The sequence below is a fragment of the Stieleria marina genome (assembly GCA_007741555.1).
Classification (GTDB): Bacteria; Planctomycetota; Planctomycetia; order Pirellulales; family Pirellulaceae; genus K23-9.
In genome coordinates, this window is sequence record CP036526.1 from 1787816 (window position 1) to 1903158 (window position 115343).

General features: G+C 54.8%; 89 protein-coding genes (2 of these 89 running past the window's edge). 42 read left to right on the forward strand and 47 right to left on the reverse strand.

Annotated elements, in window-relative coordinates:
* On the forward strand, positions 1-2777 hold the 3' portion of the coding sequence (locus tag K239x_RS06300) for a dockerin type I domain-containing protein (protein WP_145416938.1). 238 nt of this gene lie to the left of the window's left edge; only the last 2777 of its 3015 coding nucleotides appear in the window; the start codon falls outside the window, past its left edge; its stop codon occupies positions 2775-2777.
* Between the two features lie 362 nt (positions 2778-3139).
* Here K239x_RS06300 and K239x_RS06305 read toward each other — a convergent pair whose 3' ends face one another.
* Entirely contained in the window at positions 3140-4096 is a 957-nt protein-coding gene (locus K239x_RS06305) for a TerC family protein (protein ID WP_473163569.1), read from the reverse strand.
* Positions 4097-4312: 216 nt separating this feature from the next.
* Here K239x_RS06305 and K239x_RS06310 point away from each other — a divergent pair, with 216 nt between their 5' ends.
* Positions 4313-5098, forward strand: a complete 786-nt coding sequence (locus tag K239x_RS06310) for an NIPSNAP family protein (RefSeq protein WP_145416939.1) — start codon at positions 4313-4315, stop codon at positions 5096-5098.
* 161 nt (positions 5099-5259) lie between these two features.
* Positions 5260-7878, forward strand: coding sequence for a DNA mismatch repair protein MutS (gene mutS / locus K239x_RS06315; protein ID WP_145416940.1), 2619 nt, complete (start codon positions 5260-5262; stop codon positions 7876-7878).
* 52 nt (positions 7879-7930) lie between these two features.
* Here the strand turns inward: mutS and K239x_RS06320 are convergent, their stop codons facing one another.
* Both K239x_RS06320 and K239x_RS06325 read right to left on the reverse strand, forming a co-directional pair.
* Complete coding sequence (locus K239x_RS06320; protein WP_145416941.1) at positions 7931-9220, reverse strand: DUF1501 domain-containing protein; 1290 nt, start codon at positions 9218-9220, stop codon at positions 7931-7933.
* Between the two features lie 51 nt (positions 9221-9271).
* On the reverse strand, positions 9272-11233 hold the full coding sequence (locus tag K239x_RS06325; RefSeq protein ID WP_145416942.1) for a DUF1549 and DUF1553 domain-containing protein: 1962 nt from the start codon (positions 11231-11233) through the stop codon (positions 9272-9274).
* A gap of 383 nt (positions 11234-11616) precedes the next feature.
* Between K239x_RS06325 and K239x_RS06330 the strand changes: the two genes are divergently transcribed.
* Both K239x_RS06330 and K239x_RS06335 read left to right on the forward strand, forming a co-directional pair.
* Positions 11617-12678, forward strand: coding sequence for a DUF6807 domain-containing protein (locus K239x_RS06330; RefSeq protein WP_145416943.1), 1062 nt, complete (start codon positions 11617-11619; stop codon positions 12676-12678).
* An 83-nt stretch (positions 12679-12761) separates the two neighbouring features.
* On the forward strand, positions 12762-13565 hold the full coding sequence (locus K239x_RS06335) for an SDR family NAD(P)-dependent oxidoreductase (protein ID WP_419189741.1): 804 nt from the start codon (positions 12762-12764) through the stop codon (positions 13563-13565).
* Positions 13566-13618: 53 nt separating this feature from the next.
* Here the strand turns inward: K239x_RS06335 and K239x_RS06340 are convergent, their stop codons facing one another.
* Both K239x_RS06340 and K239x_RS06345 read right to left on the reverse strand, forming a co-directional pair.
* On the reverse strand, positions 13619-14617 hold the full coding sequence (locus tag K239x_RS06340) for an SMP-30/gluconolactonase/LRE family protein (protein ID WP_419189742.1): 999 nt from the start codon (positions 14615-14617) through the stop codon (positions 13619-13621).
* Positions 14618-14647: 30 nt separating this feature from the next.
* On the reverse strand, positions 14648-15661 hold the full coding sequence (locus tag K239x_RS06345) for an NHL repeat-containing protein (protein WP_145416944.1): 1014 nt from the start codon (positions 15659-15661) through the stop codon (positions 14648-14650).
* A 135-nt stretch (positions 15662-15796) separates the two neighbouring features.
* On the opposite strand from K239x_RS06345, the gene K239x_RS06350 reads away from it, so the two are divergent.
* Genes K239x_RS06350 through K239x_RS06360 form a run of 3 tightly spaced genes read left to right on the forward strand, consistent with a single transcriptional unit; the run spans position 15797 to position 18505 of the window.
* Positions 15797-16969: an L-threonylcarbamoyladenylate synthase gene (locus K239x_RS06350; RefSeq protein WP_145416945.1), complete on the forward strand. Its 1173-nt coding sequence runs from the start codon at positions 15797-15799 to the stop codon at positions 16967-16969.
* 2 nt (positions 16970-16971) lie between these two features.
* Positions 16972-17433 carry a ribose 5-phosphate isomerase B gene (rpiB, locus tag K239x_RS06355; RefSeq protein WP_419190054.1) on the forward strand — a complete coding sequence of 154 codons (462 nt, stop codon included), beginning with the start codon at positions 16972-16974 and terminating at the stop codon, positions 17431-17433.
* 49 nt (positions 17434-17482) lie between these two features.
* Positions 17483-18505, forward strand: coding sequence for a DNA polymerase III subunit (locus tag K239x_RS06360; protein ID WP_419189743.1), 1023 nt, complete (start codon positions 17483-17485; stop codon positions 18503-18505).
* 80 nt (positions 18506-18585) lie between these two features.
* Here K239x_RS06360 and K239x_RS06365 read toward each other — a convergent pair whose 3' ends face one another.
* From K239x_RS06365 to K239x_RS06395, 7 genes are all read right to left on the reverse strand, one after another.
* On the reverse strand, positions 18586-20196 hold the full coding sequence (locus tag K239x_RS06365) for a prenyltransferase/squalene oxidase repeat-containing protein (protein WP_145416947.1): 1611 nt from the start codon (positions 20194-20196) through the stop codon (positions 18586-18588).
* Between the two features lie 225 nt (positions 20197-20421).
* Positions 20422-22227, reverse strand: coding sequence for a Gfo/Idh/MocA family protein (locus K239x_RS06370; protein ID WP_145416948.1), 1806 nt, complete (start codon positions 22225-22227; stop codon positions 20422-20424).
* 188 nt (positions 22228-22415) lie between these two features.
* Positions 22416-23360: a DoxX family protein gene (locus K239x_RS06375; RefSeq protein WP_145416949.1), complete on the reverse strand. Its 945-nt coding sequence runs from the start codon at positions 23358-23360 to the stop codon at positions 22416-22418.
* A 218-nt stretch (positions 23361-23578) separates the two neighbouring features.
* On the reverse strand, positions 23579-24247 hold the full coding sequence (locus K239x_RS06380) for a zinc metallopeptidase (protein WP_419189744.1): 669 nt from the start codon (positions 24245-24247) through the stop codon (positions 23579-23581).
* 154 nt (positions 24248-24401) lie between these two features.
* Entirely contained in the window at positions 24402-27509 is a 3108-nt protein-coding gene (locus K239x_RS06385) for a M28 family peptidase (protein ID WP_145416950.1), read from the reverse strand.
* Between the two features lie 129 nt (positions 27510-27638).
* Positions 27639-28037 (reverse strand): hypothetical protein, encoded by a 399-nt coding sequence (locus K239x_RS06390; RefSeq protein WP_145416951.1) that lies wholly within the window; start codon positions 28035-28037, stop codon positions 27639-27641.
* Positions 28038-28110: 73 nt separating this feature from the next.
* Positions 28111-29163 carry a DUF3500 domain-containing protein gene (locus tag K239x_RS06395; RefSeq protein ID WP_145416952.1) on the reverse strand — a complete coding sequence of 351 codons (1053 nt, stop codon included), beginning with the start codon at positions 29161-29163 and terminating at the stop codon, positions 28111-28113.
* A gap of 176 nt (positions 29164-29339) precedes the next feature.
* On the opposite strand from K239x_RS06395, the gene K239x_RS06400 reads away from it, so the two are divergent.
* Positions 29340-30527 carry a tetratricopeptide repeat protein gene (locus K239x_RS06400; RefSeq protein ID WP_145416953.1) on the forward strand — a complete coding sequence of 396 codons (1188 nt, stop codon included), beginning with the start codon at positions 29340-29342 and terminating at the stop codon, positions 30525-30527.
* 27 nt (positions 30528-30554) lie between these two features.
* Here K239x_RS06400 and K239x_RS06405 read toward each other — a convergent pair whose 3' ends face one another.
* From K239x_RS06405 to K239x_RS06420, 4 genes are all read right to left on the reverse strand, one after another.
* Entirely contained in the window at positions 30555-31361 is an 807-nt protein-coding gene (locus K239x_RS06405) for a WecB/TagA/CpsF family glycosyltransferase (RefSeq protein ID WP_145416954.1), read from the reverse strand.
* Positions 31362-31418: 57 nt separating this feature from the next.
* Positions 31419-32441: a polysaccharide deacetylase family protein gene (locus K239x_RS06410; RefSeq protein ID WP_419189745.1), complete on the reverse strand. Its 1023-nt coding sequence runs from the start codon at positions 32439-32441 to the stop codon at positions 31419-31421.
* A gap of 81 nt (positions 32442-32522) precedes the next feature.
* Positions 32523-33635 carry a sugar transferase gene (locus K239x_RS06415; protein ID WP_419189746.1) on the reverse strand — a complete coding sequence of 371 codons (1113 nt, stop codon included), beginning with the start codon at positions 33633-33635 and terminating at the stop codon, positions 32523-32525.
* A gap of 134 nt (positions 33636-33769) precedes the next feature.
* Positions 33770-35323, reverse strand: coding sequence for a GumC family protein (locus K239x_RS06420; protein ID WP_145416955.1), 1554 nt, complete (start codon positions 35321-35323; stop codon positions 33770-33772).
* Positions 35324-35863: 540 nt separating this feature from the next.
* Between K239x_RS06420 and K239x_RS06425 the strand changes: the two genes are divergently transcribed.
* From K239x_RS06425 to K239x_RS06455, 7 genes are all read left to right on the forward strand, one after another.
* Positions 35864-36547 carry a class I SAM-dependent methyltransferase gene (locus K239x_RS06425; protein ID WP_145416956.1) on the forward strand — a complete coding sequence of 228 codons (684 nt, stop codon included), beginning with the start codon at positions 35864-35866 and terminating at the stop codon, positions 36545-36547.
* Between the two features lie 70 nt (positions 36548-36617).
* The gene (locus tag K239x_RS06430; protein WP_145416957.1) at positions 36618-37412 is read left to right on the forward strand and encodes a thymidylate synthase; all 795 of its coding nucleotides are present in this window, start codon (positions 36618-36620) and stop codon (positions 37410-37412) included.
* 30 nt (positions 37413-37442) lie between these two features.
* Positions 37443-37940, forward strand: coding sequence for a dihydrofolate reductase (locus tag K239x_RS06435; protein ID WP_145416958.1), 498 nt, complete (start codon positions 37443-37445; stop codon positions 37938-37940).
* A gap of 183 nt (positions 37941-38123) precedes the next feature.
* On the forward strand, positions 38124-38495 hold the full coding sequence (gene rpsM, locus K239x_RS06440) for a 30S ribosomal protein S13 (protein WP_145422217.1): 372 nt from the start codon (positions 38124-38126) through the stop codon (positions 38493-38495).
* A gap of 121 nt (positions 38496-38616) precedes the next feature.
* Positions 38617-39000 (forward strand): 30S ribosomal protein S11, encoded by a 384-nt coding sequence (rpsK, locus tag K239x_RS06445; protein WP_145416959.1) that lies wholly within the window; start codon positions 38617-38619, stop codon positions 38998-39000.
* 253 nt (positions 39001-39253) lie between these two features.
* On the forward strand, positions 39254-40249 hold the full coding sequence (locus K239x_RS06450) for a DNA-directed RNA polymerase subunit alpha (RefSeq protein WP_145416960.1): 996 nt from the start codon (positions 39254-39256) through the stop codon (positions 40247-40249).
* Positions 40250-40308: 59 nt separating this feature from the next.
* Positions 40309-40968, forward strand: a complete 660-nt coding sequence (locus K239x_RS06455; protein WP_145416961.1) for a bL17 family ribosomal protein — start codon at positions 40309-40311, stop codon at positions 40966-40968.
* Between the two features lie 199 nt (positions 40969-41167).
* On the opposite strand, the gene K239x_RS06460 is transcribed toward K239x_RS06455, so the two are convergent.
* On the reverse strand, positions 41168-42538 hold the full coding sequence (locus tag K239x_RS06460; protein ID WP_145416962.1) for a hypothetical protein: 1371 nt from the start codon (positions 42536-42538) through the stop codon (positions 41168-41170).
* A 181-nt stretch (positions 42539-42719) separates the two neighbouring features.
* Between K239x_RS06460 and xylB the strand changes: the two genes are divergently transcribed.
* From xylB to K239x_RS06480, 4 genes are all read left to right on the forward strand, one after another.
* On the forward strand, positions 42720-44246 hold the full coding sequence (gene xylB / locus K239x_RS06465) for a xylulokinase (RefSeq protein WP_145416963.1): 1527 nt from the start codon (positions 42720-42722) through the stop codon (positions 44244-44246).
* Between the two features lie 113 nt (positions 44247-44359).
* Entirely contained in the window at positions 44360-45058 is a 699-nt protein-coding gene (locus tag K239x_RS06470; RefSeq protein WP_145416964.1) for a DUF4956 domain-containing protein, read from the forward strand.
* Positions 45059-45072: 14 nt separating this feature from the next.
* A complete protein-coding gene (locus tag K239x_RS06475) occupies positions 45073-45813 on the forward strand; it encodes a polyphosphate polymerase domain-containing protein (RefSeq protein WP_419189747.1) in 741 nt (246 codons plus the stop codon).
* 76 nt (positions 45814-45889) lie between these two features.
* Entirely contained in the window at positions 45890-47845 is a 1956-nt protein-coding gene (locus tag K239x_RS06480; protein ID WP_145416966.1) for a PEP/pyruvate-binding domain-containing protein, read from the forward strand.
* Positions 47846-47876: 31 nt separating this feature from the next.
* On the opposite strand, the gene K239x_RS06485 is transcribed toward K239x_RS06480, so the two are convergent.
* From K239x_RS06485 to K239x_RS06500, 4 genes are all read right to left on the reverse strand, one after another.
* Positions 47877-48815, reverse strand: coding sequence for a sugar phosphate isomerase/epimerase family protein (locus K239x_RS06485; protein WP_145416967.1), 939 nt, complete (start codon positions 48813-48815; stop codon positions 47877-47879).
* A 59-nt stretch (positions 48816-48874) separates the two neighbouring features.
* On the reverse strand, positions 48875-50395 hold the full coding sequence (locus K239x_RS06490; protein WP_145416968.1) for a sodium:solute symporter family protein: 1521 nt from the start codon (positions 50393-50395) through the stop codon (positions 48875-48877).
* Positions 50396-50812: 417 nt separating this feature from the next.
* Positions 50813-52264, reverse strand: coding sequence for a sulfatase family protein (locus K239x_RS06495; RefSeq protein ID WP_145416969.1), 1452 nt, complete (start codon positions 52262-52264; stop codon positions 50813-50815).
* A gap of 71 nt (positions 52265-52335) precedes the next feature.
* The gene (locus K239x_RS06500; protein WP_419189748.1) at positions 52336-53436 is read right to left on the reverse strand and encodes an SGNH/GDSL hydrolase family protein; all 1101 of its coding nucleotides are present in this window, start codon (positions 53434-53436) and stop codon (positions 52336-52338) included.
* 431 nt (positions 53437-53867) lie between these two features.
* Here K239x_RS06500 and K239x_RS06505 point away from each other — a divergent pair, with 431 nt between their 5' ends.
* Positions 53868-55265: a multiheme c-type cytochrome gene (locus tag K239x_RS06505; RefSeq protein WP_145416971.1), complete on the forward strand. Its 1398-nt coding sequence runs from the start codon at positions 53868-53870 to the stop codon at positions 55263-55265.
* Between the two features lie 383 nt (positions 55266-55648).
* Here the strand turns inward: K239x_RS06505 and K239x_RS06510 are convergent, their stop codons facing one another.
* The 3 genes from K239x_RS06510 to K239x_RS06520 all read right to left on the reverse strand — a co-directional run bounded on the left by K239x_RS06510 (position 55649) and on the right by K239x_RS06520 (position 59096).
* On the reverse strand, positions 55649-56911 hold the full coding sequence (locus tag K239x_RS06510) for a DUF1559 domain-containing protein (RefSeq protein ID WP_145416972.1): 1263 nt from the start codon (positions 56909-56911) through the stop codon (positions 55649-55651).
* Positions 56912-57084: 173 nt separating this feature from the next.
* Entirely contained in the window at positions 57085-58719 is a 1635-nt protein-coding gene (locus K239x_RS06515; protein ID WP_419189749.1) for a tetratricopeptide repeat protein, read from the reverse strand.
* A 191-nt stretch (positions 58720-58910) separates the two neighbouring features.
* Positions 58911-59096 carry a hypothetical protein gene (locus tag K239x_RS06520; RefSeq protein WP_145416974.1) on the reverse strand — a complete coding sequence of 62 codons (186 nt, stop codon included), beginning with the start codon at positions 59094-59096 and terminating at the stop codon, positions 58911-58913.
* A gap of 423 nt (positions 59097-59519) precedes the next feature.
* Between K239x_RS06520 and K239x_RS06525 the strand changes: the two genes are divergently transcribed.
* Entirely contained in the window at positions 59520-61316 is a 1797-nt protein-coding gene (locus tag K239x_RS06525) for a sulfatase family protein (RefSeq protein ID WP_145416975.1), read from the forward strand.
* 76 nt (positions 61317-61392) lie between these two features.
* Here K239x_RS06525 and K239x_RS06530 read toward each other — a convergent pair whose 3' ends face one another.
* The 3 genes from K239x_RS06530 to K239x_RS06540 all read right to left on the reverse strand — a co-directional run bounded on the left by K239x_RS06530 (position 61393) and on the right by K239x_RS06540 (position 64731).
* Positions 61393-62661 carry a tagaturonate epimerase family protein gene (locus K239x_RS06530; RefSeq protein WP_145416976.1) on the reverse strand — a complete coding sequence of 423 codons (1269 nt, stop codon included), beginning with the start codon at positions 62659-62661 and terminating at the stop codon, positions 61393-61395.
* A 124-nt stretch (positions 62662-62785) separates the two neighbouring features.
* Positions 62786-63811, reverse strand: coding sequence for a zinc-binding alcohol dehydrogenase family protein (locus K239x_RS06535; protein ID WP_145416977.1), 1026 nt, complete (start codon positions 63809-63811; stop codon positions 62786-62788).
* Between the two features lie 80 nt (positions 63812-63891).
* Positions 63892-64731 (reverse strand): amidohydrolase family protein, encoded by an 840-nt coding sequence (locus K239x_RS06540; protein WP_145416978.1) that lies wholly within the window; start codon positions 64729-64731, stop codon positions 63892-63894.
* A 370-nt stretch (positions 64732-65101) separates the two neighbouring features.
* Here K239x_RS06540 and K239x_RS06545 point away from each other — a divergent pair, with 370 nt between their 5' ends.
* The 3 genes from K239x_RS06545 to K239x_RS06555 all read left to right on the forward strand — a co-directional run bounded on the left by K239x_RS06545 (position 65102) and on the right by K239x_RS06555 (position 68194).
* Positions 65102-66037 (forward strand): sigma-70 family RNA polymerase sigma factor, encoded by a 936-nt coding sequence (locus K239x_RS06545; protein ID WP_145416979.1) that lies wholly within the window; start codon positions 65102-65104, stop codon positions 66035-66037.
* A gap of 200 nt (positions 66038-66237) precedes the next feature.
* On the forward strand, positions 66238-67296 hold the full coding sequence (locus tag K239x_RS06550; protein WP_145416980.1) for a leucine-rich repeat domain-containing protein: 1059 nt from the start codon (positions 66238-66240) through the stop codon (positions 67294-67296).
* Between the two features lie 142 nt (positions 67297-67438).
* Entirely contained in the window at positions 67439-68194 is a 756-nt protein-coding gene (locus K239x_RS06555) for an FkbM family methyltransferase (protein WP_145416981.1), read from the forward strand.
* Between the two features lie 132 nt (positions 68195-68326).
* On the opposite strand, the gene leuS is transcribed toward K239x_RS06555, so the two are convergent.
* Positions 68327-71176, reverse strand: coding sequence for a leucine--tRNA ligase (gene leuS, locus K239x_RS06560; RefSeq protein WP_145416982.1), 2850 nt, complete (start codon positions 71174-71176; stop codon positions 68327-68329).
* A 202-nt stretch (positions 71177-71378) separates the two neighbouring features.
* Between leuS and K239x_RS06565 the strand changes: the two genes are divergently transcribed.
* The 3 genes from K239x_RS06565 to dinB all read left to right on the forward strand — a co-directional run bounded on the left by K239x_RS06565 (position 71379) and on the right by dinB (position 74327).
* A complete protein-coding gene (locus K239x_RS06565) occupies positions 71379-72383 on the forward strand; it encodes a hypothetical protein (protein ID WP_145416983.1) in 1005 nt (334 codons plus the stop codon).
* Between the two features lie 85 nt (positions 72384-72468).
* Positions 72469-73143, forward strand: a complete 675-nt coding sequence (locus K239x_RS06570; protein ID WP_145416984.1) for an HAD family hydrolase — start codon at positions 72469-72471, stop codon at positions 73141-73143.
* On the forward strand, positions 73140-74327 hold the full coding sequence (dinB, locus tag K239x_RS06575; protein ID WP_145416985.1) for a DNA polymerase IV: 1188 nt from the start codon (positions 73140-73142) through the stop codon (positions 74325-74327). Before K239x_RS06570 ends, dinB begins: the two co-directional genes overlap by 4 nt.
* 45 nt (positions 74328-74372) lie before the next feature.
* On the opposite strand, the gene K239x_RS06580 is transcribed toward dinB, so the two are convergent.
* Together K239x_RS06580 and K239x_RS06585 are read right to left on the reverse strand one after the other, a co-directional pair.
* Entirely contained in the window at positions 74373-76346 is a 1974-nt protein-coding gene (locus K239x_RS06580; RefSeq protein WP_419189750.1) for a BamA/OMP85 family outer membrane protein, read from the reverse strand.
* Positions 76347-76406: 60 nt separating this feature from the next.
* Positions 76407-77888 carry a BamA/OMP85 family outer membrane protein gene (locus tag K239x_RS06585; RefSeq protein ID WP_145416986.1) on the reverse strand — a complete coding sequence of 494 codons (1482 nt, stop codon included), beginning with the start codon at positions 77886-77888 and terminating at the stop codon, positions 76407-76409.
* 406 nt (positions 77889-78294) lie between these two features.
* Here K239x_RS06585 and K239x_RS06590 point away from each other — a divergent pair, with 406 nt between their 5' ends.
* From K239x_RS06590 to K239x_RS06600, 3 genes are read left to right on the forward strand one after another with little or no spacing between them, the layout of a single operon-like run.
* Positions 78295-79263, forward strand: coding sequence for a diacylglycerol/lipid kinase family protein (locus tag K239x_RS06590; RefSeq protein WP_419189751.1), 969 nt, complete (start codon positions 78295-78297; stop codon positions 79261-79263).
* Between the two features lie 58 nt (positions 79264-79321).
* Positions 79322-80173 (forward strand): 3-deoxy-8-phosphooctulonate synthase, encoded by an 852-nt coding sequence (gene kdsA / locus K239x_RS06595; protein WP_145416988.1) that lies wholly within the window; start codon positions 79322-79324, stop codon positions 80171-80173.
* A gap of 40 nt (positions 80174-80213) precedes the next feature.
* Positions 80214-81968 (forward strand): tetratricopeptide repeat protein, encoded by a 1755-nt coding sequence (locus tag K239x_RS06600; RefSeq protein ID WP_145416989.1) that lies wholly within the window; start codon positions 80214-80216, stop codon positions 81966-81968.
* Here K239x_RS06600 and K239x_RS06605 read toward each other — a convergent pair.
* The 8 genes from K239x_RS06605 to K239x_RS06640 form a co-directional block, all read right to left on the reverse strand.
* Positions 81965-82534, reverse strand: a complete 570-nt coding sequence (locus K239x_RS06605) for an amino acid kinase family protein (protein ID WP_145416990.1) — start codon at positions 82532-82534, stop codon at positions 81965-81967. The genes K239x_RS06600 and K239x_RS06605 overlap by 4 nt on opposite strands.
* A gap of 18 nt (positions 82535-82552) precedes the next feature.
* Complete coding sequence (locus K239x_RS06610) at positions 82553-83617, reverse strand: hydantoinase/oxoprolinase family protein (RefSeq protein WP_419189752.1); 1065 nt, start codon at positions 83615-83617, stop codon at positions 82553-82555.
* On the reverse strand, positions 83614-84699 hold the full coding sequence (locus K239x_RS06615) for an ATP-grasp domain-containing protein (RefSeq protein ID WP_145416992.1): 1086 nt from the start codon (positions 84697-84699) through the stop codon (positions 83614-83616). Before K239x_RS06615 ends, K239x_RS06610 begins: the two co-directional genes overlap by 4 nt.
* A gap of 120 nt (positions 84700-84819) precedes the next feature.
* Positions 84820-85140 (reverse strand): metal-sulfur cluster assembly factor, encoded by a 321-nt coding sequence (locus K239x_RS06620; protein ID WP_145416993.1) that lies wholly within the window; start codon positions 85138-85140, stop codon positions 84820-84822.
* A 146-nt stretch (positions 85141-85286) separates the two neighbouring features.
* Complete coding sequence (sufD, locus tag K239x_RS06625; RefSeq protein WP_419189753.1) at positions 85287-86591, reverse strand: Fe-S cluster assembly protein SufD; 1305 nt, start codon at positions 86589-86591, stop codon at positions 85287-85289.
* A 159-nt stretch (positions 86592-86750) separates the two neighbouring features.
* A complete protein-coding gene (gene sufB / locus K239x_RS06630; RefSeq protein ID WP_145416995.1) occupies positions 86751-88157 on the reverse strand; it encodes a Fe-S cluster assembly protein SufB in 1407 nt (468 codons plus the stop codon).
* Positions 88158-88280: 123 nt separating this feature from the next.
* The gene (gene sufC / locus K239x_RS06635; RefSeq protein WP_145416996.1) at positions 88281-89096 is read right to left on the reverse strand and encodes a Fe-S cluster assembly ATPase SufC; all 816 of its coding nucleotides are present in this window, start codon (positions 89094-89096) and stop codon (positions 88281-88283) included.
* A gap of 51 nt (positions 89097-89147) precedes the next feature.
* The gene (locus K239x_RS06640; protein ID WP_145416997.1) at positions 89148-89870 is read right to left on the reverse strand and encodes a helix-turn-helix transcriptional regulator; all 723 of its coding nucleotides are present in this window, start codon (positions 89868-89870) and stop codon (positions 89148-89150) included.
* 231 nt (positions 89871-90101) lie between these two features.
* Here K239x_RS06640 and K239x_RS06645 point away from each other — a divergent pair, with 231 nt between their 5' ends.
* Genes K239x_RS06645 through K239x_RS06655 form a run of 3 tightly spaced genes read left to right on the forward strand, consistent with a single transcriptional unit; the run spans position 90102 to position 92163 of the window.
* Positions 90102-91205: a glucose 1-dehydrogenase gene (locus tag K239x_RS06645; RefSeq protein WP_145416998.1), complete on the forward strand. Its 1104-nt coding sequence runs from the start codon at positions 90102-90104 to the stop codon at positions 91203-91205.
* Positions 91206-91259: 54 nt separating this feature from the next.
* Positions 91260-91742: a DUF2244 domain-containing protein gene (locus tag K239x_RS06650; RefSeq protein WP_145416999.1), complete on the forward strand. Its 483-nt coding sequence runs from the start codon at positions 91260-91262 to the stop codon at positions 91740-91742.
* A gap of 19 nt (positions 91743-91761) precedes the next feature.
* A complete protein-coding gene (locus K239x_RS06655) occupies positions 91762-92163 on the forward strand; it encodes a hypothetical protein (RefSeq protein ID WP_145417000.1) in 402 nt (133 codons plus the stop codon).
* A gap of 26 nt (positions 92164-92189) precedes the next feature.
* Here the strand turns inward: K239x_RS06655 and K239x_RS06660 are convergent, their stop codons facing one another.
* Complete coding sequence (locus tag K239x_RS06660) at positions 92190-93356, reverse strand: sialidase family protein (RefSeq protein WP_145417001.1); 1167 nt, start codon at positions 93354-93356, stop codon at positions 92190-92192.
* Positions 93357-93484: 128 nt separating this feature from the next.
* Between K239x_RS06660 and K239x_RS06665 the strand changes: the two genes are divergently transcribed.
* From K239x_RS06665 to K239x_RS06680, 4 genes are all read left to right on the forward strand, one after another.
* Positions 93485-95947 carry an outer membrane protein assembly factor BamB family protein gene (locus tag K239x_RS06665; protein ID WP_145417002.1) on the forward strand — a complete coding sequence of 821 codons (2463 nt, stop codon included), beginning with the start codon at positions 93485-93487 and terminating at the stop codon, positions 95945-95947.
* A complete protein-coding gene (locus K239x_RS06670) occupies positions 95947-96345 on the forward strand; it encodes a DUF3859 domain-containing protein (protein WP_145417003.1) in 399 nt (132 codons plus the stop codon). Before K239x_RS06665 ends, K239x_RS06670 begins: the two co-directional genes overlap by 1 nt.
* A gap of 4 nt (positions 96346-96349) precedes the next feature.
* The gene (locus K239x_RS06675) at positions 96350-97513 is read left to right on the forward strand and encodes a sialidase family protein (protein ID WP_145417004.1); all 1164 of its coding nucleotides are present in this window, start codon (positions 96350-96352) and stop codon (positions 97511-97513) included.
* Positions 97514-97600: 87 nt separating this feature from the next.
* A complete protein-coding gene (locus K239x_RS06680; RefSeq protein ID WP_145417005.1) occupies positions 97601-98860 on the forward strand; it encodes an outer membrane protein assembly factor BamB family protein in 1260 nt (419 codons plus the stop codon).
* Positions 98861-99080: 220 nt separating this feature from the next.
* Here the strand turns inward: K239x_RS06680 and K239x_RS06685 are convergent, their stop codons facing one another.
* A complete protein-coding gene (locus K239x_RS06685; protein ID WP_419189754.1) occupies positions 99081-101480 on the reverse strand; it encodes a DEAD/DEAH box helicase in 2400 nt (799 codons plus the stop codon).
* Between the two features lie 672 nt (positions 101481-102152).
* The gene (locus K239x_RS06690; RefSeq protein ID WP_145417007.1) at positions 102153-103460 is read right to left on the reverse strand and encodes a CBASS cGAMP-activated phospholipase; all 1308 of its coding nucleotides are present in this window, start codon (positions 103458-103460) and stop codon (positions 102153-102155) included.
* Between the two features lie 77 nt (positions 103461-103537).
* Here K239x_RS06690 and K239x_RS06695 point away from each other — a divergent pair, with 77 nt between their 5' ends.
* Entirely contained in the window at positions 103538-104704 is a 1167-nt protein-coding gene (locus K239x_RS06695) for a CREC-EF hand family protein (protein ID WP_419189755.1), read from the forward strand.
* Positions 104705-104735: 31 nt separating this feature from the next.
* Positions 104736-105845 (forward strand): serine/threonine-protein kinase, encoded by a 1110-nt coding sequence (locus K239x_RS06700; RefSeq protein WP_145417009.1) that lies wholly within the window; start codon positions 104736-104738, stop codon positions 105843-105845.
* A gap of 11 nt (positions 105846-105856) precedes the next feature.
* Here K239x_RS06700 and K239x_RS06705 read toward each other — a convergent pair whose 3' ends face one another.
* Genes K239x_RS06705 through efp form a run of 3 tightly spaced genes read right to left on the reverse strand, consistent with a single transcriptional unit; the run spans position 105857 to position 109243 of the window.
* On the reverse strand, positions 105857-107266 hold the full coding sequence (locus K239x_RS06705) for a sigma-54-dependent transcriptional regulator (RefSeq protein WP_145417010.1): 1410 nt from the start codon (positions 107264-107266) through the stop codon (positions 105857-105859).
* Between the two features lie 34 nt (positions 107267-107300).
* Positions 107301-108656, reverse strand: coding sequence for a magnesium transporter (mgtE, locus tag K239x_RS06710; protein WP_145417011.1), 1356 nt, complete (start codon positions 108654-108656; stop codon positions 107301-107303).
* A gap of 17 nt (positions 108657-108673) precedes the next feature.
* A complete protein-coding gene (gene efp, locus K239x_RS06715) occupies positions 108674-109243 on the reverse strand; it encodes an elongation factor P (protein ID WP_145417012.1) in 570 nt (189 codons plus the stop codon).
* Between the two features lie 131 nt (positions 109244-109374).
* Between efp and epmB the strand changes: the two genes are divergently transcribed.
* Entirely contained in the window at positions 109375-110508 is a 1134-nt protein-coding gene (epmB, locus tag K239x_RS06720; RefSeq protein ID WP_145417013.1) for an EF-P beta-lysylation protein EpmB, read from the forward strand.
* A 4-nt stretch (positions 110509-110512) separates the two neighbouring features.
* Here epmB and K239x_RS06725 read toward each other — a convergent pair whose 3' ends face one another.
* The 3 genes from K239x_RS06725 to leuB form a co-directional block, all read right to left on the reverse strand.
* Positions 110513-111292: a TatD family hydrolase gene (locus K239x_RS06725; protein ID WP_145417014.1), complete on the reverse strand. Its 780-nt coding sequence runs from the start codon at positions 111290-111292 to the stop codon at positions 110513-110515.
* Positions 111292-112350: a phosphatidate cytidylyltransferase gene (locus K239x_RS06730; protein ID WP_419189756.1), complete on the reverse strand. Its 1059-nt coding sequence runs from the start codon at positions 112348-112350 to the stop codon at positions 111292-111294. Before K239x_RS06730 ends, K239x_RS06725 begins: the two co-directional genes overlap by 1 nt.
* A 178-nt stretch (positions 112351-112528) precedes the next feature.
* Positions 112529-113611, reverse strand: a complete 1083-nt coding sequence (gene leuB / locus K239x_RS06735) for a 3-isopropylmalate dehydrogenase (RefSeq protein WP_145417015.1) — start codon at positions 113609-113611, stop codon at positions 112529-112531.
* A gap of 217 nt (positions 113612-113828) precedes the next feature.
* Between leuB and K239x_RS06740 the strand changes: the two genes are divergently transcribed.
* Positions 113829-115343, forward strand: the 5' portion of a protein-coding gene (locus K239x_RS06740; RefSeq protein ID WP_145417016.1) for a PVC-type heme-binding CxxCH protein. It continues 1356 nt past the right edge of the window; only the first 1515 of its 2871 coding nucleotides appear in the window; its start codon is at positions 113829-113831; its stop codon lies off the right edge, out of view.

A 115343-nucleotide genomic window follows, 5' to 3' on the forward strand; every position in this document is an offset into this window, starting at 1 on the left:
GCGAGCCGTTTGCACTGACCGATGACGCCGGCGGGTTTGCGTTCACGGGGCTTCCTGACGGTGAGTATCAAATTCGCTTGTACGATGGGTCGACTTCCCAAACGCAGGTGACTCCGGTTGCGGCGACTCGAGACGGTTCGCCGATCATGGTCGCCAGTGGTTTTGATCTGACCACCAGCGGGACCGATGTCGCGGTTTTGGCGGAATCGACTTTGACCATCGGCAACTATTCCGATGGTACGGCTACCAGTTTGGTAATTGGCAATTCGCCCGTCGCCGCCGAACAGCTTCCCAGCGGTGACTACTTGGTCGTAGGCGGAGACGGGTCGTCGGATTCGGCTTGGCTAGTCGATCCTACGACAAGCGCTCTGACGCCGATCGATCTCTCCGGTGACGGAACGTCGATCGTCTGGTCCGACTTGGCGATCGATGAAAATGGTCGCGGCTTGCTGTTGCAGCAAACCGACGACGCGACCTTGGTTCGACGCGTTGACGCTTCGGATGCTGATGCGGGCGTTGTCGTCACGGACAACGGTTACATGTTTCCCACGGACGCCCAAGTGTTGGCGTCGCTCAAAGGCAATCGCTCGGTCGTAGCATGGGGCGGGCAATGGACCGACGAATTCGGCACGCAAAGTGGGTTGGAACTGTCGTTGTGGAGCAACGCGACAGGTTCGCCGATTACGTACCTGCCGACTCGCTTGGCGGACGTGACGGAGTTGGTCGACTACGACGATGTGTCGGGATTGCTTGCGTTGCGGACGGCGGATGGCGGTGTTTCGCTTTATGATGCCAACGCCGACTTTGCTTTGCTGGTTTCACTTCCCGAAGTAACGGGGCCCGTCGCCATTGACGGAGAACGCGACTTACTGGTGACGATGTCGGCGTCCGCGTCGACCTTGAAATTGATCGATGCTTACGATGGCCAGTCAGTCGCCGAACTCGCTCTGAATGTCGACGATATCGGTGAGATTGGTTCGATCCGAGTCCAAGAATCGGATTCGTTGGTTTTGCTGGGCAATAAAGGCACGTCGCGAGTTTCGCTGGTGAAACCTGCCGCGAACCACGTCACGCTGGTCGGTGGCAGCGATAGCGAACCCATCGCGTTTGGAGTGACGACTCAAGGCGACAATGAACTGCCGGCGTTTAATCCGCCGCCATCGTATTCGATTGACGAAGATTCGGTCCTGTACGCTCCAACACCGGGGCCGATGCAGAACGCATCGGACCCAGACGACGATCATTTGGTCTTGTTGCCAGTTGGAACTCCGTCACAAGGCACCGCGATCGTGACGGTTCATGGCGACATCCAGTACTCGCCGGATTTGAACTTCAACGGTGTTGATACGCTGCCGGTCATTTTGCACGATGGCCGCGGTGCATCAGAGGTCGTGTCGATTCAGGTGGATGTAAACCCTGTCGACGATCCGCCCGTGATTGCATTGCAAGTCGACCAAATAGCCGAAAACATTCCTGTCGGAACGGTGCTTGGGCCGGTCGTTATCATCGATCCTGACGTCGGCCAAGTGAATGAACTGGATGTCGACGATCCTCGATTCGTGGTGGAAGATGGACAGTTAGTATTTGTCGGCCCAGGAATCATTAACTTTGAGGAAGAGCCGTCGATCGAAATTACGATCTACGATTCTCAGTACACCACCAGTGCGACGTACACGGTTCCCGTCGCTGATCAAAACGATCCGACGGCGTACATCGAACCCGATTTTGCACAAGTCGAAGAGAATCGGTTTGACCAGATCGTTGCCGACTTGTTTATCTATGACGAAGACATCGACGAAGTTCGCACCATCACGGTTGACGACGACCGGTTCATCGTTGTTGGCGAGCAACTGTTGTTAGCACCTGGTGTGTCGCTCGATTTTGAAGCCACGCCGACCGTCACCGTGAACGTCACCGTGACCGGGCCGGAAGATTCAAAGACCGAGCCAATTTTGATCAACGTGGTTGACGAAATCGAGCGAGCCAGCGAAGTCACTCTTTCCAACTATACCGTCCTGGAATTGTCGCCTGGCGAATTGGTAGGAGACCTGATCGTCGATGGAAACCTGTTCGGCAGCGGCTACACCGCGACCGTGGATGATTCGCGATTCGAGATTGATGGTTCGACGCTTAAACTGGTCGACGACCAATGGGTGGACCGTGCTGACCAGGAAGAGATCCAATTGACCGTCAACGTCCAAGATGTTGGTGGAGTATTTGATTCAATTTCTCAGACGTTGATTATCCAAGTCGAAGAAAACTCTACGCCGTTTCACAATGATTCCAATCCGTTTGACGTAGACGCGTCGGGCGAGGTTTCGCCGCTGGATGCGTTGATCATCATCAACTACATCAACGAAAATGGCGTCGGCGAGATCACCAACGTTGAGCCGCGATTTAACTTTGACGTTAACGGCGACGGCGTCGTGTCACCGTTGGACATCTTGTTGGTGCTCAATGAATTGGATGCGATTCGGCAGCAGCAAAACAACACTGTCGGCGGCGAAGAACCCAGTGGCGAGTTAATTGTGCCGAGCGATCAGATCGCCGACACAACTCCTTCGGAAGACGATAATCTGAATGAGGATGCGGCCGAGGATCTACTGCCTAAGCAGCGCAGTCGTATCGCTTTCAAAGGGACACAGCAGGATACTTTGCCTTCACAGAACCGCGCGATAGCGTCGGATGATTTGCAAGAGCAAGTGGAGATGGCGGACGCTGATTTTGCGGATGGCGTCGACGCATCGCTGGATTCGCTGCTGGACGAGATGTCTTAAACGGCGTGATTGGCTGGTGAAGAACTGGCTTTCAATCGACCGGCCTCAATCGATGAACCTCATGCCAGTCGCGGTTGATTTGGTCGCGTTGCCGCTTGCATTATGCCACATGCTGGCAGCTCTAGTGTGCTTGGACCCAATGGTTCGCATGCGATGATGGAGTCGGAGCGAAGCGATCGTGGGCGATGGGCTGACCGGAGTGTTGAGCAGGTCACCTATTCAACATCAACCGGAATACCGAAGTCAGTTGACTCCGGCTTGACCAAGACGCGAGCTTGCCGCGCCGCGGTGTTTTAGCAGCGCGTCCAACGCAGTGTGTCTAACTCGACGTGCCTAACTTAACAAGCCTAACTCAACAAGCCTTAGGCGTGGTTGGCCACTTCGTTGGCTTCTTGCTGGGCCAATAGTTTCTTCTGGAATCTTGCTTGGACGACGTCCACCACGATCAAGACCGCCAAAACAAAGTAGAACGTGCTCTTTGCCATTGGCATGACGTGATGTCCAAACAGTTGCAGGTCGGCTAGGTGGCCGCCTTCGCTAACCAGCATCACACCCACGATGAACAAAACGAACAATCCTAGCACTTCATACATGCGATTCTTCTTGAGGAATTCCGCGACGTGGTCCGCCAGCCAAATCATCATGATCCCGCTGAAAATGATCGCGGTCGCCATAATGACCAGGTTTTCGGTGAGCGCCATCGCGCTGAGAATCGAGTCAAACGAAAACACCAAGTTCATGACCACGATCATCGCGACCGCTTTGCCCACGGTGCTGCCACCTCCGGATTCGCCTTCGTGGTCAAGATTTGGAACCGACAGGAGGTGATAAATCTCTTTAAGTGCGGTGTACAAAATAAAGCCGCCGCCGAACAAGACGATCAGGCTATGGCCGGAGATGTCGGCTTTGACAAAGAAGGTGTCGACGCTCACAAACGCGTCTTCAAGAAGGGCAATCAAATTGACCACGACGAATAGCAATACAATCCGAAAGATGATCGCTAAGCCAATTCCCAGTTTGCGGACTTTGGACTGGCTCTCTTTTGGGACCCGTTTGCTTTCGATCGAAATGTAAAGCAAGTTGTCAAAACCTAAGACGACTTGCAGCAGAATCAACATTCCCAGTGTGAAAACGCCAGCGACGGAGAAGAGACTTTCGTTGGACGGTTCCGCAGCGGATTCAGCGATGTCACTGTGCAGCGTTGCTTCGGCCAGCGGAGCTGCGGCATTCGCTAACGGCGTGATCGCATCGGCAATCAGCGAGATGGCAGGAGAAACGTTGCCAAAGATTCCGGCGGTGAATTCGATCAGGTCAATCATCGTGTAGATCCGTCAAGCATTGATGCAGGTGATTGGAGATTCCAGCGAAGTGGGACGTATCGAAGTAAAAACGTCCTGTTTCGCGTCGTCCGCGAGGCAGTGGCACCGCCAGCCTGTGCAGGATTATGATGTCAGGCGACAAAACAGGCCACACCACTGCTGACCTGATAAATCTGGCGGTCCATTGGCCCGCCTTTCTCCAATGTGTGTAAATCCATGAAAATCGTTTGCTGCTGCGTCTTGGCATCCATCGCTTGCGTTTTAACCCCAGCGTTGCGAGCTGAAGAAACCGATTCCAACCATCAGTACTACGAAGTGCGTAGCTATGTGCTGGGTGACAAAGGCGACGAAAAGGCAGTCGATCAATATCTGAGCCAGGCCCTTTTGCCAGCCCTGCAGCGGGCGGGAATCGGTCCGGTTGGCGTTCTCGGCAATGCCGAAAATGACAAAAGCGGCAGCCATCGGGTCGTCGTTGTCATTCCGTTGAAATCTCCTAACGATCTGACAGCAATTCGCGATCAGGTCTGTCAAAGTGCTGACTACTTGGCAGCGGCCGCAAAATTTGAAAGCGGCGGCAAATCGGATGCTCCCTACCAACGGGTCACCAGTGAACTATTGGTTGCGATGGATTGTTGGCCCAAGGTTGTTGTCGACCAAGCCAGTTTGCAAAACGACGAACGGGTGTACGAGTTGCGTTTGTACGAAAGTCCGAATGCCCGATTGGGCAACCTGAAGGTGGACATGTTTAACAACGGTGAAGTCCCCATTTTCTTGGACTGCGGGATCAAGCCTGTTTTCATCGGGCAATCGATTTTGGGTCCGCAGACTCCGAACCTGACCTATTTGACCGTCTACCCCGATGATGGTGCTCGCAAAAAAGCTTGGGGCGCGTTCCGGGCGCATCCCGACTGGAAAGTCCTGAGCAAAGTCGCCAAGTACGCCGGAACCGTCAGCAAAATTGATACCTACATCATGGTTGCGAAGCCCTATTCGCAAATGTGATGGTGGATGTCGTTGCTGGTCGGGGAGGGACACAACTGACGGTCGATGTTTTCCGCAAACTTCGCCCAGATGTCACGGCATGATCGGCGACTTCGGAAAGGTTTTGAAACTGGTTTTTGGGCGACTGTCCGGTCGCCTTTCTTGGCGTTAGGATTTCGCACATGACTCCAATGATGCGACAATACCATGAGGCGAAAGACGCTTGCGGCGACGCATTGCTTTTCTTTCGCATGGGCGATTTCTACGAACTGTTCTTGGACGACGCTAAGGTCGCCGCCAAGATTCTTGGTCTGACGCTGACCAGTCGTGACAAGGACAGCGAAAATCCAACGGCGATGGCGGGATTTCCGCATCACCAGCTGGATTCGTACCTGCATAAATTGATTCAGGCAGGTTTTCGCGCCGCGGTTTGTGAGCAGGTCGAAGATCCCAAGAAGGCCAAGGGTTTGGTCAAACGGGAAATCACCCGCGTGGTCAGTGCCGGAACGCTGACGGACGACGGTTTGCTTGATCCAAGGCAAGCCAATTATGTCGCGTCTGTGTATGTGCTGCATGACAAAAAGGCGGCTAAGAGTGGCGCGGCGCCGCAGGTTGGAATCGCGTGGGCGGAACTTTCCAGCGGCCGTTTCGAAGCAGGGACCTTTCCCAAATCGCGGATCGAAGACGAATTGGAACGCATTGGCCCGGCCGAAGTGATCTACCGCGAAGACGATGCTCATTTCAGCCCCGATACGACGGCGACTTGGTCGTGGACTTCGCGACCGGCTTGGTCGTTCGCTCAGGATGCAGCACGCGAAGCTCTGTGCAAGCAGTTTTCGGTGCACAATTTAGAAGGCTTTGGGTTCGGCGATGATGACGCTCCCGCGATTCGGGCTGCTGGGGGAGTACTGACTTATTTGCAGGAGACACAGCGCGGTGGTCTCGATCACTTTCGCACGCTCACGTCGCATCGCAAAACACCGGTTTTGCAAATCGACGCGTCGACGCGCCGCAGCCTGGAGATAACTCGTACCCTGCGAACGGCGTCGCGCGAAGGGTCACTGCTGGACGTCATCGACGAGACCTGTAGTCCGATGGGATCGCGATTGTTGGCCGATTGGATTGCAGCACCGCTGGTCGATCCGGCGGCAATCGGAATGCGGCATGATGCCGTTGCCGAACTATCGGGCGACCAATCGCTGCGGACGGATGTGAGGTCGACACTGCGGGACACTTACGATCTAAGTCGTTTGTTGGCACGACTTGCAACCGGGCGGACGGGCCCCCGCGATTTGCAGCAAGTAGCGACGACGCTGGCCGGGCTTCCCAAGCTAAAAGCCCGGCTGACACAGCGTAATGCGGATCGATTGCAAAGCATCGAACAACACCTGCATCTCTGTCCCGAACTTCGCAGTCAGTTGGATGCCGCGTTGGCGGATGAATGTCCTCTTAACGCGGGCGACGGCAACTTCATTCGCGTCGGTTTCGATGAGGAATTGGACGAACTCCGGGAGTTGGCTCGCGGCGGAAAACAATGGATTGCCGCGTATCAGCAAAAGCAGATGGACGAAACCGGCATCACGAATCTAAAGGTTGGTTACAACCGTGTGTTCGGATACTTCCTAGAGGTTTCGAACGCTCAGAAAGACAAAGTCCCAGATTTCTTTATTCGCAAACAGACGCTCAAGAATGCGGAGCGTTACATCACGCCGGAGCTGAAGGAGTACGAAGAAAAAGTACTTGAGGCGGACGAAAAAGCCGCGTCGCGCGAACAATTGATCTTCCAAGATTTACGAGCTAAGACACATCGCCAGTTGTCAACGTTGCAGGAAGTTGCTGCCGCCATGGCCGAGCTGGATGTTCTGGCCGCTTTAGGAGAATTAGCGGCGGTTCGCGGTTGGGTGCGGCCGGAGCTGACCGACGATTCGGTTCTGAAAATCGAAGCTGGCCGACACCCCGTGTTGGACGTCACGCTGCCGCAGGGAGAGTTTGTGCCCAACGATTGTGTGATGTCACCCGACGGCGGCATGATCCATTTGATCACGGGCCCCAACATGGCGGGTAAGAGTACGTACATTCGTCAAATCGCTTTGATCACTTTGCTAGCTCAAGCGGGATCGTATGTGCCTGCCAAGAATGCCGTGATCGGAGTTGCGGATCGCATCTTTGCCCGAGTCGGAGCGAGCGATGAATTGAGTCGCGGCCAAAGTACGTTTATGGTCGAAATGGTTGAAACCGCTCGGATCCTGAACACTGCGACTTCACGAAGCCTTGTGATTCTGGATGAGATCGGGCGCGGCACCAGCACTTATGACGGGCTGTCACTGGCGTGGGCGATCACGGAACATCTTCACGAACAGATTGGTTGCCGAACCTTATTTGCAACGCACTACCACGAACTGACTCAATTGGAAGAGTCGCTGCCGCGGGTAGCGAACATGAATGTTGCCGTCAAAGAATGGGACGAACAGGTTGTGTTCTTACACCGCATCGTTGCGGGCGGCGCGGACAAGAGCTACGGCATTCACGTGGCGCGATTAGCGGGGATTCCTGCCAGCGTAAATGAACGAGCCAAGGATGTGTTGGCTCAGTTGGAATCGGACCACCGCGATGCGTTTGATCGACCGACGGTGGCACCGCCAAAAGAAAATGGTAGTAACAACTATCAGCTGACCCTTTTCGGCTACGCCGATCACCCGCTGATCGACGAGATGCAAAAATTGGACGTCAACAGCATGACGCCGATCGAGGCCATGCAGTTTTTGCAGCAGGCACAAGAACAGTTGAAAACCAAGTCTTAACCCAGATCCAAGCCAGATGGCTGGATCGTTTGGAGCGACGCGAGACGCTCGTCTACGCCAAAAGTTCTTTGACGGGACTGGCATCGCCGCCGATTTTGAAGGGGCGACCATTGGGAGCGAACCGTTCTTCGGTCAGCGGCAGTCCCGCAGCGGCGGCAATGGTTTTGTTGAACGCCGAGACAGAGATGTGATCCTTGTCGACTGAAAAACCCGTCTTGTCACTGGCACCATACACTTGGCCGCCCTTGATTCCGGCACCGATCAAAAGACTGCTGAATGCACCGGGGTGGTGATCGCGGCCGCCGTTGACATTGAGCTTTGGTTTGCGGCCAAATTCGGTGGTCAATACGATCAGGGTATCTTTCAAAAGCCCCTTGCTGTGCAGGTCACGCATCAGGCTGCTCAGCCCCGTGTCCAGGTCGCCGCCTTTGTCCTTCAGGCGTGTGTAAATGTCTTGGTGCATGTCCCAGCCACCATAATTGACTTCGATGAATCGAGCACCGCTTTGCACCAATCGTCGCGACAGGAGCAGCGCCTGGCCAAGTTGGTTGTTGCCATAGGCATCGCGGACAGCTTGTGGTTCTTCCTTGATATCGAAGACTTTCAAGTGAGGGCTGCCCATCAACCGTCGGGCTTCTAAGTAGAGTTGGTTGTAGGCTTCGACGTTCGGGTTCTTTCGAGTCCGCTGGAAAACCTCGTCGAACTTGCTGGCCAATGTCAGTCGGCGACCGAACAATTCTTCGTGCAGGTATTTTGGCAGGGAAGTGTTTTGTAAACCTGCGCTCGCGTTTGAAATTGGCACAGGCGACAACGATGGTTCCAGAAATCCGGCTCCAGGGTGTCCGTTGCCACTGCCGATGACGTAGTTGCCTGGAAGGTCTCGGTTCAAGCGACCTTTTTCTGCCACCATCCATGCTCCCATAGCTGGGTGCTGGATGCTGTTGAGTTTCTTGTAGGCAGTTCGCATCAGGTACTTGCCTTTGTCGTGAGCACCCGTTTCCGTGCTCAGCGAACGCACCACAGCCATTGCACCGGAGAGGTACGCGAGTTTTGGAAACATGTTTCCAAACTGCATGCCGGGAACGCGCGTTTGGATCGGCGTCGTTTCGCCCGCTTCTTCGACACCGATTTTGGGATCGAACGTGTCCAAATGTGTCATCGCTCCATCCATAAACAGATAGATGATGTGTTTGGCTTTGCCAGCGGCGGGCGCTGCAGTCGGTTCATCGCCAAACAGTGCCTGGGATCCGACGGCTCCGGCGAACGAAACGCCGAGGCAATTCTTGGCGGCCGTTTTCATAAACGACCGACGATCTTCGGTGCAATATTCGGGACGTGACATGTTGTTTACTCGCTGTCGGTGAAGTGTGCTAAAGAGTTGCTGAGGCAAAGGCTACTGAATGAACAAGAATTCTCGTGTGTTCAAAAGCGCCCAAAGGATATTCCCGTACCCCACATTGTCATTGGTCTGTTGCGAAAGCTCTCTCGCAGCGATGACGCGATCTTTTGGAATCGGCCGTCGTGCGAGCACGCTCAAGAAGATCGCATCGATGCGGTCCTTTGTTTTTTCGATCGCAAGGATGTTATCGACAATCGACGAACCCGGCTCCAGCATCACGTGCGTGATCGGACCGTTGAACATTGCAAGAATCTGAGGCACAGTGGCTTCTTGCTGCGATCCATTAATTGTTTCGCGGTCGCCTTGGCCGAATTGACGAAGGAAATGGCTTGCCGGGACGGGCGAAACCAGTTCGCTGGCGCGACACAAGGTGTTTCCCTGGTAAGAGTGGGTGCGTTCGAGTTTTCGTCGCGCTCCCAGATCGACTGTGGAGAGAAATCGTTCGGCTTTTTCCGCGGCTGTTTCGTAGGTCGCGGTCGCAAAATCGAGATCGATTACATCGGCAAACTCTTGAGTCGTGGGACGTTGGAAAGGCCATGGGTTTTGCACAGCCATTGTCAGTAGCGAATCCCAGACTTGTTCCGCGGTCATTCGTCGAACCGTCGGGCCAGGGAAATAGTAAGGCTCGCCGCTGGTCAGCGTGTAGTCGGTCGCGACACGTTGATAGGTTTCGCTGTAAAGGATTAATCGTGTGAGTTCCTTTAAGTCGAAACCGCCGCGAATCAGTTCCTCGCCCAGGAAGGCCATCGCCTTTTTGTTGACACAGGGATGTTCATCGCGAAAGTCGTCGATGGGTTCGACCATGCCCACGCCCATGAATCGTTTCCAGAGACGATTGACGATTGTATTACTGAACTGTGGATTTTCGGGACTAGTCAGCCACGCAGCGAATTTCTGTCGGGGAGAGCTGTTTTTGGCGGACGTCGGAACTTCGCCCCAGAGGACTGCGGCGGGAACGACTTCTTTTGGCTTAGCATCTTCGTACGCGTAATCGTGCGGCAGACGCATGGCCCGCGGAGCTTCGCTGACGCGATAGCTGTTCGCGCGAATCAGTCGCTGCATGTGGCCGGGGACTCGGCCTTTGTCATAGTGCTTGCGTGCTTCTGTGATCATCGCGTTGGCTGGATTCGTTTTGGTGAATCCTGGGTCGCCTTTGACGATGCGAGTGCGAGTGCCAGTGGTGAAGGCAGCCAGTTCGTAAAACTGATACTGCGTCCATTGGTCAAACGGGTGGTCATGGCATTGAGCGCAACCGATTTGCGTGCCAAGAAAAACACGCACCGTGTTGTCGATGTATGGGAGCGGCATGCCGTCGTCACGCAGCTGGTAGCCGACGGCTGGGTTTTCCCAAGACTTTCCTTCTGCGGTTAACATCTCGTAGACCCATTTGTCGTACGGTTTGTTCGTGCAAATGGATTCTTTGACGTAGTGCAAAAACGGCTCGCCGATGATGTTGTTGGTCGGTCGGTCGACCAAACGCAACGTGTCAGCCCAAAAGTTGTACATGTTGCTGACATAGTCGGGGCTGCCAAGCAATTCGTCGATCAAGTTCTCGCGGCGGTCGGGGGCATCGGACGCTAAGAAATCAGTTGCTTCCTTCAGCGTTGGGATCCGCCCCGCCACATCCAAGTACACGCGTCGCAGAAAAACCTCATCGCTTGCCAAGTCGTTCGGTGTGCCGCCTTCGCTGATAAGTTTATTTTCGATCAGGCCATCCAATCGATTGGCCGCTGACTTGACCGAGCTGCGCAGGCTGTGTTTGACCGGCTTCACATCCATGTCGACTTTGCCCGGTTGTCGAACACTTTCTGGCAGTCGAATCTTGGCCTTTTTAGGGGCCGGCTTGCTACGTTTCTTTTGGGCGAATGCCACCGAAGGCATCGCCAAAAATGCCGTGCAAATTACGATCTTGAGGGATCGATGAAAAAGTGGATTCCAATCGGAAGGGCGCATCATGTCACACTCGCGGCTTAGACGGCGATTCGCAGGTTTCCCAGCGGAAAGTCTGCAAGAGAAGAGGTGGCGCTGTAGCAATTCCAGCGAGTCACTATCATAGTCGATCAGAGGGAATTGATGGTAGGTATTTTCCCTTCGGGGCTTGCCTAAGGTGAGATCGGGTCACGCCGGTCGTAGGAATCAGACGGATTCGTGAGGAAGTGATCCGGTTGTGAGACACTCATTGCCAGCCATGCCTGCGATTTCCGTGATCCAATTCCATTGCAGCTTGTGGGCGAGTGATCCCCCGATAGAGGTTGCGATGGATTGGTGTCGATTTGGAAATGGCAACTCCGCTGCAGTGATCTAATTGAAACGCTACTTGGCCACATATTGATACTCGGATGTTCAAAACCAAAATTTCATTTTTCACAGCGCGGTGTATTGCTTCGAGGGTTCCCGTTTGGGGGGCATTGATCGCAGTTACCACGGCACTGCCCGCTTCATTTCTTTCGCCGGCGACGGCGCAGACAGTGGCGACGGAATCACAGGATGCCAAGACGCGATCGGACAGCACGCTGCGTGTCGAGAAAGTCGATGGGCAGGGATGGGATGTCTTCGCGGGGAAAAAACTGTTCGCTGGGTATCTGATCGATAGCGGTGGCAAACCGATTGTGTATCCGGTTCATGGTCCCGGCGGTCATGCGATGACACGCAATTTTCCGATGAAAAAAAGCTATGGGATGGAACGCGGTGACCATGATCACCATCGTTCCATGTGGTTGTCGCATGGCGACGTCAACGGAATTGATTTTTGGGCGGACGATGATGGCTGCGGCACGGTCGTGCATCGCAGTGGCACCGCAGAGATCACGGACGACGATACGGCCGTGTTGGTTACCCAGAATGATTGGCTGGGGCCTGACGGAAAACGCCTTTTATCGGATACACGCCGATTTGAATTTTCGGTGGGAGCGAAACGGCACATCATCGACTGTGATTTTCTGCTCAAAGCGACCGATGGCGACGTCAAGTTTGGCGATACCAAAGAAGGCTCCTTCGGAATGCGTTTGGCCGCCTCGCTTAAGGTTGATGCCAAGAAAGGCGGTCTGATTACTAATGCGGACCGGCAAACCAATAAAGATGCCTGGGGCAAGGAGTCTCCGTGGGTCGATTACTCCGGACCAGTCGATGACGAAATGGTCGGCGTCACGATTCACAATCACCCCAGCAGCTTTGGCTTTCCCACTCGCTGGCATGTGCGTACCTACGGCTTGTTTGCAGCCAATCCCTTTGGGCGTTCGGATTTCATTGGTGGCAAGAAGCGTCGAGCCATCACGTTGCTAGAGGGAAAAACGATCCGTCTGAACTACCGCGTTGTGATTTACCAAGACACGTTTGATCTGGAAGTCGCTCGGAGTGATTCCCAGGCTTATCACACTGCTGGTCGTCCGCCGTTGAAATAGTAACCGCGGTAGTGATCCGGCGCGGACAATGAGCGAAAAGGTTTGCTTCTTCGATCGCGCAGTTAACTTTCAAGAGAGATAGAGTGGCAGTACGATCCAATCCATTTGATTTAACTGGTCATCGCGCGCTGATCACTGGCGGCACGCAAGGTGTTGGTGGAGCGATTGCAATTGCCGTGGCGTGTGCGGGAGCCGACGTGACACTGGTGGGCTTAACCGATGACGCCGCTGCGCAGGAAACGATACGGGCTTGCTGTGAGTTTGGGGGGCGTGTCGAATTGGTGACGGCGGACATGGCGCAGGAGCCGGACCAATACTTGGACGACTTGATTAGCAACGTCGACCAGCGGATGCCTGAGATTGATTTGTTGGTCAACAACGTGGGCACCTACATCGATGTGCCTTTCTTGGAGATGGATTTTCAGCGGTATTGGAAAACCATGCAGCTAAATGTCACTGCGGGTTACTTTTTGACCCAGGCGTATGCCAAGCGATGGGTCAAAAACAATGTCGGCGGCCGCGTCGTCTTTACTGGGTCGGTCAACGGCTTCTTGGCAGAACCGACTCACACAGCGTACGACACCAGCAAAGGTGCTGTGACAGCGATGGTCAAATCACTCTGTGTTTCGCTGGCGCCCCACGGAATCAGAGTCAATTCAATGGCACCGGGATTGGTACGCACGCCGCTGACGGATGTGTTGAATCAAGACGAAACTTTGGACGAATGGATGAAGCTGCACACACCCAATGGCAAAGTGCCCGAGCCCGATGTCTGTGCGGGCGCTGTTGTGTTTTTGCTTTCCGATGCGGCGACGCACGTTCACGGCCAAACGATTTTGGTCGATGGCGGAATGAGTGTTTGGCAGCAGCCTGACCCGCCCGCGTAAAGCCGTTTTTCTGACGAACGCGTGCTGTTGCAGAGCGACCGCGTGCCATTGAGCTAGTTCGGCTTCAGTCCCGAGCGTGGCATGGTGACTTTGTAGAGGGCCGTTCTTGCGGTTACGTACATTGTCTTGCCGTCTTTGCCACCCAGAGTGACGTTGGCAGGTTGCTGGGGAAATTCGACCAAGCCGAGGCTCTTTCCCGCAGGTGAAAAAATTTCGACGCCCAGATGAGTCGTAATGTAGACGTTGCCTTCTTGATCCAAAACGATTCCGTCCGCGCCAGTGTCAGATTTGCCGGCGGGCTGTTTCACTTTGCAAAACGTCCGTCCGTTTTCCAGTTTTCCACCTGCCGCGACATCGTAGACCAACATTTCGGATTGTTGTGACGGGCAGACGTACAAGCGTTTGCCGTCGGGCGATAGTCCGATTCCATTGGGGGCCGCAATCGACTCGGTCACTCGAGTCACTTCGCCCGACTGGCTGATGTAGTAGACCGCTTGGATGCCTTGTGGCAACGGCATCGGAGCCCGGAATAGAGGGTCGGTGAAATAGATTCCTCCTTGGCGATCGATGATTAAGTCGTTGGGAGCGTTGAACCGCGTGCCGTCGAACTTGTTAGCCAATACCGTCGCGTTGCCCGTGGCTTTGTCGTACTGAACGACTTGGCCATCCATTTGGCAGCCAAGCAGTCGCCCGTCCGACGTGATCAGCAATCCGTTGGTGTGTTTGGAATCGGTCGTGAACTTTGACAACTTGCCGGAAGCATCCAGTTGGTAGATCGTCGTATTGGGAATGTCGGTGAAGTACAGCGAACTGTCCGACGGATCCCAAGCCGGTCCTTCGGTGAAAGCAAAACCGGCGGCAACTTCCACGACATCGCCGACGGGCTTGATCAAATCTTGGGCGGGAGACGTCGAAACGAAAAGCAAAGCAGTTGCTGTGGCGCAGGCGACGGTTTGAAATTGACGCAGTGTTGGCATGAGTTGATTTGGAAAAACGAGAACGTTGTGAGTAACTGTGTTGAGCGAACGTCGCTTGCCGAAGTCACGTTGCATCGGCAGTTGGAATTGGCTTTGTGATGTGATTTAGCTGGGCAGCGCGATTCGCTGGACGCGGTGATTGTTGCTGTCCAAGATGTGGACGCGGTCTGTCGAATCGATCACGACTCCCCAAGGTTGATAAAGTTGCCCTGGATCAAACCCAGGACCTCCCCACGACGCGATCCATTTGCCGGTGGGATCAAAACGTTGCAGACGCTGGTTACCGTATTCGCAAACGAGCACACTGTCGTCACTGGCAATCGCAATATCGTAGGGATAGTAGAACTGGCCTTTTTGTTTTCCTTCTTTGCCCCATACATCGATCAAGCGTGGTGTTTCTTCGCTGACATCGAACCGTTGGATACGATGATTGCCGGCATCTACGATGGACAGTACTTTTTTGTTGACGACCAAACTTTGTGGTCGCACGAATTTGCCTACATCGTGTCCCGTCCCTCCCCACTGCGTGATGAAATCGCCGTCGGGTGAAAATTTCTGGATTCGGTCGCTGTCTCCGTATTCACCGATGTAGAAAAATCCGTCGTCGTCGCATACGGCATCCGTAACAAACGCAAACTCACCTGGCGAATGGCCAGCAACCCCGCCGATCTGTTCTTCGGGGATCAGTGTGCCATCGGTTCGATAAGCCAGCATTCGGTAGTAGTGCGTGTCGGCCACAAATAGCCTTGGTTCACCATTGGGGCCGATCGACGCACTGGTTGCCATGCCTGTCGGCCGACCGTTGGCGGTTTCGGGAGTCGACCACCAGCGAAGCAGCTGCCCGTCGGGATCAAACACTTGAATGCGGCCCGTTGTGTCGACAATATAGAGATTGTCTTGATGGTCGATCGTGATTGCACGAGGTTTCAGAAAACGACCTTCGCTCATTCCTCGACGTCCCCACACCAACTGTGGCTGGGACCCAGTTCCCAGCGGAACGCATCCGCCGACTGGCAACGACGACATCGCTAGCCCTGCGGCAGCTGTGCGTAAAAATCTTCGTCGGTCAGGTTTGGATGTTTTCGCCAACTCGAGACGCCGTGGGGGAGAGGGATTCATGTTAGGGTGTCGACTTGTGAATCAGAATCGCTAGTTCCTACAATGTACTCTTGATTTTGTTCCTACGCTCAGACTTGATCGCATGCATTGGCGAGTCGCCTGGGATTTCGATGTTGATCGCTGCAAAGACGCTCTATGGTCACGGTACTGGACTTACAAACTTCAGAAGATCCTCGCGATATCGTGCATCGCACGGTCCAGGCGCTGGTGGAAGGTCAGGTCGTCGGGGTGCCGACCGATACGGTCTACGGGCTGGCGGCGCACGCGCTCTGTGAAGACGCCGTCGACCGATTGTGCGAAATCAAAGGCCGCGACCAATTGGCGCCGCTCGCGATTTCGGTGCGTAGCCGAGATGCTGCCGGAGATTTGTTTGGAAACGTTTCGCCGCTGGCACGACGATTGTCGCAGCGATGCTGGCCCGGTCCAGTGACGATGGTCACGCCGTGCGATACGGCTGGTTCGGCGATCATGCAGTTGCCTCTTGGGGTTCGGCAGCGAATCATGAGCGAAGGAAACTGTGTTGGTTTTCGAGTGGTGGACCATCGGATTTTGTCGTATATCCACCGCTTTTTGGCTGCCCCACTGGTACTGACCAGTGCAAATGTGTCGGGAAAACCCGCTCAAAGTGAAGCATCAGGCGTCGTGGAGCAACTTGGGACGATGATCCCACTGCTGCTAGATGACGGTCCGACTCGTTATGGTGGTGCTTCGACGGTTGTGCGAGTCCGCGACAATCGCTGGGAGCTACTCCGAGAAGGTGTAATTGAACGAGCTGCTATGAACCAATTTACCAAACCTGTCATCGCTTTGGTCTGCACCGGCAATACGTGTCGAAGCCCGATGGCCGAGACGTTGCTGCGTGAAAAAGTACGCGAACAATTCGGTAGCGAAGACGCAGTGCGAGTCCTGTCGGCTGGTGTTGCTGCAGGTGCTGGCAGCGGTGCGAGCCCCCAAGCAGTGGAAGTCATGGGCGAGCGTGGTTTGGATTTGACCGGTCACAGCTCTCAGCAATTGGATGATTCAATTCTGAATGTTGCCGATCTCATCTTGACGATGACTCGCGGCCATCAGTCCGCAATCTTGGCGGCTTGGCCGAACATGCATGACCGTGTGTTCACGTTGCGACACGACGGAGGCGATATCTCCGATCCCGTCGGGAGACCAGTGGAGGTTTACCAGCAATGTGCCGACCAGATCGATCAAGAATTGACGCAGTGGCTGCAGAAACTCGGTGACAACTTTCTGCCCGAAACAACGGATTCGCAAGAAGGCAATCCAAGCAATGGTCAATCGGAGGACAGCGTATGAGCATGCGGATCTGTTTGGGAAGCGACCACCGTGGCGTTCGGATCAAGGCTCGGCTGGTGCAAACGTTGACCAGCAATGGGTTTGATGTCAGCGATGAAGGAACTTGCACCGACGAAGCGGTCGATTATCCCGATGTGGCTCAACAGGTCGCGCGAAAAGTCAGCTGTGGCGAAGCGGATCGCGGCATTTTGATCTGCGGCACAGGAATCGGAATGTCGATAGCGGCAAACAAATTTACCGGCGTGCGTGCTGCACCTTGCTACGACGAAGTCATGGTCGAAATGAGTCGCCGGCACAACGATGTAAACGTCCTGTGCCTTCCCGGTGATCTCATCGGTGAACGGCCGATCGATGATCTCGTGCTGATGTGGTTGGCAACGAAGTTCGATGGCGGACGTCATGAAAATCGCGTCAACAAGATCGTCATGTTGGAGCAGTCGATGTCCAACGGAAAATCGAATTGAATCATCGCAGCAGTTCTTCTTTGAAAACGTTTTTTGAAAACAAAGTGGCGTGACAACTAACTGGTCCCAACTGATCGGCCACTCACGCATTCGTGATTGGTTTTCGACAGCAATTCGGCGAGGTCGATTCACAGGCAGCTTTCTGCTGGTTGGATCGCCAGGTGTTGGCAAACTAACTGTCGCGAACTTGTTAGCGCAGACTTTGCTTTGTCAAAAGAGCCCCGAACTAGAAATGCAGCCGTGTGGTGTCTGCGAAGGGTGCGTGCAAGTTTTGGCGCAAACCCACCCCGACGTCATTCGCCTTTCCAAACCCAAGGATAAGAGTTTTATTCCGCTGGATTTGCTGATCGGCCGGCCCGAAGTCCGGATGCAAGAAGGGTTTTGCCGGGACATTCGCCTGAAACCTTTTGCCGGAACGCGGAAAATCGCCATCCTGGAGGACGCGGATTTTTTGAACGAAGAGGGAGCCAACTGCCTGCTGAAAACTCTCGAAGAGCCTCCGCCCAACGCCGTCGTCTTGTTGATTGGCACAAGCGAACAGAAACAGTTGCCGACGATCCGGTCGCGGTGCCAGATCATTCGCTTTGCACCGCTCAACACAGATGATGCATCGCGATTGATGCGCGAAGTCCATCAAGTTGAATCGACGGACGAAGAAGTGGCTGCGGCTTTGGAAGTTTCAGCGGGTGACATGCATGTCGCGCTGCGAATTCTGAGCGATACGACGGATGAGTTTCGGGGGGCGTTTGATAGCCAGCTTGCTGCGGCCGCGCCCGATCCGGTTGCGATTAGCCGAATCATCACCAAACGCGTCGATGAGGCTGGCAAGGATGCGTCAAAGCGGCGGGGCGCGATGAGAGATGTGTTTTCGATGGCAGTTCAGTTTTACCGTCGAGAGCTTCGTGCCAGTGCTGCGGCCGACGGAGTGCATCCGTTTACGCTGAATCGACTGGACCGCAGTGTGCGTGCGCTTCGAGAAGTGGATCGAAGTGCGAATCAGTCGTCTTTGATCGAATGCTACGCGTCGGACATCGCGTCAGGGACGACCGGGGATCGCGGCGAGATCGGTTAAGGAAGCGATTGAGCGATCGGTGCACTTGAACATTACTGGTGTGCATTCAGTACTGCAGCCTGACGCAGAAAATCTGCGTCTTACAGCGGGAACTCTTCGATCTTGTCGTACAGCGGTAGGTAGCGATAGTAGATTTCTAAGATCATCGCTGACATGGCCGTGGTGTAGAGCCGACCGCCCACGTCGCCCCACTTATCTTTGAAATGCCAACTGCCGCTTTCATGGCCCTGGGTGGCTTGCGAGCGAACCAAGTGGTCACGCAATTTGCTGTTGAATTTGTCCCAGTCGCGATGTCGCGTGTGATGCAGGGCCAGCGATGCGTAGTAGTCGTGGTAGACGTTGGTCAGTGTCGGTCCGCGGTCGGCAATTCGGTCGATTGCTTGATCGAATAGTGTATGGCCCGGCGCGTGGCCCAAATACAACAGCAGCGTCAAGGCGATGGCGTCCATCGTCGGTTCGCCTTGAGGTGTTTTGTAGCCAAACGTCCAGTCGGTTTCTTCTTTGACGCTCATCAGGAATTCCTTGGCCATCGGCAGCTCATTGCCGCGGAAGTGAATGCCGTTGCGTTTGGCGGCCAGCAGCGACATGACTTGCCAGCCAGTCAGGGTCGTGTCACCGGGGCTCCCCGGAACGTAACCCCATGAACCGTTGTAGTGTTGCGCGACGCTTGTGAAATAGCTGCCGCGTCGCACCAGGTCCATCAGATCGGAGTCGTATTTGTCATCCACGCGAGTCATGGTCAGTGCTTCGCCCAACGCCATCAGCACAATGCCGTGCGAATACATGCTGCCGCTTTGCCAATCCAGGCCGTGCTCGGATTCACTGGCGATGCCACGCAAGTAATAGATACCGCGGCGAACCGTTTCGCTGTGTTCGCCGGTGTGATGCGTGTGGCCAGCGCCAAGAAATGCTAAGAGGGCTAGTCCGGTCGCTCCCGTCGATGGTGTGGGCGAATCGCCTGAGATGCGGCTATGGCGACAACGGCCGTTGCAGGGATCGACGTCCAGGTTAAACGACCAGCTGCCGTTGGGACGTTGGTGCAAGGCGAGCCACTGCAGTGCGGCTTCGACGGCGGCTTCGCTCTGCGCGGTGGCGCCGTATTTTTCGCCCAGTTCTTTGCGGCCTTGCGGAGTGCGCCCCGAGAGCCCTCCGCCCGGCAGACGAATCAGCTGGGCTGAGCTAGCGGCCGTTGATCCCGCTTTGATCTGGCCCAGTTCGGATGATTCCAGGATCGCCGATTGCGACTCCATGATCAAAGGCGACTGGATCGCGCTGGCGTCACTCTGCGCGATCGTCACATCAACAGGTTTTTCTGCGTCGGAAGAAAGTTGGTTCTCAAGTTCGGAGTGATCTTTGGCGACTTCCAGCGTCACGGTGGCGGTGGGTTCGACCTGACGGCCCCAAAGCGAGATCATCGTCGGCGACACTTGGCTGGCCGAGTACGTGACAATGGCAAAGATCAGCAAAGCGATCAGGTGCACAATCGTGCTCACTAAGCAGGATTGAATCTGTCCTTGCCGGAAGAGTTTTGGCGAGTCCGCATCTGATTGCGAGACGGCCAGCAAGGGGGCCGTTTCGGGGGCCGCGTTTGCGTTTGCCGCTCTTTGCAGCGAAGCCGCCAGTGGAGGCGGAACGATCACCGGAACACTCGTTGCGTCGGCAACGGTATTGGGAGTGGTCGTATCGGACATGTCGTTTTCGCGGGGCAAAGAGAGTCTCCTGACCCTCGATTATACCTCTGGAATAGCAAAAACGTCCGAAACGAAGAAAGGGCGATTCCCTGTTGGGAATCGCGCTTGAGAGCGTGCAAATGACTGGAGTCTGGTGGTCGACAACTTGGACGCGTTCAGCATCGCCACTGCGAATGACGTAACGCCGCTGCGATTGACGTCGCAGTGCCCCGCTTCGGCGTGCCGCTAGGCGACAGGTTTTTCCATAAACTCGGTTGCCGATTTGATATCGCTGCCGTCTGGCGTGGCATCGTTGTCGATATCGAACCAGTCTTCTTTGAATCGCAAGAAGCCGCCTGTTTCCGATTTCGGGTCATTCGCGTTCTTCAGGGCGACATTGGTTGCCAATGCGATCACGGCATCGCCCAAAGCGACTTCCGGATAGCAGCGTGGGTGGTTTTCCTTGCTTGGGTTACGAATGCAGTAAGCCCAGTGCTCGATCTCTTCGCGGTATCCGCGGCTGACCGGTCCGGAGTCAGCTGCCTGCGCAACCGGAGCGGCAACGTCTCCGCTGGCACTGGTGTCCAGTGCGTAACCGCCACCGCTTTTCTTGACGCCGACTTTGCTGCTGGTGTCGCTGTTTCGATAAAGCAGCACATCGGTTTCTTTGTCCAAGATCAACGTGCCTTTGGTACCCATCACAACTTCGCCCCAACCGCCGAATCCGTTGCCGTTGATGGACGAGTAAGTCACGACCACTTTCTTGTTGGGATCCTGTTCGTAACCAGGGACGCCGCCGCTTGGATACTTCAACGCCTTGTCTTCGTAACCAACGTCAAACGTTTCGGGATACTCGGGGCCAGGGAATTCAAAGGCACAGTAAACATGGTCACCGACTTCGCGGTCGACCGGCATGATGTGACGACCGCCGACAGCATGAACGCTTAGCGGGTGAACTTTCTTGCCATCTTCGCGGAGTGACGTCAAGAAAATACTGACGGCGTCCAGCTGGTGACTGCCCAGTTCGGCCATCAAGCCTGCACCGGTACGCTGGAACAAACGCCAGCGATGCAGTTCTTCTTCTGCCGTGAACATATTTTCGCCCACGGAAAAATCTTGGTAGCCGAACTTCGACGCGTCGACGTTTCCATCGGCTTGCCATGCCGTCCACAAAGCGACTTCTTGAGTCAATCGTTCGACGTCGCTAGCACTGGCATTCTTTAGTGCGTTCACGCGGTTGCGAAGGTCGCCGGCGACTTTATTCGATCCAGGCAGCGGCATCTTCCAGCTGTCTCCACCGGGCAGGTTACCGCGGTGCCACTGAGCACGAATGTGATGCAGTTGTCCAAGCAGGCCCCATTTGATCAAGTTGACGGCGTTGTCGTACTTGACGTTGTAGTGACGTTGGTGGCCGGTGGCCAAATGGATCGGGTTGTCATCCTTGTCTTTCATCGTGCCGGCCATGCGTGACATGACTTTGCACTGTGCGACATTGTGAGCCATTAGTTTTTCGGTAAGCACATGCAGACCTCGCTTCATTGCCTGCGCTGCTACCGGAGCGTGCAGCCAAAGCGGAAGCGCGATGATCACCGCTTCGATGTCTTTGTCGTCCAAGCAGGCCATGATCCCGCCATTGCTGCCGTCGTAGACTTTGACATTCTTGCGAGCTTCGGCTTCGTTTTTGTAGCCAGCAACATTGATCAAACCAGGGCGTCGACCGAGTGCGGATGGGCTGCTCCAATCACCGTGAAACGCGCGGCGTTGACCGAAGGGGCGGATGTCGCAAATCGCTTTGACATCGACGTATTCGGGATTGCATCCGCCGATCAACACGTTGCCTTCGTCGCCCGTTCCGATGACGGCCACGCGGACGGGATCGTTGACTTTGCCATAGCCAAAGTAAGCCGCGCCCAGTCCAGCACCACTGACGGCACCGGCGCCGACGATGCCGCGAAGAAAATCTCGCCGGTTCACATCGTAGTAGCTTCCGATGGCGGAATAGTAGTTGTCCAAGCCCACTTCGCGTTCTTCGGGGGAGAGCTTATCGACCATGGTTGAGTCCTTGATGAATTCGGTTTGCTTACGCGTTGAGGTGTTTTATTGGGGGGCCGCTCGCAGGCACTTGAGAGTGCGAATCACTGCGACAGGCTAATTGTTTTCGTCGGATCGGAATGGATGTCGTCCGCATTCATTGTAAGAGCCCGGCCCGTAGTGGGCCGCAAAAAACTCTCAAATGCAGATCACTCGACTTCCACCCGGTGGCCGTAGGTTTTGCGAATGATCAGGTGCAGGAAGTAGTCCAAGCCGGCAAATCGACCGGCCGCTGTTCCGGCCAGGACTAGGCAAGCCATGCACTCGATCAATTGGTAGTTGCTGGATGCAGGCCCCGTGACGGGCGGATACTGGCTCAGGAATACAGAACCGAGAAAACCTGCCGCGGCTAACGCAGCAACCGGCGTGAAAAAGCCAAGCAAGAGGCAAAGGCCAACGGCGATATCAAAATACGGAACAAAGCGATTGATGGTTCCAGTGTGCATTCCCAGGGGGGCCTCGAACTGCAGGTACCCGCTGGCTTCTTGTTGGGCTGGCGTTGCGACGGCGTTTTGGTTGGCTTCGTAGTTTTCCCACAGTTGCGAAATTTCGGCCAATGCCGGTTTCAGTTTGCCGACCCGTTCACGGCGAATCGTGTCACGCTGGCCTCGCAAACTGGCCACGCCGTCACGCATTGGATCGGCATCCATGGCTTCCTCACGCAGGGCGCCCAGATCGTATTCATCCAGATCCTGTTTATAGTCCACAAACACCTGTTGTTGCAGTTCAACGACGGTGGCGTAGTTTTTCTGAGCCTGGTTGATCTGCTTTTCGTCAAAACCATAGTGGTTCGCAACTTGGTCCCGAAACATTGCCAGGTAAAGCATGCTCTGGTCCATGTCGCGACGAATGTTGCCGTCGGAGTCCCAAACCAGTTTTTGGAAATGGTCGGCCAAGGGGCCGCGTGCGTTTGCAAAGAACGGAGCAGCGTCCCAGTTGCCTTTCTGGTACTTGTCCAATCCTTCACTATAGAAATGCCATCCAACTGTTAGCCGTAGCAGCACCAACATGGTGGCACCAATGAGGCCAAGTAAACGTGGCGAGAGTCCCCACCCGACGCAAAGCCGCAATGGGAACAGCAGAATATTTCGCACGAAGAAGGTACTCCGAAAGAGATGGGGGGACCAATGCGAGTCGACCCACCCAAGGAAGGGCTCAAAATGGCCAAAAAGTGCCATCGGGTCGCCTATTATGGCAAGGGAACCGCCCGACGCCAACCATAAAGGCAGGCGTATCACCTACTTCGCTACAAAGTGTCACGGGCCCCCGCGAGAGAAACCGTTAGGGGTCTCGCAGACGGGAGAGTTTCGCATCAATCGCGGCGACTCATGATGATCATCACGTAGTAAAGCAGCGTCATTACCGACTGCAGAGTTGCGGCAACGTACGTCAGCGCGGCGGCATTGAGGACTTTGGCGACATAGCGTTCTTCCGCCCCAGCGATCATCCCCTGGTCAACCAATTGCTGACGGGCCCGGCGGCTTGCATCGAATTCGACCGGCAGCGTGATGAGCTGAAAAAACACCACTGCCGAAAATACAATCACGCCGATGATCATCAGCGGTTGAAAATTAAACAGCATTCCGCCAAACAACATGTACATGCCTGCTCCGCTGCCAAAGCTGGCTGCGGGAACGGCGGCGGCGCGAATCTTCAGCGGCATGTAGCCTTGCGCATCTTGGAAAGCGTGTCCCGCTTCGTGGCAGGCCACACCCAATGCGGCCATCGAGCGACCGTTGTAAACGTCGCTGCTTAGGCGCAGGACCTTGGCTCTTGGGTCGTAGTGATCGCTCAGTCGCCCGCCGACTTGTTCGATTCCAACATTCGTCAAACCAGCCGAGTCCAGCATTCGGCGAGCCGATTCAGCGCCCGACATTCGGGCTGGAACTTGGCTCATCGACGAAAAAGCAGACTTCACCCGCCACTGGGCGTACATGCCTAGCAGCATCGGGGGAATCACAAAAACAAGGTACATCATCATCGTAATGTTTATCCTTCAACAATGCGGTTGATCCCGCAGATTAGTATTTCAGCAAAAAGTGCTTGCCGCCAAATCGGCAGTCAGACTCATCCAGCACATACAATGCAAGTGCCGCGCCAATGGTGAAAAGTACGGTCTTTGGTCGCTGTCCCGCTTATTCCCGAGCCGACGGGGTCACTTTCAAAGTGAGGACTTTGTCGCCCCTGCGGACATCCATTTCGGTCTCCTGACCAATCTTTAGCGCTTCGATGGCATAGGTGTAGTCATAGATGTCTTCGATTTTTTTGCCAGCCAGTTTGATGATAATGTCCCCGCCTTGGACACCGGCTTTGGCAGCGGGGCCTTTTCCCGCTACGCCACTGAGTTTCAATCCCTTGATGTCGCCTGCTACATAATCCGGAATCGTTCCTAGATAAGCGGTCAGCCGGACACGTGGTTGGTCGACTTGTTCAGCGTTTTCGTCCAGCTCGAATTTCGGTGCTTTGTCGGAAGTCATCACGCCGCGTGCGAGCAGCGCAAAGAGTCGCGAAATTTTGGCGGCTCCGTCATAGTTCAGTTTGTCAGGTGTGTCGCGCGGTGTGTGATAGTCCTCGTGTGCTCCCGTGAAAGCCGCCAGAATTGGTACGTCACGCGCAACAAACGCAGATGCGTCCGTTGGCAAGCGCGTGCTTGTTTTGTCCAGCGTCAGGGCCAGCCCAACCGGCACATTTCGACGTTGCACTTCGCCTTCGAAACCTGGGGACGAACCGATTCCTTGAATCACTAGTTTTTCGCGAAGCCGACCCACCATGTCCAGGTTCAGATAGGTCGCGATCGCTGCGGTCAGTGGTTCGGCGTCGGTCGACGTACCGTGTGCGTGCGCGGCTTTCTGTTCATTGTTCGTTTGGGACGCGGCATTCTTGGGAGCGTTGGGATAGAGCCTGTAAAAATCTTTGACATACGCTTGTGATCCAAACAGTCCCAATTCTTCGCCGCTCCAGGCGGCCACGATCAAATCGCGTTTGGCCTTGAAGCGACCGGCCGATTTTTCGCTGGCCAAGTACTGGGCGATTTCAAGCATCGACCCGACCCCGCTCGCATTGTCGTCCGCTCCGACGTGGACCTGGTCGCGTTCGTCGTCTTTGGCAAGTGAATTGCTGCCGCCGCCTTTTCCTAAGTGGTCAATGTGTGCGCCCAACACCACGGCTTGTCCGGATTCGTTGGGTTGGTCGCCGGCAGGCAATCGTGCAATCACGTTTCGTCCCGTCCCTCGGTTCCGTTTGATGTCGATGTTGGCAGCGATTTTTACTTCGCCCAGTTGCATGCCCATCGCCATCTGGCCGTCGTCGATCCCGGCCTGTGTTTTGGCCAAATCGTCTCCGGCTAGTTTGAAAATCTTTGACGCGACTGCGTCCGAGATGGTTATGCCAGCGATGCTGACTTCGGCTTGCGAAGCGTCGGAGTCGAAGCGAATCAAATCGTTTTTGTACTTGCTCGTTGGACCAGCTACGAAAATGATTCCTTTAGCGCCCAGGTCACGTGCGATCGTCGCTTTGCGGCGCGGTGCGCTGTAGCGGGCCAATTGCTGACGTCGTTCGGGAGTGATTTCCTGAGGCAAATCGCGCAGCACCATGACCCATTTGTCCGTGACATCGAGGTGCACGTAGCTGTCGTACTCTTCGACATCGTCGCCTCCGGGAATTTTCATTCCGTAACCAGCAAAGACAACGCCGGTCGCTTCGATCTCGCCGTTTTTAGAAAACGAAAGTGGCAGCCAGTCTTGGCGGATTTCGAGTGCTTCGTCGCCAAGCGTTACCTTGTTTTGGGCAGTCAAAGTCGAACCGGCCGGGAAATCGAACGAGTGGAAAAAAGTGCCGTCATCGCCCGCGGGCAAGTATCCCAGGCTTTCCAAATAGGCAGCAACATACGCCGTGGCCCGTCGCTCGCCCTCGGTGCCGGTTAGTCGTCCGCCCAGTTCGGGGCGAGTGAGGTAATCGACGTGTCGCATGATGTCAGTCGGCGAAAATTCGGGCGAAGTTTCGTGAGCGGCCGCCAAGGCCGCATCTTGATCTTCGTTGCCTGGTTGCGAGGCTTGGTCGCTTAGCCCCAGGCGTTTTCGCATCTCCGTGTCGTTCCAATCGGCCACGTAGATCTGTGATTGTTTCTTGTGCCGATTGCTGGTCCAGGAAAGTTGTTTTCCGTTTGGCAAAAACACAGGCAGCCCGTCGAATCCATCCGTGAACGTGACCCGTTGTGGTTCACTCGCTCCATCGGCGCGAACACAGCTCAATTCGAAATTGGCAAAATTCATTCCGCCGTTCACGAAATCATGGTTGGTCGTAAACACGAGGTAGTCCCCGCTCGGGTGAAAGAACGGAGCCCAGCTCATGGCGTTGAGTTCTGTCAGTCGGCGAACATCGGTTCCGTCGACGTTCATGGTGTAGATCTCGGCGGTCGCGCCGTTTTCAGCGAAGCGTCGCCAACAAATTCGCTTGCCGTCGGGCGAAAAGAACGGTCCACCGTCGTAGCCTCGCACGTCGGTCAGTTGGCGAACATTGGTGCCGTCGGCGTTCATGATGAAAAGATCGATCATGTAAGACGGCTCACGTTCGAACATTTCCTTTTCGCGCTGGCTGAGCTCCTTTGTGAAAACGTTTCGATTCGAAGCAAAAACGATTTGCGAACCGTCCGGGCTATAGCTCGCTTCGGCGTCGTATCCCTTGGCGTTGGTCAGTCGTTTGTACTGGCCGTCGTCGCCGCGTTCGTAGATTTCGTACTCGTTGTCGTAGTCCCACGAATAGCGACGTTCTTTTCCGGATTCGCGAAACGCGAGTTCGTCGGATTGTTTCTGCGCGGCTTGCGGATCGTCGTGGGTGCTTGAGAAAAGGATGCGGTCGCCTTGCGGGTGAATCCACGCACACGTGGTTTTACCAAGTCCCGGTGAGACTTTTTCGATGTCGCCGGTTTCCAGATCCGTCACGTAAATTTGATAGAAAGGATTGGCCGGATCCCGTTCACTTTGAAAAACCATCCGGCGACCATCGGCACTGAAATATCCTTCGCCAGCACGACGCCCTTCAAAGGTCAGACGCCGTCGGTTGGTCAGCAGTTCGGCTTCCCGTTTGGCGGCTGCGGCCGCGACTTTTGCTTTATCTTCGTCCGAGAGTGCCGCATGAGGATCGGCGTGCGGATTGGTGGCGGCAGGTTTTTCCTGAGCCTGCAATTGAAATGCAAACGTCAGGCACAGCGCGAACAACGAATATTGGACGGATGTTTTGAACATCGTGGCTTCCGTGATGAAAAAAGTCAGTATTGGCCTTAGAACAGAATCTTAGCGTTTTATCGCTGGATTGGCGGCGCAGATCGATTCTTTCAGCCACGGCCGCTAATTGGCAGCCGCGATGACTCGCTTCTACGCATTGGGGCTCAGACCTTGGGCACCACGCAAGCAAATCAGGTCTTCACTCCACTGCTTGAATAGCTCGCCGCGGTCAGCATTGTTTCGGAAAACGCGGACGCTGCTTTGGTCCTTGCGAGCATCTTCGCGGACCAGTCCAAAGAGTTCGTGATACTCTGCGTCCGGGGCAGGTTCGTCGGCGTTGGCGTTACTACGATCCACCCGCGCGGTCGCCTCGAAGCGAAAAATTTGCAGCCAGCCGGGCCGCTGCACGGCGACCAACCGGACGTTTCGCAGTTTGGCTGTGCCGCCAAAATAACCGTCGGTGGTTAGATGGCGGCGAATAGCCCGTTCCATGTCGTGATCGCCCACCCAGTTGTGCCAGCGCTCGCGTAGATGTTTGATCCAGGACATGGGGGGGCTTTGCTCAGTCAGCTGCGAATAAAAAATCGGAGGGCACCACAACGTTAATGTTGTGACCGACTAATTATTTGCCAGCTGGCAAGTCAAAGTCGCCCGACACATCTCGCCAACAGCAGTGGATGTGATTGGCTGGGTTGCCTTCGGCGTCGGCTTGCGTGTTGACAAACTCGATCAGAAAACGCTTGCCGCGGATTCGATAGTAGTGTCCGATGCCGGGCTTTTTGGCTCCGGACCAAGCAAAGTGTACGTCGTCCCAGCCGTCTTGGTTGATCAGACTTCGACGACCCTTTGCCAGGGGCTCGGGGACGATGTCTGTGTAGACTCGGACAAGTCGCTTCAGCGTTTTTTGGTTTTCTTCGGAAAGCTCGCTCAGTGCGATTCCGACTGGTTCTTCGACATCGACTTGGGCGTCGCCCGCGAAACGCAGTTCCTTCGGAGCGTCTTTGTCGATGATGGCCTTGGCTTGATTCTCCTTGCTAAGGGCGTTGATCAGTTTGAATCCGATCTGCTCCTCGCTTTTCAGGACTCGAGTGCCTTTACCGAACGGCCCAGGAACATCGGTTTTGACTTCGCCAGGATTTGCGCCAAAGAACTGAGGAGTGCTATCGGCAACTTTTCCATCGCGATAACTGAAATTGAGTGACAGGTGATGCCCTTCGATACTCAGTCCCCACGGATCCTTGTCGCTGGGTTGGCCAAAGAAGGTGACGAAGTACTTTTGGGGGTCGCGTTCCCAGTTGCGCTTTTCGCCTTCCAGTTCACGCACGACCGCTTCCATCAGCATGGTCTTGCTGGCTTTGTCGTAGCCGGCTTCGCTAAGTGTTGCACGAATCAGTCGCAGTGCGGAACTCCGTTGAGCGGAATTCATGTCCCGCAGTGCCAAACCCTTGCGGGTCTTTTTGGGGATGAAGTGCCAGTCGACGCGTTGATCTGAATCGTAGGGAACGATCGCTTTGGCTTTTTGATCTTCGTCCAGGGAACTCAGAAACGAATCGGCAAACGTTTTTGCCTGAACACCGGGGGGATCGCTGACTTTCAAGCCAGTGATTGCCAGAGCGGCTAAGCAAATTGATGCTGCAAAATACAGTCGAAAAGAACGTAGTCGAACGAAACGCATGAAACGAAATCTCTTCAAGGGGCGGGGAGGGAGATGGGGAGCACCCCATCTTAGAAGAGATAGCCGCGGGAGTGTACCGTCAGCCAAATCGTTGTGGCTGCGGTTCGGATTGTTTGCGTCGGGATCCCGCCAACACCTAAGATTAAAGGCAATCCACCTCGCACGGGAGCAGCTCGATGTCGTCCAGATTGCTACGTTTTTCGGTCGTTCTGTTTGCGTGCTGCGTGTGCGTCACGTCGTACGCCTGTTTGTGGGACACAGAGACGCTATGGCAGGAGCGAGGATTTGCGCCGTCAACGTTGGAGGTCATCGTTGGAAAATTTCCGCGACATTCGGATGCCTACTATGAGTGGCGACGAAAAGATCGGTTGAAAAAGTTAGAGTCCGAGCCGCAGAACGATGCCTTGATCGACGACCTTGCTGTTGCGTATGAGAAGTTGGGACGGCACGGCGATGCAATCGCAGCTGCCCGATCTCAGTTGGCACGACAGCCCAAGCGTTACGAAACACTGGCCAACCTGGGAACGTTTTTGATTCATGATGGCCAATTGGAAGAGGGGCTCGGGTATATCGAGCAAGCTATCGAGGTGAATCCTGATGCGCATTTTGGACGTGAAAAATACCAACGACTCTTAGTGAAGTACTTGTTGCTGAAGTCCAGCGACGGCAAATATGAATTGCCGCTTGCAAGCAGTCGGATCGATGAGAAGTCTTTTTGGTACAACTATCTGTTCGTTCGTTTTGCAGCGATTGAACTGAGCGACGGAGAAGCCACCTCGCTTGACAAGGCAGAGCTTTTGGCTGCGTTGGAGGGGGTGACCGGAATGATGCGGTTTTCGCGTCATGATCATCCGGTGTTGTTGGAAGTGCTGGGCGAAATCTTGCAGGCGCTCGGGCACAAACGTCTGGCGTACCGCAGCTATCGCAAAGCGGCTTTGGCCAGCGAGGACGAATCGGCAAGAAACGCATACGAACTGTTTGCGTCGCGTGTAATTGACGGGCAATATCAGAGAGGCAATACGGACGAGCCGATCTCAGTCGAGATGGTCAATGCGAGATTCGATTCCGAGCAACGCGATGCCGACGAATGGTTTGCCAATGTGGCGAAGAAAGAAGCCGAGTGGATCGCGGATGATGAAGACGTCGATGCGCGGTTCGCTGAGGCTTTTCGATTGCCGCCGGTCTCCGTCGATCTGGATGATGATGAAATCGACCGATCACCGCACCATGTAATGGGGAATCCAGCAGGCGTCTTTGTCGGCAAGTTGATCATCGCCGGAATGGGGATCGCTGGAATTCTGGGGTGTGTCTTGCTATTGGTCATGCACCGCAAAAGAAGTCGCCGATTGCCCACAGGCAGATGAGCCTGATGGTCGCCCGTCCAGATCACGCTAGCCGAACAAAATCTCTTCACTTGGCTTCTTGCCTGTATCGGTGCGACCTTTGAGTAAGCCGATTTTCTGTAAGACCAACCGCGTGAGGAACGCGGGGTTGGTAGTCAGGTAGCGTTTCCACAAACGTCCGGGTTCGCGTGTGAGGCGGAAAAGCCATTCCAGTCCACGCTTTTGCATCCATGGTGGAGCCTGTTCCAGCAAGCCAGCGTGAAAGGCGAACGCAGCGCCAACGGCAATCAATGGCATATTCAGACGGTCACGCATCTCGTAGGCAAATACTTCTTGACGCGGGCATCCTAGACCGACGAAACAGATTCCGGCGCCGCTGTCGTTGATCGTTGCGGCCAGCTCATCGCGTTCCTGTTCGGAAAGAGTCCGGAACTTGGACGCTTGGCTGCCAGCGACTTGCAAGCCGTCGAATTTTTCGCAAAGACGCTCGGCAAACTTGTCCAGCATTTCTTGGGTGGCGCCAAACAGAAAGACAGGGACTCCTTCCTTGGCAGCGGCTTGGCAGATTCGCAGCGTTAGCTCCGGTCCGTACACGCGATCCTTTAGCTCGGTTCCATACAGCCAGTTCAACGCCCAGCGAACCGGTTGGCCGTCCGGGCAAACCAGGTCAAACTGATTGAGCCGGAAGTTGTGTGCATTGTCCTTCACGCCCGTCATCACACCGTGAACAGCCAGCGCAGTCACAGCCATGCTTTCGCGTTTTTTACCAGCCGTGATGACACGGTCCACGGCGGCTTCGTAGTCAATCGCGTTGACATCAATGCCCAGGACGCTGTGTTGGCCTTTGTCGATCATGGAAGTTTAGGAAATCCGAGGGGTGATTGGTTTGCGTGGCGACTGGATGGGGGCGTCTTAGCGAGCAGCGATAGCAGCGTCTGCGGCCGGATGATCTGTATCGAGTGACGAATCGCGATCAATGTTGGGGTCCAACGCTGCAACTTGGTCAATCATGCAGCGAACGTCAAACGACTCGGCGTATTTTTTCAGTGCCCAGCGTACGATGGCAATTTTGTCGGCACGAGCCATGTTCATGGCTGGAAAGTAGGCCATGTCCGAATCATCTTCGCGGCCCATAAAATCCGGCGGATGCAACAGCAGCGAAGGCGGCGTGCCCGTCATGCGGCAAAGTCGCAGTGCAGTGGAAAAGTATGCCTTGGCTGCCAGCGTCGAAAAACTTGCTAGATACGTGAAGTAACTAAAGTGAATCGGGGTCCGGGCGAATGGAAGCACCGTTACAGGAACTTCCCAGAGATTCGTCGCTTGGCGGTCGTCATTACCGGCAACGGAGCGTTGGAACGGGCGATTGGGATGCCTCATCGACTTGAATCCGCCGTACAGCTGTTTGGCTTTTTCACGCTGTTCACCCTGCAGTTTCGTGCGCATCAGAAACACTGCGCGAGCAATCGGCGCCATCGAAGTGGGAAAAATAGAAGCGTCGTAGACGTAGTCGTTTTTTGCCAAAACTCTTAGTACTTGATCGGGGCAGCTGAATCCCGGACCGCGAAAACCAAGCGGCCGTCGCCCCAGGTGGTCGCGAATTCGTTGGTCCGTCGTTTCGATCTCCGCCGTAATCTCGCTAGGCTCCATCGTGTGCATCCACGGGAGGTGATTGAGCGAGTGATTGGCGGGTTCCCAATTGGGAAGGCGGTCAAATGACCGGGCTGCGGCGATGTTTTGGTCGTCGGCCAAGTCGCGGCCGACGATAAAGACCGTGAGCGGAAGATTCAGCTCGCCCAGAGTTTCGACGATTCGATCGGCTGCCAGCGGCAGGTAACTGCTTTGCTCCGCCCAGTCGTCTCGTCCGGCGGCTCGCAGGTAGGCCCACTTGTTGTCGAAGTCCAGCGAGATGCTGGCGATTTTCTTTTTTTGACTCACATCATTACTTGTCGTTTTGCTGCGCGCGACTGTTGTCAGCAGTCGGCAGCGAGAAAATCGTTCGCCTGTTGTTCCCCGAGTCTATTCGCTTCCGCGACCCGTCAACGGGACCAGAAACGTAAGGGCGATCAGTCGCAGGTCGCGAATCAATCCGATGCGGTCGATGTACTGCAAATCCATTCGCATCCATTCGTCAAAGGTCTTGGCCTTGGCTTTATTAACTTGCCAGTTGCAGGTCATGCCCGGTTTGGCGTCCAGTCGACGTCGGTGCCAATTGTTGCAAGCACGACTTTCATGCCAAGGCAGCGGCCGCGGACCGACCAGTGACATGTCGCCTTTGAGGACGTTCCAGAGCTGTGGTAGTTCATCGATGCAGGATGCACGCAGGAAGCGTCCCACTTTTGTCACGCGAGGATCCTTGTCGACTTTAAAAGCCGGTCCGTCGCGGTGGTTGGCGTCGCTCAATTCAGCCTTGCGAGCTTCCGCATCCACGACCATCGATCGCATTTTGTAGATTTTGAATGGACGACCGCGTAGGCCTTCGCGAGTCTGTGTGAACAACGCCGGGCCGGGGCTGGTGAATTTCACCATGGCCATGCTGCCCAGAATAATCGGGCTACCGAGGGTCAGCCCCACCGAAGCGCCAAAGATATCCAACGACCGCTTGACGGCCATTCTCATCATCGGACGCGGAACCATTGGGTCTTCGCCAGAAACCTGTACGTTGGCTTCATCGACACGCAACCATCGCTGTGACGGATCATCACCGAGTCGCTGCTTTTTGCCGCTTGGAAAATCGTCGGAATCAAAACCTTCGGGGTCGTGAACCTTCAAGTCCAATTTGACATTCAGATTCAGACGCTGGGTCTCCGCTGTCAGACGATCCAAGACCGCACGGCCGCCCATCTCTGGAGTGTCGACCAACAGGATGCCAAACTTGTTTGCGCTCAGGACACCTTTCTGATCGGTCATGCGCACGTTGCGGTGCAACAAGCGAACGAGCAATCGTTTTCGGCGGCGCTTCTGAATGCTACCGACCAATTCAAGTGTCAAGACGCAGAAAGGAATCGAGCGACGTGTCGCGCGCATCCTCTCTCTAGCAATCTCGCGGTTGAATTCGCCGGTCGTAAGCAACAGGTCTTGTCCCTGTCGATTACCTAGTCCGGTCCATTCGCTAACCAAGGCTCCGAGCACGTTTAATATCCCGTTTAAGATGTCAACACGATTCCTGTCGCGTAGCCATCTTCTCAAGTTGAAAATCAGGGCTGCTTTCCCGCAGACGCCCAAAAAAACACGTTGTATAAATCAAATCTCTGTCGTTGCAGCCCTTACAGGCTTTCGACCGGTCCCACTGGAAACGGTTCATGTTTGGTGCGGCCATTTCGGCGCTGATGCGAAAACGTTTCCGACCACATCGGCAGTGCTGTCTGTCGCAAAATTGCTTGCAGAGCAGCCGCCAACAATCCCAAGGCTCCGGCCAGAACCAAAAGCGTCAAGCGTGGTGGGCCGACTTTCTTGAGGTTCAAGGAAGCTGGCTGAATCACTGCCACGTCGGACAGTTCTTGCGTGTCGAGTGCCGACACGATTCGTGCTTCTTCCAGGCTTTTGGAGTGAGCCAAAAAGTTCTTCTCAGCGACATCACTTGCCCACTGCAGTTCGGCCAATTCAATTCCGTCGGTGTTTAATCGCACCAAGTCAGTGTTAGCGTGATCGACAGCGGCAGCGAGCGATTCGTAGCGACTTTTCAGTCCAGCTGCTTTTGCAAACGTGGCTTCGTACTCGCCTTGTAGTTTTTGATACACCGGGTTGATCGCTTCCAGCGACTGTTCGCGATCCTTGTCTTCGTTGTCCAGGATGTCCTGGCTGCCCGACATCGTCTTTTGCACCAGGCGGTACTTGGGATGCGAAGGCTTTAGCTTGGCCATCGCTTCGCTGTTGGCGATCTGTGCAGAGTAAAGTGCTGTCCGCATGTCTTCGCCTGCTTTGCTGGCGATGCCTTTGGTGACGGACGTGGGCACCCACTGTTCGACTTGAGCGAGGCGGATTTTCAAAGCACTCGCGTGACTGTCGGCTTCGGCAAATGCACTTTGTGCTTCGTCGCGGCTCAGTTCCAGCGAACTGATGCGTGTGCTCAAAGCTTCTTCGGCGGCTTTAACGCTAAGCCAACCCATCTTGGCTTTGGTGCCCTGCAGTAGTTGTTGGCTCGCGATCGCGGATTTTCGGCTGTCGTCGACTTCTTTTTCAAAGAACTCCAAAGAGCCAGTCGCTTGGTGAGCTTCGACGTGAAAGCGTTTGTATTCGTCCATCAAGGTTTGGACGATTTTGCGGACCAAAATCGGGTCGGAACCTTCGCCAAAAACCGTGACCGTGTAGGTGTCTTTCGGAACTGCAACGTCCACCCAGTTCTGGACCCGTTGGATCGCTTCTTCGAGAGCGATCTGGTTGTCGTATTCTTCGGTTTCGACGGAGCTTTTGGCTCCCGGCAAAGAGGGGATGAAACTGGTGAGATTATTGACACCCTTTTCGATCCAAGTGCGTGGCTGGTTGATTTCGTCGATGCCGACACTGTTAACAACGCGTTCAGCGATTTCTCGGCTGCTAAGCATTCGCGCCACGCTGACGACTTCCGACTTGCGGCTCTCCATCAGCGAAATCGTTTTGGAGCTCTGAGCAGTTGGGTCGATCGAAACCGCTCCCCGACCCAGGCGGACAAACATCAGTCCGTCGCTTCCGTAACGATTGGGCCATGCAAAGACCAATGTTGCCAGGACTGCGGACGTGATCAGGAAAGTCGCAATGAAAGACTTGCGCCGGTCATTGATAGTGCGAATGATGTCGGAAAGCGTTGCGCTCGCCATCATTTCTACTGGTCGCCGTTCCACAATAATGACTCTTTGTCTTTAGGGTTCGTTGGAGAATTGGAAGTTCGAGTTGGAGGTGCCGATTCTGGTTAAATCAGGATTCCTGACCCAGATCTCCCAGCTCCCCCTAAAGTAAATACTCCACCAGCCTGTTTCCGCCAGATTCACCAGCGTAATAGTTGTAATCAGCGAACTAGGTTGGTTCATACCACCTTTTCGGGTTTTTCGGGCAAAGTGGGCAGGTAGCGCCGAGAATGGGTTTTAGGGTGGTGAATCGGATGTTTTTTTTGACGCCAAGCCAATCTCCTTGGTTTTCAACCGTCCATGCGGTGGGGGAATTCGGCGATTTTGGAGCAATCGGCTCCCCTCGCTGATTTCGCCCGGTGCCCGCAAATACGGCAAAATCCCTTCTCTGTGTCTGTAGACGCGTGAAGTCGATGGGCGATCTGCATCAAATTTCCGGTTGTCTTTATCCAGTCGAAGGGGAATCGATAGATTGTGAAGCAATTACTACGTTCATTCCCGGCCACTTTCGCCTCCGCACCCACCGGTAAATCGTTCATGTCTCAGCCGCTCGTTCCACTGCCGCGTACCTTGGAACCCGAGTCGATGGAGTCCCAGGAAGAGGCCCAGCAATACGGTCAAATGGATCACTCGGCCGTGAACCGTCAATTTGTCGATGATCTGGTCGCAGGTGGCGACATCGGTCTGCAAGTAATCGACTTGGGATGTGGGACGGCCGCGATTCCGATCCAATTGTGCCAGCGGTTGGATGACGTGCGAGTCATTGGCGTTGATTCATCGATTTCGATGCTGGAGATCGCCAAAGTTGAAGTCGACTACGCCGGAATGTTGGACCGCATTTTTCTGGAGCAAGGTGACGCCAAGGCTATCGACGAATTTCAAGAGTCGGCAGCTGACACCGTGATCTCCAATTCGCTGCTGCATCATTTGGCTGACCCCAAGCACGGTCTGGAAGCGGCGTTTTATTTATGCCGAGACGAAGGGCGATTGTTTCTTCGCGATTTGGTGCGTCCAGGGACTGACGCCGAGGTCGAAAAACTGGTCGCGTTGTACGCCGAAGGAGAGTCGGGTTTTGCCCAGCAGTTATTGCGGCAATCGTTTCACGCTGCGCTGACGTTGGATGAGATTCGCGAAATCGCCGGGGGCTTTGGCATCGACGCCGAGCACGTTCAAATGAGTAGCGATCGGCACTGGACAATCGATTGCCAAAAGCCAACCTGAATTCCGTTGGCCAGAGCCGATCTGAATTGAAGGCCGCTAACGCCTGCCACCAAGCAACGATGGATTCGCGATGATCGAGTATTTGAGACTGTTAGAAGAAGTAATGGAAAGCGGAATCGATCGCGAAGACCGCACAGGGGTGGGGACACGCGGTTGTTTCGGGCGGCAAATTCGTTTTGATCTCAGCAAGGGCTTTCCGTTGTTGACAACGAAAAAGCTGCATGTGCGATCGATTTTCTACGAACTGCTCTGGTTCCTGCGTGGCGACACCAACATCAAATGGCTCAAAGAAAACGGCGTTTCGATTTGGGATGAGTGGGCTGACGAAAACGGCGATCTCGGCCCCGTTTACGGACACCAGTGGCGTTCTTGGCCTACGCCCGACGGTGGCACCATCGATCAGATAGCGCGGGTGCAGGATCAGATTCGCACCAATCCCGAATCACGTCGACTGATTGTCAGTGCGTGGAATGTGGCCGATGTCGAAAGCATGGCTTTGCCGCCTTGCCATTTGCTCTTTCAGTTTTATGTTTCGCAGGGGCGGCTGTCTTGCCAGTTGTACCAACGCAGCGCCGACATCTTTTTGGGAGTTCCGTTCAACATCGCCAGCTACGCTTTGCTGACGATGATGATGGCCAAAGTCACTGGTTTGGAACCGGGTGACTTTGTGCATACGTTTGGTGATTTGCATCTTTACAACAATCACTTTGACCAAGCACGCCAGCAGCTATCGCGCGAGCCAAAGCCGTTGCCGAAGATGACGATCACCAAAACGCCCGAATCGATCGACCAATTCGAGTACGACGATTTTCGGTTAACGGATTACGACCCGCATCCACGGATCAAAGCGCCTGTCGCGGTCTAGCGTTTTGACGCCAACCAAGGTGACGTTTGCATGCCCTGTTCTTCCACTCTGACCGCCGTCGTCGCCATGACTCCTGCGGGCGTCATCGGCCTGGACGGCGATATGCCCTGGCGTCTGAGCAGCGACCTGCGTCGGTTCAAAAAATTGACCATGGGCGGCGTGTTGATCATGGGGCGAAAAACTTTTGATTCAATCGGCCGGCCGCTTCCAGGTCGTCGCACCGTCGTGATTTCGCGCAATGCCGACTGGTCCTGTGAAGGCGTGCAACTTGCGGGGGGGGTGGAAGAAGCGATGGGACTGGTTGGCAGCGATGCGGCTTTTGTGGTTGGTGGTGCTCAAATTTACAACCTAATGCTGCCATTGTGCGGCGAAGTCTGCCTCACGCGAGTCTGGTCCAACGTGGTTGGCGATACGACGCTGTCATTAAACACGTCGGAATTTGCGAAAATTGAGTCAACTCGGCTGCCTGCAACGGCTCGCGACGACGTGCCAACTGAATTCATTCGGCTACGAAGGCAAAATTCCTGAGAATTTGATGCAAAGTGGCCATTGAGCAAAAAGGGGGCCAGACGCTATATTCCCTGATCCTTCACCGGACGCAGTGCCCCCATTTTGCTTTGATGGCTCCTGCAATGGCCCGCATTCAGGCGGGTTCAACCGGATTTTTGCCGCCAAGTTGCTGACTTTAGGAGTCTCGCTATGCCTCGTTTGATGGGCGTCGACGTCCCGAACGACAAACAGATTCAGTATTCGCTGACGTACTTGTACGGAGTCGGTTTGTACTCCGCACGCGAAGTTTGCGAAAAACTGAACATTGATCCCACTCGTGCCGCCAAAGATTTGGGCGAGGACGAATTGGGTCAGATCGCTGCGTTGCTCGAGCAAGACTACACGGTCGAGGGTCCACTTCGTCGTCAGGTAACCCAGAACATCAGCCGTCTCCGTGAAGTGCGAGCCTATCGTGGCATGCGTCACCGTGTCGGTTTGCCTGTTCGCGGTCAACGCACCAAAACAAATGCCCGAACCCGCAAAGGTCCTAAGAAGACAGTTGCCGGGAAAAAAGGCGTCAAGGACTTGCGCTAAAAGCTGTTTTCAGGTTTGCCGAGCATCCAATGGGTGCTGGGTACGATAGCCTGTTTCAGTTTGCGTTCGGCTTTGCCAACCATTCATTCAGTATTACCCTATCAGTTAGAGACCCTTTGCCGTGGCAAAGTCCAATAAGAAGAAGCGTGTTCGACGCAACGTCTCCAATGGCGTGGCTCACGTTCACGCGACGTTCAATAACACGACCGTCACGATCACCGACCCCAAAGGCGACACGCTTTGCTGGGCCAGTGCTGGTACGAGCGGTTTTAAAGGCTCGCGTAAAAGCACTCCGTTTGCAGGTCAATGTGCGGCTCAACAGGCTGCTGAAAAGGCCAGTAAGTTCGGTATGCGTGATGTTGAAGTTCGTGTGAAAGGCCCTGGCAGCGGACGCGAAAGCGCAATCACCGCACTTCAGGCTGCTGGTTTGAACGTGAAGTTGATCGAAGACGTGACGCCAATCCCGCACAACGGCTGCCGTCCTCGAAAGAAGCGACGCGTTTAGTTTATCTGTGTCGGTCCTGTTTGTTGCTTTGACAAACAGGCTGGTCCTGTTGGTGACGATCAGTTGCAATCGCTGATCGTGATCAATCGCAGAGACTGTTTGCGAAACCCCGACGTTGATTTATCGCGATCGAGTTTCATTGGACACCGCTTTTTAGAATCAGCGAATCGTTCACAGTCTTTCGCTCCCGTTAAGCATTGCACCTCCCACACAGCCAATCACTCCAACCTCTGCTACCCAGAATCGAGGTTCAATGACTATGCACATCCGTTGGCGCGGTATGGAATTGCCCAGTACCGTCGAAGTCGATCGTGATACACTCACATCATCCTACGGCAAATTTTCAGCTGAACCCTTTGAGCGTGGTTTCGGTTCCAGTATCGGTAACAGTCTCCGTCGCGTGCTGCTAAGCAGCCTAATGGGAAGTGCTGTCACCCAGATCAAGATCCGTGGCGCTCAGCACGAGTTCACGTCGATCGAAGGTGTGATGGAAGACGTCACTGAGATCGTTCTGAATGTCAAAAGCTTGGTTGTTCGCAACCACAGCGAAGCGACTCGCGTGATCACGGTCGAACGTGACACGGCCGGTGTAATCACTGGTGCTGATGTTCAGACAGACTCGGACGTGGAAGTCATCAACAAAGATCACGTCATCGCGACGCTGACTTCGGACGTTCCTTTCATGATGGAAATGGTCGTCGAAAATGGCCGCGGCTATGTTCCAAGCACGGAACACAGTGCCGTCGATCACGAAATCGGCATCATTCCGATCGATGCTGTTTTCAGCCCGATCGTTCGCGTTCGCTACGACGTCGAAGAGACTCGAGTGGGCCAAAAGACAAACTTCGATAAACTGAATATCGAAGTTTGGACCGATGGCACGATTACTCCTGAATTGGCGATGGTCGAAGCCGCAAAAATCCTCCGAAAGCATCTCAATCCATTCGTCCAGTACCGCGAAATCGGACCGAGTATTTTCTCGGCTGCTCGTGGTGGTGCCGGATCGCCAGAAGCTCAGTTGGAAGCAAAACTGAACATGACTTTGGCTGAAATGCGATTGTCGGTGCGAGCCAACAATTGTTTGGAAAGCGAAAACATTCAAACCATTCGCGACCTTGTCCAACGTAACGAAGATTCGTTGTTGGAAGTTCGCAACTTTGGCGATACAACTCTGAACGAAGTGCGTGAAAAGCTCGCTCAGTACGGATTGCACCTTGGCATGCGAGTGCCAAATCAGCCGCTGTTTTAAAAACAGCTGGCTTCCCCTTTATATCAACGTTTAACTAGACCCCTGACGGATTTTCCGCCATGCGACACCGTAGAAAAGGCCGCACGCTAGGACGCAGTCCTAGCCATCGCAAGGCATTGCTCAAGAACTTGGCAAGCGCTCTGTTTTTAACAGAACGCGACGCTGAGCTTGATGACAACGCCCCAAAGATTCCTGGCCGAATTACCACCACGCTGCACAAAGCTAAAGAGGTTCGTCCTCTGGTTGAAAAGTGCATTACGCTAGCCAAAAAGTCGATGCCGTCGGCTGCTGAGGCTCAGAAATTTGCCCACGATGGCGATCGTGGTACGGATGCTTACAAGAAGTGGCGTAAGAGTGATGACTGGCAGAAGTGGGCAGCCGCTCGCGCTCCAGTGGTCGCTGCCCAACGCCGTGTTGTGCAGTTGATTGGTGACAAGCAAGCCACCAAGATTCTGTTTGACGTCATCGCAGAACGCTACACGGATCGTCCGGGTGGATACACTCGCATCATGCGATTGGCCACACCACGGTTGGGTGACAATGGCGTGCGAGCCGTTTTGGAATTGGTCGGGAACAACGACCGAGTATCGCAAAAGTCGGCCAAGCCTTCATTTGAAGATGCGGCTCCAGCGAAGAAGACGGAAGAAGCCGCGGCTTCCAAGTCCGACGAAAAAGCGGAAGCTCCAAGCAAAGAAGAGAAAGCTGACGACAAGTCGTAAGCTGCTCTTTCGGAAATCGAGACATCAAACCCACGCTACAAATAGCGTGGGTTTTTTGTTGGCCTGGAGTCACCTGGTCGCGGCAGGTGTAGTGCGGAAAGTCTGCAGAACAACTGCGATCGCACGCGCGCAAGTACTAGCAGGGCATGCATGTTGCATAGCGGCTGGTTGCCCCTATTCGCGAGCCTTGCGGGCGCCGTTAGCCGCGCGACCCTTGCGCCATTCGCCAGGTTCGTTCTTGTTCTGCAGTGGTGACTTCTGCGTTCAGCTCGTTCCATACCGACGCGGCTTCCGCCAGTGCTTCGGCGGGTTTGGCTTTGCCGTTCAGGCAGCGGCTGATCTGGCTGTCCAATGCCGCGTAGTATCGATCTCCGCTGACCAGTTGCAGATTGGGCCGCGCTAGTGGCGATTGAAGTCGCTTGCGAAGCCAACGTTGGTACGGGCTGCGGCTTGATGATCTGGAGGCAGTTGATGAGCTGTCCGAGTTGATTCGAATCGGAGTCATCACGCTTACCTGTCCTTGAAGGCTGTCGTTTCCTTCGCCTGATGAAATCCATTTCAAAAAGTCGTTTGAAGCACCGCTTTGTCGGCAACCGGCCGAAATTGAAATCAACGGTGTAAACGCATCTAGGAGTAGTCGCGAACCATCGTCGCTATCGCCAGGGAGATCGCTGAGCGAGATTTCGACGCTGTCGTTTTCGATGGGCATCTCCCAACCAATGCCGCCAAGCACATCGCCATCAACCAAGCTTTGCCAAATTTCTGACGGCGACTTGGGGCCTGCTTTGTATTGTTTGGCGGTCGCCACCATCTGTTTCAGCACATCTACAAATTCCGACTGATCGATTTGCGGCGTGAACTCTTTGCCGGCAAACAGCCACTGTGACTCGACTGTGGTGCTGGCTCTCCACAGAAACATTTGTCCGGCCCACCCCGGCGCAAGCGGTTCGGCCGCTTGGCCTTTCAGGTCTTCAGCAACCCAAGTGTGATAGTCCGACCACGAGGCAAGCGGTTCGATAGGATCGGTCGAAAGAACTGCTGGAATCTTCGCTCCCAGTGGCAGCCCGGTCGCTTCCCCGGCAAACTGTGCCGCGTTGTTCCGTAGGGCGGGATAGAGACGGCTGATGGAGGCGGGCGCATCTTCGTTTGGGGCAGTTGTACTCGTTTCACCGAGCAGCGAATCGTCTTTGTGGACCACTGCACCCTCCGCGAATAGTTCTGCTGCGGCCAGCAACGGATAGGCGATCAAGTCGTTCGATTTGTATTGATCTAGGATCGTCTTGATGATGCCGGCGCAATCGCTGCGATCAACAGGTGTAACGGATATTTGCAGCGGCTGTGGCGCGATCGCTTCCCATTTTCGTTTGATGATATCGGCGTCGGCCTGCGTCCCCAGCCAAAGTAGCCTGAGCGGAACATCGGTTCGCACCGCGGGAGAGTTGGTTGAATCCGTCGCGTTGCGGCAGCCGGGAAAAAGCGTCGTGGCACCTACCGCTGCGATCCCCGCAGCCAAGATTTCGCGGCGACAAGGAGTCCGCGATGAAGGAGTGGTCGTCGCTTCGTATGGCACGATGATCGGCTCGTTAGAGTGAGAGGCCGCTGGGTGGCCGACGCTGGGAAATCAAAAGGATCTGTGTGCCACTTGGCCCGCAGATCGCAACAACAGCGTTACGCACACTGGCCCTGGCTAGTTCGACCAATTAGTTTACAGCTTACTGGTTCAAGTCCTCCGATTCAGCGATCATCAAAATATGAGTTACTACCTAGGAATTGACATTGGCACGAGCGGCACAAAAACGCTGTTAGTCCGCGCCGACGGTGCCGTGATCGCTGAAGCCAACGCCGAATATCCGCTCGATCAGCCCAAGCCCGGTTGGACGCAGCAGGATCCCGAATCTTGGTGGACTGCGACAGTGAAAACGGTCAAAGCCGTGATGCGAAAATCGAAGCTCAAGCCCGCCGAGGTCAAAGCGATTGGTTTGAGCGGCCAGATGCACGGTTCGGTGTTCTTGGACAAGAAAGATCAGGTCATCCGCCCTGCTCTGCTTTGGAATGACCAGCGTACTGCCGCCGAATGCGATGAAATCACTTCGGCTGCCGGTGGTCGCAAAGCGTTGATCAAAATGGTGGCCAATCCGGCACTGACGGGGTTCCAGGCTCCCAAGATTCTTTGGCTGCGAAACAACGAAAAACGCAACTTCGATAAGCTTGCCAAAGTTCTACTTCCCAAAGACGAGATTCGTCGTCGGCTGACCGGCGGTTACGTTTCGGAAGTGAGCGACGCGAGCGGCACGTTGCTGCTGGATGTCGTCAAGCGTAAATGGTCAACCAAATTGCTCAGCAAGATCGGTCTTGATGCGGACTTGCTGCCCGACGTCGTCGAAAGCGATGAAGTGACCGGGACGTTGACTGCCGAAGCTGCGAAGAAGCTTGGGCTAACAACGGATTGCAAAGTCGTTGGCGGAGCGGGCGATTGTGCGGCAGGTGCCGTCGGAAATGGTGTCGTCAAAAAAGGTGTGTTGAGCACTTCGATTGGCACCAGCGGCGTGATGTTTGTTCATAGCGACGAACCGCAGTATGACGCATCGGGACGGCTGCATACGTTCTGTCATGCGGTCAACGGCAAGTGGCATATGATGGGCGTGAACTTGACCAGCGGCGGATCATTGCAGTGGTGGGTCGACAATATTTTGCAAGGACTTGCCGGCATCAGCGACAAGAAACGGTACGAAGCCGCGACGGCTGAAGCTGCCAAAGTCGCTGCTGGAAGTGACGGGCTGCTCTTTTTGCCCTATCTAAATGGCGAACGCACACCCCATGCCGACCCCAATGCACGCGGCAGCTTTGTCGGAATGAACCTGACGCATCAACGCGGGCACATGACACGAAGCGTCATGGAGGGGATCACGTTCGCACTCCGGGATAGTTTGGCCATCATCGAGTCGCTCGACGTGCCGGTCAAGCAGATTCGTGCGTCTGGCGGCGGCAGTAAGAACCCACTGTGGCGTCAAATGCAGGCCGACGTGTTTGGCAAAAAAATCACGACGCTGAAAGTCGAACAAGGGCCCGCCTACGGAGTCGCATTGTTGGCAGCGGTCGGCGATGGGGCTTTCCGCTCCATCGAATCGGCATGCGCGGCGACCATCGAAGTGGCCGATCAGACACCGCCAGACAGGAAGGCTGTGAAAGCATACGATCGCTTGTTTCCTGTGTATCGCAATCTATACAGCCAGCTGAAAGATTCGATGGCCGAACTGGCCTGCTTTCAAAATGGTTGATTGATTCGGTGAAGCCATCGCGGCACGACGTGCGTTCACAGCAAGTGCGAAACTTGTGTTAATTTATGGTGTTGAATTGGGCTACCTCCTCTCACCTCATTGTTTCGCATTTCATGGACAAATTTGTTGACGCGTGGCGTCAAGTCGAACTCTCCGTTTCATCACAGGGAGATTCGTCAGCCATCGCGTTGGCGTTTTACATGCTGATCGGCGGATGTCTTTCGCTCTACATCCGGTGGTTGTACCGCCGGTTCAGCAGCTCTCCGTCGGACACCGATTCGATCACGCGAGTCTTTCCGCTGTTGGTCATAATCACCGCAGCGGTCATCGCGATCGTCAAATCTTCGCTTGCCCTATCGCTCGGTTTGGTAGGGGCTTTGTCGATTGTTCGTTTTCGAGCCGCGATCAAAGAGCCCGAGGAACTGTGCTACCTGTTTTTGTGTATCGCGGTTGGCTTATCGTTGGGAGCCGAACTCCCGCTGATCGCAGTGTCTTTGGTCGCCGTATCAACCATCTTTGTGCTAATTATGCACGCCGATGGTCGGCTTCGTCGCGAGAACAATTTGTTGCTGACAGTGTCGGGCGATGCCAAACAGTATTTCTCGGGCGACAAACCCGCGGCTGCGGCTGCGATCGAAGAAGTCGCTGGTAGCTTTACGTTGCAGCGACTAGATGTCGAAAGTGATCGTGGTCAATTGCGAGTTTCCCTCGGACGTCGAGCAGAGAGCGACACGATGAGTCTGGTCGCCGCGCTGCGGCAGCGGCTGCCAGATTGCGAAATTTCCTACGTGAATTTGGATGCGAGCGTCTAATGGAGACTTCGGCGTTGCAACCAACCGCTGCGATCGACGCGTGGGACGAAGGTACGACGCGACAGGATTTGGCGGTTCGCAAAGAACTGAAATTTACCTTTGATCGCGGCGACGTGGGGGCGATTCGCCAAGTGTTGCAGCAGCGTTGCAAGCGGATCGTTCATCACGAACCTGTTTCCTGGGTTCGCAGTGTCTATTTTGATAACGAATCGTTCGCCGCGTGTCACGCCAATCTGGATGGATTGGGTGTCCGTACCAAAGTGCGTTTGCGTTGGTACGATTCGTTGCAACCCAAACGCAAAGCCTATTTGGAAATCAAATGGCGCCGCAATCGAACAACCGGTAAACATCGTTTGCACCTGACGTCACCGATTGATTTGGCTGAATTGAATTTCCGAACTCTGCGACGATCGATTCGCGCTAGTTTGCCGGAGCGATTTGTCGGAGCGTTTGCTGGGTATCCCCAGCCCGTCTCGATCGTGCAGTATTGCCGCGAGCATTTTGTCACACCGGACCGAAGCATCCGTCTGACAATGGATTATGCCTTGACGTTTTATGACCAGTTCAGCAAGTCACGCATCAACACTAGTTTTCCCGCGACCATGGGCGACTTCGTGGTTGTTGAAGGCAAGACAGCAGTGGGCAGTGAGCAGCAGCTTCGACGCCTGCTGAGTCCGCTCGCGGTTCGAGCCAGCCGTTGCTCCAAATACGTTCACAGTTGCCGATTGTTGGGGCTAGTCCGCTGCGGCGAGTAGCCCGGTAGTACATCGGCACTGCACACAATTTCCTTGCTAAACGCAAATTCCTCTACTTCACGAATTATCCAACTCTATGAAAACATCATCAGCGTTGCTGTTTCTAACCGGTGTTTTGTTGATCGGGGGATTAGGAGAAACATTCGCTCAGCCTCCGTTTGGTGGTTTTCGAGGCGAACCGTCTGGGCCGCGGATCGCGCCGACTGACCTTGATTTCAAAGACGGCGTGGACCAAATCCAGGACGAAGAAACGTTCGGCAAACTTTCTTACCAAGGTACTCAGGTCATGATTGACCAAAACTTGGCGGATTGGCAGTTCGTCAAGTTTCAGATTGAAGACGCCAGTAAGGGCAAGCCGTTGGTGTACTTCATCAATACCAAGACGCACCGTGCGCATCCGAAGTTCATGCAGGTCGTCAACATTGGGCACGGGCAAGGATCAATGCGAGGCGTACTGGTATACCGTCCACTTTTGAAAGCGCCCAACGGTCAGCCAGGTTTGTACACATTCGAATACGAGCCCAACGACAACTACGCGTATGCTGAAGTCAAAGTGTCGTTCGACAAACTGATCGAAAAGGCGCCGTTTCTCAAAGGAAGATTGGCCTACACGCCGCGTCCCCGCTCAGAGCTGCGGTTTTACGAGGAAGAAATGCAATACAGCGACGGTAACTTGCCGGTGCTGCTGGAAAGTGAGTTTTACGACGACATCGGTTTTTTGCCGCTCAATGTTTCGGGATCTTACGGTTTGCTGCGCGTGATGGAATTGCAAGAGCGTCCTTCACAACGCGACGTCGTGATCTACAAGTCACTGCCCAACGAAATGCCGCGCGTCGGAGGTATCATTACCGAAGTTCGCCAGACACCTTTGTCGCACGTCAATTTGCGGGCCATCCAAGACAATGTGCCCAATGCGTTCATTGTCGATGCGTCCAATCATGCCAGGATCAAGCCGCTGATTGGAAAAAATGTCTTTTACCGCGTGACGGACCAGGGCTTTGAAATCCGTGAAGCATCCTCCAAGGAAATTGAACAGCACTACGCCGATCTCCGGCCCGATAAGCCGCAGATTCCCATTCGCGATCTCTCAGTGCGGTCAATTCGTAGTCTCCAAGAAATCGGATTTAAAGATTCCAAGAGCTTTGGCGTGAAGGCCGCGAACGTCGCGACGATGCATACGTTTGGATTCGACGAAGGCACGATCCCAGATGGGTTCGCCGTTCCTTTTTACTTTTATGACCAGTACATGAAGCACAACGGGTTCTACGACCAAGCCAGAAAAATGCTGAGTTCCCGCGAGTTTCAATCGAATCGTGATCGTCAAGAATTCGAGCTGCAGAAACTTCGCTCGTTGATCAAGAAAGGGAAGACGCCGGCATGGATGCAGAAACAATTGGACTCTGTGCACAAGCAGTTTCCGGCAGGCAGTTCGTTACGCTGCCGGAGCAGTACCAACAACGAGGACTTGCCTGGTTTTAGCGGTGCCGGTTTGTACGGTTCATTCACACACCATGCCGACGAGGGGCATTTGTCAAAGTCGATCAAGCAAGTGTTTGCGAGCCTTTGGAACTACCGCGCGTTTGAAGAACGCGAGTTCTATCGGATCGATCACTTCGCCGCGGCGATGGGCGTTTTGATCCACCCAAATTTCTCTGACGAACAAGCCAATGGCGTCGCGGTCACCGACGATGTGCTTTACTTGACCAAAGGTAACTACTACATCAACGCACAGGTCGGCGAAGACTTGGTGACAAATCCACAGCAGCAGTCGGTTCCCGAAGAAGTTCTGTTGGATTGGTGGGACGAAGGCAAGACGCAGATCATGCAGACATCCAATCGCGTCGATCCCGGCCAACAGGTCGTTTCGTCGCAACACTTGGCGGAGCTAAGTAAGTGCTTGGCCAAAATTCACGGTCGTTTTGCGAAGCTCTACGGAGTGGGTGAAAACGATCCGTTCGCCATGGAGATCGAATTCAAGATTACAAAAAAAGGCAAGCTTGCCATCAAGCAAGCCCGCCCTTGGGTCTATTGAATAAGTCCTGGACTCAACGCGTCACTTCGCCCTAGCCTGCTTTTTTTAGGCTTTTGGCGGAAACTGCAGCGGCGACTTTTTCTAACAAGGCCTTCGTTTTCTTGATGCCTTCGTATTCGCCAAGCACTTTTCCTTCGTATTCGATTCCGACGTAGCCGTGGTAACCGTGCTTCAAGACGATGTCCATCATCTTGAAATAGTCGGTCGCCGTTTCGTTTCCTTCGTCATCGAAGTCATGTGCTTTTGCACTGACGGCTTTTGCGTAAGGCATCAATTCTTCGACGCCTTTGTAGCGATCATACATTTCGTCATTACTGACTTTGAAGTTTCCAAAGTCTGGCAACGTTCCGCAGTTGTCCAATCCGACCTGTTTGATCGTGCCGGCCAGCCATGCACCGTTGCTGCTTAGGCCGCCGTGATTTTCGACGATGACATTCAATCCCATTGGCTTGGCGTATTCGCTAACGCGGCGGAGGCCGTCGGCTGCCAGTTTTTGCTGTTCTTTGTATTCGCCTTTGCTGCCAGCGTTGACGCGAATGCTGTGACAGCCAAGCGTTTTGGCCGCATCGACCCATTGGTAGTGATTCTCAACTGCTTTGGTCCGCGCGGCATCATCAGGATCGCCCAATCGTCCTTCACGGTCCACCATGATCAGCAGGCTCTTAACGCCCGCATCGTCGCAGCGCTGATTCAGTTCGGCCAAGTACTTAGCGTCTTTAGCTTTGTCGGCAAAGAATTGATTGACGTATTCCACTGCATCGATGCCAAACTCTTCTTTGGTGACACGGGGGAAATCCAAGTTCGTCAAGTTCTTAGACTTGTCGCGCAGCGTTTTGTGAAGCGACCACTCAGCGAGCGAAATTTTGAAAGGTGCATGGCCTTCATGATGATCCGCGAATGACATTTGCGGTGCCAACGCTGCTGCTGAAGTTGCAGCCAAAGCAGCTTGTAAGAATTGTCGACGTTGCATAGTGAAAATTTCCTTGGTGGGGAGTAGGTGTTAGGTGAGGCGATCATTGTAGCGTCAACTCAGGTCGATTCGGTATCGTTTGGCGGACTCCGCACGAACTGGCTTAGCAGCAATCCGACCAAAAAGATCGCTAGCGTCCCAATTACGATGGTCATGTTGGTGTGTAGCGGGTTTCGCAGCCATCGAGGTTGTCCTTCGATGACTGGATAGAACGTCATCCAGCCGATTGTCAGGACACCAATGATCACGGAGATCAGGGCGATTCCGCCGTTGGCGGTTCGTGCGACCATGCCCAGCAAAAACAGCCCCAGCATGCCGCCAGCAAAAATGCCTTGGAGTTGCCACCACGCATCCAAAATGCTCTTTTGGCCAATCAACACGACGGCAATCCCGGTGCCAATGATTCCGATGACGACGGTGGCGGATCGTAGGACTAACATTGCATGGCGTTCGGACACGTCACGGTCAATGTAGCGACCGTAGATGTCTTTCAAAAAAACCGTCGCGGATGAATTCAGCGACGTGTCGATACTGCTCATCGCCGCAGCAAAGATCGCTGCGATCAGGAGCCCTGCGAGTCCGACAGGCAGTTTGTTGGCGATGAAATGCGGTAACACTTTGTCACCATAGTCAGCCGGAGTCATGCTGGCGACTTTTGCTGTCACCTCCGGGGCATTGATCGGCAGTCCCAGTTGTTCCGCGGCGACTTGTTGCATGACTTCGGTACGCAAGTCCGGCTGCACTTGGTAGTAGGAAAACAAAGCCGAACCGATTGCAAAGAACAGCAACGAGATCGGCACATAAAAAACGACGCCAATCCAAATCGATCGCTGCGCGTCTCGCTCGGTTTTGGCGGTGTGATAGCGTTGTACAAAACTCTGGTCGATGCCAAAGTTTGTCAGGTTAATGAAAAGGCCGAATAGGAAAACGACCCAGATCGTACTACTGGTGAAATCGAGCCTCCAGCTACCTAGTGATATCTTGTCTTGCTGACCCGCGATCGAAAACGCTTGCGAGGGGCCGTCGGGCATGCTGAACAATAGCATTGCAAAAATCAGGATCGCGCCGCCCATCAAGACGATCGATTGAACCACGTCGGTCCAGATCACGGCTTCGATGCCACCGAGCAATGTGTACAAAGTCACCAACATGCCCGTGACCACAATGATCGACGCAATGTCCCAGCCAGTCAGTGCATTGAGCCCCAGCGCGACGCCGAACATGATGGTTCCCATTCGCGCGATCTGCGAAAGCACATAGCAGGCCATGGCATACGTTCGGGCCCAAAGGCCGAATCGTTCTTCCAGGTGATGGTAGGCCGATATTTCGCCCGACTGCCTGTAAAACGGCACGAAGTACTTGGTGGCGATCCAGGCGGCGACAGGCAGCGAAAGCGTGAAGACATAGGCGTTGTAGTTTCCTGCGTAGGACTTGCCTGGATTGCCAAGGAACGTGTTGCTGCTCAAGTACGTGCCAAAGATCGACATGCCTACCGCCCAGCCGGGGAGCGAGCCGCCGGCGGACATGAATTCGCTCGTGGTGCTGCTCTTGCGAACAAACCAGCATCCAAATCCGATCATGCCACAGATGTAAAGAACCAGTACGGCAAGATCGATCGTCGCGAGTGAAATGGGATGTCTCCGGCTGAAGGGGCTGAACTGGCGTGTGATGGACGGGCCGAATTCTAACGTCCAGCGCCGTTGGTCGCGCGAGTGTACCGGTTTTCATTAGTCGCTGGCATGCAAGCCGACGCGACTGCGTGCAGCAGCCGCGGTCTACACGCAGGCGAATCACTGCTGCAAGAGAGGAGGTTTGTTTTTAGCGCAATGACGCAAGCCATCGGGGGTTTGACGCACCGAACGGCTGGCGCCGTTCCGCTGACTGTTGACCCCGTTTCAAAAAGTGACTTGCCCTAGGGCCACGCGGGGGCGCTGCGTTTGCCTCTTTAGCTTCCAATCGCACTGGTGCGCACAATGATCCGTCGACGTGTGAGCAAACTAGCGGCGCCGAAACAATTCGGCGAAGGGCTGGTAGTTGTGGTAGGGAACGGCGTTTTGTTGCCAATGATTGACCGCGCGGTCGTAACGTTTTCGCATCGATTGAAGCTCGGGAGTGTCTGAGGTTACATCCGCGAGATTTTTCATTTCACCGGTGTCGTTGACCATGTCAAAAAGCTCTTCCGATTTCTCGAAGTCCCCGTCGTCGTAAGGCCAGTAAACGTACTTCCAGTTTTTGGTGACGACGCCAAAGCTGTGCACTTTCTTGGGGCCCCATACATTGATCAGTGGCAGTGATGTTCGAATCGCCGTTTTCGGATCCTGGTACAGCGGCATCAGGTCCTTGCCATCAACCTCATCGGCGACCGGCAGCCCTGCCAGCTTTAGGATCGTCGGTTGAAAATCGACATTGCCAGTCAATTCGTCGCAGCGAAATTCCTTGCCGCTATTGGGATGCCGCGGATCAAAAATAATCAACGGCACTCGGCTGGATTCTTCGTACGGAATGACTTTCGATCCGTAGCCATGGGATCCGTTCATGAAGCCATTGTCAGACGTGTAAATGATGACGGTGTTGTCCGCGACGCCCGCATCATCGATGGCTTGGCGGATCATGCCAACGGCAACGTCGATGGCGTAAATTTGCTGATAGTACTTTGCCATCACCGTGTCGTAATCGTCGGCGTAGTTCCAGCTGTGGAACCGTTCGTATTGGCGGCCCTCGCGACTTTGTAGCGAAAGATGGCTGCCGGCCTGGCGTCCATAGTTTGCCGGTTTGGTGAACTTTGCGCCACGGTAAACGTCGTCAAAATTTGGGTCAGGTTGGACCGGATGATGAGGTGCTTTGAAACTGATTGACAGGCAAAAGGGTTGGTCGCCAGTGGCGGAGTCTTGGATGAAATCGCGGCCAAACGCGCCATAGGAACGCGTCGAATGCGGGAATTCCTTTGCGTACTTGGCCATCGAAACGTTTTTCTTGGTCGCATATGACGTCTGGCCCGGGCCGCCGCCCCAGACGTCAAAGTCTTCTTCGGGGAGGCGTGACTTCTTCTGGTTTTGTTGTTCGGTGGGAAGAACTTCGAGGCCAAATTTTCCAGCGAAGGCGGTTTTGTAGCCGGCTCTGCGCAGCAGCACCGGGTAACTCTGTGCCCAGATCTCTTGCATCATTGGGCCGTGTTCAAAGTTGCAGCCAGTCTTGTATTCGTATTTGCCGGTAAAGACATTAGCGCGGCTGGCCATGCAGATCGCAGTGGTGTCGTAGTGGCGATCAAAAATCATGCCGTCTTTGGCCAGCTGATCTAAGTTCGGCGTCTTTGCCCCGGGCGTGCCGTAGCACCCCATCGAATACGTCGCTTGATCATCGGACATCAAAAAAATAATGTTCGGTCGGTCATCCGCGACGACGGCGGTTGCCAGCACGCAAATAAGTGCGATGGAAAGCGATTTGATCATGATGGGGGTGTCTGCTGAGGGCTTGAAGTCAGGCGTTGCTTGGGAGATGCGTAAGAGGTGGGGCGTCCGGTTCACCTTTGGATGTTTTCCAAAACTTCCTTGATCCGTCGTGCGACGTGGACGCGACCCGACTCTGAAAGGTGGATGTGGTCTTCGATAAACAGTTTCTGCTTATCCATCGTCTGCATTTCAACTGCCAAGTCGATGAGCGGGACGCTGGATTCCTTGGCAACTTTGCGGACCACTTCGTTGTAGCTCTGATGCAGTGGTATCAAGGATGCTTCGTCAGTAATTTCACCCGACTGAACTAGGTAGGGTGGAATGCCGAGATCAAAAGCGTGCGGCGCAGTCAGGTAACACGGCTGGGCATTGTTGCTGCGGCACCAATCGGAAATGCTTCGCAAGTTCTTTTCGTAGTCCGTCAACGAAACGCGGAACTGCTTGGACGACGCGTCTCTCTGGTTGCTCTTGAGCATTCGGGCAACTTGAAACAGTCTTAGTCCGCCCAGCGTGTCTGTGACAGGCGACGCTTGCCCGCCGTGCTGGTTCTTGTCCTCAACGCCTACTGACAACCAGTGATCGTTCCAACCGAAGTAGACGGTGACAATATCGGGCGACCAATCCGACGCGACAGATTCAAGGAGCGTTTTTCCTTGGTACGACGTATACCCGATCACGCCGGCATTGATCACTTCATATTCACCAGGGGCTGTTTTCTCTAACGTAGCGCGAAGAATGTCGGGGTAGGAGATTGGCCCGAAATGGGTGCAGGAATCACCTAAGCAAAGGACACGGGTTTTTTCAGCGGGTTTCTCTTTCGAGAATTCGGGGCCGTAACAACCCAGCGAGTTGTGTCCCAAGATTCCTGCCGTGGGCTTCCAAAAGAGCACCGGGTCTCGTTGCAGAAATGGCTGCGGGGAATTGTTGTTGTAGTCGTCGATCGGGAATGAAAACTGCATGTGTTCGACACGCTGTTCGACTCGGAAGCCGGCAAAGCGAAGCATTCCTTCGGCGATCGCAAAAAACACGATCACGGTGAATAGGCCGAAGACGATCTTGCGGCGTCGAGAAAGTCCCCGTCGCGAAAGCCCCTGTCGAGAGGGCGACGCGCTAGTAGCTTGATCGTCCCCGGCTTGATTCTGCTGGCTGTTCGTTTTTTTTGACTTTGGCAACGTTCTAACTTTTGGGGAACAACTGATTGCTCGAAAAGTAACGGCACGGAGAGCAATCCCGAGCATCAAAACATAAACGCACGACCAGCAAAAAGCCATCTCGTACCCTTCGGCTGGCCAGCAGCTAGCTGATGCCCATGGCACAGAGTCTTTTATGGTGACTACCTCATTTGAACCGCCTGAGTGTTCTGTCGGCTTCGGCCAACGCACGTAAGCAGATACGGTCGGGTTTGATCCGGGCGCCTTGATTGGCTGTTCTTCGGCGCTGGGGACCTGTGGCCTCTGGTCGCCCTTGTCATTTAGCTGATATCGATCGGCGTCCGGCTAAGGTAAGTTGTTAGGAAACCGATGCGGATCGAGTGCGGTCATTTTCTGGTTCGTTTGATCCAATCGAGTTCTGCTGAGAGATCTTTGCTATAGGAAATGCGACCTTGAATCCCAAACGCTGGTTAGCACTCATTTTGATCGTCGCTGTCGTCGCCTGGGTTGGCTACGATTCGATGCAAGGGAATCGCGATGAAGAGCTGATGCGTGATCTGACGAAGGCACAGCAACAGCGACAAGTCGGCGAATCGGTGGGGCCGTCTCTTCCCGAACCGCCCAGAGGCATGGTGGTGAATGAGATTCCGGGGAATATTTGGTTTGTCGGGAAATACGAAGACGGCGGCGGAATCGAAATTCCGTTTCGTCCCGGCCTGTTTCCCGAAAAGAGCGCCGACGTGAATCCCCAGCATCAAAATCCAGGATTTGTCGGTCCTCAGGAGTGCCAGGAGTGCCATCGAGACAAATACGATTCGTTTCTCGATACAGCACACTTCAAAACAAGCCGGCCGGTGAATGAAACGACGATCGACGGGAATTTTGAACCCGGCTCCAATACATTTCAGACGTCCGACCGCAACATGTCGTTTGAAATGCTTCACCGAGGTGATGACTTTCTTCAGCGAGTGCATTTTTTTGACTGGAGCTTTGACGTCCCGATGGAAATCATCATGGGATCGTCCAAAATGGCTCAGACCTATCTGTATTGGCACGAAGACGGTCTGTATCAGGACAACGTCACGCACATCACCGATGGCAATCAGTGGATCAACAGTCCCGGATATATTGACGGCGACGCTGCCTACGCCCGCCCGATTCCGCAGCGCTGCCTGGATTGCCACATGACGTATTTCGATTTCCGCGGCAAAAAGAACCGCTACACACCAGGGTCCTTGATCATGGGCGTGACTTGCGAGCGCTGTCACGGACCGGCCGAGCAACACGTGGGCTTTCACCGCGACAACAAAGACGCTCTCGAGGCAGTCGGAATCACCAATCCGGCCGACCTGGAGCGGCAAATCCAGATGGATATCTGCGGTCAGTGCCACGGAGGATCGAGAGGTTTAAAGGGCGATGCCCTGAGTTTTCGGCCCGGCGATCGACTGGATGACCACTACCTGCCGCCTGACGACGAGCTTGAAGTGAAGAATAGCGTGCACACCAGCAATCAAATCAATCGTTTGTCGCAAAGCGCATGCTTTCTGCAATCGCAGATGACCTGTAGTGATTGCCATGATCCACACCACAACGAGCGTGGGAATGGAAGGCTGTTTTCGAGCCGCTGTATGACCTGTCACGAAAACGAAAGTGATTGCGGCTTCTTTCCTCAGCAAGGCGTCGACTTTGCCGGGAACTGCGTCGACTGTCACATGCCCCGGCGCCCGACCGAAAGGTTGCGTTTGGAAAGCATCGAGGGCGATGTGTTCCCACCTCTTCGCGATCATCACATCCGAGTCGATGAGATGGCAACTCAGCGATTCATGAGCGGCTTGAAGAGCAAGGACTGAGCTTCGGCAGCGATTGGTACTGAAGCGAGCTGAAGGAGTTCGCAGAATGCCGATTGCCAAGTGCTAGTGGGCCGATAGCAGGTGCAGGGATCGGATTGCCAAGTGCAGGGATCCGATTGCCAAGTGCATGGCTTGAGCTGCTGGAAGCGTCTGGCTGCAGTTCGCAGTCTGGTCAGGCGGAAACGAGTATGTCTGGGCGTTCTGAAATGTGATTTCTCTGAACGGTGAGGCCTCAGCGGTTTTGTTTAAATACCTCAACGGTTTGTTAACCGGCTGCAGCGTTTGGTTGTCGAATTGCTCGAAACCTGGAGCGTTGTTTTCACAAAAAAACCTCGCCCGCGATTTGCGGACGAGGTTCAGACTATTGATAGGTTGCTTTGAACCTACTGGTTGAGCTGTTCTTCGATGACTTCGCTCGAGTCACGTGTGCCAAGAGCACCCCACAGTCCGTAAGGGCTGACGCTACCAGGCAAAGCGGTGACAGGGAAGATCGTGCCGGAACGCTGCACGCATACGCTTGGCAACTCAGGGTCACCACCGTCAACACTGTCTGTCATGAAGATCACGGCACCGTCGCCCATCAGGATGTGTGCACCACCTTGGTGGCGACTACCTGCGGTCGAGATAATACCAGAGTGATTTCCATCGTTGTTGCCAACGTTACAGTTTGGGCCGTTAGGTGGCAGCATCGTGTGGAAACCAGTGTAGTAAGCACGGCTATCAGCCCAGCGAGCGTGCTTCGACTGCGACAAGCTTCCGCTTACCGTTGCAGTTTGAGCGTAGAACTCTGGCTTCTCAGGGTCGATGTGAACACCAGCTTTACAGCGTGCTGGGATCAGAGCGGCGTTACCGGCCGCCTCCATGGTGTTAATGTTACGCACAAAGTCGGCTCTGACTTCACGCTTGCCGCCCGAAGTACAAACTTCGCCAGCAGCAATCGTGTTAGAAAGTCCATCCAGCACGTCGCGGAATTTCATTTCGTTACGATTCCAGAAGAAACCACGCTGTGCGGCACGTGCACGTTCGACAGCCCAGTTTTCGTCACGGTTATTCTGGTTTCCGAAGAAGCCAAAATCATTTCGACCACCGTTGTGGGATCGGTCTACTGCGTCGCCAAGGTTAGCAGCGTAGTTGGTACGTGCTAGTTGGCCGGGGCCGAGAGCCTGAGCAGGGTCGCTAGGACAACGGAAGGCAGGAACCTGAGTTACCCAAGGGATGTAACGAGTTTGCCACGGGCAGGGGCCCATCGGTTGCCAAACACCGCCTGTTGCTGCCACGGTTTGGCCAGGCGTCGCTTCGGTGCTAGGGTTGCTAATTTGACTCCACAGTCCTTGTTGCTCCATGTAAGGAAGGACAGGAACAAGCCAGCTTAGGAAAAGCCGATTGCAGTCATTCGTTCCGTTAGGCGTTGACGGCGAACGTGCAGAGCCAGTACCGGTCGTTGGAATCTGCTTGAACGCGCTGTGATAGTTGTGAATCGCGAGCCCGATGTTCTTGAAGTTGTTACTGCACGACATACGCCGTGCGGCTTCGCGAGCTGCTTGAACTGCTGGCAATAATAGGCCAACGAGAATGCCAATGATGGCGATAACGACCAACAGTTCCACCAAGGTGAAACCTGATCGCGAAGAGCGAACCTTCTGCATACTGAAACTCCTAGATATAGAAAAATTCATCAAATTGAGGCACAATCCTCACCTTTGTATCCCAATAGGGTATCGGCACAGGGTAGTGTTGTGGGAGACTAGTCCGTTAAAAAGTCGCAATTTCCCGTTTTTTACGAGGCGATTGGCCAAGTTAAACTCGAGATACGCTGAGTTTACCCTGGAGGAGAGGGTAGGCGGATTCGGCTGAGGGCATTCCGAGCTCGTGCATCAGATGAGTTTTCTGTCAAAGCACGTTGATACTGCTCGATCGCTTGCTGTCGCTGACCGGAGTACTCCAGTGCTTCGCCAAGCTGGAAATGAACTCCTTGCAGCCGCGGATCGAGGATTAGGGCGTTCTGGAAGCACCTTGCTGCCCGGTCTGGCTGTTGATTCAACATGTAGGCCCGGCCGAGATTTAAGTAGCCTTCCGCCATTTCGGGAAACTCGGCAATGGCACTTCGCAACAACTGAATCCCCGCGGGGAGATTGCCCGCCTTGCAGGCCGAAATCCCCATATTCATGGAGCAACTGGCATGGAGTGATCGTTCCTCGTGGACCCGAATGTTGCAGAGAATTCCTGACAGCAACAAAACGGCGGCTACGCGCAGCATCTGCCCTTTTCGCTCTTTGATGCGAACGAAGAGGTCAACCGCGCCGGCGGCTGCAAACGGAATGATCAAGATTGCGACCGGGTTGCGATATCGACCCAAGATGAAAAACAGCACAACAGCAGCGATCATCGTCAGCAACAGTAAGTAATACAGCCACAGTTTTCGCCAGTTTCGCCGGGTCGCGATCACGCCCCAGATTCCCAGTGGGCACAGAATGCCAAAGTGCCAAATTCGGCTCAGTTTCAACGGGGCGGAGTACTCGCGAAAGATGTACATGCTTTCGACATCGGGCACTTCATAGCGATTGAACACCATGAATGTCTTAGCGAGCATCAGTTGTAGCCAGCGACTAGGTGACTGCCGAATTTCTTGCCAGGATCGCGACATCCAGAACTGAGAGACTTCGCGGGCGGACAGTTCGTGGCCGACTGCTTGTTCGGCCAAGCGTTCGGCGTCGGCACGCTCGTACATTGGCGTTCCGTGGCCGGGCACTAGGGGCACGTAGATTCCGGTCGCTTGTAGATTGTTGCCGATGTAAAAATTGGGCCCCGCCTGAAACGTCGTTGGCGACCACTCACCTCCCAGTGAAGCGTTTCGCGCTGCGACCGGCAGCAGAATCAAAGCAAGGCCGCCTACGTAACAACCGACCAATGTCCATCGGTGCCGGTTCGATTCGCGCAGCGCCAGCAGAATCCAAATCGGGATCACCGGGGTCCACAGCAACGCGTTTTCTCTGGCCAGCACCAGCAATCCAAGTGATGCGCCCGTCATCACCGCGTACCACCAGCGTTTCTCGCTTTGAAGATAGACGCAGGAAGCAATCAAGGCGCACAGCAGAAAAGTCGCCACGGCAGCTTTTTGGATAATGCCATCGTAGTAAATAGCAGGCGGATAGGCGGCCAGCATCAGTGCCGACACCAGGCCAATGCGTTCTGAAAACAGCCTGCGTCCCGCTAGACCGATCAACCACACGCCGGCAACGCCCAACAGCATCTGAACCACTCGAATCAGAGTGATGCTGGGACCAAAGATCTTGATCAGAACAGCCAAGAAATAGGGGTAAAGCGGCGCCTGATAGAACGTTTCGGTGCCGTACCAATCACCATCACTGATTTTGACAGCCCAGTCAAAATAGCCTTTGGCGTCCCCCAGCAATTCAACCAGGGTGGGCACTTCAATCGTCTGCAAGACGTTCATGAAGCGCAGGAAAAAAGCGAGCACACAGATGCTCGCTAGGAGTGTCGCAAAGAAAGACCGTTGTGCCGAGGCCGAGTCTCCAGGGGGTGTCTCCGGAGTCTCAAGTTCTTGACCAGCGGCGTGCAATTGCTTTCTTCGTCGAGCCATCAAAGACCGCCGTGAAATATAACGGAACCTTTAGCAATTGATGACTATTTGGAGATGTCGGATGACTCCATTTCTTGCATCTGCTTTTCGTAATCTTCTTCCTCTTGGACAACATCAGCTTCAGATCGAGTGTCTTCGATGACTGTGTTTGACTCGCCACAACCAACCGCTGTGAAGGAAACGATCGAAAGGCAAAAGGCAAACATGAGTGAGTAGGTTAAGCGTGGCATTAAAATTGCTCGTTCGTAAAAGAGGGGTAATGGACCTGTCCTATTGCCTCATTCTGTTTCGAATGGGCCCGTAATGCAAGTAGCCAGCACTACTTTCAATTCTTTCTGAGGTCGTGTTTTTGGTCTCCGGCAACTGCAACTGAGTGATTCGACCGACGATCGGCAGTGCCTTGGTGATGACGGAAGTTGCATGCTGGAGGGGAACTTGGCCTACGGCTTGCTAAGCCCCAAAGTGCGGCTCAAGAGAGATCTATCTTGGTCAGCAAGCGGTCGACATCTCTAGCGGCATTGGGGCATCGGGCGGAAAACGATGATATCGACCTTCGATTGGGGCAGGAAGTTTCTTCTTGCCGGGCGTGCGAGTTAGACTTCTCGGTTCCGGTTCGTCTACGGATTTAACACTTACAAAACAGAGTTCTGATCATGCGTCGCTCCCGAACGATTTTGCCGGTGGTTCTTTGTATAGCTTCCTGCTGCGTGCACCGCGTTGCTGCGGAGAAACCGAATATTCTGATCGTGACCGTCGACGACATGAGTGCTGATTCGCTGGGAGCGTTCGGGTGCGAGCTAGCCAACACGTCGCCCGGTATCGATGCGTTTGCCAAAACGGCGTTCAAGTTCAATCACGCGTTCAGTTTGGTTGGCAACTGCATGCCCGGACGCAACATCATGTGGTCGGGGCTGTATTCGCATGTCAACGGCGTCGAGGGTTTTCAGCAAAACACACAGCCCAGTTATCCCGTGCTTTGTGACTTAGCCAAGCGTGCGGGGTACTTCACAGCGATTCGTGGCAAAGCGTCTCACTCAACGCCCTATCACCCATACCCCTGGGATGCAAACTTAGACACGGCGGCTGACGGCAAAAAGTACAGCGTCAAGGACATCGCCAGCTACGGAGAGTCGACGTCCAAAGCGATTCGTCTTGCCAAAGAGAACGACCAACCGTTTTGTTTGATGGTAAATATCTCGGATCCTCACAAACCGTTTTATGCAGGACCGACTGATCCGCATCAGCCGTCGCGTGTGTTCACTGCCGACGAAGTTCCGGTGCCAGGATTCTTGCCCAGCGACAAAATCATTCGCAGTGAGTTAGCGGAGTACTATTCTTCGGTTCGTCGAGCCGACGATTGTTTTTTGTCGGTCATGAAATCACTTGATCAGTCGGGTGAAAAAGACAACACGTTCGTCATGTTTTTGTCTGATCACGGGATGCCATTGCCGTTCGCCAAGACGCAGCTGTATTACCATTCGCTGCATACTCCGCTGATGGTGCGTTGGCCTGGAGTGACAAAGCAAGGCGATGTCGATGACGCACACATGGTTTCGGCGATTGATTTTTTGCCGACGTTGCTGGACGTGATGCAGGCAGAGCATCCCGCACCGGAGTCGCTGCATGGCCGATCATTTGCACCGATTTTGCAGGGGCAAAGTCAACCGGATCGCGATTTTGTCATTGTTCAGTACAACGAAAACTCGGGCCGCAACCGCCATCCGATGCGCGGCATCCAAACCAAGGGATTTCTGTATTTGTACAACCCGTGGAGCGATGGCCATCGCAAGTTTGCGACCGCGACCACGGGCACCGCCACCTACCGGCAGATGGTCGCTCGCGCTCCGGAGGAATCCGATGTCGCGGCGCGGTTGGATCTATTTGACCATCGTGTGGTCGAGGAGTTTTATCACACGGCTGCTGACCAAGACTGTTTGATTAACTTGATCGACAGCCCCGGGCAAGCCGCCACAATCGAACGGTTGCGCAAACAGTTGGCCACTTCGTTGACGCGATTAGCCGACCCTGTTGCACCACTTGTTGCCGATCATCAGAACGATGCGCTGCGCGAAGCGTTTATGGCTGCCGAGGACGAGCGGACCGTCAAGGCGAAGGCTGGGAAGAAAAGAAAGTCGAAAGGCAATCGAAAGCAAGGTTCGGCGAAAGTCATTTCTTTCGCGCCCATCGGATCGATCTCCCCAGGGGCCGCTACGATTCGCATTCACCACCAATTGCCAAAGAAAATCGGAACGCAGCAGCTGCACGTGACTTTGAAAGACGCCAGTGGGAAACGCGTGCAGCGCGAGGTCGTGACGATCAGCGGTACCGGGGATGCCGAAATTAAATTCAACATTCCCGATCTGGATTCGGTGCGGGTGTCTGCCTTTGTCGGACGAGACTATGGATCGAACATGCAGCACATTACGACCGACCCAATCAATGTGCAGTAGTCGATGTTCTCCAGTAATTTTTGCTGGAGTGGTCGGCCGTGAGAGGAGCCGCTGTTCAGATCGTTAGCTTGCTTGATCACATGCCGCTTTTGAGGGCATCAAGGTGACGGCCAAAGTGGTCGTCTAATACTTCGATGTAAGTCTCAGGGTGCGACTTCAGGCAGTCATGTACAATCTTGCCAAGCTTGTCGTCAGTCAGGACTGATCCAAATGTGCAGTGCAGGATTTGGCGGCCCGGTTTGGTGAAACCTTTGCCAACGGGGACGTCGGCCCACATTTCCAAGTACTCGCTTTCCAGCGTAGCATCGTCTGCATCGGCAGTCTCCGGTGCGTCTGCTAGCGTCGCGGAAACGTGATAGGTCGCTTTGTCGGTTTCGTAGCGGCCTCGCGAAAAGTCGATGATTTCGCGGAACGAGGCACTGTCGTGACGAGCGACGACACGCAAGGCTTCCAGGTAACTGGTGCCAGCAGTTTTGACGTGGAACTTGCCGCCCGTTGAGCTGGCTAAGATGCCGTACATCGAAACTTTGTCACTGCCGGAGTGCAGGCTGATTTTGTAGGGGCCCAACGCTTCGGAAACAGCGGCGTGATCTTTCAGTGAAAGCTCCAAAGCTGCCAGGTCACCGATGAAGTCGATGCCTTTCTCGAAATCGCCAATGAAGCGCGGTGCGAGCGAAACGAGTTTCATGCCGCCCTGCAAACATTGGTCGGCGATGATGTAGTGCTCAGCCAGCGTTGTGGGCTGATCGGTTTCGTCGACCGACAATTCGATTTCGTAATCGTTGCCGGCTTCTTCATTGACTTTCTTGATGTAGTCGCCCAAGTCCAAGGCTCGCTTGATCGCTTTGCCGTATTTGACGGCTGCTCGCATGCAGGCTTCTTCGTCGAGGTCGATCGTGGTGCCCGTCCCTAGCTTGATCGATTTGCCTAGGTAGCCGTCGTACCACTTGGCGTCGTCTTGGCAGGACGAAAATTTGTCCCGCAAAGTCGTTTCGTCGTAGTCGTCAGCTTTTTGGTCCACGTCGTCAGACGGGTCGATCGTAAAGAATGTAAATCCGGCCGCGGCCGTGATGTCGACATCGTTGGGGACTTTCAAGTGATCGGCATCAGCGCCGATGTCATCGGTCCAGCCAGCAGCTTCGGCCGCGTTCATCGCATCAGCCATCACACCTTCGGGAGTGCGCTGTGTTCGCGTCATTTCGCGAATCGATTGTTGCGGGTAGATCGCTGCGATTCCGCTGCCGCAACGTTTCATCGAAGCGACGTGACCTGGTGTGGCCAGTCCGGTGCGATCGCCAAAACCAAAGCTAGGTTTCAGTCCAAGTGCTACACATTTTTTTGACATTGAGATTGTGAATGTTTTCGAGGGAGAGGGGAGTTAGATTTTGATCGGCCGCGGTATTGCGGCATTGTTCGTCGCAGCCCATTGCCGAATGGATGCAACAGGCTGGTGGGAATCGAAAGTCGTATCAGACGACTTCAATGATGGCTTTGATGACACCCGTTTCAGGTTTGGTGAACGATTCGAAGTCGTCCAGGACGGCGTGAAAATCGGTGCGGTGGGTGATCCACGGATCGGTATTGATGGTGCCGTCTTCGATCAAGCCAATGATTCGTGTGAAGTCAGGCGGCAATGCGTTTCGCGATGCCACAATGGACGCTTCGGGGCGATGCATGACCGGATGTTTGAACGTCAATTCGTCGGTCGTGATGCCGACATAAACCAATGACCCAGTCGGAGCGATGTACTGCAGCGCGCCGGACATCGAGTGTTTGTTGCCGGTTGCGTCCGTGATGACTTGGTACATGTCGCCGCCGGTAATTTCTTTCATTCGGTCGACTTCGCTGCCGTCGCCTTTGAATAGCACCGTGTTTTCGATGCCGTACGTTTTCCGCACAAAGTCTAAGCGAGCTTCATTCATGTCCATCACGCTAATCGTCGCGTTGGTCAATCGTGCAAACTCCAGCGTTGCCAGTCCGATTGGACCCATGCCGATGATCAGCGCGTGGTCGCCGCCTTGCGGATTGCCGCGATCATTGGCGTGACAGCCGATCGCCAACGTTTCGACCAAAGCCAATTGATCGTAATTCAGTTTGGCCGATGGATGGAGTTTTTCGGCACGGACGAGAAATGATTCGCACAGCCCGCCGTCCATCATCACGCCGATGACTTTTAGGTTTTGGCAGCAGTTGATCGCGCCGCGTCGGCATGCGTAACACTCTCCGCAGTGCATGTAGGGTTCGATACTGCATTTGTCACCGACGGATACGTTGGTGACGCCATCGCCAACGGCCACGACTTCTACGCCAAGTTCATGGCCCGGGATGCGTGGGAAATCGAAGAACGGAAACTTGCCTAAGTAGCAACTGATGTCCGTACCACAGACTCCCATGCGGTGAGTGCGCACGTGAGCTTCGCCGGGGCCCGGCGCCGATGGTTCATCGATCTCGATTGGTTTGAGCGTTTTGACTTCGGAAATTTGTATGGCACGCATGGAAAATGCTTGGGGCTAGGAGCTAGTGGTTGGTCGCTGAGGAGCGGTCAATAATTCGCGGTGGCTGGTGCCGCGAAGGTTTAGTTGTCGAGTCCATAGACGCGAGTGGCGTTTCCGCCGAAAAACGCTGCTTGTTCGTCGTCGCTCAGTTTGCTGGCGAGTTCACGAACAAGGTTCAGCCAATCGGAGTGCTGGGTCTGGAGCAAACAGACGGGCCAGTCGCTGCCGAACAGGAGTCGTTTGGGAGTGAACGTTTCTAACGCGACGTCCCAGTAAGGGCGAATTGTTTCGATCGTCCAATGTTCGTCACGGATTTCTGTGGTGACGCCGGAGAACTTGCAGCTGATGTTTTCGCGGCGTGCGATTTCGCGGAAGTGTTTTTCCCATTCGCTATCCCACTTGTCCGCTTGAATCGTCGGTTTGGCGATGTGGTCAAGCACCATTGGCAAATCGCTGTGCCGATCGACAAATTCGATCGACGCGGGCAGTTGCTTGGCAAAAATCAGCACGTCATAGATCAGGTTCTGTTCTTTCAGCAGCGCGACACCCCGGTTGAAATCATCGCCCATGATGAAGCGATCGTCGGCTTCGTCTTGGACCACGTGCCGGACGCCCTTGAGTTTGGGTTGATCGGCGTATCGCTGCAGAATTTGGTCGATACTGGGATCGGCCAAAGGGAGCCAACCGACCACGGCTTGGATCAGGGGCTCTTCTTTGGCAAGTGCGAGCAACTCGTCTGTTTCCGCCAGGGTTTGGCGAGCTTGAACCGAGACAAACCCGTCGACGCCACTTTGCTGGGCGATTTGACGAAGCTGTGCGGCGAGGAAATCCTTCCGCAAAACGGCCATTTCATTGCTGATCCAACCGTATTGCTCGGGCGAGTATTTCCAAAGGTGGTGGTGGCTGTCGATCAGCTTCATGTTTGCGGCAATGTGTGAGAATTGATGAGTTCGGAGATCATAGATCGAAACGCTCGAGCTGCCAATTCACCGCAAAAAACGGGCTAAGCCTTTGTCGCGAGAATGACGGCTTTGTAGAAAATCGGACGTCTGGCGTCCGGGGAGTTGTTCGCTCGGCCTACAACCGGCATCGTCCGCACACCCGCGACGATAAGCGAGTCGATGAAGGTTGCTATCAAAAGTGACGATTACTTTTTTGTACCCAATTCCCTCTCGCCGACCACGGCTGAGGAATCTGAGGTGCGATCGTCCTGAATGTCGTCCTTGCCGGCGCCTGATCGCATTGTCATGTTCCTCTGAATACGTGGTCGGCAGCGTCCACGAGATGTCCATGCCTGCTACTCCCAAGTCTGACGACGTCGTTTCGATCGCTACTCCGGTCGCCACCGAAGCAGTCGCCGAAGTTCCAGCAAAGTCATCGCGAGCCAAGACGACTCGTAAAAGCAGCGCGGCTCAGTCTCCGCTGGAGACGTATCTGCGTGAAATTAACGAGACCGCGCTGCTGAGCGCGCAAGAAGAGCAGGAGCTGGCTGGTCGAATTGAACAGGGTGACGTGGAAGCTCGCGACCGAATGGTGCGTGCCAATCTGCGGCTCGTGGTCAATATTTCGCGTGGCTACACCGGCAAAGGGCTGGGGCTGCAGGATTTGATCGAAGAAGGCAACCTGGGACTGCTGCGTGCCGTCGAAGGGTTTGATCCGACCGTGGGAACTCGGTTTAGCACTTACGCCAGCTACTGGATCAAGCAGTCGATCAAGCGAGCGTTGATCAACAGTGCCAAGACGATCCGTATTCCCGCCTACATGGTGGAACTGCTCAGTAAGTGGCGGCGTGCGACGGCGCGATTGAACGAAGAACTTGGTCGAACGCCCACCAATGAAGAAGTTGCCCGAGTACTTGGGTTGCCCAAGAAAAAGCTGCCGATCATTCGCAAAGCGATACGCATCAGCAACAGCACGCCTCAAAGCGATCAGAGCGAATCGGGTTGGTCGCTCGGCGAGATGGTTCAAGACGAGCGTCTCAAGGCGCCCGACGAAGCGATGTTGGACCACGACATTTTGCGTCACGCGATGGAGTTGTTGGGCGATTTGGACGAACGCGAAGAAACCGTTTTGCGACTGCGTTTCGGCCTGGGCGGAACCGAGCCAAAAACCTTGAAAGAAATCGGTGCCGAACTAGGGCTGACGCGAGAGCGTGTGCGACAGATCGAAACGGAAGCCCTCCGGCGTTTGGCCGATGGACTGACAGATCCCCGCGAGCGATTCTAAGATGCTGGTTTCTAAATAGCTTGGGCTAAAACGTCTGCGCCCAAGCTCTCTTGTCTCTTGGGCTCTAGGTCGGTAGGCCTGCAAAGTGTGACCGAAACGGTGCTGTCAGCTGTACAGGGCATGCACGGACCAGTTGGTGTGACTAAAATCTTGGGAATCTCTGTTCCCCGTTTTCGCACCTCTAGCATTCGAGAACTCGCATGCCCCCCTTCGATCGCCAATTCTTTTGTTTGGTGTTTGTGTTCGCGTTGGTAACGACTCCCGCGCTTCGCGCCGACGATAAGCCGGCCGACGAATCTGCGAAACAGAAGCCAGCTGCCGCAGAGACCGCGACTCCAAAAGCAAAGAAGGACGCCACGCCAGCAGAAAAGAAGCCAGCGGACAAAGCCGCCGAGAAAAAGGCAGCCGACAAAAAGGCCGCAGCGAAGAAAGCCGCCGACAAGAAGGAGATGAAGAAGCCGGCCGAAAAGAAGAAAGAGGAGCCAAAGAAGATGGTTTCCGCTTTTCCGGACAAAGCTCTGGAAGAGGCTGTTAGGCACGAAGTTTTTGAAAAACGATACAACAAGCAGCCCATCACCGCCGAAGACGTTGCCAACATTTCGCGTGTGGTTGGCACGGGAAAGAAGATCAAGAGCTTGGAAGGCTTGCAGCACTGCCGCGTGTTGATGTTGATCGACTTGGCTGACAACGAAATTACTGATCTCAAGCCAATCGCAGATCTGAAGCGTTTGCAGTCGGTGACTCTGGCAGGCAACAAGATCAAAGATCTGAAGCCGATCGAAAACTTGACAGCGATGCAGTTGTTGGATTTGTCGCAAAACGAAATTGCGGATCTGTCGGCGCTGAAGAAAATGTCGAACCTGCGAACGTTGTACGTTGCCGACAATCAACTAAAAGATCTTTCGCCGATTGCTGGTTTGACCAAACTGTGGACCCTTGATGCATCGGGCAACCAACTGAAAGATCTCTCACCGGTCAGCAAATTGGGTTGGTTGACGACTTTGAAGATCGTCGGCAATCAGATCGAATCGCTCGCGCCTTTGTCGCAACTGGATGATTTGGACATGCTGATTATGTCCAAGAACCAGGTCAGCGATTTGAAACCACTGGTCGAGATGTGTCGCAAAGACGCTGAGGGAGAACGACGGTTCGCGCCGTATTTGGACGTCTATTTAGGCGGCAATCCGATTGACGAAAAAGACAAGGCAGCGGCTACCAAAGAGCTGCGTTCGTTTGGCGTTGATGTCCACGATAAATAGGCCGGTTTGGCCGCGGGTAGCTGGCAAAAGCTGCTTTTGGCCTCGAAACGTTCATATTTACGGGCGTTTTCGCTGTTGGAGAGTTGTCTGCCCTCCAGATACACTCCGCTAGTCAATTTAGGACTTCGGAAAGGATTCTGGCGTGTCAACTTACGATATCAAAGCCTACGTTCGCGGGATGGTTCAGCGATCCCCATTAGGCAGAACCCCCCTGGGCGGCAAGCACCGGCCGGATCACTCGGCCTCGTTGTTGAACAAGTACGGAATCGATGTCGTGTTTGATGTCGGCGCGAACAATGGCCAATACGGTCGGCAGATGACATCGATGGGTTGGCGTAGGCCGCTCGTGTCATTCGAGCCGTTGTCATCGGCCTTTCGAAAACTGCAGTCCAACGCGCGGCCGTTTCCTAATTGGCAGGCCGTCAATGTCGGGTTGGGGGCAACTGATGGTCAAGCTGATATCAACATCGCTGGCAATTCGCAAAGCAGTTCGTTTCGCGAAATCACGTCTGCGCACACCGATGCCGCTCCGACGTCGAAAACGATTGGTACCGAGACGGTCGAAATCCGCAAACTCGATTCCATCATCGATCAATACAGCAAACCAGACGACCGTTGTTTTTTGAAACTGGACGTTCAGGGGTTCGAGAAAGACGTGCTCGAAGGCGCGCTCAACTCGATGGACCGCGTAGTGGGGCTCCAAGCCGAAATGGCTTTGACGCCCCTATACGATGGCGAAACGCTGTTTCCTGAAATGGTCGAGTATCTCGAGAGCCTGGGCTATTGCATGATGTGTGTCGGCGGCGTGTTTGCTGACGCACGCACCGGACAATTCGTTCAGCTCGAAGGCGTGTTCTACAAACAAAGCGAAGTCGGCCAGTTGAAACGAGTCGCGTAGAAGTCACGCGACGACTGGCTTGCGATCCGATCGACCACGCATGCTTAGGTCGAACGCCGGAGTCCACTTCAGTCTCGCGCCGGCCATCACTGTAAGAGCCTGCACGCGCAAACCAGCACCTGGCGCCGGCGACTATTTGACCACCAGGTTGACCAATCGGCCTGGGACGGCGATCTGTTTGACGATGGTTTTTCCTTCGGTCTGTTTCTTGATCGCTTCATCGGCCAAGGCGGCTACGATCATCGCGTCTTTGCTGATGTCTGCTGCCACGCTGATCTTCGCTTTGACTTTGCCGTTGATCTGCACGGGGACTTCGATCGTGTCTTGAACCAAGGCCGATTCGTCCCAGGTTGGCCACGCTTGCAGTGCGATCGACTCTTTTTCGCCCAAGATGCTCCACAGTTCTTCGCTGATGTGCGGCGCGTAGGGCGACAGCAAAATCAGAAACGTCTTGATGGCTGATTTGGGGCGTTGCTTCGATCGCGTAAAGTGGTTGGTGAACTCCATCATCCGCGCTATCGCCGTGTTAAAGCTCATCGCCTCGGTGTCTTCGGTCACCTTTTTAATCGTTTGGTGAAGCACCCGATTTTGTTCTTCATCACACTCGCCGTCGGTGAGTGCTGCGTTCAACACGATCTCGTCTGCTTCGTGGTCGATGGTCATTCGCCAAACGCGATCCAGGAAGTTCCGAACGCCACCGACGCCGGTCATCACCCAAGGCTTGGTGGCTTCCAGCGGCCCCATGAACATCTCGTACAGACGGAGCGAATCGGCGCCAAATTCACGCACGATCACATCCGGGTTGACCACATTACCGCGGCTCTTTGACATTTTATCGGCTTTGGCAAGCACTTTGACGTCCGTGCCTTTGACGAACGTCTGACCTTTGCGTTTTTCGGTTTGTTCGTCCGAAAGATCATCGGTGCTGCCGGCGGATTTCAAAATCACGGTCGTCTTTTCGCCGTCTTCGACTCGCGCACCGTCGATGCCCAGTTCTGCCAACTTGGACTGGGCTTTGCTGAATTCATCTTCGGTAACGTGGAACTGGGGCGACCCCAGAATCATGCCTTGATTGACCAGGCGGCCGAACGGTTCGGCACAGCTGACGTGTCCGCGATCGAACAGCACCTTGTGCCAAAATCGCGAGTACAGCAGGTGCAGCACGGCGTGCTCGGCACCGCCAACGTACAGATCGACTGGCATCCAGGCTTTTTCTTTGGCCGGATCGATCAATGCGTCGCTGTTTTTGTTGTCGATGTAACGCAGGTAGTACCAGCACGAACCGGCCCACTGCGGCATCGTATTGGTTTCGCGTCGGTAACGCGTGCCATCGATCGTGACGTGCAACCATTCGTCATCGGCTTTTGCCAACAACGGTTCAGGACGACCGTGCGGCTGGTAGTCTTTTAAATCGGGCAGACGAACAGGCAAATCGGCGACGTCAACGGCGCGGCGGATGCCGGTCGCGTTTCCGTCGGCGTCCAGTTCGTGCAAGATCGGAAACGGTTCGCCCCAGAATCGTTGGCGACTGAATAGCCAATCGCGAAGTTTGTAGTTAACCGCTTCGCTGCCCTGCCCTGCTTCGTTAAGCGATTGGGTGACGGCGGCTTTGACTTCGGCGGTGGATTGTCCATCGAACTGACCGCTGTTGATCGCTTTTCCTTCCGCGACAAAACAAACATCGCCCGACAATATTTCGGCGTGTTGTTGATGATCCGCTGGCGGGTCGACGACGGGAATGATGTCTAGATTAAATGTCTTGGCAAATTCGAAGTCGCGTTCGTCGTGCGCCGGGACCGCCATGATCGCACCGGTGCCGTAGCCGGCCAGCACGTAGTCGGCGATCCAAATGGGGACGGGTTTTCCGTTGACCGGGTTGATTGCGTAACTGCCGGTAAAGACGCCGGTTTTTCCTTTGTCACTCCCGTCGGTCCGCTCGCGATCGCTTTTGAACGACGCTTTCTCGCAGTACTGTTTGACTTGATCGGCGTACTGATCGGTCGTCAATGCACCCACGGTAGGGTGTTCAGGCGCGACGACCATGTAGGTCGCCCCGAACAATGTATCGGGCCGAGTCGTGTAAACACGCAGCGCCGAATCACCTGCTTCTGCTGGAAAGCCGGATGCCGCACGATCGGACTTCCATGCTTCCCGATCCGAGTCGCTGCCGATGTAGAAATCGACTTCCGCACCCGTGCTGCGACCGATCCAGTCTTGCTGCAGTTTCTTGATGCCGGTGGGCCACTCCAGTTCATCCAAACCGTCCAGCAAGCGTTCTGCGTAGGACGTGATTCGCAGCATCCACTGTCGCAGCGGAATGCGCTGGACGGGATGATCACCGCGGTCACTTTTGCCGTCGATGACTTCTTCGTTTGCCAAGACGGTGCCCAAGTTGGGGCACCAGTTGACCAAAGCTGCGTCTTCATAGGCCAAGCGATGCGAATCTCGGTACGCTTCGATGGCTTCGCGGCCACTTTGGGTGACGTCGTCGGGAATCGGCAGTTCGTCGATCGGGCGACCTACCTGTTTCTCTTCGTCGAACCAGGTGTCGTACAGGACCAGGAAGATGAACTGTGTCCAGCGATAGTAGTCTTCGTCGGTGGTCGACAACACGCGGTCCCAGTCGTAGCTGAAACCCAGGCTTTTCAGTTGCCGGGTGAAGTTGTCGATATTGCTTTGGGTTTGAATCCGCGGGTGTTCGCCCGTTTTGATCGCGTGCTCTTCGGCGGGCAATCCAAACGCGTCGAAGCCCATCGGATGCAAGACGCTTTCACCGCGAGCCCGCGCGAATCGAGCGACAATGTCCGTCGCCGTATAGCCTTCGGGGTGTCCGACGTGCAGTCCATCGCCGCTGGGGTACGGGAACATGTCCAGCACGTAGCGTTTCTTTTTGCCGGGCATCTCGGGCGTCGCGAACGTGCGATTGGTTTCCCAGTAGGTTTGCCAGCGAGGCTCGATTTCGTTTGGGTTGTAGCGAGGCATGTCGTTCGAGAGCGGTGCAGGAGGGGAGTGGTTCGCGAAGTGCAAATTCTATTGAATGGGCGCGGCTGCGTAAGGTGGACGCATTTGGCGTGTTTCACGGCTCTTTTTGACCGTTTTACAATGGTTGGCACGCCGCAAGTCGGATTGAACTTGATCTGCACGCGACGCGGTGGTTACAGATCAAACGATGAGAAGGATCGCGATGATCGATTTCCACTGGCCAGCCACCTCAGGTGGCCGGTGGTCGACGCTGCGCCGACTGCGAAATGGTTTGCTCTTGGGACTGGTGCTGGCATCGCCGGTTGGGTGTCGGATGTCGGCACCCATCCACGTCTGGCAGCCACCGTTGATCGAATCGACAGTAGGCAAAAAGGTCGTGCTATCGGAAGTCGCCGGTCCGAAAAAGACGGCCGACCTGTTGCGAGAAAAGCTGATCGTGGGCGTGCCCAGTGACACGGGGCGAACGACCATTGTTTCGCAGCCCGTTCAGTTAGAACAAAGTGAAGCCATTCGCTTGGTTTCGGCCACCGAAGACGCCCCCAGCGACATTGCATTGCAGGCAGCGGCGTCGCTGGAAGGTTACGACTATGTGCTGCGTGGCGAAATCTTGAAGGACCGAAGACCACCGAGTGTTCAGGCCAACGGAAAACGTTTGACGGTTTCCTGGAGACTGTCCGAACTGGGGGATTCGCAATCCCGTTCAGCGGATCAGCGACGGGCGCGAGGTGCTCCGGTCGTGGTGGACCGCGAATCCGCCATCCAACGTTATCCTGACTTGGGACTGGTCGCCGATGAAGAGGTCGTTTTGGCGACAGCCGCAGTGCGTGACACTTATCGGCTCTTTACGCCTTCGACTCGCCGCGATGAAGTGACCCTTGCGATTCCCTATTTGATGCCGGGAAGTGCCGAGGTACGCCAAGGAAACATGGCAGCGCGGGCCGGACGATGGGATGAAGCCAAACGGATTTGGACTCAAGCCGCCGAAGATCATTCACTGCAGATCGCCGCGGTCCACAATTTGGCGTTAGCGGCGGCGGCGGCACAGGATTTTTCAACGGCAAAAACACTCGCTCGCAAAGCGATTCGACGACAGCCGACCAAACTGCACAAGCAAACGGCCATGTGGATCGAACGAATGCAGCGAGAGTATCACGAAGCGTTCGATCTTCCGGATCCGCCCGAGGGCTGGTTTTTGACCAAGGAGTAGCCGACTCCAGCGTGCCGTGTAGACGACGCAGAATGCCAAAGGGCAGCCGGACGGCAGAACGCAGCTGGCCTGTTACGATAGGGGCATGCGAACTTTACTTTTTGATATCGATGGCACGCTTCTGCTGACACACAACGGTGGGAGCAATGCGCTGCGGTTGGCGTTGGAGCAAGAGTTTGATTTGCTGGCCGCTCGCATCGATGTTTCGTTTGGTGGCAGGACAGACCGATCGCTGTTGGCCGAATTACTGACGATCAATGGTTTGCCGGATCAAGACGAACTTCGCGAGCGACTTCGGCGGCGGTATTTGTCGGTGTTCCCCGAAGTGCTCAGCCAGTGCGGCGGTGAAGTCATGGCGGGCGTGCGAGGGCTGTTGGATCGCCTGCACGGAGAGCCTCTTGCGCGAACTTGTGCGATGACAGGAAACCTGACCGAAACGGGCGAAGAAAAACTCCGGCACTTCGATCTGCTGAAATACGTTCACTGGACTTCTGGCGGACAGTTCGATGAACACCGCGACGACTTGGCTCGCCGGACGGCCAAGATCATTGCCGATCGTCACGGCGATACGGCGGCGGACGACGTGGTGGTGATCGGCGACACCGTGGCGGATGTCCGTTGCGGTCGCGTGATCGGGGCCAAGGTCATCGCCGTTTGCACTGGCAGCCACGACCGCGAAAAGTTGGAAGCGGAAAAACCAGATGTGGTGTTGGATGACTTGTCCAATACTGACGCGGTGTTGGATCTACTATTGCAATGATTCTGCACATCGACATGGACGCTTTTTATGCGGCCATCGAACAACGCGATCAGCCGGAGTTGCGAGGCAAACCGGTCGTGGTCGGTGGCAGCAAGACAGGACGCGGAGTTGTCGCGGCGGCCAGTTATGAAGCACGCCGCTTTGGTATTCATAGCGCCATGCCGGGCCGACGCGCAGCGCAGCTTTGTCCGGACGCGATTTTTGTCCGCGGCAGGATCGATCACTACGCTGCGGTCGGACGCCAAGTCCGCGAAATCTTTCATCGATACACGCCGCTGGTGCAGCCGTTGTCGCTGGACGAAGCGTTTTTGGATGTGACCGGTTCGGCACGATTGCACGGCGACGGGGTGACGATCGGTCACGCGATCAAGCAGGCGATCGCCAAGGAATTGAATTTGGTCGCTAGTGTCGGTGTCGCGCCGCTGAAATTCGTCGCCAAGATTGCCAGTGACTTAGAAAAACCCAATGGATTTGTCGTGGTGCGGCCCGATGACGTGATCGCGTTTTTGGATCCGTTGCCCATCAAGCGGCTTTGGGGCGTTGGTCGTGTCGGGCAAGCGAACTTGAAGCAATCAGGGCTTCACCGGATCGGTGATATTCGTCGCAGTGATCGCGATGGTTTGGTGCGACGGTTTGGGAGTTGGGGCGACCACATTTGGAAGCTGGCCAATGCAATTGATCCGCGTGGCGTAGTGCCAGACCGCACCGCGAAACAGATCAGCCACGAACGCACGTTTTCGGTTGACATGACCGATGTCGAAATGCTTCGCGCCGTGGTAAGCCACTTGTGCGAACAAGTTTGTCATCGTTTGCGACATCATCACAGGCGATGCAAAACGGTGACGCTGAAGTACCGCCGCGAGGATTTTCGGACGTACAGCCGTTCGCGAACACTGGCAACGGTGACCGATTCGACGTCGCAGATCATGGCGGTGGCCATGGAATTGCTTGCCGAAATGCGACAGGCTCAGCCGCGGCCAGTGCGGCTGATCGGTGTTTCCGCGGGAAGCCTGACGACTGGCGACCAAGCCGAGCAAATGTCGCTGTTTGAATTGACCGAGGACAATCAGTCGCAGCAAAAGGTAGATAGCGTTGTGGATGAATTGGCTGATCGGCTAGGTCGTGACACGGTGTACCGCGCGACCAGCCACGACTGGATTCATCGAAAAAAAGAAGAGTCTTGAGCGTGGCGAAAGGCTCAGGCGAGTACCCAAGCCGGATTCCTACGATTACCGAATCAGGCTCATGTAAAAACTGAAGATGCGTTCGTTGTCCGTGTCGGCTTTGGCAACTGGAAACGCAAAGTCGAATGCCAGTGGTGCGGGGCCAAGGGCAGGAATCGCAACGCGGACACCAACGCCAGGTGCGACGCGGAAATTGTCTTCGTTGATTTCGATGTCCGATTCAACTGTGCCGAAGTCGACAAACGCGACTCCGCGGAAGGCATCGTCGGCAGTAATCGGGAACATGTATTCCAGTGTGTTGAGCCATTGGAACCGTCCGCCGACTTCGACGCCGTTTTCGACGGGACTGGCGCCACGGAAATCAAAGCCACGGATCGTTGCGTAACCGCCGGCAAAGAAATTCTCGTACACGGGAGTTTCGTCGCCGCTGAATCCTAGTTTGGTCGAATAGGAAAGCGTTTGCTTTCCGGAACCGTCGATTCGTTCGCTTAGTTTCCAGTACTGGCGAAATTCCATCTCGAAACGCGAGTAGTCAAAGTCGCCAAAGGACTCCTCGAAGGTGGCTTCAAAGTAGTGTCCTTCGCTAGCTTGGATGGGGCTGTTTCGGGTGTCATGTTTCAGCGAGATACTCCCAGTGTACAAATCGCTTTTTCCCAACGCTCGGTTGAGTTGTGGCGATAGTGTGCTGGTAGGGTTCGTCATGTCGACGCGTTGCCCACTGATTCCGACGCTGAGTGAAAGGTCGGGCGTGATCCGGTAGCCCAGGCTGGTGCGTGCTCCGCCACGGTGTTCGTCCCAGTCGTTGAAACGACGGTCAAACAGAAATCCACTGACGGAAAAACTAAACGGCAGGTAGTTGAATAAGTTGGGTGTAGCCCACTGCACGGTGTAGCGGTCAAAATCGCTGCCGGGTGCGGCTTCGATTCGGAACGTTTCGCCTGCACCGCGAAAAGCTTGTCCCGTAAAGAGCTGTTGAAACGAGGTCGGCCAACGCCGGATGTCAAAGTTTCGTTCGTCAACCGTGATCTGGCCGGTCACACCGGCATCACTGTTGACCGCACCACCGAACATGATGCGACCAGTTCTGGCTGGAAAACCATTGATGATCAAATCAGCGTCACGCAACGTCGGCGTGTAGATTGGTTCGTAGCCCTGCGGCGGATAGTTGGTTCCATCGCCGGGGACAAAGGTCGGCGCGCTGGGGCCTGTTTGGAAAGGTCCAGGCGGAGCAAAGCCAGGTTGCATGTTTCCCTGATTGTAGGGAGCTGCATTGAATGGCGTCGTGTTGGGGGTGTACTGGACGCCACCGTTTTGACCCGCGTAGGGGTTGGGCTGCGATTGTGCGCCAGGATTTTGAAAGGACTGATTGACGCCGCCTTGGAACTGCGACGGGTTGCCGGAGTACGGCCCACCCGAATACTGGTTGTTGGAGTACTGGGGGGCCGCTGGTTGGGGCGCTGCGTAGTTGTTGGTTTGTCCGATCGCGGGACGCTGGTTGGGATCGACAGTGGACCCGGGGGGCAGCGGGGGACCTTGCGGAGCAGAAAACTGAAACGGCTGCGGCGAAGTTACTTGTGAAGGCATGCTGCTGATTGCGGAATTGTTGGCATTCGCAGTCGGCTGGCCGGGTGAAACGACCTGGTAGTTGCCGGGGAACTGAAACGCAGCGTATCGCTGCGATCCATCAACGCTGGATTGATTGGCGGCGTATCGATCCGACAAGTTGGTTTCGGGCGGGACGGATCCATCTAGGTGAACGGCGGAAGCGTCCAAGTTGGTAGATACCGACGCCACTGCAGGCGGCGAGTAAAACGCCGACTCATCGGGAGTCAGTGGCCGGTGGTTTCCACGCATCCAGTCGCCCAGCGACAGGTGTTCTGAGGGACGCTGTGACAGTTGCGAACATCCGACCTGCGACGCGATCAAGCCGAGCAATGCACAACTCACAGCGACGCAAGTCATGCTGGCGGTCGGGCCTTGGCTGGCGCGGCGGTTCGTGGTGTTGTGGGAGATAGTCATTCGGTCTGTGTGCGTCGAATTTGCGTTAGCGGGGAAATTCAGTCGGTGGCACGAAGCTCATCAGCGTTCGTCGTTGGGTTGAACAATGATGTCCGGTGGATCGGCGATCTGCGGATTGACTTCCAAAAGTTGGCTGCTGGTAATCCGACGTCGAGCGATTTCCAGTAGCCGACGATCGATGAAGTCACCTTCACGTAGTTCCAGCATGTTCAGCATCGTCGTCTCTCGCATCAGATGCGGTTCGCCTTCGATGTTGACGCGGATTTGATTGATGCGCCAGCGATCGCCTTCTTCGATTTTGTAGATCAGGTCGACGGTGTTGCTGTCGTCACGCATCACGGTTTGCGGTTTGACTTCGGCATAGATAAATCCAAGTTCGCCATAGCCGTAGACGATTTCGCCGACGTCTCGTCGCAGCAAGGTGCCGTCGAACATGTCGCCCGCTTTGAGCGTCAGTTTGTCGCGAACCGATTTGACGGTAACGAACTGGTTGCCTTCGATCTGGATGTTGTTGATCTTGAATCGGGGGCCTTCGTTGATGACAAAGGTGACGTACATCCATTTGCCGTCGTCGTCATAGGAAATTCGCCGCCCGACAGTCGCGGTCAGGTATCCCAGGTTGTGATACGTTGCGGCAAGAATGTCGACGTCTTTGTCGATCTTTCGCAGATCGGCTTTGTTGTTCAGGTACGGAATCACGCCGACGGCCGGGCCACGACTTTTAATCAGTTTCTTAAGCCGTGCACTGGTCAGGATCGTGTTGCCTTCGATCGTGATGCTCCAGATCCGTTCCAATGGACCTTCGTTGATTCGGAATTCCACAACGCCTGGTTTTGATCGGGCACCTGTGACAACACTGAGCGACGCTTGGTTGAATCCTTCTTCGCGGTAGTAGTCCAGCATTCTGCGGCGGGCTGATTCGATAGCGAATTCGCTCAGCGGATCATTGACGTTTAAACCCGCACGGCCTTTGAGTTCACGATCGTTGAGCGCGCGATTGCCGTGGAAGATGACTTGTTTGATGATCGCGCGTTCGTGCACCAGGAATGCGACGGAGACGCCGTTTTGTTCGGGATATTCTTTCGTCTTGAAAGTCACGTGGTCGAACGAACCCATGTCATTGAGTCGACGTACGTCGCCCAGCACGGTTTCGTAATCGTAAAAGCGACCCTTGCGAGTTTGCAGCTGTTGGATGATTTCGTGAGAGCTGATGTTACGATTGCCAGTGATCTGTACCGACAAAACCATCGTGTCGCCTTTCTCGCGATGCAGGTTCATCCCGTCTTGAGAGTGAATGTGATCGCGGAACTTGGGTTTGATCTCGGCGCCCGGTGCACTCGCTCCGCCGGGACCACCGGCGCCACCACCGCCCATTCCTCCGCCGCCAAATTGCGCCAGGGCGGGAGTGCTGTACGTGCTTACGCCAAGCGTCAAAACGATGGCGAACACGATCCCAACTAGCGGGCGATTCGCTGCAGCCGATGGAGCAGCGGTCCCGCTAGGGAGGAGGTCAACGATTAGGTTACGAAATCGATCGATCATATTTTTGTGGGAACGTAGCGATTGGCTCTGTTCTGTCGATGCGCGGTGTGGAGGGATTCGTCCACCGCGCTGCATCGGTAACTACGAAAGTCCAGCCGGGGACCACAAGGTGGTTTGGGTCGCAATATTGAGCGAAAATTCAGCAGACGAAGAAGTTTTTCGGAAATCGCGATTCAACAGCTGTTTTGCGGGCTCATTGAGATCGGCGTCGGCGCGTGCAACGATCTGTGTGAAACTCGAACGGGCGATATGCTATTGAAAGCTTGGATGTTGAAAGACACTTTGCGTTTCACAAACCGTCCCAGCTCAAGTCAAAACTCGCTCTCCCGATTCCTCTATCCCCTGCGTGTGGCCCACTATCGACTCCGCCAAGAACCGCGCATCGGAAGTCCAGCAAGTCATTATCGTGGCTAGTCCTAAAGCTGGTACAGGAGCGCATCGCGACCAGTTGCCAGTACTGCGTGAACTGTTGGCCGCCGCCGGCATCGCGGTACTGCAAACGTCATCGATCCCGGAAATGAAATCCTTGCTGCAGCAACAGGATTCGCCCGAGGCCACGCCGTTTGCCCGCGTGGTCGTGGCCGCCGGTGGCGACGGAACACTCTCGTTGGTGGCTGACAACATTGATCCAAACGTACCCGTGATCCCGATGCCCTTCGGAACGGAAAACTTGTTGGCACGCTATTTTGGATATCAGCCAACCGCCCAGTGCATGTTCGACTCGATTTGCAGAGGCAAAAGTCATCGTATCGATGCAGGACGGGGCAATGGCAAGTTGTTCTTGGTGATGGCTTCGTGCGGGTTTGATGCCGAAGTCGTGCGCGGGGTGCATCTGAAACGTCAGGGGCACATCAATCGATTTAGCTACGCGCGCCCGGTATTGCGTGCGCTGGTCAAGTATCGCTTTCCAAAGATTCGCGTCACGACGGACAGGATGGCGCAAGAATACAGTGTGCCTCAAGTAAGCGCAGATGCTCCCGATACGGTTTCAAAACCAAGTTTGGAAGAACGTGAACAGCCGGCAGATTCTGGAGGACTGGATCGATTTGGGTGGGCGATGGTGTTTAATCTGCCTCGCTACGGCGGTGGATTGATGATCGAACCGGATGCGGTTGGCACAGACGGTCAACTTGATTTGATTGCTTTTCGTCGGTGTTCGATTGCCAGCGGGCTGCGGTATTTCACCGGCGTGGTGGCTGGTTGGCACAAACGATTTTCGGACGTGATGTGCCGGCGAGTCAAAACCGTGCTGTTGGATTCCGATGAACGGATTCCTTATCAACTAGATGGTGACTATGTCGGTCGGTTGCCGCTGTCGATCGAAGTTCTGCCGCGACGTGTGCATCTGTTGCTGCCTGCGGTGAACCAGCCGTGAAAAAACACTGCCCGCGATCCCGATTGCCCTGTCGGCTGCAATCCACCAAGATTGCGGCATGACAACTTCAAAAAACGCTGAAATAGCACCCGTCAAAATTGGTCCCTATCTCTGTGGCCCTGGCCAGCCGCTGCTGTTGATCGCGGGGCCGTGCGTTCTACAATCCGGTCCGATCACCGAGCAAATCGCCGAAACATTGCTGCGTGTGAATGAATCGGCCGACGTGAACGTCGTTTTCAAAGCGTCGTTCGATAAAGCCAATCGCACTAGCTTGGCGGCCGAACGTGGGCCGGGCTTGGAACAGGGGCTGCAGATGCTAAGCGACGTGGCCAAGCAAACGGGGTTGCCCGTTACGACCGATTTGCATTTGCCAGAGCAAGCCGCAGCAGTGGGGGAAGTTTGCGATCTGCTGCAGATCCCTGCTTTCTTGGCCCGGCAGACGGATCTGTTGGTGGCTGCGGCCGCGACGGGAAAGGCCGTGAATGTCAAAAAAGGCCAATTTATGTCGCCCGAAGACATGCAATATGTCATCCAGAAAGTCCGTGGGAGCGGTGATGGCGGCGTCTTGCTTTGCGAACGCGGCACGTTCTTTGGGTACGGCCGGCTAGTAAATGACATGCAGTCGTTGCCAATCATGCGGTCATTGGGAGTACCTGTCGTGTTTGACGCGACTCACAGCGTCCAGCGTCCCGGCGGGTTGGGCGGCGCGACCGGGGGAAACCGAGAAATGGTCGAACCATTGGCTCGCGCAGCCGTAGCAATCGGTACCGACGCATTGTTTTTCGAGACTCATCCTGACCCGATGACTTCACCAAGCGATGGTGCGAATATGATTCATCTGGCCGATTTCGAGTCCATGATGGACCGCCTACTGCGTCTGAGATGTGCCGTGAATGAAATTGGCACTTGATTCGGTTTCTCCATCCATTCGGCTCGCCCTGCCCTACCCGATGCAATTATTTTCCAAACCTGTTGTTGCCCTCCTTTTGATTTTGATGCTGGTAGGCGGTTGCAGCGACGATAGCGCGGCGATCCGCGAAATCCAAGCCCGTCGCCAAGAGCGTCTGCAAGCTGAATCTCAGCAGGATCACTTGCAAGAACTGTTTTTGCTGTTGAGCCAGCTCGTTGAACTCAATCGCGAGCGGGCCGATCGGCAGATCATCTATCACTTGAATCAGTGGCGGCAATCGCGAAAAGGCAATGCTGATCTTGGGCAGCCAACCACGCTGCTGAAAAACATCCGCAATGTGCTGCCAGATGACGCCGTGACGGCTCGCGTGATGAAAAATCAGTTCGTAGCCGAGGATGTCAATCACCTACGAGATTGCTATTTGTTTCGCGCCATCAATCGGTGGATTGATTCGCCGCGAAACGATGATCCTTTGTTGGCTGATTGGCTCAAGGAAAAAGAATCTCAGCTATCGGGCAAGCAGTTCGATCAACTGCGTTCGGCCTGTCGGCTGTTCGATTGGACGGTTCGCAATGTTGCTTTCGAGACCGGCAATCCTCCTGGTACTCGTCCGCCGAGCCCGCCGATGCCGTATGGGATGGAAGTCGACGGCGCGGGCTATCGTCAGACAGACTATCAATCGGTTTGGCGTGGAACCGGAGATTCGTTGCAACGTGCGGGAGTCTTTGCGCAGCTTTGCCGGCAAAATTCGATTCCTGCCGCGATCTTGGCAACGCAGTCGACGGCTGCCGCCGAGTTGACGCCATGGTGCGTCGGTGTGCTGATCGATGGTGAGGTCTATCTATTCGAACCAGAATTGGGAACCTACATTCCGGGGCCCGATCAGATTGGAATCGCGACTCTGAAACAGGCTCGCAAAGACGCTTTGATCACGCGGCGATTGAGCGTTGCGGGGTTCGACGAGTTTCAGTATCCCTTTTCCAAAGAAGACGTGCAGCAATGTACGGCGCTGCTGAATCTGTTGCCCGAAACAATCAGCCCGCGGATGAAGTTGCTGCAAAACGGCCTGACCGGCGATCGACGCATGCAAGTCTTTGCTAACGCCGATGCCGAAGCGGAACTTTGGGATGCCGCGACCGGGATCAGCGGAGTTCGCATTTGGGACATGCCGCTGAAGGCAGAGATCTATGCACTGGCGATGGCTAGGCAGGTGGAACTGGATCCAATGTTTGCGTTTTGGTATCTGTCGCGTTGGTCGATCTTGGATGGAGGCGACGAATCGTCTCGCCAATTGTCGCTCGGTCGTTGGCGTCACTTGCACGGTCAGTTTTCGGACGACAAAGAAGAGAATACGGATGGTGCTCGAACTCTTTACATGCAGTTGCGAGCCCCTGAGTTTGAGATTCAAGACATGGCGATCGATCCGGAACTCCAGAAAAAGTACTTTCGCCGCGAACTGGGACTGACGCGTGAACAGTATCAGCAGCAACTGTCGACCATCCAGGTGATGATGCGGTTGGGCAAACGTACTGCAAGTTATTGGTTAAGCCTGGTTCAGTTTGACGATGGGCGTATCGAGACGGCAGCGAACTGGCTTCGCAAGCGTGTCTTGGTGGCCAGTCAGCAATCGCACTGGGAGCCCGCTGCGCGATACAACTTGGCGCGAGCCAACGAGCTGATGGGCGATTCGGAAAAAGCGATCGAGCTCTACAAAACGTCAGGGGCTCCGCAAGAACACGGCAACCGGATTCGAGCTCGGCTGCTATCTAAGGCAGAGAAAGACGAAGCGAATTAAGCGTCCAATTTCTCAACGCGAAACGTCTTGAAGTGCTGTTTGATCATGGGGACCGCTTCGTCGATGATGCCTTGGGCGGTCAATTGATCGATGCTCCAGGCCGGATCAACGTCGCAGGATTTCAATAAAACGACTTCGTCGGCACGGCTTCGGTTGCCCAGCAGTACTGCGATTGCGTCGGTCGTAGTGCGCCAATCAAGTGGCAGTTCTTGGGCGTGTGAACGACGATAGAACGACGCGACTTTGACGAGCGTCGGATAGCTGCTGGAAAATCCAAAGTCGACGCAGCGTTGAAAGCCTTCCGAGGAATCAATCTGCTGCCATTTGGGGAACCAGTCGCCGGCTGTCTGGAAGGTCGTTGTCAGGAGATCGATGCATCGCCAGTGAACATCGGCAGCATCACCGGGGCGAACCGAGTCCCGTCGACGGACCGCTTCGATCAGTTCGCCGCCGCCGACGATCACAACATTCTCTGCTGGTGTCTGTCGGGCAAGCCATTGATGCATCGCTTGCGGAAAGTCCCCTCGCAAAAGCAGGCTGCCACCAATTTTGATTACGCGACGCACTGAGAGATCGTCTTTGCTTTAAGTAGAGTTCTGCTGCGTCTGGGCAGCCAAAAGGGCCGCTACCGCAAACGCTGGAGCTGCCCGACAAACGGCTTCGCCAATGATGTCCTCCATCATTGTTCGACTCGGTTTGCCTGGCAAGTCGAATGCATTCTTGTTCAGTAAGTTCGGTCCATGCCCACTCAACACAATATCCATTGTGCCAATATCCAAGCCAAGCCGAGTAATGCCGTCGACGATGCGTTTGTTGGCGGCATCGACTACTTGGGTCGCCAAATCTTGGGCGTCTTGTTCGGAAACCGTTCGCCGGTCAAGTCCGATCATTCTTGCTAAGCGATTGGCCGCAAACGCGATCGTTCTCGGCTTCCCATCAGCCGAATCGCAATCGTTTTCCAGTGGCTCGGTTCGACCGAGCACGATCAAGGCGTCATCGATGGTGGCGAAAAATTCGTTCATCACCGTTGCTTCGGTTCCACGAAATGCTAGGTGGTCGACAAGGCCACAAACCGGGGTGCGGCGCCGCCCGACATAGACGAGTGATCCTTCGACTAATCGGTCGTGGTCGGTTTGGGCTTCCGTTGCAACTTGGCCAGCGCTAATTGGAATCAGGTCTGTCGTCGTTGACCCGATGTCAATCAGCAAGGCGTCTGATCGAATGGTTTGCCCAATGTAGTTGGCCAACGCGTGCCAGTTGGCCGCCGCAATGACGTCGGCGTTTGCGACCGCCCACGCGGCATCGTGAAATTTACCATCGACACCATAAAAGCAGACGTGGGAGATGGACAGTCTTTGCGCCATGGCAAGAACGTGGTCGACAATGTGCTCCACACCTTGCTGGCGATCGACAAAACAATCCGCCAGCTCTCCCGTCATCGTGACGGCTAGCGAATCGACATGGCCGAACTGCTGAACGTCCTTCACCATGGCGTCGGATAGCTGATCAGCTTGACGCCACATCGGAAAATTCGATGCCAGTGCTTCGGTGTCTTCGTAGGAGACGTATTTCAGATTCGCACCACCGATATCAACTCCGACAGTGCGTTTGAAGCTGCGTTCATCGTTTGCGGGGGCGATCTTGTTCACACACCATCTGCCACAACGTCGTTGACCCAGACTTGGCCATCCGGAGTCCAGCGGACGCCATCCACCGCGGTGGCGCAGTGCACTGGTCCTGTTTCGATTTCAAACAGTCGAGCCGCCAAATTGCCTTTGATCATCCGCCGCAGACCAACATAACTGGTCGTCAAACGGGGATTGATCTCGATCACGCAGTCTTCGCTTGGGCGATCAGCCAACAGCAGGTCCAAGCCGACAAAACCGCGTGGGGTCGGAGGCATTGCAGCGATCGCCCGCGACGCAAGTGATGTGGCACGTCGTTGGTCATCATCGGGTAGCGGTCCACAGCCGCCATCGTACTGGCAGGTTGATTGACGCAAAATTTGAGCAACCGCAGGCAAATACGTGTGATGATTGCCCGATGCGATCAGCGATACCGAAACGGCCCGGCCTGGTCGCCATTGCTGCAAAATCAGTTCTTCTCGCAATTCATCGCGGGCTTCGGCGAACGAATCAAACGTCCTGATTTCTTGGGTGCCGCATCCATCGCGTGGTTTGACTACAAAAGAATCGCAGCCTTGGAGGTCCGATTCGAATCGACGATCCGAAAGCGACATAAACAGTGGGTGAGCGACCGATGCATCGTGCAAAGCTTTAGCGGTTTGCAGTTTGTCGCTGGCGACCCTGAGGAAATCACCGCTGCTGGCGATCACGTCGACGCCTGCGGCACGCAGCATTGCGACTCCTTTGGCCAAAGTACCGTCACTCTCGGGAGCCACGATCAGGGCGCTGTCACATTGTTTCGCTGCGGCTGCCCACTGGGCCCATGGCGCAGTAGCGGGTTCGATTTCGACCGTTTGGGCTGCGATGTCCAGACCTAGTCTTGGGTCGATGGGGATCACCGCGTCAGCGAAAAACGAGATGTCGCTCACGATTGCTTGCAGCATCGCTTCGCCCTCGGTTCGCAGGCTGGTCGGAATCGCCAATGGCGCGTTCTGTAGCAGTCCTCCACCGCAGACGTATTCACCGACAAAAACTCGCATCGATTCAACCCCGGGTGCAGTGACATAAACGAGAATACCGCTGGTCAGCCAACCAAGCGATTCCATTAACTTAACTCACCGTGGCGGAGGCCGCCAAACCGAACTGAGTCAACTTAGGCGCGGGTTTCACCCTGAGATGAGACGCCAAACCATTGGTCTACTAATCGTTACCGATGCGTCGGTTTTTTAAAAGATGCCTAAATGATCACGTGCTTCGTCGGTCATCAAGTCGGGTGACCAAGCTGGTTCCATGACGACTTTGACTTCGCAAGTGTCTACTTCGTCCAAGCCTTCGGCGGCACCTTTGGTTCCGGCGACTAATTGTGGGCCAGCGGGGCACATCGGGCTGGTCATGGTCATTTCGATGTTCACATCGTGGCGGCCATCTTCTTTTTCGTCGCCGACGGCAACGACATAAATGAGGCCGAGATCGACAATGTTTACGTAGAGTTCGGGGTCGATGACCTGCTTGAGTGCTTCACGCACGGTGTCTTCGGCAAGCGCCATGGTGGTTTCCTTCGGTAAAATCGTTTGCGTTGGTTGTTGGTTTTGTTAGCAGCTGAGGCAGGCTTTCAGCCCGTAATTTAAGGGGCATCGTTGAGCCACCGATGACGGGCCCTTGGCTTTTGCCAGCGGCTGACGATGCAACTGTCCTATTCGTACTCGCGAACTTGTCTCGCGATAGCGTCACTGAGGGCGTCGCGAACACTATCGATTGTGATTCGATCGAAAATCTGTTGAAAGAATCCGATGACGATCATTCGTGTCGCTTCTTTGCGAGTAAAGCCTCGGCACTGAGCGTAGAAAATCTGTTCTTCATCGACCTTGGACGTCGTGCTCCCGTGCGTGCAACGCACATCGTCAGCTTCGATCTCCAGGCCGGGAATCGAATCGGCACGCGATGTTTGCGACAAAACGAGGTTGTCGTTTCGCTGGTAGCCGTCGGTCTTCTGAGCGTCTTTGTCAACTTTGATCATGCCACGCCAAACGGTGCGGCTTTTGTCTTGCTGTGCTGCTTTGTACAGAAAGTCACTGTGACAGCTGGGGGCGCGGTGATACTGCTGAGTGTGATAAGCCAAGTGCTGTCGGCCTTCGGTGAACATCACGCCGTTGACTTGGCTGTCTGCTCCCGGACCCACCATGTCGACCGATTGATTGACTTTGGAAAGCCCTGAACCCATCGCGGCGATCGTCCACTGCAGATTCGCATCGCGACCGATGATCGCTTTTTGGTGTGCGAAGTGGTACGTCTTGTGGCCCCACTCTTGCAGGTTCACGTAGCGCAGGTTTGATCCGGCTTTTTGGATCAGTTCGACCGCTCCGATGTGCAAGCCGCCGGCATCGGCAGTGACACCATTGGATTCGTGAAGCACCGTCGCTTGGGCGCCTTCGTCCAAGACGATCAGCGTGTGGGTTGTGTCGGTCCCGCCATCGGACAACATCGATCCGATGTGCAAAGGCCTTTCGATCACGACACCGCGCGGGACATACAAAAATTGTCCGCCGGAAAAGAACGCTGCGTGCAGTGCGGCGAACTTGTCGTAGTCGGGATCAAATGCTGTGAACAAATGCTCGCGAATCAGTATTTCGTGCTCTTCGCTCAATCGCGAAAGGTCGCCGAAGATTACCCCTTTGGCTGCCAATTCCGGATCAAGCGACTCACTGACCGTAAAGCTGTCTGCGGTTTCGATACTGCCGCCCAGTTCGACGCCTTCTTTCATCTGAGGCTTGGGCGCGACGTCGGGAGAAGTCACTGCCGGCAAACCGTACTTTTTTAACTGAAAAATACGATTGTCCGTGCGAATCCATTCTTCGTGACGTCGGTCCGGCCAAGCCATCGCGTCGGCATGATCCCACGCTTCGCGACGAAGATCGGTCAGCCAAGAAGGCTCGTTGCGGGATTCAACAAATGCATCGAAACCAGCGGCGTCAAATTGATGGGTGATTGTTTGCGGCATGAGAGTCTGTGATGTGCAGTTCGGCGAATAGGTAGACCTGCGACGCGATTCGCAGGGCGTGACGCCCATTGGGCGTCTTTGTTAGGAGTGGCAAATTGGTTGCCGCCAATTTGGCGTCGCGAACGGCGTCGCGAGGCTGCGGCGTAAGTGAGCTGGTGTTTAGCCCACACTGCCTTCCATTTGCAGTTGGATCAAACGGTTCATTTCGACCGCATATTCCATTGGCAGTTCTTTGACCAAAGGTTCGATGAAACCGTTGACGATCATCGTGCTGGCTTCTTGCTCGGTCAGGCCGCGGCTGAGCAAGTAAAACATTTGCTCTTCACCGATTCGCGAAACACTTGCTTCGTGACCGATCTGGCAATCCTGTTCTAGCACTTCGATGTACGGGTACGTGTCGCTGCGGCTTTCGGGATCCAAGATCAATGCGTCGCAAACGACGTTGTTCTTGCTGCCGTGAGCACCCGGTTCGACGCGAACGAGTCCACGATAGCTACCGCGACCACCATTCTTGCTGATACTCTTGCTGATGATTTGGCCGGTCGTATTAGGAGCCGCGTGAACCAATTTGGCACCCGCGTCTTGATGCTGGCCGGCACTGGAAAACGCGATCGACAAAATCTCGCCGCGAGCACCCGGTTCCATCATGTGAACCGCAGGGTACTTCATCGTCAGTTTGCTACCCAAGTTTCCGTCGACCCACTCCATCGTCGCGTCGCCGTATGCGTAAGCACGCTTGGTGACGAGGTTGTAGATGTTGTTGGCCCAGTTTTGGATCGTGGTGTAGCGACAACGTGCGTTACGTTTGACGACCACTTCGACGACCGCGCTGTGCAAGCTTTCGCTGCTGTACATCGGAGCGGTGCAGCCTTCGACGTAGTGCACGTTGGCACCTTCGTCGACGATGATCAGTGTGCGTTCGAACTGTCCCATGTTCTCTGCATTGATGCGGAAATACGCTTGCAGTGGGAAAGGGATCGTGACTCCCTTAGGGATGTAGATAAACGATCCACCCGACCAAACAGCACTGTTCAGGGCCGCAAATTTGTTGTCTTCCGACGGAATGATCTTTCCGAAGTACTCACGCAGCAAATCGGGATGCTCGCGGACAGCGGTATCTGTGTCCGTGAAAATCACGCCCAATTTTGCAAGGTCTTCTTCGAGCGATCCATACACCACTTCGCTCTCGAACTGTGCTTTCACGCCGGAGAGAAACTTTCGTTCCGCTTCGGGGATGCCAAGTTTCTCGAACGTTTCCTTGATCTCGTCAGGAACATCGTCCCAGGACTTTTCCTGCTGACTGGTTGGTTTCAGATAATAGAAAATGTCCTGAAAATCCAAGTCGATCGCGCCGCCCCATTTCGGCATTGGCTTTGACTCGAAAATTTCCAACGCGTCCAAGCGGAACTTCCGCATCCAGTCCGGTTCGCTTTTGATGTCGGAGATCTGGTTGACGATTTCCGCATCGATGCCTTTGCGTGCTTTAAAGACGCCGGTGGTTTCGGTGCGGAAGTTGTACTTGTTGATTTCGCCGATTTCGGCTGATTCTGTCACGTCGGTGGACATATAAGTTTCTCAGTCAGATGAGATGATTCTTTAATGAATTCTAAGTCGTTGCTGTCTCCCCGGTCGCTACTGCGTCCGACCCTCCCGAGGCCGGGAGAGTAAAGTCAAAGGGAGGGTCGCAGACTACACGCTGGCTTCTTCGGCCAGCATTTCTTGGTTGACGGCTTCGGCATCGGGGTAAGCCGAACGAATGCGGTCGTAACCACTTTCGTGCAACTCTGCGGCCAATTCTTTGCCGCCAGTTTCGACCAGTCGGCCGCCCAACATCACGTGCGTGAATTCTGGCGGATTGTGGACCAGCAGTTTGTCGTGGTGCGTGATAATCAGAAGGCCCATTTTTTCGCGACCGATATCGGCGATCGATTCGCTGGCCAATCGCACGGCGTCCGCGTCCAGTCCACTGTCGGTTTCGTCCAAGACAGCAAACTTGGGTTGCAGCATTGCCAATTGCAAAATTTCTGCACGTTTCATTTCGCCACCCGAGAAACCGTCGTTGACGTAACGACGTGCAAATTCGGTATCCATTCGCAAGTGAGCCATCTTCTCTTTCAGCTCTTTGCGGAATTCACGCATCGGAATCAGCTCTTCGCCTTCCTTGCGATCGGGACGACGAACGTTGGTCGTCGCGTGGCGCAGGAAGTCAGCCATCTTGACGCCAGGGATCGCCATCGGGCGTTGAAACGCCATGAAAATGCCTGCACGGGCCCGTTCGTCCGGGGCCATCGCCAAGACGTCTTCACCGTCAAGCGAAATGCTTCCGCCGGTGACTGTATAGCCAGGGTGCCCCATGATCGCCAAACCCAGCGTGCTCTTGCCGCTGCCGTTTGGTCCCATCAGGGCGTGGGTTTCACCGTGGTTGATCGTCAAGTCGACGCCACGAAGAATCGGCTTGTCGCCAACTGAAACGTGAAGCCCTTCGATTTTAAGAACGTGTGTCATGGATCGCAGATTCAAAAGTTAAAACGGATTTGTCTAATTAGGAAAATTGGATTACTTGGTCGTCTCGACCGCCGGCTGGGTTGCCTGCTCGACGGGCGAAAACTGACAGCAGGAATCGCCATCCAGACGACAACTGCTAAGTTCGACTTTCTGTCCCAGTGCTTCGGAGAACATTTGTTCTTCCAGCCGACACATCGAACGGTCATCAGAAACATCGGTAAGCGTCGGATAGGGGCATGCACCAATATCAAGCACTGGCAACTCGCCCGTTTGGGTAATGTGCGTGATCATCTGCCGATTGGTCAACAGATCGGACAATCGCTGCATACGTGTGTTGAATGATTCGCCATCGGATTCGGCAGCGGCAGCACGAACATCAGCGGCGTATTGCTTGCCAAGACGAGTCGCGATTCCTGCTAACAGATGATCGCGAGCGACTGGGTCATCCAGTTCCAATATCTCTCGCCACATTGCATCCGCCAACGCCGTGGCATTGGCCCCGACACTGCGGTGGCCCGCGACGGTCAATCGGTATCGAAAAGTCGGACGGCCACGACCGGCCGAGACTTTTTCGCGATCGATCAATCCCATCGCCAGCAGTCGCTCGATTCGCTGCCGAATCGCCGTAGCCGTCACGCCCAGCAACTCAGTCAACTCACCCACACCGACTGAATCAGTTTGACCAACAGTCAATTGACGCATCGCGACCAGCAAATCGCGGTCAATGGACCGGATCTCGTTGGGTTTATTGCAAGTGGTCGGCGGGTTGGTCATTAACGTAATAGTAGGGATGAACCCCTTTTTGACAACGGGTGTTGTCAAAAAACGGGGCTAATGGCGTAACATCCGGCTGTGTTTTGGTTTAGGTGGCAATAAAACTCGGCTCGCGGCGAATTTCGGCCCCTCACGCAGAGCGTTTTGGGCTGATACATTTCCCTTTGAGAAAAGTCGTCTGCCCGGCGCGAAATGACCAAAACCACCTAAAAAGCTTCCGACGAGTCCAAAATGAAAGCCGTTGCAGTTACTCCTGGCACTCCCAACAGCGTCCACCTAGAAGACATTCCAGCACCGTCGTTGGATCAAATTGCCGATGGACTAGGAGTTCTGGTCAAGGTGCTCAAAGTCGGAGTGGACGCGACAGATCGCGAGATCAACGAAGCGCAATATGGCAACGCACCCGAGGGCGATAAACATCTGGTCATCGGTCATGAGTCGTTTGGCATCGTCGAAGCGGTCGGTGAAAACGTCAAGCGAATCAAACCGGGCGACTACGTCACTGCCACGGTCCGACGTCCTGGAAATTCGATCTACGATTTGATCGGTACCAATGACATGACCAGCGAAGAGACGTACTACGAGCGCGGGATCAATCTGCGGCACGGATTTTTGACGGAGTACTTCGTCGATGAAGAAGAGTACATCGTCCGTGTTCCCGAAGGCCTAAAGCACTTGCACGTTTTGCAAGAGCCGATGAGCTGTGCGGCCAAAGCGGTTTACCAAGCCTACGAGGCGCAGCGCCGATTAAAGGTCTGGAGTCCCAAAGTCGCTTATGTGTTGGGCGCCGGACAGATCGGTTTGCTGACGACGTTGGTTTTGAAATTAAAAGGCTTGGAGGTTTACACGCTCGCTCGCGGCGAAGCACCGAACTTGAAAGCTGAAATCGTCGATGGAATGGAAGCCACCTACGTCAGCACCAAGGATAAGTCTTTGGCGGCTTTGGTCAAAGAAACCGGCAAACCCGATTTGATCGTCGATGCAACCGGCAGCAGCAAGTTGGCGTTCGAGGCGATGGAACACATTGGCCACAACGGAGTGGTCGTCTGGACTGGGATCACCGGTGGTGACAAAAAAACCGAAGTGCCATCGGACAATATCAATCTGAACTGGGTGCTCGGAAATAAACTTCTGCTCGGCAGCGTCAACGCGAACCGCGGTCACTTTGAGATGGGGATCCGCGACCTGGCGTTGGGTGATGTGATGTACCCCGGCGTGCTGCAAAAAATCCTGACACACGGCGTCGATGGGTTGGACAACTACGCCGAGATGATGCGGTTGTTGGTCGAAGACAAGAATGCGCTGAAAGTATTTGTTAACGTGGCCGAAGCGTAAGTCCAGCGGTAACGGTTACTCGTTCAGATATCAGCTGTGCCCCTGCAAAAAAAAATGCCACTGCCAGAAGAGATGACGTTGCATCCGTCGCCTAAGAAATGGGCGTTTGTGTTCGGCGTCGGCATTTTGTTTTGCTGTGGCGGTGTGCTTTTGGTAATCCAGCAGCCTGGTCTCATGTCCTGGCTGGTTCTCGCGTTTTTCGGGCTCGTCGCTGCGGTCGGACTCGCTATGATTTTGAGCAGACGGGCTCATTTGACGCTGCATGCGGATCGTTTTGAACAATCGGTGTTGGGGCGTCGGTTTCGGTACCAGTGGAACGAAGTGTCGGAATTTTTTGTTTGGAAGCACCAGTACAATTCGCTCGTCTGTTTTGATGTAGCGAAAGACAAAAGCGTGCTTGGAAGAATGAATCGTGGCCTGTCAGGGGCTTCGGGTTCGCTGTCCGACACCTTTGGAATCGATGCCGAAGATCTTGCCGAGTTGATGAATCGTTTCCGCGATCGATCCTTGATGCGAAGCGGTGACAAACCTTTTTAGTTTTCGACGATGAATTTTTATGCCGTTCAGCAAGTATCTTGCCGCATTCGTTGATCACCCTTTGTTGGGCGACCGCATGATGCATGTGCTGCAGTTGCTGCCTAGCGAAGTGAAGGACGACTTTGTCACCGATGCCAGATTCCAAGTAACAGTCGACAACTATCAAATAGGCAAAGGCTGGACTCTGGTGATGGATCTGCCAGGACCAGATGGCAGCGGTAGCCGGTGCGTTGTTTTGAAGCCCAAGTTGGCTCATTGTGATGAAGCGTTTGCTTGGTACGTGATCGCTCACGAATTTGCGCACGCTTACCTTCGTAATGGCGGATGGCAAGAAATTGCGGATCGCGAAGAAGCCGCCGACGCGTTGGCATCGAGCTGGGGTTTTGATCGCCCGAAAACTTTTTCAGGCTGGTTTTCATAGCTCCGTCGCTGGCGCAATCGAGCGTGTCACTTGGCTGAATTTGCAGTGGTTGATTTTGAAAACGCAGCCAATGGGATTCGCTTGATCTCCGTCGCCGACAGATAAAGGTCTTTCTTTTGCTGGCCTGCGATGTATCCGGCCAACACATGTGCCTTGGTGAAATGCATTGCGGTGTAGCAGTACCAGCCGTCAGGGTCGTCGCGAAGCACGGCTAGTTTTTGCCAAGTGCCTGCTTTGTCGGATGATCGGGCCAGGGTCAGTGGGGTTCGCAGTTTTCGCTGCTCAATTGGCAGGTCGTGGTGATCGTTCCAGATCATCAGCAAGTCGTTCGCGCCAGGAATGCGTTCGATGGATGCCGGCGATTGTGGCGATGCAATGTTGGACGCGGTCATCGGCGTCCATGAATCGCCTTGGTCCGACGAGAAGGACTGGTACTGCGTTCCTTGGTTGGTTCGGATAAACATCATCAACCGCCCGTCGGGCAACTCCACGACTCCTGGTTCTTGTGCCATGATCCGCTCGCCCTTCTCGTTCAGGCCTTTTTGCCAGGGACTACCCAGTCGCCAAGTCATGCCGGAATCGTCGGAAATGTAACAAGAGATTTCGCCGCGCCAGTCCGGTTTCTCCCACGCTGGTCGATGATGCAACGCAGCGGGAACGATCAAACGTCCCGATTGCAATTGGACCACGCGGTCGTTGTTGACGACGAAATAACCAACGTCGTCTTTGTCCGGGATCAGTCGCGGCTCGCTCCAAGTTTTCGCTTCGTCGGTCGAAAAACGGACAACGGGCCGGCAGTCGGTTAGCGAATTTTTCAGCAAGTAAAAAAGAGCGATGCGGCCGTCATGCAGTCGCAGAAGTGAAACGGACATCACGTTCATGCCACCATCATTTGGGACAACCAATTCGTCTGTCGTGGACCAAGTGGCACCACCATCGCTTGATAAACGGCTGACCAAATCCGCAGCATCGTGGTCACTTCCGCCACGAAAACGCGAATACACAAACAAAATTTTGTCATCCTGCAGTCCTACGAAATCGCCTTCGCTGTTGCGAGGATTGCCTGGTTTCGGCGGCAGACGTAACACAAGTTCAGTATGCGAGGAATCCTGCGCAGTGACGTTATCCGAAAACGCCGACGTCGCGATCAAAAGAACGCAGCAACCGGCGATGGTCCGAAGGACGACGGGCATGATTTAATTCCCATTGGTGGATCGGCAGTAGAACGACCATTGTAATGTCGGTGAGCGCTGGGTGACTTGTTAGAATGACAGGAAAATCTATCGGCTACTATTCGTAACACGATGTTGAAGTTGAAAACATGCGTTCTCGATCAATCCGCTTTGTTGCGTTCGTTGGAATGGTGTCGTTTGCATTGGTAGCGGCGTCGCAATCGCAAGAAGTTGCCCGCGTTGACAACTTAGGTGATCCGCTGCCGTCCCGAGCATTGTTGCGGATGGGAACGGAACGGTTCCGTTCGCCAGGGGTCATCTACGACATGGTGCTGGCCGATAACGACCGTGTGCTCGTGACGGCTGGAGATTATTTGACGGCTTGGGATGCTGAAACCGGAAAGCAGCTTTGGCGGCAATCGAGCCGGGCGATGGGCAATCGACTGACGACGTCTTACGGGGTGCGTTGTATTGACGCGATGCCGGATGGCATGCATGTGGTCACGCAAGGTCCCGGGGGCGACGTTTTGTTCTGGGATGTTCGCACTGGGAAATCCGAGCCCACGGAAATTCACGCGGCGGCAGACAGTGGTGGCATGTTTGGTGCAGTCTCCGCCATCGATGTGTCATCGGACGGCAAGCTGTTTGCTGTCGGCAATGGAAGGAAACTCCGGATTCAGAACCGAGCTGGAGAGGCACTGTTCGATATCGAAGAAAATTTTGGCCAACTTGATCCCAATGCCAAGGATGCTCGAGGTCGTCGGGACCGATTGTTTTTTGGTGGCCCGTTTCACTACGGCATTTTTTCGCCGGACGCGAAAATCCTTGCAAAACACGCGTGCGGCGATCCGAAAAAGGTTTTCTTGCTCAACGCTGAAACGGGCCAGGCGGAGCAAACGATTCAGTGCAAAGCCAACGCAGTGCGAATGGATTTTTCCCCCGACTCAAAACGGATCGCGATCACTCAACGCGATACCTCGATCCGGATGTACGACGTATCCACTGGCGATCTTGTCTGGGAAACCACGCTCGACGTGGATCGTACAACAGAGACTTATACATCGGCCATCAAGTTCAGCCCCGACGGCAAGCATCTAGCGGTTGCCGAACGCCAGCAACGACTGGTGCTATTGGATGCTCGCAGCGGAAAGCTGATCGGTTCGTTTCAAGGTCACTCTTGGAATCCTTGGGCGGTCGCGTTTTCGTCCGATAGCACGACGCTGTACTCGTCAGGCTGGGGCGGCATTGTGCATCGCTGGGACGTGGAGACGTTAGAGCAAATGCCCGTACCAGGCGCCGTACTTGGAACCAGCGTTGTCGCGGCATCGCACGATGGGAAATGGCTCGCTCACGTTGATCAAAAAGACATGGTGTACTTGATCGATAAGGCCAGTGGAAAAGAAGTTCGAAAGTGGAAGTCGACTCACGGTGGTTGTGAGACCCTGGCATTTTCGCATGACGGTCAACTTCTGGCAGGTGGCGGAGCCGGCGACAAAGTGCAAGTGAGCGTCTGGGAGATCGCATCCGGCAAATGCACCAGTCATTGGCTTTGGCCCAAAGGCAAGGATTCGAATTCGGGAATCCAGGAAATCGAATTCTCTCGTGATGGTCGATTCCTCGCTGCCGCATCGTTCCGCCAAGATGCAGCGTACCTCTGGGAGTTGTCGACCGGAAAGCAGGTCGCAAAGCTAAAGCACAAGGATGTCTATGGGCTTTCTTTCACGCCGGCGAGCGACAAGTTGTTGACGGCAGGGTGGGACAAAAAGGTGCGTTGCTGGGATCTGCCCACCGCCAACGAAGCGACGGCGTTTGAGATTCCCGAGAGCCCCGGAAACGGCGACGAGCGTATGTATACCGTTGAAGTTGATCCGTCGGGAGAAATGTTTGCGACCACCCAGTTGATGCGGCGGGTACTGTTCTGGAACTTGGACGATTTGATAGAACGCGGCGGCATTCGCATCGATGGAGGATTTACCTTTGGCTCGTCCTGCTTCTCCCCCGATGGTTTGTGGTTTGCAACGGGCGGCAGCGGCAAAATTCAGATTTGGGATCCCTGGTCGGTGGGCAATGACGCGGAAGAGACGATGTTATTTGAGTTCGACGGGCACGAAAAACACGTCTACGACATTCAGTTTTCCGGTGATAACCGCACGCTCGTATCCGGCGCCGCCAGCACGTCGCTGCTGTGGAATCTGCGACCCGAAATCACGGTTCGCTCGCTCAGTGAGCATGCCGATTCGTTGGTGCATGCCAATGGACCCGAGTCGTACACGGCATGGTGGGCGCTGGTCGATGCCGGCGACACTGCGGTGCCGTTGCTTCGTGAGCGTTTGCCAGCGTCGCGCAAACTCACCAACTTGGGCCGGATGATCAGTGGTTCGGCGGTCGGCGAACGTGACCGACGTCGTGCATTGTTAATGAAGATGGCGGCCAGCAACAAGCGAAGCATGCGTCTGGGAGTTGCCAAACGCATTGTGTCGGTGCTGTCGCATATCGGCTCGGATTCATCCATCGCTCTGCTGAGGGAACTGGCCAGCCAAGACGACGAATTAGGAGATGTTGCAAGCCAGCAGCTTTCTGTTTGGGCGCCGATCGGGCAGGCAAAAAACTGATGGCAAGACGAAAACCAGAAGTCCGAATGCGATCCTACGGTGTTTATTCGAAGTGGGAATCAAGCTCCAAGGAACTGCCGGATTTAGTCGAGGTCACGACGGAGATTCCCGCCGAGATTGACATTGAATTTGGGTTCATCGTCAACATCAAGTGGGCCAAGAATAGTGAACTGACATTCTGCATCGATCATCCAGGCATCTTGGACGCGCAGGGGCAACGCCGAAGTGCCTTTGATGGTGTCGTTTTTGTGAAAACGAATGACTGGCACTTTTTCTTGGGCGATACAATCTGGGAGCCCGTTGCTGACAAGCTTGGGCCATGGCGGCTAACGCTAGAATTGGGCGGGAGAACTGTCGCAGAAAAGACCTTCCTTGTACACGAACCAAATACTGATTGATCAAATGAAAATAAGACACTGCTCGGTTGCAATGCTTGCCGTCTTGTTCGTTGCACTGCCGATTGGTTTGGTAGCAGCACAAGACCCGGCTGCTGGATCGTCCATGACGTCGATCGATGTTTTTACCAGCCAGTCCGATGGCTACCATTCGTACCGAATACCGGCGATCGTTTCATCCAAGTCGGGAACGCTGCTCGCTTTTTGTGAAGCGAGAAAAGAAAGCAGAAGCGATACCGGCAACATTGATTTGGTGCTGCGACGGTCGACCGACAACGGACGAACTTGGTCCGATTCTATTTTGGTTTGGGATGATGGCGACAACACGTGTGGCAACGCGACTCCCGTCGTCGATCAATCGACGGGCACCATCTGGTTGCCGATGACTTGGAACCTTGGCAGCGACCACGAAGGCAAAATCAAGGCGGGGACCAGCAAGTATCCTCGCCGTGTTTACATCACGCATTCGACAGACGACGGGCTGACTTGGGCACCGCCTACGGAAATCTCATCAACAGTTCGCAAGGATCACTGGCGCTGGTACGCGACGGGTCCGGGCAACGCGATCCAGTTGACTCGCGGCGAACACGCGGGACGCTTGGTGATTCCGGCCAATCATTCCGATCACTCCGATCCAGCCTTTCATCCTTACCGCAGTCATGTTTTTTGGTCCGATGATCACGGCGCGACGTGGCAACTGGGGGGCGTTCACGAGGACAAAACCAATGAATCGGCAGTCGCCGAGCGGAGTGACGGTTCGATCTTGCAAGCGATGCGTTCGTATCACCGCACCAACCAACGTGCGATGTCGACCAGCAACGATGGCGGCAAGACGTGGAGTGACTTGTACTTGGATGCCCAGCTGGATACACCGGTTTGCCAAGCCAGTTTGATTCGCTACTCGTTTGCCGACGCCCAGGCGAAAGGCAGCAAGAGTCGTTTGCTATTCGCTAGTCCGAAAGGAAAAAAACGACGCGACATTCATGTCTGGCTTAGCTATGACGAAGGCAAGACATGGCCCATCTCCAAGCAAATCGATTCGGATGATTCCGCGTATAGCAATCTGATAGAGCTACCGGACAACCGCATTGGGCTGCTCTATGAAAAAAGTGACTACAAGACCATTACGTTAAAGACGTTTCCGCTGTCATGGCTGGAATCCAATCGCTAGCGTTGCGTGCTACTAGCCATTTCGAGTATCGAAACCTCCCCCTTCCGATTTTTGCTCCACTACAAACACCGCTACGAGATTTGAATAATGAAAAATGTCCTTCTGCTCACAATCGTCGCATCGATCGTGTGCCACTCGCAAGTTTCCGCCGACAATTGGGCTCACTGGCGAGGCCCCGCGGGCAACGGTGTCGCAGCCGCTGCCAACCCACCGACAACGTGGAGCGATACGGAAAACGTCAAATGGAAAGTCGCCATCCCCGGCAAGGGTTCGGGATCACCGGTCATTTGGGAAAACCAAGTCTTTGTGGTGACCGCGGTTCCCGAAGGTAGTTCCGGCGGACGGCTACCGCAGTTGAACTTCAAGCTGCTTTCCTTTAATCGCGCCAACGGAGAAAAGCTTTGGGAGCAGACGGCCATTGTCGCAACGCCGCACCAAGAAACGCACTCGACCAATGGTTTTGCATCGGGATCGCCGTGCACTGACGGACAGCACGTCTACGCGTTTTTTGGTTCACGCGGTTTGCACTGTTACACCATGGACGGGCAGCTGGTTTGGCAGCGGAATGATTTTGGCAAGATGGACACGCGAAACAATTTTGGCGAAGGCGCTTCACCGACGATTGTTGACGACAAGATTCTGGTGCCTTGGGATCACGAGGGAAGTTCTTTTCTCTATGCGTTGGACAAAACGACCGGCAAAGACATTTGGAAGACAGCCCGTGACGAACCGACTTGTTGGGCTACGCCACTGGTCGTGCAGCACAATGGTCAAAAACAAGTGGTGATGAATGGACAGACCAGCGCGCGTTGCTACGACTTGGAGTCCGGCAAAGAACTTTGGCGATGCGGTGGCCAAACTCAACGCCCCGTCGCGTCGGCCGTCTCAGTGGGTGACATGGTGTACATCGGCAGTGGTTTTCGCGGCAACTTTATGGGCGCGTTTCGACTGGGCGGTAGCGGCAATATCGAAAACTCCCCCAACGTTGCATGGACGATTGATCGTGACTGTCCCGATATCGCTTCGCCGCTGCTTTCGCGTGGTCGGCTTTACTTTCACAAAGGCAAAAGTGGTCAGTTCACTTGCGTCGACGCCAAAACCGGCAAGCCGTTCTACAGTGCCGAGCGAATCCCTGGCATCAAGAGCACCTATGCGTCGCCGATTGCCGCAGGAGGCAAGGTGTACATCACGGGACGAAGCGGTACGACGACCGTGATCGAAGAAGCCGACACACTGAAAGTGTTGGCGACCAACAGCGTCGGAGAAACCGTGGACGCCACGCCAGCTCCGGTGGACAACGAATTGTTTATTCGCGGCGAGCAACACCTGTTCTGTATCGCTGAGTGAATTGTGTATCGCTAAGGATGAGGATACCGCGCAGTATTGGTTTGCGAGCTTTGATCTGCACATGACGGATCACCGTTTGCATCAGCTTGGCACTGATGCCGGATAACACTGTTGCAAAAAAAAAGGCCGATCAGCGGCCGACGCAAGCGTCGGCCGCCAAATGGCCTTTTGGTTCAATCATTGTTTGACGCGTTCAACCCGTCAGACAAAAACGCAACGCTTACTTTGAGCTGCGTTTCTTGTTTTTGTTGGCGCCCGCACCGGGCCCGTGGAAACTGGTACGTGCTCCGGCGCCTTTACCGGCCTTCAGTTTGGCTCGCTTGGCTTTACCTTTGTGATGCGGCTTGCCGCCGTCCTTGCTGAAGTCCTTCTTGAACTTTGGCTTTGCGTGACGCACCGTCTCGCCGCCTGTGTCGGTCTTGATATTCAGTTGCTTGCCAGAAACCCAAGTTCTGCTCAGCGATTGATAGACGTCCTTGGGCATGCCTTCGGGCAAATCGACTGTGCTGTAGGAGTCGTGGATCTTGATGGGCCCGATGAATTCGCCATCGATACCGGCTTCATTGGCGACTGCACCGACGATGTTGCCAGGTTTGACGCCATCCTGTCGGCCGACTTCGATGCGGTAACGCTGCATGCCGTCTTCAGGGGGACCCAGTTGACGATCACGGCCGCCGAATTTGCTTTCGCTCTTTTTGCCGTAGGGGCGATCGGAACTACGATCGTCACGGTCAAATTTCTCGCGACGTTTGCCTTTGCGATCTTCACGTTCGCGAGCGACAGGCTTAGGCAAATCACGCATCAAGAACGAACGACCTTGTTGCGAAATCTGAGCCAGCGCGGCGGCGATCATGTCCATCGGCTTGCCGGTTTCGGCAGCGTACTCGGAGATCAATTCTTTGAACATCGTTAGGTCGCGGCCGCTGGTCACGTCCGTGATTCGCTGTTTGAACTCGGCGATGCGTTTGGCGTTGATGTCGTCTGCAGTGGGAGGATCCACAACTTCTATCGTATGCTTGGTAACACGTTCGATGTTGCGAAGCTTGTGACGCTGGGAGTAGGTCAAAAAGATCACCGCTTCGCCTTTGCGTCCGGCCCGACCGGTACGTCCAATGCGGTGAATGTAAGATTCCGTGTCGTGCGGCAAATCAAAGTTGATGACGTGGCTGATCCGGCTAACGTCCAGTCCGCGCGCCGCAACGTCGGTGGCGACTAGGATGTCCAGCTTGCCACTTTTTAGTTGCTCGATGGTGCGTTCACGAGTTCTTTGCGGCATGTCACCGTTGAGGGCGACGGCGGACAGGCCTTCGCGATTGAGTTTTTCGGCGACTTGGACCGTGGCGTCTTTTGTCTTGGTAAAGACGATCACGCCATCGGTTTCTTCTGCTTCCAAGAACGTTTTCAGAATTGTGATCTTGTTCTTAGGAGCAACAAAGAGTGCTCGCTGACGGATCGAATCGGCCGTCATCGTTTTCTTCTTGATCGTGATCGTCACCGGATCAGTCAGGTAACGCTCCGAGATCTTACGGATCGGTGCTGGCAAGGTTGCCGAGAATAAAGCGACCTGTCGTTTCGCGGGCGCTTTGTTGAGAACGAATTCGACGTCCTCCAAGAAACCCATGTTCAGCATCTCATCGGCTTCGTCCAAAACCAACGTGTCGATTCCGCTCAGGTCAAGCGTGCCACGCTTGATATGGTCGATGACTCGGCCGGGGGTTCCGACAACAACATGCACACCGCGCCGAAGAGCACGCAGTTGTGGATCGTAGTCCTGACCACCGTAGATCGGCAGCACGCTGAATTTTGGCATTCCCGAAGCGTAAGTCTTGAAAGACTTGGCAACTTGAATGGCCAGTTCGCGAGTCGGTGCCAGGACCAATACTTGCGGGCTGCGCTTTTTGATTTTGATTCGCGAAAGGATAGGAAGCGCGAAGGCGGCTGTTTTTCCGGTTCCCGTTTGTGATTGGGCCAGCACATCGCGGCCGTCCAGCATGTGAGGAATGATCTCGGATTGAATCTCAGTAGGGATTTCGTAACCCGAGTCAACGATTGCTTCTTGCACTTCACTCTTCAGTGGCAAGTCGGCAAACGTGGGGCCTGTTTTGACAACAGGAGCGATGTGCTCTTCGGCGGTTGCGACGGGGATTTCCGTTTTCGCAACCGGTGTCTCGGGGGTGGCTCGGACGGCCGGCGTAGTTTGATCAACCGCAACTGGTTCGGCAACCACTTTGGCTGGCTCGGAAACGACAGCGATGGGCGCGACTGCTTCAGCCGCTGGCTCGCTAACGACTGGCGCCGTTGCAACGGGTTCGGTCACGACTGGTGCCACAGCAACTGGCTGCTCTGCGACTGGTTCCGCAGCGACTGGTGCCACAGCAACAGGTTCTGCAACGACTGGCGATTCGGTTGTTGGCTGCTCGCTCACGACCGGTTCTGCGGGAACGCTGACTTGCGGCGCGGTCGGTTGTGCGGCACCCAAAGGGGCCTGCAGTTCGACTACCGATTCAGAAAGCCATTCCACGCGGTCGGCTTGTTGAGCGGCCGGGCTGCTGGATGATTCAGGAGAGGATTCGGGCGCAACTTCAGCAGCGACCACTTTTGGGGAGTTGTCTTCAGACATCAATCGAAATTCCATAGTTGATGACCGCGAATGTCAAACCTGACGATTCATGGCCGTGCGAATGCATCAAGCTCACGCGGAAGGCGCAAGAGGTGTTGGGGCGGTCGCATCAAATTTAAAAAACACTAAGAGCGACGCCGCTTCATTCACACTGTCCGTTCTGATCAAATCACTGCGTGTTCGGGGCAAAGCCCACTCTCACGCCGGAGAACGTATCGGAAGTCCTGTCGCTTGATGAGCCGGTTGAGAGAACGTTTGTCGACGTCAATTGCGTCGTCATTCTCAAAGGGTATCGGCCGACAAAGCCGCATAATTTCAGAGCTGTGTTTGCTCCGAAGACTCATTTCATCAGTAAAAGTACACGAACGCCGGCTGATGCGGTAGGAGCAAAGTGAGCGTGATTGGCCTGATTCGCAGGACAATTCGCTTGCGAGGTGATCTGCCCCCTAAGAGTGGACTGACCGTGAAAGGTTGCAAAGTCAGCCAGGACAGTCAGCACGAACATCCGGCTGGCAACCACCGATTTGCGATCTCCTGCGTGATGTCCAGCGTGCTAGTTAATCAGCACTGTCGCCACCGACCCCGCTCGGACTTCGGGGGGGGCGAGGCCGGGCTTTGTCGGCCGGTCTTTGTCTGCCGGCATGTGCCAGCGGCGCATCGGCCGTGAATGGCCTACAGCGAATATCGCTGGAGCCCGATGTCGCTGGCGCCTAGTTCGGAATCGCTTTTGGCGGGCACGTAAGGCGCTGCTTGGTGATTTAAGAACATGGCGGATAGATCGTCTGCGTTTTCGCGAGCGGCTTGCCGTCCCAGGTCAAACATTTCTTCCATGTGGTCCACCGCGTCCAGCTTCCATGAATCATCGGGGAGTGCAAAGTTGATCGACTTGACGCGATCGGATAGTAGAAATTTCAGTGGAATCGTCAGTCCCTGCACCTGCGACGACATCATCACATCGGCGATCCGCGAAGCCCAGTAAAGTGCTCCCGCATCACCACCGGGCGGTGTCAATGAATACTGAGTCGTGCCTGTTCCGATGGTCAGCATGAAAATTTCGTCGGTACTAAACGATGGCGTGACGTCGTCGCACAAGCAAAGCTGCCGCACGCGAAGAGCTTCGGCTAGACCGAGCAGTCCAGGGCTGCCTGCCCAAAGACCGCCATCGGCGTACGAGCATCCGTTTGGCATTTCATGGTGTGGAAAATACGTCGGTGCTGCCGTCGTTGCCAACAAGACATCCAGGACCGGGATTTCTGCGTCTGGCAAATGCATCGGAATGTGCGGAGTGCCAAACACATACGGGCAGCCCGCCGTCAGGTTGATGCTAGGGGCAATAATGCGCGGTCCGCTGATATCTTTCATGCGGAGGTCGCCAAATCCTCCGTGCAGCGCGTCACGCAGCGCATGCGGGCAGTACCGCGAAATAAAGAAGTGGTCGATGTTGTTGCCCGATTTGGTCAACGCCATCTTTTTCAGCCAAGGGTAAACCGGTTTTAGCCATCGTTTGCGAGGCGCGTACGGAGGCCGCGGCGTAAAAATGGCACGCCCACTTTCTTCGTAAAACTCGACCAACTCCTGGCCACCCAATCCGATTCCCAGACCCAACGCGGTGATTCCGCCGGTCGAGGTTCCTGCGATCATATCGAAGCAGTCGCGGACCTTGGCGTTCGTCAGCGATTCCAGTTCTTGCAAAAATCCCAGCCCAAAGGCTCCGCGAATTCCGCCACCATCAAACGCCAGGATTTGAAAACGCGTCATAATATTGTCCGGCAATTCGATGGAGGAAAAAAGTACGTGCGCCAAAATGCCAATCCGTGGCCGCTTGACCTGATAATCTAGCTTGTCAGCGGCGTCTGGATGAACACCAAGTTCCGCTGCGACTGTTGTCGCCAGTCTACCGCCGGCTGAATACCAGCGGCGATTTTCACGAACTAGCTGGGAGCCTTTGCGTGGTCCATCGGCTTCACAGGATTCTCGCAACGCAGTCGATCTTTGAGCCCTCTATAATGCTGGCAAGGGATACCAACATTGATTCTCAATTGGACATAGGACCGAGCATGTGCGATCTCAATCGTTTCCGGGTTTCTGCGTTTCCGCTGATGGTAATTTCGTTGGCAGGAACGTTCGCGTGTGTCGTCGCGTTGTTTCCGTCGACGGCGAGACCGCAGACGCCAGTGGATACCGACGCCGAAGTCGATCTGTTTGCACTGACGTTGGTTGCGGGAGACCTGAGTGTTGCCGGTCGGCAGATGACGGTCCACGATCCCAATGAAGACGGTTTCATTGATGCACAGGAACAGTCGACGCTCCAGTGGCGCGACTCTGTCAAAGATTACGACATGAACCGCGACGGAAAGCTGACTCATTTAGAGTTGGCTGTGCGGCAAGCCAAGTTGCGTGACGGGGCCGGCATCACCGAGTTTGATTTGAACAATGTCAAAGTGTATTTGCGCCGGCACGACGCCAATCGAAATGGGCAGCTGGATCCTGACGAGATTGCCAAGGGGTGGCCTGACGAACCCAGCGATTTTGACGCCGATAAAAACGGAGTGATCACTTCCGAAGAAATGGCTCGGCAGTTTGCATTCATGCGCGGGTTGCGACGCGAGATGGGGATTGAATCGGTTGATCAGACCCGGGCGATAAGCATCGTCAAACGAAATGATGCGGACAATGACAAGAAATTGGATGTTAATGAGCGTGTTGGGGCTCGATTACCGTTGTCCGCGTCGCGATTTGATGACGACGGTGACGATCGACTGAGTATCATGGAGGTGGCCACTTTGTTTTCGCGTCATCGTCGCGATTTAGGTTTGACGGTCCCGGACCAGAAGAAAATCAATTCGCTGATGCAGCGAGATTTTGATGGCGATGGCAAACTGGCTGACAGAGAGCTTCAAATTTTTGGCAACGAGAGTTCTGAGCAGTTCACCAAGTTTGACGCCGACAAAGATGGTGAGATTACCCTGCAAGAGATTGAAACACATTTCGCCGCAGTGCGTAAAAATCGTGGGTATGGGCCCAAGCAGTTCAACGTAGCGGTGCGTTTGATTCAACGTCACGACGCAAACAAGAGCAAGCATATCGAACCGAGCGAGTTGCACGATTCCGCGGCCAAGGGCAAACTGTCCAAAGACATTTTGCCCGAAGCGGATTTGAACAAGGATGGTCGCATTGGCCTGGACGAACTTTCGCGTTATTTGGTGAAACATCCTCAAGATTGATGGCAGACTTGCCACGTAAAACTCGACCGAAATGACCGACAACTTTTCACTCGAATCGCTACCAGAGCTGCAGGAAGACACGCGAGTCTTTCTGGCCAGTGCGATCAAGTCACAGTTGGTCAAGATCGAAGATCTGCGCCGCATCATGGGGCTGCTCCATGCAGAGGGGGATGATTTTTCCTCCAAGCATGTCGCCAAAGCGTTTGTGCATGCCGGCGCGTTGTCGCACTGGCAAAGCGAGCAGCTGCGGCGCGGCAAGAAACGCGGTTTCTTTCTGGGGGACTTTCTGCTTCGTAAACCGCTTGGTCGTGGCGGGCAATGCGTTGTTTACCTTGCTACGCACCAGATCATGAAGCGCTCGGTGGCACTGAAGATTTTGCCAGCTGACGAGACTTCCAAAGCGGCTGTTGCGTCGCGGTTTCAGCGGGAAGCTCGGATCGCATCGCAATTGAACCATCCCAATGTAGTTTGCGTGTACGAATTCGGTGTTTGTGAAAAGAAGTCGTTTCTGGCGATGGAATACGTCGAGGGCGGTAACCTTCATGAAGCGGTGAAGCGTGGTGGAGCCATGTCGTATTTGTACGCGTTGGAGATTTGCCACCAGGTTGCCATTGGGCTGGCTCATGTTCACGAACGAAATATAGTGCACCGAGATTTGAAACCGACCAATATTTTGCTTAGCACCGATGGCGCGATCAAGATCATCGACATGGGGCTGGCCAAGGCGGAGAACGACGAATTCGAGGGGCTGGATCCCAGTCGGCTGCTCGGGACCGCGGACTATGTGGCGCCTGAGCAAATCGTGAACAGTTCCGGTGTGGACGCGCGAGCGGACCTGTATGCGTTGGGCTGCACACTGTACTTTTTGCTGACGGGGCAACCGCCCTTTCCCGATGATGATGTGGACCGGCAACTGGCCAAGCATCAAGTCGCCGAGATTCCGGATGTTCGAGCGATCCGCAGTGACTGTCCGACCGGATTGGTCGATCTGTTGTCGCGAATGATGGCCAAGCAGCCAGAGCAACGTCCGCGTTCGGCAAGTGAGTTGCTTCGGCAGATCAAACATGTTCGGACCAGCATCGCCGAACGTCATGAAATTGACGAAACGATGCCGCCAGGTGAAACGCTTTTCGACGGTTAGCGAATTCGCAGTCAGTCGACGCCGTAGCGTTTAAGTCGGTCGCGAAGTGTTCCACGGTGAATACCTAGCAGTTCTGCCGCCGCGGCGCGATTTCCGTCGGTATGTTGCAGCACTACTTTCAACAGTGACGGTTCGACGACGGCCAAAAATTTTTCGTGCAAATCGGTCATGCCGCTCGTGTCGTCGCCTAGCTGCTGGATGGCCCAGGCCTGGATCGCGTCACCGATCGAATCGCCGTTTTGTTGGCTGCGTTGTCCGATCGGATTTTGAGGCAACGGGAAATCACTGGCCACGATTTGGCGGCCACGCGCGGCCAACGAAGCATGCTCGATCGCGACCTGTAATTCGCGAACATTGCCGTGCCACTTTTGCTGTTGCAGTTGCTGCATTGCGTCGGCGTCGATCAGGCTTGACGATGATCCGGCACCTAGTCGACGCAGGAAGTAATTGCAAAGCAGCGGGATGTCTTCGGGGCGCGAGCGAAGCGGGCGAACTTCGATGGACACCGCCGACAGGCGACGGAATAGGTCTTCGCGGAATCGTCCTTCACGCACGGCTTGTTCAAGGTCGCAGCTGGTGGTTGCGATGCAACGCACGTTGCATTTTTGCGGTTTCACGTCGCCGACCGCCGTGTATTCGGACCGTTCCAACACGCGCAACAGTTTGACTTGCAGAGCCAGTGGCAGGCGGTCGACCTCATCCATTACCAGCGTGCCCGAATCTGCCAAAGCGAATACGCCCGGTCGGTTGACGCCGGCACCGGTAAACGCACCCTGCACGTGTCCGAATAGTTCGCTTTCGATCACGGCGTCGTCCGGGCTTACCGGGGCGACGGTCAAAAATGCTTGGTCGCTGCGCTGTGAATGACGGTGAACGGCTGACGCAACTAGTTCTTTTCCTGTGCCCGATTCGCCGGTGATCAAAACCGGGAGATCACTATCGGCAACCAAAGCGATCTGATGAAACACTTGCTGCATCACCGCGGATTGTCCCACCAGCAAGGACGCATCCGAAGCCAGTTGGCTGGCTGGTTGGTCGTCGGTTTCGACTTTCGTTGTTTGCATTGCTTGGCGACAGACTTTGTCGGCGTCGTCCAGGCGAAACGGCTTGGTCAAGTAATCCGTTGCGCCGTTTTGCACCGCGCCGACCGCGGTTTGCAAATCGCCAAAGGCAGTCATCACGATGATGGGGGCTTCGCTGGTGGCTTCGCGAAACTTGGGCAGCGCGCTGATGCCGTCTTCACCGGGGAGCCGCACGTCGAGTAGCACGAGCGAATAGCGATGTAGCGTCGCTTTTTGAAGACCTTCTTCGGCGCTGGATGCGGTGACGACCGTATGGCCCTGATCACCCAGCAATTGCTCGAAACCCCAGCAAATCGCCGGTTCATCATCGACCACCAAAACGTACGAAGGCTGGTTCATAAATGGGAGCGAACGTTTAAAGAGAGCGACGGACTTAGCCCAACACTACCTTGGCAATGTTGACGTAAATGACGATGCCCAGAATGTCGACCAAGCCAGCGACGAACGGATTGCTCATCATAGCTGGGTCCAAGCCAATGCGTTTAAACAGCAGCGGAAGCGATGCACCGAAAAAACAGCCCGCCACGATCACAGACAGCAGAGTCAACGGGATGACCGTCGCGGCTTGGACACTGGGGGCGATAAACGCGGCGACGACAAATCCAATCAACGACAGGAATACGCCCAGCATGAGCGACACCACCGCTTCGCGGCGAATCACGGTCGGGTAATCGCTGTAGTGAACTTCGCCGCCGGTCATCGCGGTGATCACAAGGGTTGCCGATTGGCTGCCCGAATTGCCGCCCGCCGAGATGATCAGGGGAATGAACCAGACCAGCCAGCGGTACTTTTCTTGTTCCAAAACATCGTGATAGTGCAGCAGTGCAAACGCGGTCAGCAGCGCGGCGATAAACAAAATGGTCAGCCACAGTCCGCGTTTCCAGGAAAGCGTTATTAGGGCGATTCGCAAATAACCATCGTCAAGTGGTTCGACCGCGGCAATCCGTTGGGCGTCTTCAGTCAGTTCGTCTCGGACAACATCGATCACGTCGTCGTGCGTGATGATGCCCAGCATTTGCCGCCCTGAATCGACGACCGGGATCGCCAATAAGTTGAATCGTTCGACTTTTTCGGCGACGGTTTCCTGGTCTTCGCTGACCAGTGCAACGACGACATCCGTTTCCATCATGTCGCCCAACGTTAGATCGGGCGTTCGCAGCGACGAAACCAGTTGGCGTGTTGAAACGATCCCCCGCAACAAGTTGTCATCGTCGACGACATACAAGTAGTAGATCGTTTCCAGTTCATCGGACTGACGGCTCAGTTCGTCCAACGCTTCGCGAACGGTCAACCGTTCGGCCAGCATGGCGACCTGCGTCGTCATTAAGCCACCCGCCGTTTCTTCGGCGTAGGATCTCAGCCGTTGGATGTTGCGACGGACATCGACGGGCAGCAATGGCAAGATTGCGTCGACGCGAGGGCTTTCCAGATCTTGCAGCAAGTCAACGCGGTCGTCGTCGGCAATTTCTTCCAACAACTGCGCAACTTCGGCGGGATCGTTCTGATCCAACATGGCCACTTGGCGTTCTTCATCCAAATAACCAAAGATCTCCGCGCGCCGATCGGGTTCAGCGAACTGCAGGACTCGCCAAATTTCGCGGTCCTTCAGTCCCTCCATAAACTCCGCGGTGCGACCCGGGTTCAGCGCATTGCAAAACTCGACCAGTTCGGCCTGATTGTCATCGGCCAACATCTCGCGAAGTTCGGGAAGCAGGAGTGTGTTGACCATGGCAATCTATCGCAAAATCAATTGCTGACACGTTCGACGTACTCGCCGGTGCGCGAATCGACTTTGATTACGTTGCCGATTTTGATAAATCCCGGCACGATGAATTCTGCGTTGGTTTCGGTCGTGGCAGGTTTCGTCACGTTCGTCGCGGTGTCGCCTTTTGCACCCGGAGCGCAGTCGGTGATTTCCAATTCGACCATGGTCGGCGGTTCAACGATGATGGCGTTGCCGTTGTACAACGTCATCACGCATTTCATGCCATCCTTGAGGTATTTCCAGATGTCGCCGGCCACTTCGGCAGTGACGTCGTATTGTTCGAATGTTTCCCCGTGCATGAACACGTAGTCTTCGCCTTGTCGGTACAAGAACGATACGTCCGTGGTTTCTACATCGGCGGATTCCAGCGAATCGCCGCCTTTGTAGGTTTTGTCAAAACTGGTTCCGCGGACCAAGTTCTTTAAGCGGCATTTGTAGAACGCGTTGCCTTTACCTGGTTTGACAAATGTCATGTCAGTCATCAAGTAAGGTTCGCCATCGATTTCGACCTTCAGCCCTTTGCGAAAGTCACTTGTGTTATAAGTAGCCATGAAGAAATGGCTCCGTTGTACGAGTCAAAATGAGTTGTCGGTGATTCGAAGGTCCGCTTTGTTTGGGTCGCCGCGAGCCGCCAAAGGACCTCTTTTACGGGGATTCCTCCCCAGCACGAACGATCCCGTCCATGCAACAAGCCCAGAGTTTAACGCCCCACGCGAATCTTGTCCGCACCGCTTCGGGCGATGAAGTGCGGGACCAACCATCTGGCAGCCCTGCCCCTACCCAATCAGCAGCCGTGGATTGGCAAACCGCGATGAAACGGGCGATTCGTAGCGGTTCGGTTTTGCGAAAAACGCTGGGGTTGCCGCCATTGAACGCAAACTTGGCCCAAGTCGCCGCGGAATCTGAATTTCCAACGTTTGTGCCTCTGGAATTCCTTCGCCGCATCCAACCTGGGCAGCTGGATGACCCGCTGCTGCGACAGGTTTTGCCGGTAGAAGCTGAAAGCCTTGAAGTCGACGGTTTCGCGGGGGATCCAGTCGGTGACCTCCAGTCGATGCCCGCATCGGGTGTCCTGCACAAATACGATGGCCGTGCGTTGGTGGTGACCACGGGGGCGTGCGGAGTGCATTGCCGCTACTGTTTTCGCCGCGAATTTCCGTATTCCGAAGCCGGTAATGCCAAAGAATCGTACGCCCAGGTCATTGATTATATTCGCAGCGATGCGTCGATCGATGAAGTTCTATTAAGCGGCGGTGATCCGCTGACGCTAGTCGACGAAAAACTCTTTGAATTGATTTCGCAGATCGAATCGATTGATCATGTCAAACGACTGCGGATTCATAGCCGCATGCCGATCGTAATTCCTCAGCGAGTCACTTCGGAATTGGTCGCGCGATTGCAGCAAAGTTGTTTAGCGGTTTGGTTTGTCATTCATATGAATCACACCAACGAATGGGACGCTGCGGTTGCAGACGCGATTGCAAAACTGGTCGACGCGGGCATCCCCGTGCTGAACCAAGCGGTGCTGTTACGCGGCGTGAATGATGATGTCCGTGCATTGGCGGATCTCTCCAATGTCTTGATCAATCACCGCGTCCAGCCGTACTATCTGCACCAACTGGACCGCGTCAAAGGAGCGGCTCACTTCGAAGTCGATGAAAATGTCGGATTCGATTTGGTCCAACAGCTCCGCAGTTTGCTGCCCGGTTACGCCGTGCCGACGTACGTGCGTGAGATCGAAGGCCGCCAATCCAAGACACCCGTTTGGGAGATGGGGCAAAACGAAAATGGAGTGTCATTGGACACCCGGAAGTGAATTGTCAGCTCAGCTGAAACAATCGTCGTGCATTCTGAGTCGTCGCTCCGGCCAAGTGTTCGGCGCTGACACCACGTACTTCGGCAAGGCAGCGCAGCGTGTGTTCGACGCGAGCGGGCTCATTGGGGCGTCGCCCGCGCAGTGGTTCGGGGCTCAAGTACGGTGAGTCGGTTTCGACCAGCAGCTTGTCTTCGGGCACCATTTTGGCGACCGCACGTAATTCATCGCTCTTTTTAAATGTCACCATGCCCGCAAAACTGATGTGCAATCCCATGCCCAGACAGGTTTTCGCAAGCGGCATGTCGCCGGTAAACGAATGCATGATGCCAGGCGGAACGCTACTTTGCCGCTGTAATTGCTCTGCGATCAGGTCACCGCTCTCTCGCATATGAATGACCATCGGCAGCGACGTTTGTCGGCACAGTTCCAGGTGGCGATCAAAAAACTCTTGCTGCATCTGCATGGGCGTATCATCCCAGTAGCAGTCCAAGCCGGTTTCGCCGATGCCGCAAACACCCGGCGCTGACGCTAGTTCTTTGACGATCGCAAAATCACCGTCCGCCGCTTCGGCCGCGCTGTTGGGCTGTATGCCAACGACCGCGTGAAGATAGCCCGGATACTCCGCCGCCAATTCGCACGCACGACGACTGGTTGCAACATCAATACCGATGACCGCAATGCCAACTAGTCCGGCATCCTTGGATCGTTGGACCACTTCGTCGACGTTGTCGTCAAACGCTTTGACGTTTAAGTGGGCGTGGGTATCGAATAGTTCAAGAGTCATTAGGAGAAGAAAAACTTGGAGACGTGATAGAAAACCGGGGCGGCAAAACAAACGTTGTCGATTTGATCTAGCACTCCGGCGTGACCTTGAACCAGTGTGCCCGTATCAGTGACGCCGCGGTCACGTTTGATGGCGCTCATAGTCATCGTTCCCGCACACGCCATCACGGTGACGACCGCGCCCAAGACGCCGGCTTCCCAAGGATAAAACGGAGTCGCCCAGAACAGTGCCGCGGCAATCAAGCCGGTCGTCACCATGGACCCCAAGAAGCCTTCCCAGGTTCGCGATGCGTTGATGCGTTCGGCGATCACATGCCGTCCCGCCAGGCGTCCCCAGGCTCGCTCCATCACGGTGGCCAATTGAGCGATCAACACAAAGAACACCAGTACGCTGACGTTACTGCCGGTCCATGGAGTCGTCGAACCCGTTGGCACGTACTGCAAATCCAGCAATGCCGGCGCGTAGCTGAGCGAGTAGACGCAAATCAGCAATCCGAATTGGATCTTGGCGCTGCGTTCTAAAAATCGTTTGTAATCACCGGCAATAGCCGCCCGCGCCGGGATAAAAAGGCTGGCGTAGACCGGGATCATGATGCTGTACAAACCGTAGTAATCGATCGTGCTGAGTCTGCCCAGCCACGACGGCGGGTTACTGCCCAACGCAATGAAAATGTACTGCAGCGGAGTGAAAATAAAGAACACCCAAAAGAGTGTTCGGTGGTCGCCTCGACGCGTCGGCGTCATCGTGATGAATTCACGCAGCGCCCAAAACGAAACCAGCCCGAACAGAATCACGACTCCGATTCGGTGCATCAGAAAACCGATCACCAGAATCGCTGCCATCATCCACCACACGCGTAGTTTGTGGTTGAATCGCCGCAGCAAGGGGGATTCGACGCCCAGGTTTTCGCGTCGCGACAGCAGGAAGCCGACGATCGACGCAATCCCCAGCGTGGCCAAGATCACAGCCAGCAAAACATACGTATTCGCGCTTAACCATTCGGTGTGGGTAACCAGCATCATCGGCAATTCGGCTGTCGATGATCGGGTTGCGGGCATGGGCGTAAACAGTTTCGAGGGGAGGTGATGGAAAGGTCTCGATGGTTGCCGACAGAAATAATCGCGGACGTTGCAGTCCGGAACGAGTTGGACCTGTGCAAGTTTGACCTGTGCAAGTTTGACCTGTGCAAGTTTGACCTGTGCAAGTTTGACCTGTGCAGCCTAAACGTGTGCAGATCTAAACCTGCGCACCAGCCAGTCGTTGCACCACGGCCGCGCCCATTGCTTCGGTGCTGGTTGCTTCACCGCCGCGAGCAATGTCAGCGGTGCGAAGACCATCGGCCAAAACTTGTTGCACAGCCGCTTCGATCGCTTCCGCTTCGGCGTTCAGGTTCAGCGAATGACGCAGCATCATCGCGGCAGCCAAAATGGTTGCCAGTGGATTGGCGATGCCTTTGCCGGCGATGTCAGGTGCCGACCCGTGAATCGGTTCGTACAGTCCTGGGCCGCCGTCGCCAAGCGAAGCGCTGGGCAGCATGCCAAGCGATCCGGGCAACATCGATGCGGCATCCGTCAGGATGTCGCCAAACATATTGCCGGTCACCACGACATCAAAATCCTTGGGGCGATTGATCAAGTGCATCGCCATCGCGTCGACCAATACAACGTCGTATTTCACGTCCGGAAATTCGTCTGCCATCACACGAGCCGCCGTTTGTCGCCACAGACGACTTGGCTCCAACACGTTGGCTTTGTCGACGCTGGTCAGACGTCCGTCGCGACCTTGAGCGGCTTTGGCAGCCAATCGGACAATCCGTTCGACTTCACCGACGCTGTAGATCATCGATTGAAAGGCCGCTTCGTCTTTGCCTGATCCGGAACGTCCTGATTCGCCAAAGTAAATTCCGCCGGTCAATTCACGCAGAAACAGAATGTCCGTGCCTTCGATGATCTCACGCTTCAGCGGCGACGCGTCGACCAGTTCGGCAAACAGGCGGATCGGTCGCAAGTTGGCAAATAGGCCCAGTTCTTTGCGGATTTTTAGCAAACCTGCTTCGGGGCGAGTCTTGGCCGACGGATCGTCCCATTTGGGGCCACCCACGGCACCCAGCATGATCGCGTCGGATGTTTTGCACGCATCAATGGTGGCTTGCGGCAGCGGGTCGCCAAATTCATCGATTGCGATGCCGCCGATCGGATGCGATGCAAAACCGAATTCGTGTCCAAACTGACTGGCTACGTTCTCAAGGACCAAGCGGGCTTGTGCGACGATTTCGGGACCGATCCCGTCACCGGGCAGCAGGATAATGGAGGCTTTCAAAGGACGTTCGCTACGGAAGAAGGAAAGATGAAAAACGGGCGGGTAATTTGTGTCACGCAATTTACCGCAATTGCGGCCTGGTGTTTAGCCGACGCAGTCGCCTGGTTTAGCCAACGCAGTCACAGGCTTTGGCCGACGAATTGATAAACCGCTGCTGATTCTTGTTAGACTATTGCGTTCTCCGATCCCGCCCCTCCCACCTCGGACAGGTCTCTCCATGCATCTTCGTTGCTGTGTTTTACTGGCAATTGTGCTCTCTGCGTTTCTTGGCGCCAGTGACGCGTTGGCCAAGAAGAATATTCTCATGATCGCCGGCACTCCATCGCATAATTACGGAGCCCACGAACATTACGCCGGTTTGAAAATTCTGCAGGAAGCCATCCAGGGCAGCACCGATGCCGTCGATGTGACGGTCGTCAAAGGCTGGCCGTCGGATCAATCGGTCATCGACGCGGCCGATTCGATCGTCATCTACTGCGATGGCGGCAAACGGCACACTGCGATGAATCACCGCGACGCTCTGAAAAAGAAACTGGCCGATGGATGCGGATTGGTTTGCATTCACTACGCCGTCGAAATGATTCCTGGCGAATCGGGCGACGATTGGGTCGCGATGCTGGGCGGTCACTTCGAGATCAATTGGAGCGTGAATCCGCATTGGGACGCCGATTTTGTTTCGCTTCCGACGCACCCGATCACCAACGGTGTCAAACCGTTCAAAACCAACGATGAGTGGTACTTTCATCTGCGATTTAGCGATCAAGGCAAGGTCACGCCCATTCTTTCGGCAGTTGCTCCGCCCGCAACGATGAGCCGCCGGGATGGCGCACACAGCGGCAACCCGGCTGTTCGCAAAAGCGTCGAGCAAGGCGAACAACAAGTCGTTGCCTGGGCATTTGATCGACCCGATGGAGGGCGTTCGTTTGGGTTTACGGGCGGCCATTTTCATTGGAACTGGGCCAATGACGACATGCTCCGTTTGGTCAGCAATGCGATTCGCTGGACGGCTGGCGATGAAATTGAAAAGAACGGCTCGTCACTGGCTAGTGAAGACGTCGACATTGATCGATTGTTAGAAAATCAAGATTACGAACCCAAGCCAAAATTCAATTTGCAAGAAACGATCAAGAAGTTTTCGATCCCGGTCGGCGACTCGGCCAAAGTCAACGTTTCTGGTTCAGATAAACTGGTTTCCGACGCGATGGATCAGCGAAAACCAGAAAACGCCTTGGCCGGAATCGAAGTTGCCGATGGCTTGCAGGCCACGCTCTGCGCCAGCGAACCCCATTTAAAAAGCCTGACCAATCTGGACGTCGATGATCGTGGCCGCGTCTGGGTTTGCGATGTGATGAACTACCGCAGAAACGCTGGATCACGCCCCGAAGGCGACCGCATTTTGATCTTGGAGGACACGACCGGCGACGGTGTCATGGACGATGTTAAAACGTATTACCAAGGCAGCGACATCGATACCGCGATGGGCATCTGCGTGCTGGGCAACCAAGTCATCGTGACGGCGACGCCCACGGTGTGGCGATTCACAGACACCGATGGGGATGATGTTCCTGACAAAAAGGAGGCAATCTTTACCGAAACCGGCCAGCCACAGCATGACCATTCGGCGCACTCGTTTTTGTTCGGCCCAGACGGAAAACTCTATTGGAATTTTGGCAACACCGGTCAACAAGTCAAAGATGCCAACGGCGACACGGTGATTGATATTCACGGTCGT

Coding starts and splice junctions, on each gene's coding strand:
- K239x_RS06305 (WP_473163569.1), bottom strand. CDS start 4,096: ATGATTGACCTGATCGAATTCACCGCCGGAATCTTTGGCAACGTTTCT.
- K239x_RS06310 (WP_145416939.1), top strand. CDS start 4,313: ATGAAAATCGTTTGCTGCTGCGTCTTGGCATCCATCGCTTGCGTTTTA.
- mutS (WP_145416940.1), top strand. CDS start 5,260: ATGACTCCAATGATGCGACAATACCATGAGGCGAAAGACGCTTGCGGC.
- K239x_RS06320 (WP_145416941.1), bottom strand. CDS start 9,220: ATGTCACGTCCCGAATATTGCACCGAAGATCGTCGGTCGTTTATGAAA.
- K239x_RS06325 (WP_145416942.1), bottom strand. CDS start 11,233: ATGATGCGCCCTTCCGATTGGAATCCACTTTTTCATCGATCCCTCAAG.
- K239x_RS06330 (WP_145416943.1), top strand. CDS start 11,617: ATGTTCAAAACCAAAATTTCATTTTTCACAGCGCGGTGTATTGCTTCG.
- K239x_RS06340 (WP_419189742.1), bottom strand. CDS start 14,617: ATGCAACGTGACTTCGGCAAGCGACGTTCGCTCAACACAGTTACTCAC.
- K239x_RS06345 (WP_145416944.1), bottom strand. CDS start 15,661: ATGAATCCCTCTCCCCCACGGCGTCTCGAGTTGGCGAAAACATCCAAA.
- K239x_RS06350 (WP_145416945.1), top strand. CDS start 15,797: ATGGTCACGGTACTGGACTTACAAACTTCAGAAGATCCTCGCGATATC.
- rpiB (WP_419190054.1), top strand. CDS start 16,972: ATGCGGATCTGTTTGGGAAGCGACCACCGTGGCGTTCGGATCAAGGCT.
- K239x_RS06365 (WP_145416947.1), bottom strand. CDS start 20,196: ATGTCCGATACGACCACTCCCAATACCGTTGCCGACGCAACGAGTGTT.
- K239x_RS06370 (WP_145416948.1), bottom strand. CDS start 22,227: ATGGTCGATAAGCTCTCCCCCGAAGAACGCGAAGTGGGCTTGGACAAC.
- K239x_RS06380 (WP_419189744.1), bottom strand. CDS start 24,247: ATGATGATGTACCTTGTTTTTGTGATTCCCCCGATGCTGCTAGGCATG.
- K239x_RS06385 (WP_145416950.1), bottom strand. CDS start 27,509: ATGTTCAAAACATCCGTCCAATATTCGTTGTTCGCGCTGTGCCTGACG.
- K239x_RS06390 (WP_145416951.1), bottom strand. CDS start 28,037: ATGTCCTGGATCAAACATCTACGCGAGCGCTGGCACAACTGGGTGGGC.
- K239x_RS06395 (WP_145416952.1), bottom strand. CDS start 29,163: ATGCGTTTCGTTCGACTACGTTCTTTTCGACTGTATTTTGCAGCATCA.
- K239x_RS06400 (WP_145416953.1), top strand. CDS start 29,340: ATGTCGTCCAGATTGCTACGTTTTTCGGTCGTTCTGTTTGCGTGCTGC.
- K239x_RS06405 (WP_145416954.1), bottom strand. CDS start 31,361: ATGATCGACAAAGGCCAACACAGCGTCCTGGGCATTGATGTCAACGCG.
- K239x_RS06425 (WP_145416956.1), top strand. CDS start 35,864: ATGTCTCAGCCGCTCGTTCCACTGCCGCGTACCTTGGAACCCGAGTCG.
- K239x_RS06430 (WP_145416957.1), top strand. CDS start 36,618: ATGATCGAGTATTTGAGACTGTTAGAAGAAGTAATGGAAAGCGGAATC.
- K239x_RS06435 (WP_145416958.1), top strand. CDS start 37,443: ATGCCCTGTTCTTCCACTCTGACCGCCGTCGTCGCCATGACTCCTGCG.
- rpsM (WP_145422217.1), top strand. CDS start 38,124: ATGGGCGTCGACGTCCCGAACGACAAACAGATTCAGTATTCGCTGACG.
- K239x_RS06450 (WP_145416960.1), top strand. CDS start 39,254: ATGACTATGCACATCCGTTGGCGCGGTATGGAATTGCCCAGTACCGTC.
- K239x_RS06455 (WP_145416961.1), top strand. CDS start 40,309: ATGCGACACCGTAGAAAAGGCCGCACGCTAGGACGCAGTCCTAGCCAT.
- xylB (WP_145416963.1), top strand. CDS start 42,720: ATGAGTTACTACCTAGGAATTGACATTGGCACGAGCGGCACAAAAACG.
- K239x_RS06470 (WP_145416964.1), top strand. CDS start 44,360: ATGGACAAATTTGTTGACGCGTGGCGTCAAGTCGAACTCTCCGTTTCA.
- K239x_RS06480 (WP_145416966.1), top strand. CDS start 45,890: ATGAAAACATCATCAGCGTTGCTGTTTCTAACCGGTGTTTTGTTGATC.
- K239x_RS06485 (WP_145416967.1), bottom strand. CDS start 48,815: ATGCAACGTCGACAATTCTTACAAGCTGCTTTGGCTGCAACTTCAGCA.
- K239x_RS06490 (WP_145416968.1), bottom strand. CDS start 50,395: ATGATCGGATTTGGATGCTGGTTTGTTCGCAAGAGCAGCACCACGAGC.
- K239x_RS06495 (WP_145416969.1), bottom strand. CDS start 52,264: ATGATCAAATCGCTTTCCATCGCACTTATTTGCGTGCTGGCAACCGCC.
- K239x_RS06510 (WP_145416972.1), bottom strand. CDS start 56,911: ATGCAGAAGGTTCGCTCTTCGCGATCAGGTTTCACCTTGGTGGAACTG.
- K239x_RS06515 (WP_419189749.1), bottom strand. CDS start 58,719: ATGAACGTCTTGCAGACGATTGAAGTGCCCACCCTGGTTGAATTGCTG.
- K239x_RS06520 (WP_145416974.1), bottom strand. CDS start 59,096: ATGCCACGCTTAACCTACTCACTCATGTTTGCCTTTTGCCTTTCGATC.
- K239x_RS06525 (WP_145416975.1), top strand. CDS start 59,520: ATGCGTCGCTCCCGAACGATTTTGCCGGTGGTTCTTTGTATAGCTTCC.
- K239x_RS06530 (WP_145416976.1), bottom strand. CDS start 62,661: ATGTCAAAAAAATGTGTAGCACTTGGACTGAAACCTAGCTTTGGTTTT.
- K239x_RS06535 (WP_145416977.1), bottom strand. CDS start 63,811: ATGCGTGCCATACAAATTTCCGAAGTCAAAACGCTCAAACCAATCGAG.
- K239x_RS06540 (WP_145416978.1), bottom strand. CDS start 64,731: ATGAAGCTGATCGACAGCCACCACCACCTTTGGAAATACTCGCCCGAG.
- K239x_RS06545 (WP_145416979.1), top strand. CDS start 65,102: ATGCCTGCTACTCCCAAGTCTGACGACGTCGTTTCGATCGCTACTCCG.
- K239x_RS06550 (WP_145416980.1), top strand. CDS start 66,238: ATGCCCCCCTTCGATCGCCAATTCTTTTGTTTGGTGTTTGTGTTCGCG.
- leuS (WP_145416982.1), bottom strand. CDS start 71,176: ATGCCTCGCTACAACCCAAACGAAATCGAGCCTCGCTGGCAAACCTAC.
- K239x_RS06565 (WP_145416983.1), top strand. CDS start 71,379: ATGATCGATTTCCACTGGCCAGCCACCTCAGGTGGCCGGTGGTCGACG.
- K239x_RS06570 (WP_145416984.1), top strand. CDS start 72,469: ATGCGAACTTTACTTTTTGATATCGATGGCACGCTTCTGCTGACACAC.
- dinB (WP_145416985.1), top strand. CDS start 73,140: ATGATTCTGCACATCGACATGGACGCTTTTTATGCGGCCATCGAACAA.
- K239x_RS06580 (WP_419189750.1), bottom strand. CDS start 76,346: ATGACTATCTCCCACAACACCACGAACCGCCGCGCCAGCCAAGGCCCG.
- K239x_RS06585 (WP_145416986.1), bottom strand. CDS start 77,888: ATGATCGATCGATTTCGTAACCTAATCGTTGACCTCCTCCCTAGCGGG.
- kdsA (WP_145416988.1), top strand. CDS start 79,322: ATGACAACTTCAAAAAACGCTGAAATAGCACCCGTCAAAATTGGTCCC.
- K239x_RS06600 (WP_145416989.1), top strand. CDS start 80,214: ATGCAATTATTTTCCAAACCTGTTGTTGCCCTCCTTTTGATTTTGATG.
- K239x_RS06615 (WP_145416992.1), bottom strand. CDS start 84,699: ATGGAATCGCTTGGTTGGCTGACCAGCGGTATTCTCGTTTATGTCACT.
- K239x_RS06620 (WP_145416993.1), bottom strand. CDS start 85,140: ATGGCGCTTGCCGAAGACACCGTGCGTGAAGCACTCAAGCAGGTCATC.
- sufD (WP_419189753.1), bottom strand. CDS start 86,591: ATGCCGCAAACAATCACCCATCAATTTGACGCCGCTGGTTTCGATGCA.
- sufB (WP_145416995.1), bottom strand. CDS start 88,157: ATGTCCACCGACGTGACAGAATCAGCCGAAATCGGCGAAATCAACAAG.
- sufC (WP_145416996.1), bottom strand. CDS start 89,096: ATGACACACGTTCTTAAAATCGAAGGGCTTCACGTTTCAGTTGGCGAC.
- K239x_RS06640 (WP_145416997.1), bottom strand. CDS start 89,870: ATGACCAACCCGCCGACCACTTGCAATAAACCCAACGAGATCCGGTCC.
- K239x_RS06645 (WP_145416998.1), top strand. CDS start 90,102: ATGAAAGCCGTTGCAGTTACTCCTGGCACTCCCAACAGCGTCCACCTA.
- K239x_RS06650 (WP_145416999.1), top strand. CDS start 91,260: ATGCCACTGCCAGAAGAGATGACGTTGCATCCGTCGCCTAAGAAATGG.
- K239x_RS06655 (WP_145417000.1), top strand. CDS start 91,762: ATGCCGTTCAGCAAGTATCTTGCCGCATTCGTTGATCACCCTTTGTTG.
- K239x_RS06660 (WP_145417001.1), bottom strand. CDS start 93,356: ATGCCCGTCGTCCTTCGGACCATCGCCGGTTGCTGCGTTCTTTTGATC.
- K239x_RS06665 (WP_145417002.1), top strand. CDS start 93,485: ATGCGTTCTCGATCAATCCGCTTTGTTGCGTTCGTTGGAATGGTGTCG.
- K239x_RS06670 (WP_145417003.1), top strand. CDS start 95,947: ATGGCAAGACGAAAACCAGAAGTCCGAATGCGATCCTACGGTGTTTAT.
- K239x_RS06675 (WP_145417004.1), top strand. CDS start 96,350: ATGAAAATAAGACACTGCTCGGTTGCAATGCTTGCCGTCTTGTTCGTT.
- K239x_RS06680 (WP_145417005.1), top strand. CDS start 97,601: ATGAAAAATGTCCTTCTGCTCACAATCGTCGCATCGATCGTGTGCCAC.
- K239x_RS06685 (WP_419189754.1), bottom strand. CDS start 101,480: ATGTCTGAAGACAACTCCCCAAAAGTGGTCGCTGCTGAAGTTGCGCCC.
- K239x_RS06695 (WP_419189755.1), top strand. CDS start 103,538: ATGTGCGATCTCAATCGTTTCCGGGTTTCTGCGTTTCCGCTGATGGTA.
- K239x_RS06700 (WP_145417009.1), top strand. CDS start 104,736: ATGACCGACAACTTTTCACTCGAATCGCTACCAGAGCTGCAGGAAGAC.
- K239x_RS06705 (WP_145417010.1), bottom strand. CDS start 107,266: ATGAACCAGCCTTCGTACGTTTTGGTGGTCGATGATGAACCGGCGATT.
- mgtE (WP_145417011.1), bottom strand. CDS start 108,656: ATGGTCAACACACTCCTGCTTCCCGAACTTCGCGAGATGTTGGCCGAT.
- efp (WP_145417012.1), bottom strand. CDS start 109,243: ATGGCTACTTATAACACAAGTGACTTTCGCAAAGGGCTGAAGGTCGAA.
- epmB (WP_145417013.1), top strand. CDS start 109,375: ATGCAACAAGCCCAGAGTTTAACGCCCCACGCGAATCTTGTCCGCACC.
- K239x_RS06725 (WP_145417014.1), bottom strand. CDS start 111,292: ATGACTCTTGAACTATTCGATACCCACGCCCACTTAAACGTCAAAGCG.
- K239x_RS06730 (WP_419189756.1), bottom strand. CDS start 112,350: ATGCCCGCAACCCGATCATCGACAGCCGAATTGCCGATGATGCTGGTT.